Annotated in this window: 70 protein-coding genes; 14 read left to right on the top strand and 56 right to left on the bottom strand. The window is 52.4% G+C overall.

Annotation, left to right across the window (positions count from 1 at the left end; all coding sequences use genetic code 11):
• Positions 1-185 precede the first annotated feature (185 nt).
• Positions 186-980: a Nif3-like dinuclear metal center hexameric protein gene (locus HFP08_RS05940; protein WP_168119618.1), complete on the top strand. Its 795-nt coding sequence runs from the start codon at positions 186-188 to the stop codon at positions 978-980.
• A 243-nt stretch (positions 981-1,223) separates the two neighbouring features.
• Here the strand turns inward: HFP08_RS05940 and HFP08_RS29680 are convergent, their stop codons facing one another.
• From HFP08_RS29680 to HFP08_RS05900, 8 genes are all read right to left on the bottom strand, one after another.
• A complete protein-coding gene (locus HFP08_RS29680) occupies positions 1,224-1,544 on the bottom strand; it encodes an RICIN domain-containing protein (RefSeq protein ID WP_481856548.1) in 321 nt (106 codons plus the stop codon).
• Between the two features lie 32 nt (positions 1,545-1,576).
• Complete coding sequence (locus HFP08_RS05930) at positions 1,577-1,729, bottom strand: hypothetical protein (protein WP_168119617.1); 153 nt, start codon at positions 1,727-1,729, stop codon at positions 1,577-1,579.
• 324 nt (positions 1,730-2,053) lie between these two features.
• Positions 2,054-3,892 carry a glycoside hydrolase family 127 protein gene (locus HFP08_RS05925; RefSeq protein ID WP_168119616.1) on the bottom strand — a complete coding sequence of 613 codons (1,839 nt, stop codon included), beginning with the start codon at positions 3,890-3,892 and terminating at the stop codon, positions 2,054-2,056.
• Between the two features lie 26 nt (positions 3,893-3,918).
• Complete coding sequence (locus tag HFP08_RS05920) at positions 3,919-4,749, bottom strand: carbohydrate ABC transporter permease (RefSeq protein WP_168119615.1); 831 nt, start codon at positions 4,747-4,749, stop codon at positions 3,919-3,921.
• On the bottom strand, positions 4,746-5,633 hold the full coding sequence (locus HFP08_RS05915) for a carbohydrate ABC transporter permease (protein ID WP_168119614.1): 888 nt from the start codon (positions 5,631-5,633) through the stop codon (positions 4,746-4,748). The genes HFP08_RS05920 and HFP08_RS05915 overlap by 4 nt, the downstream gene beginning before the upstream one ends.
• A 93-nt stretch (positions 5,634-5,726) precedes the next feature.
• Positions 5,727-7,163: an ABC transporter substrate-binding protein gene (locus tag HFP08_RS05910; protein WP_168119613.1), complete on the bottom strand. Its 1,437-nt coding sequence runs from the start codon at positions 7,161-7,163 to the stop codon at positions 5,727-5,729.
• Positions 7,164-7,297: 134 nt separating this feature from the next.
• Positions 7,298-9,058: a sensor histidine kinase gene (locus HFP08_RS05905; protein ID WP_168119612.1), complete on the bottom strand. Its 1,761-nt coding sequence runs from the start codon at positions 9,056-9,058 to the stop codon at positions 7,298-7,300.
• Positions 9,055-10,659 carry a response regulator transcription factor gene (locus tag HFP08_RS05900; protein WP_168119611.1) on the bottom strand — a complete coding sequence of 535 codons (1,605 nt, stop codon included), beginning with the start codon at positions 10,657-10,659 and terminating at the stop codon, positions 9,055-9,057. The genes HFP08_RS05905 and HFP08_RS05900 overlap by 4 nt, the downstream gene beginning before the upstream one ends.
• A 293-nt stretch (positions 10,660-10,952) precedes the next feature.
• Here HFP08_RS05900 and HFP08_RS05895 point away from each other — a divergent pair, with 293 nt between their 5' ends.
• Entirely contained in the window at positions 10,953-12,866 is a 1,914-nt protein-coding gene (locus tag HFP08_RS05895) for an ATP-dependent DNA helicase (protein WP_168119610.1), read from the top strand.
• A 15-nt stretch (positions 12,867-12,881) separates the two neighbouring features.
• Here the strand turns inward: HFP08_RS05895 and HFP08_RS05890 are convergent, their stop codons facing one another.
• A complete protein-coding gene (locus HFP08_RS05890; RefSeq protein WP_168119609.1) occupies positions 12,882-15,110 on the bottom strand; it encodes an ATP-dependent helicase in 2,229 nt (742 codons plus the stop codon).
• A 183-nt stretch (positions 15,111-15,293) separates the two neighbouring features.
• Here HFP08_RS05890 and HFP08_RS05885 point away from each other — a divergent pair, with 183 nt between their 5' ends.
• From HFP08_RS05885 to HFP08_RS05875, 3 genes are read left to right on the top strand one after another with little or no spacing between them, the layout of a single operon-like run.
• Positions 15,294-16,379: an endospore germination permease gene (locus tag HFP08_RS05885; RefSeq protein WP_168119608.1), complete on the top strand. Its 1,086-nt coding sequence runs from the start codon at positions 15,294-15,296 to the stop codon at positions 16,377-16,379.
• Complete coding sequence (locus HFP08_RS05880; RefSeq protein WP_168119607.1) at positions 16,376-17,902, top strand: spore germination protein; 1,527 nt, start codon at positions 16,376-16,378, stop codon at positions 17,900-17,902. Before HFP08_RS05885 ends, HFP08_RS05880 begins: the two co-directional genes overlap by 4 nt.
• Positions 17,899-19,053 (top strand): Ger(x)C family spore germination protein, encoded by a 1,155-nt coding sequence (locus HFP08_RS05875; RefSeq protein WP_168119606.1) that lies wholly within the window; start codon positions 17,899-17,901, stop codon positions 19,051-19,053. Before HFP08_RS05880 ends, HFP08_RS05875 begins: the two co-directional genes overlap by 4 nt.
• Positions 19,054-19,071: 18 nt before the next feature.
• Here HFP08_RS05875 and HFP08_RS05870 read toward each other — a convergent pair whose 3' ends face one another.
• From HFP08_RS05870 to HFP08_RS05840, 7 genes are all read right to left on the bottom strand, one after another.
• Positions 19,072-20,094: a glycoside hydrolase family 88/105 protein gene (locus HFP08_RS05870; protein WP_168119605.1), complete on the bottom strand. Its 1,023-nt coding sequence runs from the start codon at positions 20,092-20,094 to the stop codon at positions 19,072-19,074.
• A 13-nt stretch (positions 20,095-20,107) separates the two neighbouring features.
• On the bottom strand, positions 20,108-24,154 hold the full coding sequence (locus tag HFP08_RS05865; RefSeq protein ID WP_168119604.1) for a fibronectin type III domain-containing protein: 4,047 nt from the start codon (positions 24,152-24,154) through the stop codon (positions 20,108-20,110).
• Positions 24,155-24,268: 114 nt separating this feature from the next.
• Positions 24,269-28,273, bottom strand: coding sequence for a glycosyl hydrolase family 28-related protein (locus tag HFP08_RS05860; protein ID WP_168119603.1), 4,005 nt, complete (start codon positions 28,271-28,273; stop codon positions 24,269-24,271).
• 126 nt (positions 28,274-28,399) lie between these two features.
• Complete coding sequence (locus HFP08_RS05855) at positions 28,400-29,992, bottom strand: extracellular solute-binding protein (protein ID WP_168119602.1); 1,593 nt, start codon at positions 29,990-29,992, stop codon at positions 28,400-28,402.
• A gap of 131 nt (positions 29,993-30,123) precedes the next feature.
• A complete protein-coding gene (locus HFP08_RS05850; RefSeq protein ID WP_168119601.1) occupies positions 30,124-30,999 on the bottom strand; it encodes a carbohydrate ABC transporter permease in 876 nt (291 codons plus the stop codon).
• Between the two features lie 12 nt (positions 31,000-31,011).
• Complete coding sequence (locus HFP08_RS05845; RefSeq protein WP_240941116.1) at positions 31,012-31,926, bottom strand: ABC transporter permease; 915 nt, start codon at positions 31,924-31,926, stop codon at positions 31,012-31,014.
• A gap of 244 nt (positions 31,927-32,170) precedes the next feature.
• Complete coding sequence (locus HFP08_RS05840; protein ID WP_168119600.1) at positions 32,171-32,995, bottom strand: AraC family transcriptional regulator; 825 nt, start codon at positions 32,993-32,995, stop codon at positions 32,171-32,173.
• A gap of 106 nt (positions 32,996-33,101) precedes the next feature.
• On the opposite strand from HFP08_RS05840, the gene HFP08_RS05835 reads away from it, so the two are divergent.
• Both HFP08_RS05835 and HFP08_RS05830 read left to right on the top strand, forming a co-directional pair.
• Entirely contained in the window at positions 33,102-33,458 is a 357-nt protein-coding gene (locus HFP08_RS05835; protein ID WP_168119599.1) for a Rieske (2Fe-2S) protein, read from the top strand.
• 12 nt (positions 33,459-33,470) lie between these two features.
• Positions 33,471-34,541, top strand: a complete 1,071-nt coding sequence (locus HFP08_RS05830; protein WP_168119598.1) for an amidohydrolase family protein — start codon at positions 33,471-33,473, stop codon at positions 34,539-34,541.
• Positions 34,542-34,615: 74 nt separating this feature from the next.
• Here HFP08_RS05830 and HFP08_RS05825 read toward each other — a convergent pair whose 3' ends face one another.
• From HFP08_RS05825 to HFP08_RS05765, 13 genes are all read right to left on the bottom strand, one after another.
• Positions 34,616-35,497 carry a glycoside hydrolase family 43 protein gene (locus HFP08_RS05825; RefSeq protein ID WP_168119597.1) on the bottom strand — a complete coding sequence of 294 codons (882 nt, stop codon included), beginning with the start codon at positions 35,495-35,497 and terminating at the stop codon, positions 34,616-34,618.
• Between the two features lie 81 nt (positions 35,498-35,578).
• Positions 35,579-37,228, bottom strand: a complete 1,650-nt coding sequence (locus HFP08_RS05820; protein WP_168119596.1) for an MGH1-like glycoside hydrolase domain-containing protein — start codon at positions 37,226-37,228, stop codon at positions 35,579-35,581.
• A gap of 44 nt (positions 37,229-37,272) precedes the next feature.
• Entirely contained in the window at positions 37,273-38,589 is a 1,317-nt protein-coding gene (locus HFP08_RS05815; protein WP_481856547.1) for an ABC transporter substrate-binding protein, read from the bottom strand.
• A gap of 360 nt (positions 38,590-38,949) precedes the next feature.
• Complete coding sequence (locus HFP08_RS05810) at positions 38,950-39,786, bottom strand: carbohydrate ABC transporter permease (RefSeq protein ID WP_481856546.1); 837 nt, start codon at positions 39,784-39,786, stop codon at positions 38,950-38,952.
• 12 nt (positions 39,787-39,798) lie between these two features.
• The gene (locus HFP08_RS05805; RefSeq protein ID WP_168119593.1) at positions 39,799-40,713 is read right to left on the bottom strand and encodes a carbohydrate ABC transporter permease; all 915 of its coding nucleotides are present in this window, start codon (positions 40,711-40,713) and stop codon (positions 39,799-39,801) included.
• A gap of 71 nt (positions 40,714-40,784) precedes the next feature.
• On the bottom strand, positions 40,785-42,380 hold the full coding sequence (locus tag HFP08_RS05800) for a response regulator (RefSeq protein ID WP_168119592.1): 1,596 nt from the start codon (positions 42,378-42,380) through the stop codon (positions 40,785-40,787).
• Positions 42,381-42,382: 2 nt separating this feature from the next.
• Positions 42,383-44,233, bottom strand: coding sequence for a cache domain-containing sensor histidine kinase (locus HFP08_RS05795; protein ID WP_481856540.1), 1,851 nt, complete (start codon positions 44,231-44,233; stop codon positions 42,383-42,385).
• A gap of 27 nt (positions 44,234-44,260) precedes the next feature.
• On the bottom strand, positions 44,261-46,696 hold the full coding sequence (locus tag HFP08_RS05790) for a helix-turn-helix domain-containing protein (RefSeq protein WP_168119591.1): 2,436 nt from the start codon (positions 46,694-46,696) through the stop codon (positions 44,261-44,263).
• 712 nt (positions 46,697-47,408) lie between these two features.
• The gene (locus HFP08_RS05785; RefSeq protein WP_168119590.1) at positions 47,409-48,107 is read right to left on the bottom strand and encodes a transcriptional regulator; all 699 of its coding nucleotides are present in this window, start codon (positions 48,105-48,107) and stop codon (positions 47,409-47,411) included.
• Between the two features lie 237 nt (positions 48,108-48,344).
• Positions 48,345-49,358 carry a formylglycine-generating enzyme family protein gene (locus HFP08_RS05780; RefSeq protein ID WP_240941115.1) on the bottom strand — a complete coding sequence of 338 codons (1,014 nt, stop codon included), beginning with the start codon at positions 49,356-49,358 and terminating at the stop codon, positions 48,345-48,347.
• 64 nt (positions 49,359-49,422) lie between these two features.
• Positions 49,423-49,956 carry a chromate transporter gene (locus HFP08_RS05775; protein ID WP_168119589.1) on the bottom strand — a complete coding sequence of 178 codons (534 nt, stop codon included), beginning with the start codon at positions 49,954-49,956 and terminating at the stop codon, positions 49,423-49,425.
• A gap of 55 nt (positions 49,957-50,011) precedes the next feature.
• Positions 50,012-50,626, bottom strand: a complete 615-nt coding sequence (locus HFP08_RS05770; protein WP_168119588.1) for a chromate transporter — start codon at positions 50,624-50,626, stop codon at positions 50,012-50,014.
• Positions 50,627-50,888: 262 nt separating this feature from the next.
• Positions 50,889-51,686 carry a polysaccharide deacetylase family protein gene (locus HFP08_RS05765; protein WP_168119587.1) on the bottom strand — a complete coding sequence of 266 codons (798 nt, stop codon included), beginning with the start codon at positions 51,684-51,686 and terminating at the stop codon, positions 50,889-50,891.
• Positions 51,687-51,844: 158 nt separating this feature from the next.
• On the opposite strand from HFP08_RS05765, the gene HFP08_RS05760 reads away from it, so the two are divergent.
• Positions 51,845-52,381 carry a superoxide dismutase family protein gene (locus HFP08_RS05760; protein WP_168119586.1) on the top strand — a complete coding sequence of 179 codons (537 nt, stop codon included), beginning with the start codon at positions 51,845-51,847 and terminating at the stop codon, positions 52,379-52,381.
• Positions 52,382-52,553: 172 nt separating this feature from the next.
• Here HFP08_RS05760 and HFP08_RS05755 read toward each other — a convergent pair whose 3' ends face one another.
• The gene (locus HFP08_RS05755; protein ID WP_168119585.1) at positions 52,554-53,489 is read right to left on the bottom strand and encodes a nucleoside hydrolase; all 936 of its coding nucleotides are present in this window, start codon (positions 53,487-53,489) and stop codon (positions 52,554-52,556) included.
• Between the two features lie 128 nt (positions 53,490-53,617).
• Between HFP08_RS05755 and HFP08_RS05750 the strand changes: the two genes are divergently transcribed.
• Positions 53,618-54,379: a helix-turn-helix transcriptional regulator gene (locus tag HFP08_RS05750; RefSeq protein ID WP_206109189.1), complete on the top strand. Its 762-nt coding sequence runs from the start codon at positions 53,618-53,620 to the stop codon at positions 54,377-54,379.
• 584 nt (positions 54,380-54,963) lie between these two features.
• On the opposite strand, the gene HFP08_RS29580 is transcribed toward HFP08_RS05750, so the two are convergent.
• Together HFP08_RS29580 and HFP08_RS05740 are read right to left on the bottom strand one after the other, a co-directional pair.
• Positions 54,964-58,185 carry a fibronectin type III domain-containing protein gene (locus tag HFP08_RS29580; protein ID WP_168119583.1) on the bottom strand — a complete coding sequence of 1,074 codons (3,222 nt, stop codon included), beginning with the start codon at positions 58,183-58,185 and terminating at the stop codon, positions 54,964-54,966.
• A gap of 618 nt (positions 58,186-58,803) precedes the next feature.
• The gene (locus HFP08_RS05740) at positions 58,804-59,577 is read right to left on the bottom strand and encodes an ankyrin repeat domain-containing protein (protein WP_168119582.1); all 774 of its coding nucleotides are present in this window, start codon (positions 59,575-59,577) and stop codon (positions 58,804-58,806) included.
• Positions 59,578-59,944: 367 nt separating this feature from the next.
• Between HFP08_RS05740 and HFP08_RS05735 the strand changes: the two genes are divergently transcribed.
• Entirely contained in the window at positions 59,945-61,813 is a 1,869-nt protein-coding gene (locus HFP08_RS05735; protein WP_168119581.1) for an LTA synthase family protein, read from the top strand.
• A gap of 83 nt (positions 61,814-61,896) precedes the next feature.
• Here the strand turns inward: HFP08_RS05735 and HFP08_RS05730 are convergent, their stop codons facing one another.
• From HFP08_RS05730 to HFP08_RS05660, 15 genes are all read right to left on the bottom strand, one after another.
• Positions 61,897-62,241, bottom strand: coding sequence for a zinc ribbon domain-containing protein (locus HFP08_RS05730; RefSeq protein WP_168119580.1), 345 nt, complete (start codon positions 62,239-62,241; stop codon positions 61,897-61,899).
• Positions 62,242-62,733: 492 nt separating this feature from the next.
• Positions 62,734-64,179, bottom strand: coding sequence for a DHA2 family efflux MFS transporter permease subunit (locus HFP08_RS05725; RefSeq protein WP_206109197.1), 1,446 nt, complete (start codon positions 64,177-64,179; stop codon positions 62,734-62,736).
• Positions 64,180-64,359: 180 nt separating this feature from the next.
• On the bottom strand, positions 64,360-65,715 hold the full coding sequence (locus tag HFP08_RS05720) for a hypothetical protein (RefSeq protein ID WP_168119578.1): 1,356 nt from the start codon (positions 65,713-65,715) through the stop codon (positions 64,360-64,362).
• 93 nt (positions 65,716-65,808) lie between these two features.
• Positions 65,809-67,392: an ABC transporter substrate-binding protein gene (locus HFP08_RS05715; RefSeq protein ID WP_168119577.1), complete on the bottom strand. Its 1,584-nt coding sequence runs from the start codon at positions 67,390-67,392 to the stop codon at positions 65,809-65,811.
• Positions 67,393-67,477: 85 nt separating this feature from the next.
• Positions 67,478-68,398 carry a carbohydrate ABC transporter permease gene (locus HFP08_RS05710; protein ID WP_168119576.1) on the bottom strand — a complete coding sequence of 307 codons (921 nt, stop codon included), beginning with the start codon at positions 68,396-68,398 and terminating at the stop codon, positions 67,478-67,480.
• Positions 68,399-68,420: 22 nt separating this feature from the next.
• A complete protein-coding gene (locus HFP08_RS05705; RefSeq protein WP_240941169.1) occupies positions 68,421-69,071 on the bottom strand; it encodes an ABC transporter permease subunit in 651 nt (216 codons plus the stop codon).
• Positions 69,072-69,536: 465 nt separating this feature from the next.
• Positions 69,537-71,168, bottom strand: coding sequence for a sensor histidine kinase (locus HFP08_RS05700; RefSeq protein ID WP_168119575.1), 1,632 nt, complete (start codon positions 71,166-71,168; stop codon positions 69,537-69,539).
• A 135-nt stretch (positions 71,169-71,303) separates the two neighbouring features.
• Positions 71,304-72,926 carry a response regulator transcription factor gene (locus tag HFP08_RS05695; protein ID WP_168119574.1) on the bottom strand — a complete coding sequence of 541 codons (1,623 nt, stop codon included), beginning with the start codon at positions 72,924-72,926 and terminating at the stop codon, positions 71,304-71,306.
• Between the two features lie 182 nt (positions 72,927-73,108).
• Positions 73,109-76,297, bottom strand: a complete 3,189-nt coding sequence (locus HFP08_RS05690; protein ID WP_168119573.1) for a polysaccharide lyase family 8 super-sandwich domain-containing protein — start codon at positions 76,295-76,297, stop codon at positions 73,109-73,111.
• Between the two features lie 129 nt (positions 76,298-76,426).
• Complete coding sequence (locus tag HFP08_RS05685; RefSeq protein WP_168119572.1) at positions 76,427-77,977, bottom strand: extracellular solute-binding protein; 1,551 nt, start codon at positions 77,975-77,977, stop codon at positions 76,427-76,429.
• A 35-nt stretch (positions 77,978-78,012) separates the two neighbouring features.
• On the bottom strand, positions 78,013-78,873 hold the full coding sequence (locus tag HFP08_RS05680) for a carbohydrate ABC transporter permease (RefSeq protein WP_168119571.1): 861 nt from the start codon (positions 78,871-78,873) through the stop codon (positions 78,013-78,015).
• A complete protein-coding gene (locus tag HFP08_RS05675) occupies positions 78,867-79,838 on the bottom strand; it encodes an ABC transporter permease subunit (RefSeq protein WP_168119570.1) in 972 nt (323 codons plus the stop codon). The genes HFP08_RS05680 and HFP08_RS05675 overlap by 7 nt, the downstream gene beginning before the upstream one ends.
• 310 nt (positions 79,839-80,148) lie before the next feature.
• Entirely contained in the window at positions 80,149-81,822 is a 1,674-nt protein-coding gene (locus tag HFP08_RS05670; RefSeq protein WP_168119569.1) for a sensor histidine kinase, read from the bottom strand.
• 17 nt (positions 81,823-81,839) lie between these two features.
• A complete protein-coding gene (locus HFP08_RS05665; protein ID WP_168119568.1) occupies positions 81,840-83,399 on the bottom strand; it encodes a response regulator in 1,560 nt (519 codons plus the stop codon).
• Between the two features lie 449 nt (positions 83,400-83,848).
• A complete protein-coding gene (locus tag HFP08_RS05660) occupies positions 83,849-85,231 on the bottom strand; it encodes an FAD-dependent oxidoreductase (protein ID WP_168119567.1) in 1,383 nt (460 codons plus the stop codon).
• A 527-nt stretch (positions 85,232-85,758) separates the two neighbouring features.
• Between HFP08_RS05660 and HFP08_RS05655 the strand changes: the two genes are divergently transcribed.
• Positions 85,759-86,775: a helix-turn-helix domain-containing protein gene (locus HFP08_RS05655; protein WP_168119566.1), complete on the top strand. Its 1,017-nt coding sequence runs from the start codon at positions 85,759-85,761 to the stop codon at positions 86,773-86,775.
• Positions 86,776-86,983: 208 nt separating this feature from the next.
• On the opposite strand, the gene HFP08_RS05650 is transcribed toward HFP08_RS05655, so the two are convergent.
• From HFP08_RS05650 to HFP08_RS05625, 6 genes are all read right to left on the bottom strand, one after another.
• Positions 86,984-92,767 (bottom strand): immunoglobulin-like domain-containing protein, encoded by a 5,784-nt coding sequence (locus HFP08_RS05650; protein WP_168119565.1) that lies wholly within the window; start codon positions 92,765-92,767, stop codon positions 86,984-86,986.
• A gap of 561 nt (positions 92,768-93,328) precedes the next feature.
• Entirely contained in the window at positions 93,329-94,393 is a 1,065-nt protein-coding gene (locus HFP08_RS05645; RefSeq protein WP_168119564.1) for an oligogalacturonate lyase family protein, read from the bottom strand.
• 24 nt (positions 94,394-94,417) lie between these two features.
• Positions 94,418-98,215, bottom strand: a complete 3,798-nt coding sequence (locus tag HFP08_RS05640) for an endo-1,4-beta-xylanase (RefSeq protein WP_168119563.1) — start codon at positions 98,213-98,215, stop codon at positions 94,418-94,420.
• Between the two features lie 178 nt (positions 98,216-98,393).
• Positions 98,394-99,965 (bottom strand): extracellular solute-binding protein, encoded by a 1,572-nt coding sequence (locus HFP08_RS05635; protein WP_168119562.1) that lies wholly within the window; start codon positions 99,963-99,965, stop codon positions 98,394-98,396.
• 60 nt (positions 99,966-100,025) lie between these two features.
• Positions 100,026-100,901 carry a carbohydrate ABC transporter permease gene (locus HFP08_RS05630; RefSeq protein ID WP_168119561.1) on the bottom strand — a complete coding sequence of 292 codons (876 nt, stop codon included), beginning with the start codon at positions 100,899-100,901 and terminating at the stop codon, positions 100,026-100,028.
• 36 nt (positions 100,902-100,937) lie between these two features.
• Positions 100,938-101,891, bottom strand: coding sequence for an ABC transporter permease (locus HFP08_RS05625; RefSeq protein ID WP_240941114.1), 954 nt, complete (start codon positions 101,889-101,891; stop codon positions 100,938-100,940).
• Positions 101,892-102,084: 193 nt separating this feature from the next.
• On the opposite strand from HFP08_RS05625, the gene HFP08_RS05620 reads away from it, so the two are divergent.
• Together HFP08_RS05620 and HFP08_RS05615 are read left to right on the top strand one after the other, a co-directional pair.
• The gene (locus HFP08_RS05620) at positions 102,085-103,896 is read left to right on the top strand and encodes a sensor histidine kinase (protein ID WP_168119560.1); all 1,812 of its coding nucleotides are present in this window, start codon (positions 102,085-102,087) and stop codon (positions 103,894-103,896) included.
• Positions 103,893-104,981 (top strand): response regulator transcription factor, encoded by a 1,089-nt coding sequence (locus HFP08_RS05615; protein ID WP_168119559.1) that lies wholly within the window; start codon positions 103,893-103,895, stop codon positions 104,979-104,981. The genes HFP08_RS05620 and HFP08_RS05615 overlap by 4 nt, the downstream gene beginning before the upstream one ends.
• 46 nt (positions 104,982-105,027) lie before the next feature.
• On the opposite strand, the gene HFP08_RS05610 is transcribed toward HFP08_RS05615, so the two are convergent.
• On the bottom strand, positions 105,028-108,231 hold the full coding sequence (locus HFP08_RS05610) for a polysaccharide lyase family 8 super-sandwich domain-containing protein (protein WP_168119558.1): 3,204 nt from the start codon (positions 108,229-108,231) through the stop codon (positions 105,028-105,030).
• A 484-nt stretch (positions 108,232-108,715) separates the two neighbouring features.
• On the opposite strand from HFP08_RS05610, the gene HFP08_RS05605 reads away from it, so the two are divergent.
• Positions 108,716-112,954, top strand: a complete 4,239-nt coding sequence (locus tag HFP08_RS05605) for a glycoside hydrolase family 9 protein (RefSeq protein WP_168119557.1) — start codon at positions 108,716-108,718, stop codon at positions 112,952-112,954.
• A 421-nt stretch (positions 112,955-113,375) separates the two neighbouring features.
• Here the strand turns inward: HFP08_RS05605 and HFP08_RS05600 are convergent, their stop codons facing one another.
• Together HFP08_RS05600 and HFP08_RS05595 are read right to left on the bottom strand one after the other, a co-directional pair.
• Positions 113,376-113,810 carry an SET domain-containing protein gene (locus tag HFP08_RS05600; protein WP_168119918.1) on the bottom strand — a complete coding sequence of 145 codons (435 nt, stop codon included), beginning with the start codon at positions 113,808-113,810 and terminating at the stop codon, positions 113,376-113,378.
• A 30-nt stretch (positions 113,811-113,840) separates the two neighbouring features.
• On the bottom strand, positions 113,841-115,328 hold the full coding sequence (locus HFP08_RS05595; protein WP_168119556.1) for a DEAD/DEAH box helicase: 1,488 nt from the start codon (positions 115,326-115,328) through the stop codon (positions 113,841-113,843).
• Positions 115,329-115,343: the final 15 nt, after the last annotated feature.

The raw sequence follows: 115,343 nt of genomic DNA, 5'->3' as shown, positions 1-115,343 counted from the left end.
AAGAAGATGGGTATCGTTATTTTCTCAAATTGAGCATGATTTCTGCTCGAAACCATGAAATAAAACGATCAATCTTCGTTAGATTTGAAAATGATGCCTTTTGATAGCCATAACGTTATCCAGTTTCGTTAGCGTTTTGCCTGGCTCCATCCAAGCCATATAGCCAATAGAAAAGAGGTTGGACAATGGGAATTACCATACAGGAAGTGATCAAGACTCTAACCATGCCGGGCGGGAATTCACCGGATACCGTAGACGAATTGTTAGCGGGCGAGCCTGGCAGTGAAGTAACCGGGATTGTTACAGCGTTCATGCCTACGCTCTCGATTGTAGAGCAAGCCGCCGCGCTAGGGACCAACCTGGTCGTCGCTCATGAGATGCTCTATTATGCTCATCGGGATGGAGACAAGCTTCACGCGGGAAGCAACGTTCGACAAGAGAAAGGAATGCGCATCGATGCTTCCGGCGTCGCGATCTATCGCTGCCATGACTATTGTCATCGCTTGCAGCCCGACATGATTACCGAAGGGCTCGTCCGCGAGCTTGATTGGCTTCCGTATGTTCACAAGCGCCTCCCCCATGCCGTCATCGTGCAAATTCCTCCCGCGACGCTGAAGGAAGCTGCCGAGCATATTAAAGCCCGGCTCGGAGTCGCTTTCCTGCGGGCAATGGGCGATCCGTCAACGTTATGCAGACGAATCGGCGTATTGGCAGGCTTCCGAGGGCAGGCGCAATTCATCATCCCAATGTTCGAGGAGGAGCAGTTGGATCTCGTCCTATATGGAGAGGGCTTCGAATGGGAGACGCCGGAATATGTGCGGGACTCGCTCTATCTGGGCGAGAAGCGGGCTCTGCTCGCGCTCGGCCATGCGGAGAGCGAGGAGGCGGGCATGTCCGCTCTAGCCGACCATCTTCGCCTTCAGTTCCCGGGCATTCCTGTTCATTTTATCAAGGAGAAGCCCCTGTTCACTGTGATGTGATTAAAAAAGGTTGATCGTTAAAAAAGCGACGACCAACCTTTTTTTCAAACCTAATTATAGCGACTCAAAGTAAAACTTTTGATTATTAAGATTCAAATCAATCCATTGGTTCAGTTGAGCACCGTTAATTAACGATTCCCCTGCTATATCCCAGAGCAAACCAGAATGCTTGAAGAATAATTTGAAACTTCCGTCATTTTGCGGTACGAAACGAACTTGCCTAAGGCATGCAGACTGGATACCTTATACCATCCCTCCTCCGATATTCATATACTTGCCGCTATGCTTTGCCTGGATATAATAATCACCGACAGGCTGCAGCCTCCATTTTTGCGAATTAATCCCGTTCCAATCCCATTGCTGCAATTTTGCATTATCACTCGTCGAGTCCCCGGTCACTTCAAGCACTTTACCGCTTCTGACACTTTCAATTTTAAACCATCCATCTCCAACGTCAACGAAATCCCATTGCTGCGACGTGTTTCCTTCTACATGGACAGAGTTGATAATTTGAGCGCCATTGGACAGCGAATTGTCTTGAAAAGCGGCAACTTTCTCATTTATCTTAGAGGCAATCTGAAAGTGTCCGTCGCCTGTTAGAATGATTGACCATCTTTGATTTTTTCTTCAAATCCGGCATTTTTCACATAACCTTTATTGACGAATGTACCAAATTTCAACTGAACATTAGTTCGATAGTTTCCCTGGTCCACGCCTACTATTACGGCGATCTCATTAGAACCAGTCATGTACATACTGCTCCAAGCCTTGCCAAATGGCGCCCAAGGCGCCGCTCCGTTTAAATACCATGTTGTGCCATAGTCATCACTGAAGGAAAGGTTTCCACTGTTGGAAGTAAAGGCAAGTTATCCGTCGGGCAACGCAATCAAGAAAGGGGCCGAGTATTGGCCTGAAATCGTTCTGCCAATTCCACTGGACCAGGTCGTTCCATCCATTGATGTCTTATAATGAATGTTTTTGATTTTATCACATAAATCCCTTCAATTTTTAATTGTCAACAAGCTTAGGTCAACTAAAATATTGGATATATCAGACTTACCCGAGCCGTTTTATTAGATATACAGACGCTGGTTTTCCACCTCTCGAATCCACACCTGCATGAAACCTTCCTCCCTGTTATCCCAAGCATAGTAAGGAATCAATAGACATGGCTTGCCATTCTCTTCTTTGCCCATTAATACCGTGACTCCGCCAAGCAGATCCGGACGGTACAGGATATTCAGCGGTTCTTGTGCAGAAATGGCAAACGTATCATAAGTGAACTCCCGATTATCGGCTTGCTCCGCGCAATAAACAATGGGTCCGCGCTGAATCGCAAGACGGCCGCGATCGGCTTCAACCTCCGCTCTTGCGCGCACAACCTCCACAGGCATATCGAGCTCCAGTGAAATAGAATCTCCCGATGACCATTGCCGATCCAGAATCAGGTACCCGCGTTCCGTCAGCGCTTCGGCTCCGACAAGGCTCTCTTCGCCGACCTTGAGCTTGTAGCCTCGACACCAACCCGGTATGCGTAATCGAACAACGAATTTTCCAGTTTGTTCAGGGTTGACCGCAAGCTCGATCTTGCCGTCCCACGGGTAATTCGTCGTTTGTTTCAGCTTTACGATAAGCCCGTTGCCAGCCTCGAATTCCGCTTCGCCATTCAGGAATTGATTGACGGCGAACCCGTCGTCTGTTCTTGCATAGGCATACTGGCCAATGGAAGGCAAATAGCGCACCAAGTTTGTGGGGCAGCAGGACGTGCCGAACCATTCTACGCGGTGGTGGCCGCCTTCGGATGCCAGCGGATTAACGTAGAAAAACTTGTCGCCGGACAATGAAATGCCGGCTAATGCGCCGTTATACATTTCCCGCTCCACCACATCTGCATATTTGGCATCTCCGAACAGCAGGTTCATCCGATGATTCCAGAACGCCATGGCAATAGCAGCGCAGGTCTCGCAATAAGCCGTTTCGTTCGGAAGATCATAATCCGTAGTAAAACCTTCATTATGCCTCGAAGGCCCGATTCCTCCCGTCACGTACATATTGCGCTCCACGGTATGCGCCCAAACGCGATGCAAGGCATCCACATAAGCCGAATCACCGGAAGCGTGAACCACATCGGCCATTGCCGTGTATAGATACATTGCGCGGACAGCGTGTCCGGTCACTTTCTCAATGTTACGTATCGGAACATCGTCCTGACAGTATGCCGGTCCCCATTCTTCCTTATCCCATATTTCCCCTTTTCCGTGACCGTGACCACGCTCCTCTAACAGCCAAAGAGCGAGTTTCCAATATCGTTCTTCATGAGTCACGCGGTACAGCTTCACAAGAGCCAGTTCGATTTCCTCGTGCCCTTCCACCCAATGCCGTTTACCAGGGCCGAATAAGCTGTCGTAATGATCAGCCATTCTACAGGCAACATCGAGAAGCGTGCGTTTGCCTGTCGCTTCAAAATAGGCGACCGCCGCCTCAATCAAATGACCTCCATTATACATTTCATGTTTTTCCATATCCGTCCATTTGCTCTCAGGGGCTGCCAATGTATAGTAGGTGCATAAATAGCCATCCGATTCCTGTGCGGCGGCTATGAGCTCGATAATCCGGTCGACTTCCGATTCCAGCTCCGAATCCCTGTTCGACATGAGTAGATAGGCTGCTCCTTCGAGTACTTTGTACACATCGGAATCATTGAAGTAGAGCCCTTCGAATGCTCCTTCCATCAAACCGGCAGCCTTAGCGAAATTCGCTATGCGCCCCGTGACCTCGCACTGGGCCAAACAGGTTTTTATGGTGACACGATTAAGCACTTCAAGGCGCGGACGCCAGAACGCATCATCGATTTTCACTTTCGTAAAGGGAACGCTCTGCCATTTCATGATTGGGTTTTCTATGGATGTCATTCAGGTATTTCCTCTCTTTCGTCAATTTATCCTTTCAGTCCGGTCATCGTAATCCCTTCAAGGAAATAACGCTGTCCTATCAGGAACACGATGACGCAGGGCAACACAACAGCCGCCGAAGCCGCCATGAGCAGATCCCATTGCGCGGTATAGGTTCCTTGGAACATCTGCAGCCCAAGCGCAAGGGTAAACAGGCTGTCGCTGTTCACATAAATGAGCGGGCCCATGAAATCGTTCCATGATCCCAAAAAGCTGAATAATGCGACCACGATTAGCACTGAACGGCTAAGAGGCAAAATAATTCTCATGTAGATTTGAAAATAAGTTGCTCCGTCCACGAAGGCCGCTTCATCAAAGTCTCGCGGAATCGTTAAATAAAATTGACGTATCAGGAAGACGTTAAAAATTCCGCCGCCGAAATAAGCCGGTACGATCAACGGGTAGTACGTGTCATAGAAGCCAAGCATCTTCCAACCAAGAAAGCTTGGAATAAGAGTTGCAGCCACCGGCAACATCATGCTTGACATCAGGATGCCGAATACGATGTCCCTGCCTTTCCATTGAATCCGCGAGAACCCGAACGCCGCGATACTGCTTGTAACAACAGTGCCGACAAGAACGCTGAGCACGATGATCAGAGTATTGGTGAAGAACGTGCCGAAAGGCAGAATGGTGAGCGCTCTATGGAAATTGTTCCAATGAAAAGGTTTCGGAATCCACTCCGGCGGCATGGTGAAAATTTGCGATAAATCCATAAGCGAACTCCGCAGCAGCCATACGAACGGAATGATAAACATCGCCGAGATCAATAATAGAGCCGCATATCCTGCCGTAAGCGAAAGCTTGGATTGCCTCATGCGCGCTCCCCTCCTTCGTAATGCACCCATGTCTTCGAAGTCTTGAATACAAAAAAGGTGAAAAACAGGATAATAAGGAACAGTACCCACGCGAGTGCGGAAGCATACCCCATTTCGGTATCCTGGAAACCTGTCCTCCAAAGATAGAACACATAAAATAAACTCCGATTATTCGGTCCGCCTTGCGTCAAGATATATGCTTCGTTAAACACCTGGAAGGAACCGATGATCGTTATAATGGTATTGAAGAAAATTGTCGGAGTCACCATCGGAATCGTAATGTGGCGAAGCTTGCTGTACCACCCGCCTCCATCCACATCGATCGCCTCGTAATACTGCTGGGGAATACCCGACAGCCCCGCGAGGAAAATAATGACTGTACTGCCGATCCCCCACAACGTCGTAAGCACGACGGACGGAATTACGCTGCCCTCCGAATACAACCAATTGCTAGTCGGCAGATGCAGCCAAGTTAGCACCGAATTAATCAGGCCCAGATCGGGATTCAGAAGCCACATCCAGATCATTGCCGATGCGACCGCCGGCACGATGCTTGGCAGATAGATAATGGTGCGAAACAAGGCTCTTCCTTTGACATTCAGGTTAAGAAGCAGGGCAGTAAAAAAAGAAATAATAATAACTGCAGGTACCCGCAGTATAACAAAGTAAAACGTAACGCCAAGCGATTTATAGAACAGTTCGTCTTCGCCAGAGAACAACTTGGTATAATTATCGAATCCGACAAATCCGGTTTGCTCTTTGAAAACGTTGTAATCCGTCAAGCTAAGCACCAAGCTTGCAATCATGGGACCCAACGTGAAGATGATAAAACCGAGTATGGCGGGCGAAGTGAACAATAACCCGTAAAACATTCCTTTTCTCATGTGCAACCTCCGATCGCAAAGCTTCCCGCTTAGGAAAACGGCGCTCTGCCGAAAGAACGCCGTCTCCTGCCCTATCAACTGTTTAGATAATCCTTATTCCTTCACGTCGCGGCGGCCCTGCACTTGAGCTTGCGCTTTTGCCGAGATTGCATCCATGGCTTCCTGAGCGCTTTCCTGGCCGAGCCACACTTTATCCAAAGCGGGAGTCACGATATCCATGATCTTGCTGAAATTTTTCACATAACCCGTTGGCGTTTGGTGGCTGTCACTCAGCAGAACGTCGATAATCGCGTCTTTGTAGCCCGATGGTCGGGAATCCAGGTTTTCCGTCCACTTGGAGAGCAATGCAGGATCTGTATACCAGTCTTTGTAAGAAGGCATCCATGTTCCGGCCGTAATCAAATCAATCGACGCTTCCGGATCCATCAGCGCTTTCATCAACTCCCAAGCCTCTTTCGGGTGTTTGGTTGATTTGAACATGGAGAACATTCCGCAAACGACGGTTGTCATCGGCTTTTTCATAATCGGCAATACGCCGACATTGTAATGGACTTTCGATTGAGCCAATCCTGCGCTTACCCATTGCCCATCAATGGCCATTGCCACTTTTTTCGTCTGAAGCGCGATATTCGGAGCCGGAATGTTCTTGGCTTGAACTGGAGAAGGCGCAACATGATGAACATTGATTAAATCCGCTATTTTCTGAAGAACTTCCACCGCTGCCGGCTGATTCAGCGCGAAGGTTTTCCCGTCTTCGGAGACGAAGTCCCCGCCGTTGGAGAAAATAAAGTTGCTGAAGCTTCCCCACCACGTTGGAAAGTTCACGCCAAATTGCTTGATATTTTTGGAATCGAAGTCAGGATCCGCGGCATTCCTGCCTTTGTTATCGATTGTCAGCTTCTTGGCGACTTCCACGAACTCATCCCATGTCCACGCTTCCGATGCTTTGGACGGCGGAGGCGTTAAACCCGCATCTTTAAAAATATCTTCGTTATAGAACAAACCGAACGTCTCAGGCCCTGGACCTAAACCGATAACATTGCCCGGTTCAAGTGAATAAGAAATATTCGGAACCAGTTTTTCTGCATTGATATCCTGATCAGACGCGAGAAAATCCTGCAGATTATAGAATTTGCCTTGCTCCGCAAGCGGATAAGCAATGCTGGCGGATTCCATCTGTGCGATATCCGGCTCGTCATTGCCCGCAACCATTGTTGTGAGCTTTGTATCATAGTCAGCGGCAATATGCTGAAGGTCTACGGTGATATTCGGATATTTCTTCTCAAACTTGGCGATGGCCGTCTTGTAAGCAGCCACTTCCTCAGGCGCTCCCCATACCGTCATGCGAAGCGTGATGGGATCTTTCGAAAGCTCTCCGTTGGACGAGTCAGAGTTGCCTGCCGTATTGGCAGGGGTGGAGGCTTCGCCGCTGTCTTTACCCGAGCCGGACTGTGAGCATCCGGATAGAATCGCAACCAGAATCAGGAGTAATACAATCAGAACGGATATGGATTTTTTTTGTCGTGACATCTTTTTGCCCCTTTCGATTTCAACCCTTAATGATTCATAGCTGCAGTCTACGATGTCTTAAATTATAAAACAGAATAGAGCGCTTCCATACCCGAACCTGATTGGAATAGTGGATTATAATTGGGTTTATAACGTCATAACGGGAGCGTTATAGTCACTTTCGTACCAAAACCCAGTTTGGAGGAGATTTCGACGCCGTACTCGTTGCCATACGTTATCCGGATCCTGGCAATCGTATTCTTGATGCCGACTGAAGAAGACTCCCCGTATAAAATCGTATGAACCGCATCGCTGCTCATTCCCCGCCCGTTATCCGCAACCTCGAAATGCCGAATTCCCTGATCGATCCAACCTCGAATTCGGATCAGTCCCCCCGATTCAATCTGATCGAAGCCATGCAGGATGGCATTCTCGACAAACGGCTGGAAAAGAAGTCTGGGCACCTTGTTGTCATAGAGTATCGAGTCAATCTCGTAGCTGACCAGAAATTTCTCTTCGAACCGGACGGACATGATATAGAAGTAATTTTTCATCCATTCCATTTCCTCGGACAGATGAACCGCACCCCATTCCTTCCGCGAAGTATAGTGCAGCATATTAGATAAACAAACAAGCATTTTGCTTAGTTCCTTCTGATCATTCTCAATGGCTGTCCAGTTCATCACATTTAACGTATTGTACAAAAAATGGGGATTCATCTGCATGTTCAGTGCATGAATTTCCGCTTCCTGCTCCTTCAATTTGATCTCATAATTTTCCGAAACCAATAAACGAATCCGATCGTTCATCCGATTAAACCGCTGAAGTAAAATACCGAATTCATCATTGGTGCTGACAACAACCCGAGTTTGGAAATCTCCTTCACCCACCGACCTCATCGCGCCAAGCAGCTTCTTAATTGGGTTCGTAATTCTGCCTGAAATAAAATAGGCGAAAATAAGTGCAACAATTCCCATAATGACGGCCAAAAAGATGGATGAAGTCCGGATGATGGGAACGAGACTTCCGACAAGGGCGGATTCAGGCGTCATGACGATGGACATCCAACCGGTAACTTGCGAGCGATCGAAGCAGACGATCATCTTCACACCGTCCAGCGTTATTCTTCGCGTGCCGCTTCCAGCCAGGTGAAGCTGTTCCACCCAATTCTCCTTATATATTTTCGATATATGATCCGATTCATTGCTGGCAACAACTCGCTTGTCCAAATCAAGGACCAAATAGCCGGAACCGTCGGGAATGCTCTTCTCGTACAGAGACTTTAACGCTTCGGATTTGAAGCTTATCGTTAGAACAGGCCGTTCGACGCCTGCATCCAGCTTCTCCAAGGTCGTATTGCTTAAATAGGAAAAATCAAGGATGCGCGTCGCTGAGAACAGATAGCGAAATTCGATTTTGCCATTCGCCAAATACGGTTGATTGAACATATCGATGAAGTCGTAAGTGGGGTACCATACCATCTTGCCGCCTGCCTGTCGTGCTGTGCGGTAAATATCCGAATTCGTCGGATCACCTTGAGGCAGCGTCTGTCCGAAGGTAAAATAAGTCGTCCATAGCTGATAAGCGTATACGTCTTCAATCTGTGAGAAATATTTCGTTAACACAGCGGACACTTGACGATCAGCGGCAAGCAGGTCCGCCTCGTTATTCGGATCCAGACTGTTAAAAATCCGAAACAAATCCTTGTCCACGAATAAGGCTTGGCTATTCTGGTCTATGATCTTCAGCTTGGTGTCCATAATCTCGTTATTTTTCTTGACGATTTCGTATACGTTCTTCTGCGCTTGATCGGTCACAACCTGCAGACTGGTATGGTAGAAAAGGGTCCCCAAGACGATGAGCGGGACCGCGATAAGAATAATATAACTGGCTAACAGTCGGGAGCGGAAAGTCATCTTCCTCCCCCCCTCTTCCTCTGCGGGAAGGATGTGTGCTTATAAGCTTCCGGCGACATGCCGTTCTGTTTCTTGAATACCCTGCAAAAATATTTCGTGTCCTGATAGCCGCATTGGACGGCGATTTCATATATTTTCAGCCTGTTCTCCGCAAGCAGCTCCTTGGCTCTCCGCATTCTGGCATCCGTCACATGATCGGAAAACGTTCTTCCCGTCCGGTTTTTAATCAACGTGCTGAAATAGGAAGGATTGAAGAAGAAATGCTCGGCGGCACGTTCAAGCGTCAAATCTTCCTTCGTATTCTCTTGAATCCATCTCAGGCACTCGGCAACGATTATCTCGCTTTTATCCAGTTGCGCAAGCCTTAATGCCTGGTATACATCCCGGAGCCTATCCTCTAGAATCGACATGAGCTCTTGATAGGAATTGCAAGTCGGAACAGCCATCAGAGCTGTATCCGTGAGAACGTTCCCAATTTGCCGGTCAACGAAATTGCGAATTCTGCTTTTTATCTTCATGAGTGTAAGGGCGGCGCATTCTTTGATCAGTGTCGGATTCGCATGACCGTTAGCAGCAAGTTGCGCGAACGCAGTCCGGCACATCTCTATGGCCGCGTCAGCAGGACTCCCTTGCAGCAATTCGAACAAACTCTCACCATTAAGAATAATCGGATTGCTAGAGGGTTCGATTTCGTCATGAAATACGATACCGTTCCAACATTCATGGAAGTTATAAAAATTGGCGGATTGGGCTGCCCGATAAGATTGAGGCGCTTCCGTCCATATGGAGCGGCAGTATGGGCCGATTCCGTGGGTAAGCCTCCCCACCTCTGCCCATTCATCTTCTAATGAGGCAGCGATTGTGCGAATTTCCGATCTCCAATTGTCGCTGCTTTGCCGAGACGTTTGGAGAATCGTAACGGCTTGAAAGACATCCTCAACAAGAGCGTTCAAGGAGAAAGTATGCGCTTCGCCCCCATCCGCCCATTTCTGCTCCATGCTTTGTAGGAAGGCAATGGGATCAAACCGCCCTTTATTTCCCTGTACAATCCGGAATTCCGAGAAAACCACTCTGCCATTCCCATGCATCCAGTCCAACATTTCGAGTTCCTTACGTTCCTCATCCGTCAAGCTTCCATTTAACCAGGATAGAAGCAAGCGGTTTCGATAAGCAGAGGAAGTGAGGCTCAGCCTATGCCTTAACTCTTCCGATTCCGAATGCTGCCGGGATTCCTCGGCGAGATGCTCTTCGATTCGCCGCAATACGTCTTCTACCTTCTCGACATCCACCGGTTTCAAGAGATAATCATAAGCCCCGTGACGAATCGCAGTCTGGGCATATTCAAACAGATTATATGCTGAAACCATGACAACCTTAGTCCGAAGACTTTCATCTTTAAGCTGCTTCAGAAATTCGAGTCCATCCAGATTTGGCATTCGTATATCGGTTAACACGACATCGCATTTTTCAGACCTGATGAGTTCCAAGGCGCTTGCCCCGTCTTTAGCGACAAGAACCTGATCTTCAGGGCGCAGGACATGAATCATACTTGCCATTCCTCTGCGATGTCTCGGCTCATCGTCCACAACTAATATTTTCATCCCGCTCAGCCCTCTCGTCTATGCTGAAAAAAGCCCCTTCTTATAGACAGGCGCTTGGATTCCCTGGTTGCGCTTACAAGCTAGTTTCATAAGAAGCAGCCAATTTCATTATAAACAGATAGTCGACTTAAAAAAACCTGATTATGATTAGATAGGTGGACTATTATTGGGTATTTCCCATGAAAAAGAATCCTCTATTCACTCCGCTGTGATGGGCCGAATGATGTGTCTATCCTTCCAATGCGCTATAATAGAGCAATGTGTCTGATCAAGAAGCTGGAGGCTATGCAACATTGAGCTATTATCCCTTTAAAGTAGATCCCAAAATCCCCTTTATTCAGCAAGCTGGCGACTGGATCGCTGATGTATTTTACGAAGTGCTCCCCGAGGCGGGCTTCGAGGTTCGGGATGAGCAAATATATATGGCCTTCCAGCTCGAACGCGCGTATAGCACGAAATCCACGATTTTCGCAGAGGCTGGCGTAGGAACAGGCAAGACGCTCGTTTATTTGCTATATGCTATCTGTTATGCCAAGTACACGCGAAAGCCGGCCATCATCGCTTGCGCGGACGAATCGCTCATTGAGCAGCTCGTCAAGCCCGAAGGCGATCTCGCCAAGCTGGCCGCCCATCTTGATTTGACCATCGATGCGAGGCTCGGCAAATCGCCCGATCAATATATCTGCTTGAACAAGCTGGATGTCGATCGATCCGAGCCGGGAGGCGACGGCATGTCCCGCAACATTTACCAAGGTCTGCCCGACTTCGTTCGATCGCCCGGCACGATGCAAGCCTTCTATCCTTACGGCGATCGCAAAAACTATCCCGACCTGACCGACGCTGAGTGGGAGCGTATCAACTGGGATGTTTTTCAGGATTGTCTTGTTTGCAGTCAGCGCCATCGCTGCGGTCAGACGATCTCTCGCGATCATTATCGCAAAGCATCCGAGCTGATTATCTGCTCCCATGATTTCTACATGGAGCATGTGTGGACCTATGAGGCTCGAAAGCGCGAAGGGCAGCTCCCGCTGCTTCCCGAGCACAGCTCGGTCGTATTTGACGAGGGTCATTTGCTGGAGACGGCTACACAGAATGCGTTGACTTACAAGCTCAAGCATTCATCCTTCGAATTAATCATTACCAGACTGCTGCAAGGCGAAGTGCGAGAGAGCTTTGCGTTTGTAATCGAAGATGCGATTGAAGCAAGCGAGGCGATGTTCGAGATATTGGAGCGAACCAGTCTAAGCGTGGCCGCTTCCGATCGCAAGGAGGTTGTCCAGAGCAAGGAACTGCTGAGGACGGTGACACTGCTTCGCAGTCGGCTCTCGAAGATTGAGGAAGAACTCGTGTTCGAAAGCGGCATGCATACCCTGGACGCTTATCAACTGAAAATTGTGGAAGAGCATATTGAAATGATCGGTACCGCGCTCGCCTTATTCGAGAAGCCCAAGGAGCTCATCTGCTGGATGACGGAGGATCGGGAGGAGCAGACGCTCGTGCTTATGCCGAAGCGAGTCAAGGAGGTGCTGCAGGAACGGGTGTTTTCACAAAACATGCCCGTTGTGTTCTCTTCCGCAACTTTGTCGGTGAACGGCAGCTTTGACTACGTTTCGAGCAATCTCGGCATTGATGCTTACCTGTCCTTCTCTGTTCCATCGCCCTATGATTATAAGGAACAGATGGAAGCCGCGCTGCTTCCCGATGACGGCGGAGATAAGGTGGAGCGAGTCCTGCAATTGGTTGCTCGGTCTGGCGGCAGATCGCTTATTCTGTTTCCTTCGCAAGCGGAGTTAAGGCAGTTCAGGCATTGCATGGAGCAGCAGCATGCCGCGCAATTAAGACATTATGGCTTCCTGTTCGAAGGAAGCGGCGAGATCAGTCATCTCATCTCCCGATTCCAGCAAGAAGAAACAAGCGTCTTGTGCGCTGTCACCTTGTGGGAAGGCCTGGACATTCCGGGGCCCTCCTTGTCGCATGTCATCATTTGGGAGCTTCCCTATCCTCCGCACGACCCTCTATTCGAGGCAAGAAGGAAGGACTCTCTTCATCCATTCGAGGAGGTAGATTTGCCCTATATGCTGCTTCGTCTGCGTCAAGGGATCGGCCGGCTTATTCGCTCCCGCGAGGATCGAGGCCGAATATCCATCTTGGGCGCCGGCTTGCATCGACCGGATGTCGTCGCCCTCATACAGCTGATGCTTCCTTAACGGGATTCGCAGCAGCTACTCGGCCGCGGCCTCCAGAAGCCCTCGCTCCAGGCACATCGACAGCGAAAGCCGCTTCACGTTGTTTTCGCTGATTCGAATGTGAATGTGATCGGCTTCCAGCGCCTCGATGACGCATGGACCGAAGACCCGATGCCGAATCGCCATCCCTTCGCTCAGAGCTGATCGCTCCCGGATCGCATTTGGATTAATAGCCGGCTCTGATGGCTTCGATGCATCCCGACCCAGCCGTTTCGTTGAGTGCCGCCCCTCCGTTATTTTCACAGCAGGCTTCGGCGGGTCGATAATGGCGCGCACTCTGCGCATGAAGGAGGACTCTTCACAGCGCGCTCCATTGCGAGAAGAATACGCAACAAGCTCCAAACGCTTCCTCGCTCTGGTCATACCCACATAGAACAATCTCGCGGCTTCCTCCATCAGCGAACCGTCTCCGTCGCGTTCGTTCTCGATATCCTCCTCCGTCGGAATGACCGACTTAATGAGATCGATCATATAGACGCGGTCGAATTCCAGCCCCTTCGAGCTGTGAAAGGTCGACAAAGTCACAGCGTTCTGTCCCTTCCGTCGCTTTGCATTGCGCAGCTCATGCTCCAGATGCTTCAACCTTGCCGCGAACGCCTCCATGGAGTCAAGCTCGTCGGCAATATCCTCCAGCGTGTTCAGCACGCCGATCAGATAATCCTTGTTGTAGCCCATCCGCTCGCACATCTTCTCCAGCGCCTTCTCGTAGCCGAGACGCCGGCGAATCACCTGAATGGCGGGGAGGGGCGGCATCCCGCGCATCTCCTCGAACGTATTCTTCGCATCGGTCAGCGCCTGCTTCTGATAATCCTGAATATGAACGTATCGCAGCAGATTATCGAATACCGACTCCTGATTGTCGATCGACTTCAGCGCGGCCATCTGATGCTTGGAAATGTATCCGTTGAACTTCAGATGAATTCCCTCCAGAATTTCGGGCCTCCTATCGGTGAACGACATGCGCATGAAATTCAACATATCCTCCACCACCCAATGCGAGAAGAAACGATTATCCGCATCCTTCATATAGAAGGGGATGCCCGCCCTGTCAAACGCATTAATAAGCGTTATCGATGACGAATTATTGCGATAGAGGATCGCGCATTCGCCCAGCCTCTCCGCCCCTTGGAGCTGCTCCGCCAAGTATTTGGCCTGATCCCGATAATCACCCAGACTCCTCAGCGCAATAGGCTCCGCCGACTCGTTGTTCGTGAACATATTTTTGGGATAGCGGTTCTTGTTGCGCTTGATGAAGAGATTCGCCGTCTCCACGATTTCCTTCGACGAGCGGTAATTCTGCTCCATGAACAGCGTGGCCGCCTCGGGGTACACCTTCTTGAAATCGAGCAAATAAGCAGGCTCCGCTCCGCGCCAGCTGTAAATCGATTGATCGTCGTCCGCCACAACGCACAGATTGCGATGCTCCCTCGCCAGCTTCTCCACAAGCGCATGCTGGACGAGCGAGGTGTCCTGGCTTTCGTCGGTCAAAATATAATCGTATCTCTCCTGATAGCCGCGGAGCAAATTCGCATCCTGCTCCAGCGCTTCGTTCGCGAGCGTCAGCATATCGTCGAAATCCAGCAGAAGCTTGTAATGCGCGGAGCTCTTATACTCCTCGTACTCACGCAGAAGCTGCTCCGCATAAGGAATATCGGTCTCGATCGTTCCCCATGCCTCCTGGGGAATGAGCTTGTTTTTCACAAAGCTGATATAGGTGCTTACGGCCTCGAGCTGATCCTCTGTTATATTCTCTTTGGTCATCCGTTTGTAGAGATTGCGCAGGATAGCCGTCTTCATCAGCGGCTGTCCGTCGCGATCCCGCTCGGGCTCGCTCGCGCCTTCTATAATCAGATAGCTCGTGGCTGTCTTGCCGCAGCGCTCGCGCACGACTTCGAACGCCAAGCTGTGAATCGTAGAGAAATCGACAGGCTGCCGCATCGGAAAGAAGCGCTTGAAGCGCTCCTTCATGTCGCCCGCGGACGCGCGGCTGAACGTCACGGCTTTGATGCGCGCGGGACGCACGCCCTTCTCTTCTATTAAGTAACCGATACGCATAATTAAAGTGGTCGTCTTGCCCGAGCCCGGAGATGCCAGCAGCAGCATGGGACCGTCCGTCCGCAGCACGGCTTCCCGCTGCACATCATTGAGCGCGACGCCAAGCTCCGCTTTTTTCCTCTCCAGAAAATCCGTCTTGTCCGTCTTCATATTCGAAAATCCTTCCTGCCTGTGATTACCCTCCTCTTACTATAACAGTTCCCCTCGCTTGCTTTCATCCCATATGCTTGATTTCAAAACTTTAGAAATAGTTCTCCTCTGCATATTATGGAACGGATTGGAAGAAAATAAATAATCGATTGAACCTATTATGAATTGGGGAGGAGCTTATTCATGGTACCGAAAACAACCGTAACCGGCGCGATGTTCACCATGCTGCTGTCCGTGGGACTGACGAATCATGTGCTCCTTATTCCGATTTTGCTGCAGGATGGTAAGCGCGACGCCTGGATCGGCGTGCTCGTCGCCATCGCCGCTTCCCTGATCTGGATGCTCTTCGTCCACTGGATAATGAAAAAGACGGAATATCGTCCCATGCGCGACTGGATTCGCGAGCAATACGGAGCATGGATAACGAATGTGATGTTCTATGTTCTCGCCTTGCTCTTCTATTTCCTCATGTTTTTGTCCTTGGCCAGATTCGTAATCTGGATAAAAATCACGTATTTGCTGAACACGCCCACGATGATTATATTGTTGTTTCTGGTCGCTCTTTGCGTCTACATCGCAAACAACCGGCTAACCTCGATCGGCATTATGGCTAGCGTGCTGCTTCCTATGGTCTGGGTGCTCGGCATGCTGGTCAGCCTCGGCAATATGAAATACAAAAATTACGATTTGCTTATGCCGATATTGAGCGAGGGCTACGGGCCTGTCGTGAAAAGCACCGTTATCACGCTCGGAGGGTTGTTCCAATTAATCATTCTTCCATTCGTTCAGCATCATCTCGAGGCCCGCTTCAATCGCAGAACCTTGCTGCTGCTCGCCGTGTTGCTCGGCGGACTCACCATCGGGCCCCTGATGGGAGCGATTAGCGCGTACGGTCCTGTAATTGCCGCCACAATGAGCTATCCCGCTTTCGAGCAATGGCAGTTGTTCTCCATCACTCAATATATTTCGCATACCGATTTTCTGGCTCTCTTCCAATGGATATCCGGATTAGTCATTCAAACCTCGCTCTATTTTCATTTAATCGCTGAATGCGCAATCGGATCGAAGCGCAGACCCGCGATTATTCTGGTCATTCTGGGAGCGGTCACCATCGCCTCCTTCAAGATTCCGCTACTTCTCAAGTGGCTGCAAATGTTCATGAATCAATATTACGCCTATTTCTTCTTTTGGTTTTTCCTTGCTCTATCCCTTCTCTTGTTTCTTATGATTTGCGTGAAAACCTTCGGAAAGGAAGTGAATGCGGAATGATGTTTGGACAAAAATACCGAAATGGGAAGCAGAACACGGGGCGCAGTCCAATTGCTGAAGAAAAAGTTCCCGAGAAGCTTACAATCGAATGGCTCAGAGGCTGGGCTTCTCTTTCCTCCGATTTGACCATTCAAGAGATGGACCGCGAGATGACGAATTCCAATGAGCGTATCGTCATCGTCTATTTCATCAGCATGACCAACAAAGAACGACTGAACGAATTTCTGCGCCATTCCGTGAATGAATGGATGGTACGCTCGTCTGCGGAAAGAACTTCCGCCGAGGAATGGTTTTCCCGCTCTTCAAGCTGGAAAAAAGCCCGCACAGGACAAGATGCCGCAGAGGCGATTCTCGAGGGAATGGCGATGCTGTTTCTTCCGGAATGCGGACTTATGCTGCTTGCCGATATTTCCGATATTCCGCAGCGAGCTCCCGAGGAAGCGAACGCTGAGGTGTCGATCAAGGGCCCGCGGGACGGCTTCGTTGAATGCCTGGCGACGAACATCGCCTTGGTCCGCAAGCGTCTGGCCACCCCGCTTCTTTGCGCCGAAGGCTTTACAATCGGCTCCCTTTCACGGACGAAGGTCTCCATTATGTATTTGAACCATATCGCAAATCCCCGCATGGTCGAGCAGACGCGAGCCAGACTGCGGGAGATTAACGTGGATACGATGATAGGCAGCGGCCGTTTGGAAGAGTTTCTCGCGAGCAAATCCATCGCCATGTTCCCGTTGGTCGATTCGACAGGCCGTCCCGACTTCGTAACGGAGAGTCTGAGCAGAGGACGCATTGCCATACTCGTGGACGGCTCGCCCACGGTACTGATTGCTCCCGTTTCGTTATTCATGCTGATGAAGTCGCCCGAGGATTCGCATTCGTTTTTCTTCTTCGTGTTCTTCGAACGGTTCATCCGCTTGCTGGGCCTCTTTCTGTCTCTCTTTCTGCCCGGATTCTGGGTCGCGCTTGCCGCCTATGAAATCGATCAATTGCCCATGCCCTTGCTGGCGATGGTGACGAATTCAAGATTCGGTATTCCGTTCTCCGTCCCGGTTGAAGCGCTTCTCATGCTCGTCATGTTCGAATTGTTCCGGGAGGCCGGAGCGAAGCTGCCGAAGCCTGTAGGGCAGATCGTAGCGGTCGTGGGCGGGCTCGTCGTCGGCGATTCCGCGATTCGGGCGGGACTGACTTCTCCTTCGCTTCTTGTCGTTTCGGCGGTATGCGCCGTTGCCACCTTCACGCTGATTAACCAATCGCTAAGCGGAACCGTTAGTCTTATTCGCCTGTGCGTATTGCTGCTGGCTTCCTTCTTTGGCATGTTCGGATTTTTCATCGGGATGCTTGCCACATTAGCCTATCTGTCCACGCTTGAGTCGCTCGGGGTCCCGTACTTGTCGCCGATCGCCCCGCTTCGGCTTGGGGAGGTAGCCAAGGCGCTCTTCACCCTGCCTTGGCGGTATTATCGCGACAGGCCGAAGGAGCTTCATACGCTGAATCCCGATCGAAAGGACGGAACATCGCCATGACGGCCTCCATAAAAGGGCTGATTGTCACAGGCTTGCTCCTGTTCATCTGTGGCTGCTGGGATATGAAGGATATACGAGACACCAATTATGTAACAGGTGTCGGCATCGATTTCCTCGACAACCAGTACGAAGCTTATGCGCAAATGATTGATTTCACCTACCTTGCTCGCAGCGAGGGCATGATGAACGGCAATCATGATCCCAGCTACAACGGGCACGGGAAAAATCCCGTTCTTGATCTTGCCATCAATGAACTGTACCGAACGATGCAGATGAATACGAAATGGGCCATGATCAATTCCGTCGTGCTTACTGATCGTGTTCTGAAGGAGAAGGGAACGCTGTTCTTCTGGGATTTGTTCACGAGATACAGGGAGATTCGCATGACTCCCTGGATTTTCGGTACGACGGAGAGGCTGGACGAATTATTCGCGACGGAAGGCTTCTTCAACAGCTCTCCCTTGACTGAAATTATGTACGAGCCGGTTGCCAACTATAATCAGCATTCCGAGATTAAGCCTTATATGCTGTTCCAGTATGGAGCTGAACTGAATGAGCCCGGATCGATCGTCGTTTTGCCCAGCCTGGGCATCCAGAAGACAACGTGGACCAGCGGAGAACGCAAGAAGCCGAGTCCGAAAATGTTCGTGAACGGAGCGTTCTTGCTAAACGACAAACGCATGAAGGGCTGGATGCCTCTGAAGGATCTCATAGGTTTGCGTTGGACGCAGCAAAAAACGGAGCGCACTCCGCTTCTTGTCAGAAAGCCGGGCAGCGAGGAATATACCATTATCTCCATCAAAAATATCGATGTTCACAAACATGCGGCAAAAAAGGGATCGCGGCCACGCTATTCCATCGACATCGACTTGGCCGGCGTCATTCTGGAAGTGCACGGCGACTTCTCTATTGCCGATATTCAAAAGTTGGCTGAAGCCAGAGTGGAGCAGGAAGTCAGGCTCACCTACGGCAAGGGACTTGCCCTGCAGACCGATATCTATAGCCTCCGGCATGAATTTTACAAAAAATATCCCCGGGAATGGCTCAAAGGAGCTCCCGGGGACTTCGCGATCTCTTCGGATTCGCTCGAAACCGTCCATGTTACGTTTGAATTGAAGGAGCTTGGTTTGAACAAGCTAACTGCGAAATGAAGCCTCGCTAATCGCTGGTCATACAGGATCAATCATGTCCACGGACAGCATGAGAAGCAGCAACCCTTGTCCATACCCCTCCAGCCGATCCCGGGCAATCACATGATATTCGCCGGGATGGCTCTGCACCGCCGTTCCGCTGGAGACGCCGCGCAGCACGCCCTCGTGGTCAATCAGCGCGCATGCCGCGCGATAGGCGGCGTTCCCCATTTCTTTGTGAGCGGAGTCTACGCTTCCTTGTCTAATCCCCTGAAGGACGGCATAGGCGATGCCGGCTGCGGCGGAGCTCTCGGTGTAGGTGCCGGGTTCCGTCACGACAGTCGTCCATAATCCGGACACATCCTGATAACGACGCAAACCTTCAAGCTGGCGTTTCAAGGTCTGTTGGATGAATGACCGCTCATCCTCATAGGCGGGGGTTGCCGGGACAATTCCAAGCAGTTCCACCGCAACGACCGTCGCCCAGGCATTGCCCCTTGCCCACATGCAGCCGATAACCTTCCCCTTCCCTTCATCGTAGCCATGATAGAACAGTCCGTTCTCCTGCTGCAGCTTCTCCGCATGCACGCGGAATTGGCGCAAGCCTTCCCGCACTGCCTCGTCATTCTTCAGCAATAGACCTGCCTCTACCAGAAACAATCCGGCCATGAACAAGGTATCCACCCACAATTGGCCGCCGAATTTCGTCTCGGTCAGCGTATGCTCGTAAGCGCCGTTATTCAGGCGAAGCGCATCATGCAGCAAATAATGCACGCGCTGCCCGAGCAGCGCTCGCTTCTCCTCGTCAAGCTCCAACTTCGACGCTTTCATGAAAGCAGCCCAGGGAGCCGTCGCATTGACCGTCTCCGCAATTTGCCCGCCGCTTAGCTGCTTGTAATACCACGTCGCCATGAATTCGGCAATGTCGCTTGAGCCCGTCCTGGCCTCAAGCGCCGCGAGGCCGTACAGCGCGACGCCTTCGCTCCAGTTCCATTCGCGCAGCGGCATGTGCAGCGTCGCTTCCACCGCTCTCTCTCTTACATAATCTGTCGTTCTCGACATGTGATGATCCTCCTCATTCGGGATAATTCGGCAGGCTTCCCTTCCGTTCGTTGTCCCAATAATGGAACCCGTTAAAGCCGTATTCGTGGCTTCGCTCATATCGTCTGAAGCCCTCTTCCGGCTTCGAATCCCAGTCAATCATACCGCCCCCTCGCGTATCGCGAACAGGAGAGCGGTCGCTCTCGCCGATGCCGCTGACGGCGCTCACTCGATAACACTGCATGGCGTCCCCGGCTAGAGCAGCCTCCGCCGGGGCTTGGGATTGGGCGGCCGCAGCCGCAGCCTCATCCACGAAGAAGCGGCTGTCGCCTTCGTAGACCAGCTTCTGTTCGCCGCCCCATTCCCGATACAGGCGGTAGAGCTTCGCGCCTGGCACGCCTCCCCATTCCGCCCGGATGCCGCCATCCGCCCGCGAAAGTCGAAGTCCCTCCGGATGCGCCGGCTCCCGATCCGTAACGTAGATCGGATGCGAATGGCTCCACTCGCCTTCCCCTTCCGCATTCGCGGCGCGCACCTTTGCCAGCAGCTTCGTTCCGCTGGCGTAGCCGCTCAGGCGGAGACGCTCGCCGCCTGCCGTTGCCTCAAGCTCCGTCCAGCTCTTGCCGTTATCCGCGCTGACGGCGACTCTATAGCGATCGGCGCCTGCGACGGCGTCCCAGCTTAGTTCGCTCTCGTTCGCTGCGACGTCGAAGGACCGCACGCCTTGCGGAACGCTCGGTACAGGCAGCCCCGCTGCCCATTGCCAATCCGCCTTGCCCGCCGGCAGCTCGAAGCTCAAGCTCCTTTGACCCCCTGGGCCGGCTTCGAGCGTCGACGGAAGCTCGACTCCGTCGACATACAGGCGATGCCGCTCCGTGACCAAACCGGCAGGCAGCTCGAGTCTCACCGTCGCCGTCGACCGCGTATGTGATTGTCCGGTTAGCGTTCCGCCCTCCTTCGCGAACGCGAACGCGGCATCTCCGGATAACGTCGCCGTCACGCCTCCACCTCCGATAGCCGTCCCTTCGAACAAGGCCGCCTCGAAGCTGTCCTCGCCATGCTTGCGTACAATCCCGGCATGTCCGTCGAATCTCACGCCCTCTTCGTCGAAGCGGATCCGGGCCGCGTCGCGGAAGAGGTAGTCTGTTCGACCGCACAGGGCCACAACTGCGCCGAATCGTGTCGCCTTGACCTCCGTCAGCTGTGGCTGCCAAGTACCTCGGTGGGTCACGACGGTCAGAAAGTTGCCGAATCCATCATAATAGCGCCCCTTGGAGCCATTCGGATAGCCGTTGCTGCCGCGGCCGTAATACTCGCCCGCCTTCACCGGCGCTGCGTCGACGGGGCCCGCCGGATCGACCGCGGAAGCCGCGACGCCGGGCTTCAGTTGATAGATGTTCGGGAACGACTCGTCCCTCGCGGTGAACCAGGAGAATCTCCCGCGCACGCGCATGTCCGCCACCTCGTCATAGACGACGATATAATCATTGCCGGACATCAGGACGCTTCGGCTGCGGTAGAACGGCTTCGCGGACTCGCCCGCCCTCACTTCGGCGAATTGGGCGAAGCCGAAGTCATGCAGCGGCCCTGTCAGGTCGGCCCGGCCTATACTCTTGAATTCATGCCCGACGAGCACAGAGAAGCTCGAGCTCGCTTCGCCCGCTCCCATGTTGTCGTCTCCGACATCCTCGGGCCGGTTATAGCTGTAACGGCGATTGTCCGCGTAGTAATACAAGTTGCCGTTGCCGCCGTCTCCCGACCGACCCCAGCGGTAATTCGGCCCATCGTCGATCTGCTGAAGATACACCGACATTTCTCCAGGAGAGCCGACCTCGGATCGCAATACAAAGCCGTAGCCGGTGAACTTCGTAGATCGAAGCTGCGGCGCCGTGCCGTCGCGGTTCATGCCATCGTCTTGCAGCATGCGCCGCCAAACGTCGCCCTTTCCCTTAGACTCGAATCCTTCCGAGTTCCTCGGACATACCGCGAACAGGCCTTCTGACAGCTCAGGATCGTAATTCGCCAGCATGCCCGCCAACACTCGAAGAACATAGGTTGGACGCATCGGATCCTGATGCACGCCGGAATGCGCCCCCTGTGGCGGATATGTGCGGGTGCCTCCGACGGGAGCGCTGAGGGTGCCAAGCAGCCAATTCCCCAGCTTGCGCAGATTCGGATAGAGCGGCGCGGACTCGCCGAATGTCCGGCGGACGCACCACCCAGCGCGCGTCATCGGCACGATGCACGCCCAGACGTAACAGCCCAGATTCTCGGTCCATCTGCCGCCCTCCGCTTCCCAGGCGGCGACTGCTGGCCTAGTGTGGTACTTCAGATTAAGCGCGACCGCCCGCTCGAAATGTTCAACCCATCGCCGGGCGTGCGGATGGTTCGGGAATAGCGACGCCATGAAGGCGGGGACCGCCTTGAAGTCCATCAGAAAATTCGGATGACCCGCGAGCGAATTCCTGATCGGAGCGACGCCTTCATCCTCCCGTACATAGGCCATCAGCGCGCTCGCCGCCTTCAAACGCTTGAACTGCTTGGCTGACATGAGCGGCGCCGACAGGTCGAAGATCGGCGTCCAGGCGGCGAATTCCCTGCTGGTAACAGGACTCGTATGATAAACGTTGTTAAAGCCGAAGGACAGCTTGCCGACAATCTCTTCCATGTCACCTGGTACGGGATTCCCCCGTCGGTTGAAGTACCACCAGGTACGCTCTTCGTCCTCTGATCCCGGCTCGAACAGACGGGGATACGCCTCCTGCGGCTCCTCCCAGTCCAGCACCCAATCTTTCACTTTGTCCAGCGCCAGCAGCGAATGCCAGAGCGCGAGCCGGTCGATGCCGGCTTCCACCTTGCTCGATTCATGTTCGTTAAAGGCTTTCTCCCCCTCGCGCCTGTCGGTAAGACTGCGCGATTCGTAGAGAGCGATGTTCGTCTCGCGAGTGCCCGCAGCCAGCGGATAATGCCAGGCGAGGGTGGCAGGACAAGCTTCTTGATATCCGGTACGAAGGCTTTGCTTCGGCCTGCGATGGGAGAATCGAATTGCAAGCGTATCCGACGAGCGCCAGAGCGCGTATTCGCCGTCATCCCATCTCTCCGCGTTGCCGATGAACAGTCCGGCCTCCAGCCCTCGTTCCGTCTCCGAGAACGCCGCCGTCCGGCAGCGATGCCAGGATCTGGCGTTGTCGTACGGCAGAACGCGGAACGGCAGCTCGCCGTCTTCGGCGAGATAAGCGTCGACCGCTTCCTCTCCGCGATATAGCGCATAGCGCCGCTCCGGCTGAAGTCCGTCCCAGGCGACGTCGAGACTCGCGCCATCCTCCTTCGCAATGCCCTGCATTTCCTCGAAGAGCTCGACGAAAGGAAGGCCCGCCGTCAGGCGAAGGCGGATCGCATAGCTTGCGCCGCCCTCGAACAGGCAGCGCAGCTCCTGTTCATGATACACGGGGCCCGAAGACACGACGGCGCTCTCGATGGCCCGGACGCGAAGACCCGACGAAGGCGGCGCCGCCAGATTCGCCGTCGCGAGGCGCTCCGCGCCTTCCAGACCCAGCTCGAACAAGGCCGGCGTTTGGGACAGCGGAAGAGGCTCTTCGAAGCGACTTATTCCATGCAGCACCCGCAGACGCAGCGGACCGCTTGTCAACATCATCGCGCCGCCCGCATCTGATGATGCGGCTAGATTCAGCACGCAAGCTTCGCGCTTGGAATCGGCAATAGCGTTGTCGGAGAGCCTCGCCTCGCCTTGGGGACCTGCGATGCTCCCTGCCCGTTCCGCTTCTTCGCCGCGGGCGTACAGCTCGAAGCGCCTATGCCCGCCGCGCGGCAGATCAGTCAGGAAGCACAAGCTTCCCTCGAGCAACCAGCCGTCCTCCTCGCGCTCGACAGCGATCTGCATCGGCACGTCGTTCCCGTCCTGCCCGCGAAGCGCCAGGTCCGCGAGCGGTGCTTCGCCCCGCGCAAAGCTCAGCCTGTAGCAAACCGGCGACAGCGGCCATTCGTATTTCGGATGATCGAGATGATCGTTAAATTCGTACATTCGCAATGCCATGTCGTTCTCCTCCTGTAGTACCGTCATTGACGCGTCGCTCCTATCTGTTCGTCAAACTTGCGTAATCACTCTAGCACGTGCGACGAGCATGAAACGGCGCATGATCACCATATCAGCGACGGGATTACGCTTCAATTGACATTAATTCAAGCCAGGCCCGTGGCCGGATTGGCTGCTTCCTCCGTCATGACCATTGCCGTTACCGCCGCCATGGCCTCTGCCGCTGCCTGGACCATTTCCATTACCATCGCCCTGTTCGCCCTCGTGACCGTAACCTCCGCCTGAACCACGACCATGCCACCGTCCGCCGCGCTCGTACCCGGCCTGGCCGGGCACAGGATCCGTCTCCAGCGTCGCTTCAAGCTTCGTATAGCTCTCGCCTCCTGCCGCGTCGAGCGCCGTGACCTCGAATGTATACGCCGTTCCCGGCAACAGCTCCTCAGCGGTGTAGCTTAACGTCTCCGCTGCCAGCACAGCCGCTTCCTCGCCGTTGATCGTCACGCGGTAGCCTGCGACGCCCGTCGAATCATCCGCCGGATTCCAACTTAGCTCCGCCGTTTCTTCGTCCGTCAGCTCAGCGGACAGCTCGCTGAACGCCGGCCAGAATGGCGGACGTTCATCCCGATAGGCATCCGTCAGCACAAGCGCGTCTGACGTGCCTGAGCCGTTCTTCTCATAGATCTCCTCGTCCACGTCGTCATACGTATTGCCCTTGACGCTATGCGCGTACAAACCGTCCGTCAGCGTCATGCCGTCCAGCATATGCTCAAGGCGATTGTTCTCGAAGATGACGTTCAAGTTGTCGCGATCCTCCGAGGTGAACGTCGGGTTGCCGTCGCTCGACAAAGTAGCCGCCGAGGAGACCAGACCCGAGATCTTCTGATGCCGTACCGTGGAGACGGGCGTCTTGCTGCCATACAGGTAATTGTCCCTAATCTCGATACCATAGACGCCGGTGGCGTAGTACTTCCCTTCCACGCCGCTGCGCTGCGACACTGCGATGATGCCGGAAGCGTTCGCCTCGCCCGGTGTGCCGATCAGTTGGTTGCCCTTCACGTTCACGAAGTACGTCGGCGTGTAGCGATTCGTGCCCACGACCCCGGATGAATAGACATAGATGCCGTCGGTCTGCGACAGACGGTTGTCCGCGACGACCGCGTCGACGACGTTGCCGTACAGCCAGATGCCTCGCTGCCCGTCGATGATTTCGTTGCGGTAGATCGTCACATTGTCGTTCGGCGCGATCAGGGAGAATTTGCTCGTGCTGTCCGGCACGACGTCCCACGACTCGATCAAGGTATATTCCGTATCCGACACATGCGTCACCTCTCGGTATTGCCCCATCCCGGTGCCGTCGATGATCATGATCGACAGCTTGCCGCTTCGAAGCCCCGGACTCGGATTGGCAACCGGCGCCGCCGGCGCCAGCACAATCGAATTCGCCGTGGCCCCAAGCACGTTGCCCGTCGCAAAGTACGCACCGGGCATCTCCGCGAAGATCGACTCCCCGTCATTGTTAAACGTAACCTTCTGGTCGGCGCCGGTCGTACGCACGATGTTGTTCTCGACGTGGCTGTGATCCTTGATTCCGATGCCGTGGACCTGCACATCCGCTTCGCCGCGAATGACGAATTCGTTGTCCGTAATGAAGGTATACGCCGCCGTAATCGGCATCTGATCCGTCGCGTACTCGATGTAATTGCCCGTGGACTCTGCATATTCGTTCATATATACGCGCGTATATTGCGCATCCCAGCCCGCCATTCGGTTGTCCTTGAACAGGAAGCGCTCATCGCCGATTGCGATCATGCCTTGCCCCCGCCCACTGCCGCTGCCCGTCGCCGCGGGATCAAGCACGGGATAATCAAGACTGACCTGAGTAACGAAGATCTCGCTTGCCGTCCGGAGAGACGAGTCGCTGACCGCAGAGCCCCAATCCTGTCCGAGCCAGATGAACGCGTCGGGATACATCTCGTCATCCGCCGCCCGAAGACCGATTCGGGCGATGCCTGTATGGCCTTCGGTCTTGCCGTCGCCTGTTGCCTGAATAAAGTTGGCGCTGCCGCCCGTATGATAGAGCAGCGTATTCTCCGGCCCTTCGCCCATCAGCACGATGCCGCTCGGCAATTGGACCACGCTCGCTTGGAATTCGCCTGCCGGGAGATGAACGACGCCGCCGCCTGCCTGCTTCGCCGCGCTGACGGCAGCGGCGATAGCCGCCGTGTCGTCCATCCCGTCGCCCGCGACCGCGCCGTAATCCGTGACTTCGAATTGATCCTCCCATTGGAAATCCGATGCCCAGGCCACGCCGAGACCGAGCGGATCCTCCCCTTGCGGCACGACCGTCAAGGTCTGTGCGCTCTGCAGGCCTTGCCAGCCAAAGCCGCCGTCATTGCTGACCTCGACATTGTAGTCGCCCAGCGGCACATTCTCCACCAGGAAGCGAAGCGAGTACGGCGTCAGCTCTGTAATCTCGACAGGGTAGGATACACCCCCGACGTTCTTGAGCCTCACCTTCGACTCTCCTGCAGCATCGAATTCCCCTGCCATCAGGTTTCTGCCGGACAGGGCGATGGACAGCCCGTTATAAACCTCGTATTCGGAGATGAACAGAGGCCTCGGGGCGTTCAGCGTAATCGGCGCGCTCCAGCCGTGCGCATTGCTCACCCACAGCCGGTAAGCTCCCGCGCTTAGCGAATCAGGGAACAGCAGCTGCAGGAATTGCCCTCGGTCCTGATCCCGCTGCACGATCTCCAGCTCGACCGCGCTGCCGCCGGGCGCAGACCCTGCGGTCGCCAGCGGCTCGACGACCGCCTTCACCTCTTCCACGTCACTTGCGATCATCGCATGGCCGCTCACCTGGAACAGCATGCCCGGCTTCACCGCATCCGAAGCGCGGAGCAGCAGCGGCGGGCTGAGCCACGCCTTATCCTTGACGAGCAGCGACGCTGTCGCACTCGCTTCGCTCAGCAACTCCGCATCGTCCGCAGGCGTCGATGCGGTCACCGTATAATCGCCCGCGAAGCTCGGCGTATACGTCAGGTCCGCGAACCCGTTCGTATCTGTCGACACCGTGCCGAGATTGGCGTCGATGTACTCGCCGACATATTCACCGGACAAGGTGAACGTCACCGGCGCGTTCCCAATGCCTGTTCCCGCTTCATCGCTGTAATACACGGACATCGCGACGGTCTGGCCGGGCTCCTCCAGCGTCGGCTCGCTGTCCGTGAACGACAGGCTCGTCGCCGAATAGCTTGGCAGTTGAACCGTCGCCGCAGCGGTTGGCGCGGCGAGCAACGCACCGACCTTGTTCTGCAGCTGATAGCTGTACACGCCGCCCGAGACAAGGTTCTCGTCGAGATAGGAGTTCTCGCCCGCATCCGTCATCGCGATTGGTTGATAGGCGGCTTCGCTCTGCTCCTTGCGCAGGATGACTGTCTTCGTAGCGGCGGCATCCGTCCACGACAGCTGCACCTTGCGTCCTGGCTCCGGAGCCGCCGACAGATTCTGCGCCGTGGTCGGCACGGGTGCGTCGAAAAAGAAGCCGAGCGTGCTGACATTGCCGCTGGCCAGCTTGGTCGCCTTGAACCGGAAGCTGCCCTTCACGAGAAAAGTAATGTACTTGCCGTTATTTATCGTATCGACGTCGACCGACGCCAACGTGCTGCCGCCATTCGCAGTCTGAATCTCGAACCTCTCGACAACCGTCTCGACGCTGCCGAAGTCCGTCGTATAGATGGAGAACAGATGGGAATTCTCGTCGTTCAGCGTAAACGTATAATAGAGCGACGTTCCGCTATACACAGGCACACGCTTGCGGGAGGTTCCATCCGGCGTCTGAAGCGCCCGTTCATCGACCGGACCGCTCACCCAGTAGCTGCTGCCATGGCTCGTGTACGAATCAATGTAACTCGGCAGACTCGCGACGTCGTCCGCGAGAGGATTATCCCTGCCGCTCGTCAGCGTCGTCGTGAAGAAGGGCAGCACGTACCCTTCGGCGCCGAAGCGGCCGACCCAATCTCCCTGCGTCTCCGACTCCTCGCCGATGTATAATGCGCTGGACTGCGCGGCGGCGGAATAAGCAGGGATCATCCCCGCAATCAGAGTCATTATTAGCACCCACAAGCTTAAATGTCTCTTCTTCATTATTTTCATCCTCTCCTTTTCGTTAACGCTTTCATTCAGTCCCATAAAAAAAGCGGAGAGACGTAACTGGCGGCATACCGCCCTCCGTTCTCTCCGCTGTCTGACCTTCAAGCGATGCGCAGGCCGCTACTTCGTGCTGTCGTAGAGCTCCTGCGCTTCCTTCTGCAGTTGGGCGCCGCCAAGCTCGTTCCACTGCTTCACGAAGCTGTCGAAATACTCAATCGGCTCGTCTCCGCGAATAATCTTGGCGTACGCCTCGACCTTCAGCTTCAGCAGGTCGCCCCAGTATTCGCCGGAGGACGGCATAATGTCCGCCTTGCCGAACAGATCCGCAACAGGATATTGCGCATACTTTTCGTTAATCTCCATGTACTTGTCGCCAAAATACTTGTAGAAGATTGTGGAGTTTGGCCTGCCCGCGAACAAGGTCTTGGATTTGTCCAGCCCTTCTTCGTTCAGCTTCACATTATCGTCGTAAGGGGGCAAAAACTTGATGCCTTCCGTCAGATCCTTGCCGTTCGCGAAATCCCAATGCGTGCCCTGTATGCCGTAGGACATCCGTACAAACGTTTCTTCGTCGTTAATCAAGGCGTCGATCATCTCGAGCGCCCGCTGCAGCTTCTCCGGCTCCTTCTCGAGCTGCTTGCCAAATGCCATAGCATTGCCCGCCGTCCCCCAAGACCAGCCGCCGCGATCGCCGTTCGGTCCGGCAGGAAACTGACCGAATTCCAATTTGCCGTCCGGGTTCGCGTTCTTAAGGGCGGAGATGCTGGAGTTTGGATCGGATTCGTCCAGTCCGTAGATACTGGCATTATCGCCGAATGCATAGACGCCGTCGATATATTTCGGACCAAGGTCCTTGCCTGTGACGAATTCCGGATCGATATAGCCTGCTTTATACCACTCCGCGAGCTTCGCCAGCGCTTCCTTCGCTTCAGGCGCGACGGCTCCGTTAATGACCTGGCCGTCCTTCTCCATCCACTGCGTCGGCATCACGCCGTAAGCGCCGAAAATTTTCTGGAATGCCGCGTAGAAGGAGTTGCCGTTGGAGCTCAAGCCGTAGACGCCGATCTTCTTCAGCTTCGCGAACGCTTCCGTCATCTCGTCGATTGTATCAGGAATCTCGGTAACGCCGGCCTTTTCGAGCAGATCCGTTCGCCAGGTGACAGGTGTCGTGGACTTGCCGCCATAGAACGTCGGAACGCCATAATTCGTGCCGTTATAGTTCGTGTAATACCAGCCTTGCGGCGCAAAATCATCAAGCTCCTTTTTCGTTCGAGGCGCATACTGCTCAATCGTCTCGATCGGCACTTCGGCGAGGAGTCCCTGATCCGCGTACTTGAAAAGCTGATTCGGATCCATGACGGTCATAACGTCAGGAACCTCGCCGGTCGTCAGCATAATCTGCTGCCGTTGCACATAATCGGCGTACGCGACGGAGATGATATTCAGCTTCACATTAAACTTCTCCTCCAGATATTTCTGCCCTTCGGAATCCGGCAACACGACCTGATTTACCATCCATGTCAGCTCGATCGGCTCGTCGCCGCCTTCCGTCTTCCCGCCAGCATCGTTCGTGCTTGCCGGCGTCTTCGACGCCTCTCCGTTATTGTTGTTCGCATTGCCGCCGTTGTTGCCGCTGCAGGCGCTAAGCGCAAGCGACAGCGCCAGTACGAGCGCGAAGCTCGCGAACCGCCATTTCTTCTTTCCATTAGCCATCGTTTTCATCCCCCATTTTCGTTTTTCCATGCTTGTATTGTATTAAGTCTTGCGACGAAATACCAACTTAAGCTTGCCTTTAGCCTTCGCTTGCCCGCCTTGTCATCTGCAAGTCGCGCTCGCTCCGAGCATCAGCCCTTCACGGATCCCAGCATGATTCCCTTTACGAAGAAACGCTGCACGAAGGGATAGATGAACAGAATCGGCAGCGTGGCCACCATGACCGTCGCGGCCTTGAGCGTCTCCTTCGTATAGGTCGTCGCATGCAGGACTTCGGTCTGCGACGCGATGACATCCTCGCCGTCGATGACGATCCGTCTGACGAACAGCTGGAGCACCTGTTTGTCCATATCCTGGATATAGATCATCGCATCGAACCAGGCGTTCCAGTTGCTGACTCCCGCCCATAGCGCGACAACCGCCATAACGGGCAGAGAGAGCGGCAGTACGATCGACAGATAGGTCCGCCATTCGCCGGCGCCGTCGATCTTGGCCGAGTCAATGATCTCCTCCGGAATCGATTGGAAGAAATTGCGCATAATGATCATATTGAACGCACTTACCGAGGTCGGAAGCACCAGCGCCCAGACGGAATTGAGCAAGCCCAAATTCTGCACGAGCAGGTACATGGGAATAAGTCCGCCGCTGAACAGCATGCTGAACACATACAGCTTCATAAGGCCCGCCCGATGCGGGAAGCTCTTCCTCGACAGCGGATACGCCGTAAGCGAGGTGAACGCCAGCACCAGAACGATGCCGAGCGCCGTTCGGACGATCGTATTCAGGAAAGCGCGCCCGATGCCCGCTTGCTCCAGCACCTTCGCGTACGAGCCCCAAGTCGGATCGAGCGGAAGCAAATGCAAGCCCGGAAGCTTCGAATCCACCGGCGAGCTGAGCGACATCGTGAGCGTGTAGAGAAACGGATATAAGGTCAGCAGGGCCAGCAGAAGCAAGAGCAGCAAATTGACCGCGTCGAAAGTGTGTTCGGTCCATGTTTTTTTGTACACATCATCACCCCCCTACCAGATTCCCTGATCTCTGTCGTACAGCTTCACAAGCCGGTTGGCTGTAATAACGAGAATCAGTCCGAACGTGGAGCTGAACAAACCGGCCGCGGCGCCAACCTCGTAGTTCATCGTCAGCAATCGGCGAAGCACGTAGGTATCGAGGATGTCCCCGATGCTGGATGTCGTCGGCGTCATCAAGTTGTAGATCTGGTCGAAGCCCACGGATAAGAAATGGCCGATCGACAGCAGCAGCATAATCGTGATCGTCGGCGCGAGCGCCGGCAGCGTCACGTGCCAGATGCGCCGCCAACGACTGGCCCCGTCCGAGACGGCTGCTTCATAGAGCGTAGGATCAATGCCCGCGAGCGCCGCGAAGTAGACGATCGACCCCCAGCCGACGCTCTGCCAGATGTCCGTCGTCACAATGACACCGTAGAAGCTGGACGGTTCAATGAGCCAGCTCGTCGGTTCGACTCCGAAGAAGCCCAGGATGCGATTGAAGCCGCCGTCCCGCCCGAGGAACGTAAATAAGATGCCGCCCAGGATGACCCAGGAAAAGAAATGCGGCAGATACGTGACCGTCTGCACGATTCTCCGAAACCAGGTGAGCCGGATTTCATTCAACATAATGGCCAGCACGATCGGCGCGGGAAAGACGAAGACGTATTTCAACAGCGCGATGATAATCGTGTTGCGAAGAGCGTTCGTGAAGCCTTCGCCGGCGAACAGGTATCGGAAGTGGTCGAGCCCGACCCATGGGCTCCCGATAATACCCTCCAAAATTTTATAATCCTTGAACGCGATGACGATGCCGTAGAGTGGCACGTAGTGGAATAAGAGAAACAGCAGAAATCCCGGCAGAAACATGAGAATCAAATATCGATGTCTCGCATAGGATTGCAGTCGCGCCTCGATTCGGTCTCTCACCTAGAAGCCCCCCTAATCTGATTGCAAGGCCGGGATCATTCCCGCCTGACTCCACTGTATCCGCTTCGAAATTCCAAGGACAGTGACACTTCTTTAATCCGCGCGGCGCCAGTCTCCGCACGGATTCGCCGGGGTCGGCGATAAGATGTTAATCCACACGTAATGCAAAAGAGCCTACCATTAGTCGCAATCGGACCATGGAAGGCTCTTTTCCTGCCACTAAGTAAATCACTGCTTCAATCGATTACAACCGACGATTGCTGCGTTGAATGTAGGATGGCGGATAACCCATGATTTTTTTGAATACGCGATTAAAATGTGCTTGGTCGCTGTAACCCAAATGAGTCGACACTTGTCCAATCGTCATTCTGGTATTAAGGATCAAATCGCAGGCGGCGTGGACGCGCACCTGATGCAAATAAGTGATTGGCGTTATCCCGGTCACGGCTTTGAAAGTCTGTGTAATATAATTAGGCGCCCGATCTATATATCGCGATAATTCTTCAATACGTATCGCTTCCCGATAGTGAGTGCGAATATAATCCTGAACCTCCTGCATCAGTCGCAATTTGACGGAGGCAAAACGTTCTTCAACCAATTCTCTTGAAAAATATCCGAGCAACTCCAACGCAATTCCGGTGCAGATCAGCTCATCATGGGGATTGCGTCCGAACCAATGCTGCTGCAAGGCGGAAAACCGCATTTTTAAATAATCCAATTGACGGGTTTGAACCTTGCAGTATGGACTAGCCACGTCGAACGGGTAACTCTCCTTCCGATCAGCAAAGAAATGAATCGAATATTTCTGGTGTACGCTATTCCGCGCATTCATCGCCGCCCTCCTCACCCCTTTGGAAATATAGAGAACATCCCCCTTGTTTAATTCAACAGTCTCTCCATTCACAACATAGATCGCTTCGCCGTAAGTAACCAGTATTAAAATATCTGTCAGCGTATCCTTCTCTTCAATGTGCCACTGCGGATCCGTATTATCAAAACATACTGTAACAAGATCGATCATTTCTCCCGCTCCTCGCCCTCTCATCTTCATCTTCATCTTCATCTTCATCTTCATCTTCATCTTAGAATTATACAAATAATATTTGATTTTACAATCGAAAGAATAATCCCAATCCTCTAAAATGAAGAAAAGAATTGAGACAGGAGGCTTAGAAATGGCTGTTTATCCCATTGCGTCAACAGAGGAAATACCGGAAGGAACATTCAAAATGATACAAATTCAAGAGAAATCCATCGGGCTCTACAATGTTAAAGGGGACTATTATGCCGTTAACAATTACTGCCCTCACCAGGGCGCCGAATTATGCAAAGGAATCGTATGCGGCACTACGCTCGAATCACAAGTATATGAATTCATCTACGGAAGAGAGCAAGAAATTTTACGCTGTCCTTGGCATGGCTGGGAATTTGATCTGAGGACCGGCAAATCTTTATTCAGCGAGAAAGTACGAGTCAGAAGCTTCCCCGTGAGCGTCGAGAACGGACAAATCAGCATCACAATAGGAAAATAAGGAGGAAAGGCTATGTATTCAACCAACAAATCACTACCCGTTATCGATTGCGATGTGCATAATCAGTTCAGCAGCGGCAGAGCGCTTATTCCTTACCTTGAAGAACCTTGGCGCAGTCAAGCCGAGCGCTTCGGCGTGCCGGGAGCCGGACTCCCTTACGCCTCTCCAATCGGCAACAAGCGCAAGGACGCGAATCCGCCCAGCGGCCTCCCTGTAGGTTCCGATCCCGGATACGTATTGGAGCATTACGCAGATCCATTCAATTTAGAATATGCCTTGCTCTGCTCGGATTCCGTAATTGGCATCTCTGGATTCGCGGATCCCGATTACGCAGCCGCGATTTGCCGTGCGTACAACGACTATGTCATTGCGGAATGGCTCTCTGCAAGTCCGAAATTCAAAGGCTATATGTGCATAGCGACACAGGATCCGGCACAAGCCGTGCGCGAGATTGACCGAATCGGGCCGCACCCGGATATCGTTGCAGTCAGCGTCATTGGAGGATCCCGCATGCCATACGGCGACCGCTATTTCCACTCGATCTATGAGGCTTGCCAGCGTCACAGCCTGCCTTTGCTGCTTCATCCCGGGGCCGAGGGCGGCGGCATATTCAACCCGCCGACGGCGGTCGGATACGTCGCCACCTATCTGCAGTGGCATACTTGCCTGCCCCAGACTTATATGGCCCATCTGGTCAGCCTCGTCTGCGAGGGCGTGTTCGAGAAGTTCCCGGATTTCAAAGTCGTCATGTGCGAAGGAGGCGTGACATGGCTGCCTCCGCTGCTGTGGCGTCTGGACAAAAATTTCAAGGCTCTCCGCGCCTCGGCCCCATGGCTGAAGCGCATGCCGAGCGAATACGTTCGCGACCATTTTTTCATGACGACGCAGCCCATTGAAGAACCTGACAATCCGAAGCATCTGGACGCCATGTTCGAAATGTTCGATGCGGAGAATATGCTGCTCTTCTCCAGCGACTATCCGCACTGGGACTTCGATGATCCGACCAAAATTTTGCGCCGATTGCCGATCGATAAAAAACGGAAAATTTTGAGCGAAAATGCGAGGATGCTGTTCCGATTATAAGCAAAAATGCGACGCAGCACCCGAAATAAACGGATACTGCGTCGTGATAATTGCATATGAGTAACGAACACTTCTCACACCATGATCCGCCCGTCCCGCTGCTTTACCGGAAGGAAAATCGGCCTCTCGTCCGGCGTTCGGTTCGGCGTGTGGATCGCGAGCAGGAACTCGCCGCCGAACGTGCGGAAGATCATGCCGTGGCCTCCGTCGCTGCGATAGAGCGGCTCCCGCTCCTGCTCCCACGGCCCTTCGACACGGCCTGTCAGGGAACACGCGAGTCCGAGCGCATACTTGTTGTCGATGAAGCTTGCCCATAGCATGTGCAACGCGCCATCTTCTCCTCGAACCAGATAGGGCCCGTCCGTGACATAATTGCTTCTTCCCGGAAATCGCTCGGACAGAAAGGGAGTCGTCCACGGCGCTTCGGATGCCCGGAACAATAGCAGCGGCTCTCCCTCCGCACGCTTCAGGTCCTCGCTCAGCCGCACAGCGCACACCTCGCCATCGCCTGTCTGCTGCCATTCATGGCAGAACACCATCCACGGCTGCCCCTCGCCATCAATATGCAGACTGCCGTCCAGCGAGCTCCAGCTCTCCGGCGTGAGAGGCCCGTCGCTATGCAGCTCGAACGGCCCAAGCGGATTGTTCGCCGCAAGCACCGCCGTGCCGAGCAACCCGTTGTCCTTGCGCCGGAATGTTGCGAACATGATGAAGACGTTGCCGTATGGATACACCTCCGGCGCCCAGAAATTCGTGTCGGAGAAGAAATCCTCTCCGGGCCTGAATATCGTAAACGGGCCTTCCCATTGCTGGAGATTCGAGCTGACATAGGCGTCGAAGCCCGTTCCCTTGCCCCATATATTCGCATCGGTGCTGCCGTATAGATAATAACGTCCTTCGCTCTCGAGTGGGAGGACGAACGGATCGCGAATTTGTATGTCGGACAAGTGCTTCATGTGACAATCCTCCCTTTCTGCCTTTTACACTTGATTGCTTATGATTCCGTCTAATCTTCTGCTCTTGCCATGCTGCCGAAATTAATATGTCGGATACACGATCCCGATGTCCCGCTCGCTGATGAAGCCGCCCTGGGAATAGGCGAGCTTCTCGTTGCCCTTCACGGCAAACGGAATTTCGACGCCGCCCATGCGGAGCGTCCCGGCTACCGGATGCACGGACATGCCGATTATCCCGCGAAGCTCGCCGCTCCGATCGGTAATGATGCGTATGCCGCCGGGAAACCGAAGCCACTCCTTCCCGTCCCGATAGATAGCCGATTCCTGTTCCGCGTTGATGAACTCATAAGCATTGCCGTCAACGATGCGGCTGTACGCCGTTTCTCTGGCAACCTCCGCTCCGTGATCCATTGGATAAGGACGAAGCCCCGTGAACCAAAGCTCTCCCTCCGACGTCGGCAATATGCCGCTTAACCGTTCTACAAAGTCAAGTACGCATAGAATCGCCGGAGAATAAGTCTCGGTGAAGCCCTCTTCGCCCGTCCATGGACTAAGCGCTTGCGAGAACCTCGTCATGTTGGCCGCTGCGGCGAGTATCGGCTGCAGCACCCATGTGAGCTCCACATATCTTCCATGATGCTCGAACGCGTGCGGCGTGCGAATCAAACTCAGAAAATTGGACGCGCCTCCCCAACTGTTGTAAGCCGAGGATGGATCAAATCTTGGATCATCCATCGAAAGCGAGGTCATCCCGTATTTGGCGAAAAACTTTCTTGTGTTCAGCAGATACCGCTTCAGCATCTCGTCGAACAGCTCTCGATCTCCCACCTCGCAAGCCATAACCCGCAGCAGCACATCCGATTGCACGCGCACGAAGCGGTTATGCCGGTCGCGGTCGTAGAAGAAGAAATCCTCTTCGTCGAAGCAATAGCGCTGAAGGCTTGCAAGCGATGCCTCTGCTTTCGCGCGCCAATGCGTTTCATTCAGCCCGAGCTCTTCCGCGATAACTGCAAGATAGAGCCTCTGGCAATAGATATTGGCCGTCAGATCCGGCGCCAGAAAGGGAAGAATTGGCGAATTGGGATCGCATTTAGCCGCATCATCCAAATGCGGCGTATCGGGCGCATGCCAAAATCTCGGGCTGAGATCATGTCCCGTGTCAAAGGTGCTGAACGCTTCGACGCAGCCGGTTCCCCGCGTGTCGCGATGCGCTGCGATCCAATTGTCGTACCTGGCCATCGCCTGATACATCATCTGCAGGAAGGCTCTGTTCTTGCCGTTCAAGCGATAATGATTCCATACCGATCTGGCAAGCGGCGTCACAAGCTGAATTTGCCGGTAAGCTCCGCCATGCTCCGTCACCTTGTATGGCAGCAAGCCGTCGCTGCGCTGATGAAGGGCGAACGCTTCAAAGGTCGACTCCGCCACCGTCGGCGCGAAGCGCGACAGCAGCTCCGCGTTAATCGTTCCTGTGCTCTCCAGCCAGCAGCCCAGGTAGACGCCGCCTTCCTGCAGTATCGGCTGGGGACGGCCGCCTGATGGAACGATGCATTCGAGCAGCTTGCGCATCGCCTCTTCATGCACATGCTCCAGCTTGCCGCCAGATGCAGAGAAGGAAGCGCCTGAGCGTTCCCATTCCGCGATAACATCGGCCTCCCATGGCTTCGAAGCGTCCCCGAAGGTTCCTTTGATCGACTTGCTTCTAAGCTTCTCCATCAAGCCGCTATGCATTTTCTTCACCTGCTTTTACGATAATGACTGTTTCATTCCATTCCTTATTGGTTGTTGTTGAATATATCTACAGCGCTCTTATAGAAATCCTTCACGGCTTCCTCTACGTTCTTTCGTCCGAATCCAATTTCCTGAACCGCCGTCTTGCCGACCTTCTCGAATTCAGAGAACCCCGGAGGGTTGTAGCTGATGGCGAAAGGCTCCTTCTTCGTCGCTTCGGAGACGCGGCTCGTGTAGTCGTACACAATTTTGTCGACAGCGTTGGCATCGGCCTCCAGCACGCTGCGGTTATGAGCGGTTACCGGCACGCCGCGGTTGTTGCCCAGAATCTTGGCCGCTTCCTCGTCATTGATGAAGAAGCTGAGCAGCATCGCCGCTTCCTTCGGATGCTCCGTCTTGGCGTATACGGACAAGCCTTGGCTCGATTCGAACACGACGCCGGTTCCCTTCGGTCCTCTAGGCAATTGAACCAGCGTAAGCGGATCCTCCGTCAAGCTTTGATAGGCCGCGAGCTGATTGGATGGAATCAGATTCATCGCCGCTTTGCCCGTTGTAATCAGAGACTTGCTTGGATCGTCGATCGGATTGGATACCGCCAGCTCCGGCGTTACGACGCCGCCTGCCTTCGTCGCGTCATCCCAATATTTGAACCAATTCAAAGCATCCTCCTCGGTGAAACCAAGCTTGCCGGCCGCCATGTCATATAGCTGCGATCCGTTCTGCTTGAACGCAATGTCGAGACCCTCGAACGTAAAGTTGTACGTGCCGTAATAGCCTTTGCCCAGCTTGTCGGAGATTTCCTTCGAGATGCGGGCGTAATCCTCCCAGTTCCAACCGTCCTCCGGCACAGCGATGCCGGCCTGCTCGAACAGCTTCGTATTAACGACGATGCCTCTGGCATTGGCTCCCGCCGAGATATGAACCAGATGATCGTTCAGCGTGCCGTATTTCACCATCGAATCGTCCATGTCGGAGAGATCAAGCTCCTTGCCCACATAGGGATCCAGGCCCAGCAGCACATCCTTGTTCGCGTAGTCGACAACATTGCCTCCGAGGAAGAATACATCCGGCGCGGTTCCAGACGCCAACTGCGTATTCAACTTGTCGAAGTAGCCGGAAGACGGCGCGAATTCGCCGATGACTTTAATATTCGGATATTTGTCCATGAACAGCTGCAGCACTTCATTCGTCATATCCGCGCGGGCCTGATCGCCCCACCACATCACTCTCAGCTCAACCTGCTTTTCGCTTCCTTCTGTATTTCCCCCGCTGTTATTCTCGTTATTATTCTTGCTTCCCGTTCCGCTTCCGCCCGAGCAGGCCGCCAGTGTCAGCATGCAGACAACAACGAGCGAAGCCATCAATGATTTGCGTTTGATCAATTCAATCTCCCCCTGTATGGATGATGTAGCGCCCGGAAAAGGATGCGTTAAGCGCTTACCGTCATGTTACTGGATATCCCATTGCTTCAAAATACGATTCCTTCGGCAGTTCATTATTCATTTTTTCGGATGTTACGTTAACTGAACGAATGTTACTTCTGTGCAAGTTGCTGCGAGAACAGATCAATCTTCCGATCGCTGTTGTTACCAGATTTCCTGAATTCATGTGGCGCAGGTGAAATCCGGTAACAAAGGCGAACGCTATCGCTTCTCCAGAATGATCTGTTCTCTCCGCTGTGACGTTTCGGCCCTTCGTTCAACCTAAACAGTTATCCGATTCTATTTCAACCCCGTAGTCGCAATACCCTCCAGGAAATAGCGCTGGAAGATTAGGAAGACGGCCGTGATCGGCAGCAGCGACAGCGCGGACATGGCGAGCAGAGCTCCCCAATCGGAGGAGCCGGTTGGGTCGAATAACGCCCGGATGCCAAGCTGCACGGTGAATAGACGCAGATCGTTCAAGTAAATCATCTGGCTGAAGAAATCATCCCAGGTCCAGATGAAGGTGAAGATCGCCGTCGTAATAAGCGCGGGCACAAGCAGCGGCAGCATAATTCGGAAATAAATCGAGCGATAATTGCAGCCGTCAATCGTAGCGCTCTCGTCAAGCTCCTTCGGAATGCCCCGGATGAATTGCACCATGAGCAGAATGAAGAAGGAGTCGGTCGCAAGCCATTTCGGCAGGATGAGCGGGTAGTAGGTGTTGATCCATTCCAGCTGATTGAAGATCACATACTGCGGAACCAGCGTCACATGATAGGGCAGCATGATCGTCACCAGCATGCAGGAAAACCACAATTTGCTGAACTTGAATTTCAATCGCGCGAAAGCAAACGCCGCCAGCGAGCAGCTAATCACGTTGCCAAGCACGCTCATGATGGAGATGAGGAACGAATTGGCGAAAAAGCGGCTGAACGATATGCCCTGGAATCCGGCCCAGCCTCTTGCGTAATTGTCGAGCGTGAAGGTCTCGGGCCAAAGCGACGGATTCGAGAAGATAAGCTGGTTCGGCTTAAACGAGCTGCTTATGAGCCAAAGCACAGGGTAGATCATGAGCAGCCCGAGCAGGATGATCGGCAGATGCTTCAGAGCCTGCCCGAATTTCGCATTTTTCATAGCCATGCTGATCTACCTCCCTTCCTTATTGTCGCCATAGAATACCCAAAATTTCGAGGTGATGAAAATAATGGCGGTGAAAAATCCGATAATGAGCAGCATGATCCACGCCAGCGCCGACGCGTAGCCCATATCGAAGAAGGAGAAGCCCTTCAAATACAAGTAGAGCGTATAGAACATCGTCGCATCCAGCGGTCCGCCCCGTCCGTCCCCGATGACGAACGCCGGCGTGAAGGCCTGGAACGAATGGATGATGCTCATGACGAGATTGAAGAAGATGACGGGCGACAGCATCGGCAGCGTGATGCTCATGAACTGATTGCGCCTCCGCGCGCCGTCCACCTGGGCCGCTTCATAGAGATCGGCGGGGATTTGCTTCAGGCCCGCCAGGAAGATGACCATGGCGGAACCAAACTGCCATACCGACAAGGAAATGATGGTGTAGATGATATAATCGGGATGCGCGATCCACGCCGGCCCCTCAATGCCGAACCAGGAAAGAGCTTTGTTGACCGCTCCCGTTCCGTCGAAGATCTGCCGCCAGACGATCGCGATGGCCACGCTTCCGCCAAGCAACGAAGGAATATAGTAGATCGTACGGTAGATACCCAGCGCGCGAATGCCCTTGTTGAGCGCCATCGCGACAAGCAGCGCGAATGCGAGCCGCAGCGGAACTGACAGGAACACATACTTGAAGGTGAGCCACAAAGAGCCCCGGAAAGTATCGTCCTCGGTGAAAATTCGAGCATAGTTGTCGAATCCGATCCAGCTCGGCGGCGTCAGCAAATTGTATTTGGTCAGAGACAAGTAAAGCGATCCGGCCATCGGTCCGGCCGTAAGAAGAACAAATCCGAGCAGCCACGGCAGCAGAAAGAGATAGGCGGTTCGATTCTGCTCGCTGTACAAGGAACGTCGTGATTTTCCCATGGCAAAGCCCCCTTAATCATGATGATCGTACTGTACATTCATCATAAACAAGGAGGCTTTTCGTTAACATCTTATTTCTTCGGGAGTTCATTATCGTTTTTTTCAGATTGCCGCTGCCGGTATTCCGAAGGCGACATGCCGTGCATCCGCTTGAATCGCGAGCTGAAATAGCTGGCGTTCGAGAAACCGGTCAGCTCCGAGATGTCCCACAGGCTTAGCGTTGTCGTCTTCAGCAGCTCCATCGCATGCCCCATCCGAACCTGGGACACATATTGCACGAAGGTCATGCCGGTCTTCGCCTTGAACAATTCGGAGAAATAAGAGACATTATAATTATATTTGTCCGCTAGAGCCGTCAAGTTCAGATCATACATATAGTTCTCGTCGATGAATCTGCGCGAAGCTTCAATCACGGAAAGCTCTGCGTCCGCTCCGCTCTCCCTGAGCTGCCCGAACAGCTTGTCCGCGAGCCCCGAGAGATAATCGGCGGCTTTCTCGGCCGTGTTCAACTGCAGCACGTATTCCGGCGTGAGCCACAATTCTTCGCTTCCCGCAAAGGAACCATTCGACTTCCGCGCGAATTCCTCAAGAATGAGAAAGATTTGAAAGATCGTTTTCACATGCGCCATCCGCGATTTCGCCAGTGCATCCCGCAGCTTGCCGTCGATGGTCCGGGCGAACAGCTCTCGGTCCCCAAGCTCAAGCGAGCGCATAATCAGTTGAACCGTATCGTCCGGAAGAAGCTGCGGCTCGTCCGCGGGTCGCTCCATCTGCCGGAGCTCGCCATCGGCCATATGCCAGGCGACGAGCGAGGCGGTGCAGCTCTCCTTCCATTTGGCGAAGCCGCGCACGGGCCCTCCGATGCCGATTGATGGTTCGAAGCGGATATGCGCACGGACCGTTTCCTTTACTTTTTGGCCGAACTGCTCGACAGGAATTTCGTCCTCCTTCATAACGGCATGCATCAAGCCCGGATAGCTGTTGTCCTGGAAAACTTGAATAGAGTCTCCGTAATCGGCGGCAAGCTCTCGGAGCAACAGCTCGAACGGCAGCCGGAATTTTTCTGGGGATCGCTCAGAGGTCTCCTGACGCTCCAGCAACCCCCCGGTCAGGAAACTGACTTCCGCCTCATTCCACGACTCCAACTGGAACCACTTCGCCCGCTCCTCCCGGTTCTCTACTTGCCCGATTCCGCCTTTGGCCAGTTGAAGCAGGAATTGCTCTTTCAGCTCCGTATAATATCGGGTTAATTGCCATTCCATATTTTGAGCTTGCATAGCCCTTTCCCGTTCGTTGTCCAGTTGCCCCTTCACCTTCGACAAAGCCTGTGACAGCTCGTCTCTCGCCACCGGCTTCAGCAGATAATGGCTCGCTTGATGCCGAACCGCCGCATGAGCGTATTGGAAATCCTCATAGCCGGTAATGACGATCAAATTCAGACCCGCATCCTGCCGGCGGCAGGCGTCGAGGAAGGACAGCCCATCCATCACGGGCATATTCATGTCGGTAATTACGACATCGAACGGCTCGTTCTCCAGCAGCTCCATCGCTTCCCGCCCATTGGAGGCCTCGCCCGTAATCCGAAAGCCGAGCTCTTCCCAATTGATCTTCAGGCGCATGCCCTGGCGTATTTCCAGCTCGTCGTCAACGATCAAAACGTGGTACATGTCTATGCCTCCTCCTGAGCGGGCAGTATCAGCTCGATAGAAGCCCCGCCACGACTGCTGGTTGTTATCGTGAATTGGAATAAGGAGCCGTAATACAGTCCGCATCTTGCCAGAACATTGCCAAGCCCGATCTGTCTGCTTCTGCTAATCAGCACATCTTCCATTCGAGCCGACAAGGATTTCTCCCTCAGCTCCTTCACGACCGAATAGGGAATGCCCGGCCCGCTGTCGTCGACATGAAGCTGAATGCTGTTGCCGCTTCTAGCTGCCCTTATCTCGACATACGCCGTATCGCTATGTCCAAAGCTGTATTTCACCGCGTTCTCGATCAGCGGCTGCAGGATGAACTTGATGATTGGCGATCGCTCGAGATCGCTCCCGCAGCTCATTGCAAGATGCAAGCGATCGCCGAAGCGCGTTCTCAGAATTTCCGAATAATCCTGGGCATATTTCCACTCCTCGCGAAAGGTAACGAGATCGTCGTTCATCTTCAGCGAATAACGCATCATTTTGCCTAGTGATTCGATGACTTGCACCGTATCGTCCGTCCTCTTCTGCATCGTCAGGCTGCTCAGCAGCTCCAGCGTATTGAAGAGGAAATGCGGATTAATCTGCATGAGCAGCGCTTTATACTCCGCTTGCTGCCGGAACAGCTTCAGCTCGAATTCATTCTTGATATGCTGCCGCAGCTGAGTGACCATCTTGCGGAACGTCGCCGTTACGAAACCAACCTCGCTGTGCAAGCCCGATTCATGGGGCAATCGCAGCTCCGCTTGGCTGAAATCCCCTCTTTGCACATGCCTCATCGAGGAGACGAGCCGCGATAACGGCTTCGAGACGCCATGCGATATCCAAATCGCCAAAGCGACGGACAAGAGAAGCAGAATGGATGCGATAATAATCATGTTTCTTCGGAGACTGAACAGCTCGGCGTATAGATCCTTCTCCGGCACGATGCCGACGAGCATCCAGCCTGTCCGGTTCAGCTTTTTGAACACAATAATCTCCTTCTGACCGCCCGAGCCGCTCCTGTAGAGGATGCCTCCCTTCCGCCAGTCATCTCTAATCGTTGGAATCAACGATTCCCGACTTAATTCATTGCCGAAGCCAGCCTGTGACAGAAGCGGCTCGCCGTCATGGCCGAGCAAGTAGATGGAGCCGCTTTGTCCCAAATGAATGCGGTCCAGCGGCTTCAGGAAATAATCCGTGCTGACATTAATCTTCATAACCGTATCCGCATGGGAAGGCTCGAACGTTCCAATCGGCATCAGCATGCTGACCACCGAGTTGGCATTGCCGAAGCTCTCTTCCACGGGATCGACATGACCGGGAACCCATCGGATTCCTTTCGTCCGAAAATCCTGATACCAGCTCTCGCCCAGAAAATAATCATCGTCCACAACCTGATTTTCTCCGGAGATCCATGTGCCTTCGTTCCGATAAACCGTTACGCGTTGCACGCTGGAATAGCTGTTCGTCGCCTGTGTAAGAAAGCTGCTGAATTTCAGATTAAGCAGCATTCTCTCTCCATCGGTCAATCCATCCTCCGACATATCCCGATCCCAATTGCGAGTAATCTCGCTGTTAAATACGAGAGAAGCGACATCATAGATTTGCATCTGCACCATGTCGACGTAGGAGCCGTACTCCTCCATCTTCTCGAGCGCGGAGGATTCAATATGCGTGCGAATCATCGATCTCGATTCGTTGAACAGGACGATCGACAACGCTCCGAAGGAGATGACGAACAACATGATGAATATGGCGATCAGTCTGCTCTTCAGCGAATAGAACATCTCAATTCTTCCTTTCCTGAACGAATGGTCATCCAGCTCTCCTAGCTCTTCCCGCACCACTCGCGCCTCCGATCCGATTCAATGTCAGACATCCGCGTTCCGCTCCCGGTACTCCCCCGGAGTCATGCCATGCCTCTTCTTGAACACGCGGAACAGCTGCTGCACGCTGGTGTAGCCTATCGCATCCGCGATCTGCTGCAGCGTCAGATCCGTATCGACGAGAAGCCGCTGCGCCTTCTCCACCCTCACGCTCGTCACATATTCGATGAACGTCACGCCGAGCTCGTCTTTGAACAGCTGGCTAAGATAAGACGCGCTGATGCCGACAGCCTCGGCTGCCGCCTGCAGCGACAGATCATGCTGATATCTCTCGTGAATCAGCTCCGTCGTGCGCTTGACCACATGCTCGGTCCGTTGTCGCTTCACTTGCTCCATATAATTCAGAATGGAATGCAGAAGCCGGTTTCTGAACCATTCGCGGATGCGGGACAGCTCTTCCATACGGAAAAATTCCTCATAGGGATTTCCCCCTTCGAATACCCGGCCAATATCCTCTTCATATTCTTGAATAAGCCGTATGACGGCAACAAGCAGCTGAAGATAGAACGTTTTGGCCATATGAAACGAAGTGAGATGACTTTCCAGCATATGATCGAATCGCTCCAGGCTTCGCTCCGCCAGCTCCTCATCTCTCGCTCGCAGCGCATTCAAGAGCTCTTGCTCCTCCGCAGACGGATACTGCGCCAGCTTCGCCGCAACGAGCGTCATATTTTGGTATGGCAACACTTCGTCGCGCGCATGCATGCCGTTCATCTGAAGAGCTTGCAGAGCCTCCCGATACGAATAGGAAACATCATGAGCGGAGTACGCAGGCGTTCCGACCCCGATCGTAATCGTATGCTTTAATATTTTCTTCACGATGGAGCGCAGTTGATCCGCTATGTCGACGGCTTCCTCTTCAGAGAAGCCTGTTCTGTCGTAATTGATGATGAACACGGCGTACTGATACGTTTGAATGGCTTCGATGCGGCATTGCTCCAGCTGCCTTAGCCTCGGAAGCTCTGTCGCAATATTGGATACGGCGAACAAGAACAACGCCTGCTCTTTCGCGAACGAGCCCTCGGCCGATTCGTCCATCTGAGCCGCCATGATGCAGAAGGAATCATAAGGGAAGAACGCCTCCTCCCCGCTATGCCTCGCAAGTCTGGAGATATCCACCGCATTGCCGTGCAGCAGGGCGTGGAGATAATGATTGCGGAGCAGCGGCAGCTGCGTCTCTTGCTGGCTCTTCCCTTCCTTCACCTCACTCATCAGACGGGTCACATGCTTCTCCATCTCGGCCATGATATCGCCGCTGTTCGAGGCCGAATCTCCGTCCGATTTGGCGAGCGACAACCGCTCCATGAGCGAGCGGATGCTGCCTTGGAAGCGGCTATGTGTGAAGTAGGCGGAATACACGACCAGCAGGCAAAGAATTACGGTAATGCCGATGATCATTCTGCGAAAATCCTCGACCTGCTCCCGCGGCACATTGGACGGGACAGCCATGATATACGTCCAGCCGTTCTTCTCCGACTTCAGCACGGACAAGAATTGATGGCCGGATCGATAAGTATGCGTCACGCCGGGAGCGACCGGCTCCTGTTCCTTCGGCAAATAGTCGTACCGTTCAATTGCCGCTTCTTGCTTAGACGAATAGCCGCCGAGTTCCATTCCCGCCTCTTCCGTCGACGAATAGTCGCCCAGTTCCATTGTCGACTCTTCCCTCGAGGAGGTTGAGGTTGAGCTGGAGGGCGAGGATAAGGACGCGGAAGCGGTCTGCGCGATCAACTCGTTTTGATCATTCAGCACGAGCAATCGGCCGTCCGAGCCGAGCGGGAATTCGGATATTGCGCTGACAAGGAAATCCGGGTTCAAATTGACGATGATCGCCGCTTTAGGCTGATTATACAATAAAGGCAGCAGCCGAATAAGAGAAAGCGTGGGCGTGATCTCGCCGTTCAAGCTGGTCATCTCCCTCGGCGACACCCACATCTGATGCTGTCGCGCTTCCGTCAGCTGATCCACATTTTCGAGCCAGGACAAGTCGCGGAAGATAAGCTCTTGATCCATATCCGTCACAAGATCATCCGTAATGACGAGCCCCTGCTTCATATGATAGAAATAGATGGATCTCACGGTATCCGTCACGTTTTTCAGCTTGGACAATTGATTGCGTATCTCGTTCGTTCTCGGATCGGCTCCGAGCTTGGGAGTGTCGCCTATATTCATGACTGCCATAATATCCGTCTGCAACGCGATTTGATTCGTCATTTCCTCGATGCTCTTCATTTTCGATTCCACTTGGCTTTTCACTTGGGATAGAGATTCCTGCGAGGAGCGGTGAATTTCATCCTGAACGATTCTGGAGCCGAGCTGATAGATGATCGTTCCGAACAGGATGACCGGAATAATGGATAGCAGCAACGTATGGGTAATCCATTTCGACGAACCAATCCGGATTATCGGCAATCTAATCATGGAAGCAACCCCCGCCTATTCTGTGTCTGGTCTTTTCGCGCGCTATATTCTAACTATCATGACACGAAAGGGCATTCCTTTTCAATTAACTTTTCTGCTTCGGGTGGGGATTAAGGCCTCTACCCCTTATTGCAACTGATTAATTCTGTTCAAAAGAGGCAAAACGCGCCCACTTAAGCTTCGCGGCTGCTTCCTCTCTGCCACACGCCCATTCAGCCTCACCGCTCCATCCACTCTACCGCTCGCCCATTCAGCCTCACCGCTCCATCCACTCTACCGCTCGCCCATTCAACCTCGGCGCTGCTGTAACGGACATTTGATCACCTTAGAGCCTAATTTTCGCACATTATAAACTCTAACGGACATTTGATCATCTTAGCAGGACTTTCGGGACTAGAATCACCAAAATTAGCATTCTAAGAGAACTAAATGTCCGTTAGCGCTCGAACGCATAGTGATTTCACTTCTAAGCGGACTAAATGTCCGTTACAGACTAAACAAACGCTTCCGCAATGCGCATAGCAGTAGAATCGTTGGTCAGCAGCATCACTCCCAATGCTCATTAGTCTGGAGCCGTCTACCTTGTTACCTCATTGTTCGCGATTCTGCAGCCTCCTGCCTGTTACCCCATCGTTCGCGAATCTGCAGCCTCCTGCCTGTTACCCCATTGTTCGCCGGTCTGCAGCTTCCGGCCTTGCTAATAACTATCGCTTTAGCGCAGCTCTGCAATTGATAAAGTTTTGGATGACTGCACTGCAGCATTCCCATCCCTAAGCTGCCACGTTCGATATCTCTTTTTCTCTTCAACATTTACCAATACACCTTGATCTGCGAGCCTTTGCAGAATTCTTCTCGTATGCTTCTCCGAATACTGAAGGTGGAAGGATAGTTCTGTAGTCGTAAACGGTCGGAGCAACCGCCTCGCAAAACGAATCGTTTCCGCTTCCGTCCAGTGCATCGAAGTCGACACAGGCTGAGAAACAAAGACGCCTACAAACGAAAGAACCAGCTGCTTGCAAAGCGAAGGATCCTCTACAATCGACAGATATGCAACGGGTAGGAACAACCAGCGATCAAGACTCAGCATCGCTTGCTTCATGCATAGATCCTTGAAGCGCCAAGCCTCAACGTCTCGGGCATGGGAGGCATAACCGTGAATCTCGATGCAACCCTTCGCGCCTCCCGGCATATACGCCAGATCAAGGTAACGATATCGATTGTTCAAGTCCCGCACCTCCCACTCCGCGTATAGATGATTGAAATTGCCAATGACCGGATACCAAATCTTGCGTAGAAACTCCACCGTTCCATGCCCCAAGCCCTTCGTCAGCATCTCTCGCCTCCTTGGATTGGATTCGTTGAAGGTTTGCTCAGCGATCCATTCCTCCATTGCTCCTTCAAACATACTCATTCATAGCCTCCTCCCTTAAAATAAAACAAAAATGCCGCTTTGATTCATGAATCCAGAAGGCTCCATGAATCAAAGCGGCATGTGCTTCACGCCGATATTTCTTCCAAATTATCATATCAAAGCAACAGGATCAAGCATTGATTACATACGACTTCACATCAAGAGGCTATTGCGACGGCAGGCAGCGGGTGCATCGAATGTGAAAGTCGATTAACTATCGTACATCAGAAGCATTCATCAGACCTGCACATCCGCGGCAATCCGAAAGCCCGCGTTGCCCGTCGAGCTGTCCGCCGTGTTCGAGCTTCGAGCGGCCAGCCTGTATCGGTTGCAATACGAGCGATGGCACAGATACGAACCCCCGCGCATGGAACGCTTGTCCGTTGCTTTGTCATAGAAAGGATTATCGGACGAGGTTTCTCTGTGATAGTTCGGCGAGAACCAGTCTCCGCACCATTCCCATACATTGCCGGACATATTGTACAGCCCGTAGCCGTTAGGCTCGTACGCATTCACCGGCGCCGTGCCGACATAGCCGTCGGACGCATTGTTCTTCACAGGAAATTTCCCCTGCCAAATGTTGCACATATGTTTGCCGTCCATCTTCAGCAGGTCGCCCCATGGATAGGTTCTGCCCTTCAAGCCGCCTCGCGCCGCGAACTCCCATTCCGCTTCCGTCGGTAATCGTCCGCCTGCCCATTCGCAATACGCGTTGGCGTCATTCCAGCTGACATGCACAGCTGGATGATTCCATCTGCTCTCCAGATTCGAATCCGGACCTTCCGGCTTCGCCCAATAAGCTCCTTCGACGACAAGCCACCACGGCACCCCTTGCGGCACATTCTGCACCTTCGCTCCCGTCTCCTCTGAAACAAGAAGATGGAACACGAAGGACCAGCCGAACCTCTCTGCTTCGGTGACATAGCCTGTCGCCTGAACAAAATCGCGAAACTGCTCATTCGTTACGCAGGTTGGCGAGATGCGGAATGGCTTCAGCTTGACCGAACGAATCGGTCCTTCGCCGTCGGCGGGGAAGCCCTCCTTCGTGTCGGTACCCATTAGAAATTCCCCGCCGGGCAACAGGATTAACTTGTCCAGTACGCCTCCCGCGGACAGAACCGTCGGCTGTTTTTTTTCGGGTTTGAAGTCGTCCCTCGTGACGCGCCCCAGCATCACAATAGGCGTATCCTTGGGCGTGGAGGCCGAGACCATTTCCCTACCCGCAGTGCAGCATGATTTCGGTTGTTCCAAGATTAGCTCCTCCTTGGTTTGTAATGCTTCCATCGTACCATGATTCACTCAGGCATATCTAAGCCTATGCGAAGAACGCTGCGCCTCCGACAGCTGAGAAAATAAGAATAAACACAGGATGCATCTTGTATTTCACAAGCATCATCCAGCAGATGCCGATGACAATAACGCCGAAGATGAGCTGCCCGCCCCAAGCGCCATGATCCAGGGAACCTACGCCAAGTCGATACACAGCGAAAAGGATCAGAGCTGCGACGACCGGCTGCAAGCCGTAGAAAATCCGGTCGATCCACGCCTGCTTGCCAAACCGGTAAATCGCCAGCATAACAAGAGCCGCAACCAGAATCGATGGAATAATCAATCCCGCGAGCGCCGCGACAGCGCCCCCAATGCCATAAGTTTCATAGCCGATAATGGTGCCCAGATTGATGGCAATCGGGCCCGGCGACATGCCGGCGACAGCGACGGCTTCCACATAAGCATCCGAGGTCATCCAGTGCTGCGCCGCAGCTTCATTCTCAATCATCGGAATGAGCGCGTAGCCTCCTCCGAAGGAGATGAATCCGAGCTTCAAGAAAAACAGAAACATTTGCAGCATATTGTTCATTCCCTCCCTTCCGTCAAGCTTCAACCGCTATATCTCAATTACTTAATTAAATAAAATACATGTAAGAAGGCTCCGAGTTGTCCTTCCCCGCTCGCTGCTCCTTCTTCTTCCGCTCATGTCTCACAATGGAATTGCCGACGCCGATCAAGATTCCCGCGCAGATCATATAGACGGGCGAAACGCCGGCAAGCAAACAGGCCAAAGCGATAACCATCACGGCGAAGGTGAATTTGTCCTTGACAGCGGATTTGCCAATCCGAAGCGCGGAGAACAGAATAAGCGTCATCACGCCCCAGGTTACACCCATCAGCGCAGCCTTAACCTTGGCGGAATCGCCGATCTTGGAATAAAGAAAGAACATGCCGAGCACGATAAGAAAGGTCGGAAGTATCATACCGATGCCAGCCGCGACGCCTCCCTTAACGCCATTTAGCCGAAAACCCAGCAGGAACGCAGCATTCACGCCAACTCCTCCTGGAGCAGCAGCAGCCAAGGACAAGGTTTCCGCAAGCTCTTCATGATTCAGCCATTGCTTCCGTTCCACAATTTCGCGTTCAATGGCAGGAAATATCGCATAGCCTCCTCCGAAGGAGATAGGAGATAGCTTGAGGAAGCTCCAAAGGATCGATAGAAATGCAGGTTTTGGGATTTGGGTATTCAATATGAACGCCACCTTAATATGAATTACTGCTAGTATAACGCACTTTCATCCATTTTGGAATAAACTATAACCAATTTCCCTATAACTCTTTTTGATGAAGCGATTTACTTTCTCTAATTCCAAGTAAACCGCTTTGATTAAATTCATTTTGAAAAAAAGAAAACAGAACAAGCTCAACGCTTGCTCTGCCCCTGTTTCAACTCGGCTCTTTGCCTGTTACACTATAGCGATTGGGATTGACAAGAACGTTGCCCCGCTCTCGCTATAGCTTAACCACTCGTCCCGCAGCCGCTTTGACCGTCTCGCCATCGACGCTGAACCATATATCCAATGCAGTTGGATTATGTACGATGCCGCGATCCACCGAGAATCTCAATTGCTTCTCCGCTTCGGTATAAGCAACCAGCTCCGCCATTGTCGCATACCAAATGGTGGAATCTTCGGCCAGCACTTCGCCGACTTGATCGATAAGCTCCCAATTATCGTCGCGATCGAATTCAAAGCTGTGTCCCCAAGCAAAGAACAGCTCTTTGCGTTTGTACTTGGGCTGGCTGGCAACAAATCGCTTCGCGTCCTCCACCATCGTCTTCTGATGACAGGTCGGATGCCATTCGAGCCAATTTGACGGCATGGTGAAGTTCCCATGACTTTTGACCGTTCTGGAATATTCGATGCCAAGCGAAGGCAGCATGCCTAGCACTTGGTCATTGTAGGTGCCGAATGGATAGCTCATTCCGCGAACGGGATAGCCGACCAATGCTTCAAGCACCGAGCGGTCGTAGAGAATTTCCTCTGCAATCTGTTCAAGCGGCGACTCGTCGAGGAAGGGATGCGTCACCGTATGCGCGGACACCTCATGTCCCGCGAACAGGCTTGCCACTTCCCCCGCCTCGATATAATTGTCTTTGCCGAAGAAGCCCGAATTCAAGTGAAAGGTTCCCCTCAGGCCGTATTGATTCATGGACGCAACAAGTCTCCGATCATGAATCGTTCCATCGTCAAAGCTGAATACAACCGCTTTCAGCTTGCCTTCCGCGAATCGATCAAATTTTATTTTCACGCTGAAATCATCCCTTCTTGAATCTGGATTTAAACATGCCGCAATGATTAAAAGTATACCACGCAGGCAGTCGCTTGTAATGAAATCTCTGCCAATTGCGCATGCTAGAAGAGATGCCAGTATAGGATGGCGACTACTATCGATTAGCGGAGGACAGGATGAAGAAAATAAGCTTACTGATTTGCTTGCTGTTCACGATGTCAATCAGCCTCGCGCCTGTTGCAAGCGCGAAAGAAGAGCTTGGCGCGCCAACGGTGACCGTCCCGATCAAAAACGGCAAGGGAGAGCAAATCGGAACCGCCCGGTTCACGCAACGCTCGGAGAAGGTATATATCGCTTTGGAGGCCGAGAAGCTTCCTCCCGGCAAGCATGGCATACATATTCACAATGTCGGCTTGTGCGAAGCGCCCGACTTCAAGTCGGCCGAAGGCCACTTCAATCCCGGGCACAAGGAGCATGGCTTTAACAATCCGAAAGGCTTCCATGACGGAGATTTGCCGAATATCGAGGTCGGAGCCGACGGAAAAGTGAAGACGGAAATGGTAACGTCGGCCGTTACGCTCGAGCAAGCCAAGAAGAACTCTCTGCTGAAGGAAGGCGGAACCTCGCTCATCATTCATGCCGGTCCGGATGATTACGTAACGGATCCTTCCGGCAATTCCGGCGACCGCATTGCATGCGGCGTGATTAAATAAGCCTAATTGCTGCGTTGTTTTATCGAATGCCGGAATGGAAGAAAAACCTTTTGCTTCGCAATGCTGCGATTGGCAAAAGGTTTTTTCTATCGAGACTAATTGCCGCCCCGGTTCATTTCCTCGGCTTATCGACCGGGTAAACTGTCTGGAGTTATCTTTTTCCCCTTGGTCGCTAATCCTCATCATTCCGGCTGCTTCCCGCAATCTTCCGGAACATGCCTCGGAATACGCCGTCCCGATGAATATGGCGCACGCAGCGAATCAGATGTCTCGTTGGGTCATGAATCCAGCAGCCGTCGTCGGAAACGCGCGGACTTGGCACAAGAATGCTCGGACACAGATCCGGATTGACGAGCCACGCCACAACAGAAATATCCCATATCACACGCGTATAGGCATAATGGTCCTTCGCGCAGTTTTCGTAAGTATCATGAAGATATTTCCCCAGCTCCCCCTCATCCCGCACATAATCGCGAATTTCCGACAGGGAGGTCGTCAGATTCGAGGCGACCCCCATGCAAGGGATCAGAACAAGGGGCACACCGGAATCGAACATCACTCTGGCGGCAGGCACATCCTGAAACAGATTGAATTCTCTTGTATCGGGCCATTGCAGCGAATGCCCTCCCAGCCATACGACAACGATTCGATGGATGATGTCCGGATTCATGAGAATGGCGGACGCGACATTCGTAATCGCGCCGATTGCAAGCACGTACAGCGGATCCTCCGAATCGCTCGCCATGGCGCGTTCGACCAGATTTCTGGCTGCTTCGCTTTCTGCATATTGGTCCTTCGCTGGCAGGTAGGAGGTGGATCCGCGATAAAACGGAATTTCTTCGCGACCGGCTATCTGCAATATTTTCTCAATTTCCTTGTAGCTCTTCTCCATGCCGTCTGCCGGGCTCTCGGACAGTTCATTGAAGAATGGAGCGGCGTACAGAGCCTCCACCGTCATATGCCCGGATGAAAGAAGCGCGTACACTACGGCGAATTGATCATCGATTTCGTTGAAGGTGTCGGTATCCATCACGATGCGAACCTTCCGACCCGGGTGCTTGAGCTTGCGAATTAATTCCTCTTCCCTCATGGATTGAACTAACGTCATTGCGGCTGTTCCTCCTATCACGATTTGGTTTCGATGGATAAATTATACCTCCATTTGCTATGATAGCAGTATGATGAATTGGTTGATTTATAATATAAATTGGCTTTTTATGCAGTCAGAGGAGGAAAATGATGTCGATTCAAGGCCCCGAGCTCGCCTTCATGTTCCGCGCGACTCGTCAAAGCGGGGAAGGCGTTTCTCCGCATCATCATCAGTGCTACGAGCTCGTCTATTATGTCAGCGGCGAAGGAACGACGCATATCGGCGATCGCGAATGGGCTTTCCTTCAAGGCGAGTACGCGATTATTCGCCCGCATACCGTCCATAGCGAGCAGCATCACTCTACAGTCGATGTGATCTGTATCGGTCTCGCCGCGCAACATCATGATCCTCCGCTGGAAGAGGGCGTATTCAACGGTGCGGGAACGCGGATTCTCCCAACGTCGCTGCATATGCTCGCGGAGCTGCAGGAGCAGCAGCCCCGGTCCGACCGCATGCTGGAGCTGCTGGCTTCCCAGCTTAGAATCGAACTGCAGCGCAGACATGCCTCACTGCCATCCGTATCCGTGGACGACAGCTTTCGCTACACGCTTAATTACATGAAGGAGCATTTTACGCAAAAAATAGATTTCGCGGCGCTCGCAGCGCTGGCAGGCTTCAGCTCCGACTATTATCGGCATCGCTTCAAAGCGGTGACCGGCCGCTCGCCGATGCAATATATACTTGACATGCGTCTGGGGCATGCCCGCATGCTGCTGCAGCATACCGCTCTGACCGTCACGGCTATTGCCATGGAATGCGGCTTCTCGAATGATGCGCAATTCTGCAGCCTCTTCAAACGGGAATGCGGCTGCACGCCTGGTCAGTTTCGCAAGAGGGCAGAGGAGTGAGGCAAGGCTTGTCTTAGACTGTGATGTTAGTTGCGGCGGTCATTGCAGAGTTTGTTCCAGGGTTAGACGGTGTTAGGTGCGGTGTTAGGTGCGGTGTTAGGTGCGGTGTTAGAGTTGCAGGGTTGTATAGTTATTTTCATTGTAAGATGATGTTGTTGCGACCTTTCTTAAGCGGTTGGCGATGTTGGCTGTATGTAATGGAATTTCTCCAGTATATCTTCGCACGCCAGCCCAGTTCACTGAATATATTGGAATTTCTCCAGCTTATTACTGCCAGATGGCAGCAGTAGACGAAATTCCGCATAATAAGCTGGACAAATTCCAGTATAAACTTCTTATTCCTAGCATTCTTTGAAATAAACTGGAGAAATTCCAGTTCAGCTAGAGACTTGCTTCTGTTGCTTCGCCCAAACCACCTCGACCGACTGACACCTGTTGCTCCATCCAATCCGTCTCGACCGCCGCCCTCCTTCTGCCAAAGGCTGCTTCCAATGTCAATGACTCCTCGTGCTGCAGCAATTCCGCGGCATAGAGGGTCCGAAGCTTTCTTCGGACCCTCTTCCTGGCTTGCGTTATACGACAATCTATTCCAGCGGCGCCAGATACGCCCCGTCGATGAGCTCGAAGCTCGAGCTGCCAGGCGTCTTCCAAGCAACGGCGACATGGTCGCCGCCGGCTTCCTCCTTGTGCAGCACCTCTACGTAATAGCGCTGTCCGGCTGTCAATGTGATGGAGCCGGAGGTTTGCGTGGAGTTCTGCGTCCAGCTTTGCTCATTGACCCAATCGACCACCTCTCCGATCTGAACCTTGTTCGCAGCCGTATTGTCCGTGCTGAGGAACAGTTGACAGTTATTGTCGCCGGCGATCGAGAATTGGTAGGTTCCCGTTACCGTCGGTACGATATAGCCGCGAATCCGCGTGCCGTAATGATCGCCCCAGTTCGACGGCGCCGCGAAGCTCGTCAATACAGAGGTGCCCGTCGGCGTCGTTGTCAGCGGAATGCTGGCTACGGTCGCGCCGTTAATATTCGTCCAGTACTCGCGGACGATCGTGCCCGTCGGCGTCTGCCCGCCGCCGCCGGAAGCGTTCGTCGTCACGTTAAGCGCCGAGCTCGCTGCGGAGCTATTGCCCGCCGCATCCTTCGCCTTCACCGTAAAGCTATATGCCGTGCTTGCCGACAGCCCCGTCACGTTATACGAAGTCGCTCCGGTCGTAGTGCCTGCCAAAGTCGAACCGTTATACACCTCATAACCTGTCACGCCCACATTATCCGTCGATGCCGTCCAGGACAGATTGACGCTCGTCGAGGTTTTCGACGGCGAAGTCAAGCCGGTCGGAGCTGTCGGCGCTTGCGTGTCGCCAGCAGGAGCGTTCGTCGTCACGCTGAGCGCGGAGCTCGACGGGGACACGTTGCCCGCCGCATCCTTCGCCTTCACCGTAAAGCTGTACGCCGTGCTTGCCGACAATCCTGTTACATTGTACGATGTAGAGCCCGTTGTCGAGCCCGCCAGCGTCGAACCGTTATACACGTCATAGCCGGATACGCCCACATTATCCGTCGATGCCGTCCAGGACAGATTGACGCTCGTCGAGGTTTTCGACGGCGATGTCAAGCCTGTCGGAGCCGTCGGAGCTTGCGTGTCTCCCCCGCCACCCCCGGAGGAGGCCATGTTCACATCGCAGGTTTTGTAATAGCCCGGAGCCGGATCGCTGCCGAAGCCGTTGTTCGAGCACATGACGCCATCGGTATACGTGCCGATAATATAGCTGCTGTTCGCCCCGTATCGCACCTCTTTGGTGCCCGTGAAGCTGCATAGATTATTTTCCCCGGCGCATGGCTCCCATTGCGGCACCGGAGTCGAGTTCGTCGTAACGTTAAGCGTGCTGCTTGCAGCTGAAGCGTTGCCCGTCGTATCCTTCGCTTTCACATAGAAGCTGTAAGCCGTATTCGGCGACAAGCCCGCTGCCGAATACGAGGTCGTGCTCGCGCCGACTGTGCTGCCGACCACGAAGCCGTTCATATACACATCATAGCCTGCGACTCCCACATTATCCGTGGAGGGGCTCCAGGTCAGCGTAATGCTCGTGTTCGTCTTCGCCGGCGAAGCCAAGTTGGTCGGCGCCGATGGAGCCGTCGTATCCGGCGGTCCAGCCACAACCGTAATCGTCTGCTCCTTGACGCTGGCGCGTCCGCCGTTATCCCAGACGCCGAGAATAACTTGATAGGTGCCTGGATTTTGATACGTGTATGTCGGACTTTCCGTTGTGACGGGAAGTCCTTCGCCGAGATCCCATAGATTCTCAACGATGGTGCCGTTGTCTGTTGAAGTGTTCGTGAAGGTTACGGATTGCCCTAATTGCACTGTCAGCGGAGCCGTGAAATTCGCCACAGGCTTCGGATCGCTGAAGCCGCGGCTTGTGAGCTGAGTATCATAGCCATTGCCGCTTACCGTATTGTTGCTCCATTCCAGATCCCCCGCCGAAGTTGGATATTGATCAATCGACGGTCCGGCATTGCCCGTGATCGTATTATTAATGAAGCTGATGCGATCTGTGCCCGATGCAGAGGTAATCTCGATGCCTTTTCTGCCGTTATTCAGAATCTGATTGCTGTCGAACGTAATATTCTTCGTATCGCCATGAATGCGAACGGCGTTGCCGCCATAGCCCGAGTAGGCCGCGGCCGGATTATCGCTCGGACCGTCTTCCCAGACATTTTTGTAGAAATATTGATATTGTTCCGTCTCGCCAGTGCCCGCTCCTTGCAGCTGCATGCCCCACATGACGATGTTCTTGACGGTGTTGTAATTCCACAGCTGATAGCCGGTGCCCGGCGACTGCTGCATGCCGACCTGCTGACCGCCGTCGACGAGATTATTCGACGTCACGCCATGATCGACCATAATCTCCAGCCCGATATTGCCCACGGTTCCGTCAGTTGCGGTTACGACATTGTTGCGGACCGCGATATAGGCTGAGCGCACGGTGCTGATCCAGTGGTCGACATGGTTGTTCTCCACGATAGAATTGTCGACATTCGTATGAAGCTCGATGCCGAGTCCTTCCAGCTTCTTGCCCGTGCCTGTAATCATATTGCCGCGCACGATCGCGCCGGGACTGTTGTCGTTAACGAAGATGCCGCCGCGGCCGGTATCCGCTACAACATTGTTTTCAATAAGGACATTATTCGATCCCCAGCCAACGCGCACGCCGCCGCCCCAGTCGGAATTGACGCCGACATTCGTAATGATATTATTGGAGATCTCGAGATTGTCCGTGTCGTTGCCGAAGAGGGCAAACGGCCCGAAGCCAGAGGAAGCGACGAGATCCTTCACGCTCAGATTGCGCATCTTGTTATTGCTGCCCCCATCCGAATACACGACCGACTGCGCGCTGGCATTATTGGCCGCGTCGAGCGTCAAGGAGGATACTTCCGCATTCGTCGTATTATGCAAATAGAACATCGTGTTCGTATTCGAGGTTGTTGTGAACTTGATAATGGTCGTGTCGCGGTCGGCTCCTGCAATCTTCACGCCGGATTTGCCGTCCACCAATACGGACATGTAGTACGTTCCTGCCGGAATCAGCACCGTATCTCCGCTCGATGCCGCGTTAATGGCGTTCTGAATCGCGGCGGAATCGTCTGCGGTATCCGTTCCGTTCGCCCCGTAAGCGGTTACATCAATTGTCGCCGCAAAGGCGGACGGCATCGGCATGGCGGTAAGCATCATCGTTGCCGCGCATAATAAACTTAACATTCTTCTTCTCAGCTTCTTCTTCCCCTTGCTGATTGAGCCTAGTCTCATTAATCGTTCCCTCGCTTTCGAATTTGGCTTTCGCTTACGGCAGTTCCTGGCTTCCAGCCTGGATTCTCTGTCTAGCTCCACTTCCTGTCGAATTACAGTCGCTCTAACCCGCTTCGCACCTCCTTCCGTCCCCACATCTTGCCATAGCCTCAGCACGAAAAAAACTGAACAATACGCTAAAAAGCGTACAAGCTTACTATAAATAAGCCGAATTGCTGTATAATAGTCCTTTGGAGTCTCAACTTATCCGCTGTGGCGACCAAGAAAATGCTGCAGTGCTGAAAATAAACGTTGGAGCAGAGGAAACAGCCTCGGACTGCACTGCAGCGCTCCACCAGAAAGCATGTTCGATTAGAAAAGAGCTTTTAGCTCGCCAGACAGCGAGTAGAGTATGCACTGGACATTGAAGCCGAGTTTGACAAGATTGCATGAATATATACCGGTTTGGGGAAAGAGAGAGAACATCAGAGGAAGCTAAGGCTGGTGAGGCAGAGTGGAAACAGAAGGCGATTGTCGCAAACAGCGCCGCATTAGGCAGACATTCTTGCATATCAAGTACTGCCGCCTAGTATGTCGCGCGCATGTCTGCGCGGATATGTTCCGCAATGGAAAAGAGCATTAAGAGGATATTCCTCTGTACCTTCGAGCAACTTCAGTCGTAAGAGCGCCTTGCTCGAGAAGCCAATCGCACAGCGTATCAGCTCCGCTTCTCCTTGCGTTATCAAGCGGGGTCAGATCATCGTAGCCAATCCAGTTCAGTTCTGCGCCCTTCTGAAGCAAATATTGCGAAGCCTCCAGTTGACTGCCGTGACAAGCCTGCCAGAAAGCCTCCGTAATCTCTTCCGCCGCCGGCTGCGGCTCGAGGGAGAAGTATCTCTTGATTTCGTCCATCAGACCTAATGCGGCCGCATGCCACAGCTTAGTCTTGGCGCCTCGTTCGACAAGCCGTCTCGCCGCCTTCCATTGTCCGAACGCCACCGCATCATCCAGCGGCGTGCCGCCTGCAATGACAGCGCCTGTCGCTTCAATCTCAGCGCCAGCATCGAGCAGCACATCAAGCGCCGCGACATCGTCATTGCTAGCCGCCCAATGCAGGGGCGTTTCCGTATGGGGACCGACGAATCTCGCATTCACATCCGCACCTGCATCAATCAGTGTCTGCAGCGTCTCCGCTCCATTCGGAAGATGACCGGGCCAATCCGTAGCGATGTGCATCAGCGTGCGCGTCACCAAATTCGCTCCCCCTCCGCAAGCCTGCTCCGAACCGACAATTCTGGCATGAACCAAATCAGGATGGCTATTCAAAAGCTTCTTCAATACTGAGACATCGCCGCCTCGAATAGCTTTGACAACCTCCTCTCCCAGCTCTGAATCCCAAGGAATAACACTCATTCCTGAACCTCCCCGCAACAATATATTAGTAGTAGAAACGAATCTCTAATTCAGCAATTGTTCTGAACATCGCGTACAATCTTATAATGAAACATATTGCATGTGTAGTCAAATCGGAATGGAAGGATAGGGAAACAGAATCGAATAGAATAGAATCGGAATTAACAATGGAAGAGAACTTATCCAACTTTAGATGCATTTAAGCGTTCACGCAATAGTTGCCTTTGACTTTGCTTCAAAAAAGATTAATAATAAATAATGCTGATTCTAATTCAAACAACCACACCATATGATCTATTATTCGAGACAGATGGGCTGTTACTTGTAGCAGTTCATTTCGTTTCGTGGAAAAAAGGATGGCGATACTATGTCTCTCTACCAAGGCTTGCGTAATAGACCTTTTATTACGTTCTCTATCATTCTACTATTAAAAGGAGCCCTTGCCTGGTTTGTCATCTTCGATGACGGTCCATCGATCATGACCATGCTGACCGAGATTCCATTCATCTGGTTGATCTTCTGTCTCATTGAATGGTTCGCGACCAAACGCAAGTTTCTCTATTATATGGCTGTCAATTTGCTCGTTACGGCCATCTACTTTTCTGCTCTTATGTATTACAAATACTATGGCATCGTCGTAACCTATCATGCGCTGAGCCAAGCGGATAAAGTAACAAAGGTCGGAGAAAGCACCTACTCGTTGCTCGATCCGTACTATTTGCTCGTTTTCATCGATATTTTATTATTCGCAGTTGTCATGTTCAGACCTAAAACCATCAGGAAGCTGAAGGAAGTCGGCATGCTGAAGGTGAACAAGCGGTTGATCGCAACCTTCTTTGTCGCTTCGCTTCTTATTAGCATCTTCAACGTGCTGCCGAATCATGCCAGCATGAATGAGAACAAGAAAGCCGAGGAAATGGGCATTCTCAATTACGAGTTATACACCTTGTTCGCAGACTCCAGCCAGAAGCGCGAATTTGTCGACATGAAGGACATTACCCAAGCTTCCATTAATGAGTTGAAGGGTATTCAAGAGCCTCAGGTTTCGCAGTATTGGGATGCGGCGGCGGGCAAAAACGTCATTATCATCCAGCTCGAATCGATTCAAAATTTCTTTATCGGCTTGAATATTGACGGTCAGGAAATTACGCCGAATCTGAACAAGCTGGCCAAGGAAGATTTCTATTTCAACAACTTCTATACTTCTGCGGGAGCCGGCACAACCTCAGATGCGGAATACGTGGTGAACACTTCCTTGTATGTGCCGCAGCATCAACCGGCAACTGCCGTGAATGTCGACAAGGCATTGCCAAGCTTGCCCAAGCTTCTTGAAGGAAAAGGATATTCGACCGCAACCTTCCATACGAACAGCGTCGAGTTCTGGAATCGGAAGGAATTGTATTCCGCGATCGGCTTCCAGAAGTATTATGACAAAGAATTTTATGGCGACGCAGCCGAAGATCATATTGCCTTCGGCGCTGATGATGAAGTATTGTATGCCAAAACAATCGGCAAGCTGGAGGAAATGGATGCTGCGGACCAGCCTTTCTACGCGCAGGTCATCTCCATGAGCTCGCATCATCCTTATGAGATGCCTGAGAACAAGCAGCAGATTAAGCTGCCGGAACGCTTTGACGACACACTTGTCGGTCGTTATATTATTGCTCAGAACTATACAGATTATGCAGTTGGCAAGTTTATCGACGATCTGAAGGCCAAAGGCATCTGGGATGACAGCATCGTGATGTTTTATGGAGATCACCAAGGTCTTCCGCTCTATTCCTTAAGCGATAAGGAGAAGGGCCTCATGGAAGACATTATGGGCCGCGAATACGGCTACACCGATATGTTCAACATTCCTTATATTCTGCATGTGCCAGGCGTGTCCTATCCTGCTGTAATGACACAGACAGGGGGACAGATCGATATTCTGCCAACAGTCGCCAACTTGCTCGGGATATCGCTGGACAATCAAATCCACTTCGGCGAGGATTTACTGAATCAAGATACGAACATCTTGCCAATGCGCCATTTCTTGCCGACAGGATCGTTCATTAACGACAAGAACCTATACGTGCCGGGAATTGCTTACGACGACGGCACGGACTATAATCTGCTGGATAATTCTGAAACAGAGATTCATAACGGCAGCTCCACAACGGAGACCCAATACGAGAACGCGCTCAAGCTTCTCAATCTGTCCGACAACTATGTCGATCAATTGCCTGACAAATAAGGATGCGTATTACACAAATAGGGACGATGCCTTGCCAGTCGCTTGTAGACTGCCAGACATCGTCCCTTCTTCTTCGCTATCTCTTAGGACTGCCCGCAATGCGGGCAAAACTTCGTATCTGCCGGTATGGTCTTGCCGCATATGCATTCTCTCTCATTCTTAATGCTTCTGACCCGAGCTTCCAACTGCTTGATTTCTTGATCCAGATCATCGATCAGCCTGCTCTGGAAGTTAATCAGCTCGCTGGTCTGATCAAGCGTTCCCTCATTCCGTGCGTTGTAGACCGACTCTCCGATGAAGCGGTAGATCTTCTCGATTTCCTTCTTCTTGCCGGAAATCTGTGTGCTCAGCTTCGCAACCTCCACAGAATCCTTCGCCTTGTCGGCCGCCTTCGCAGCTCCATCCTTCAATTTGTCGAACAAGCTCATGTTATCCCCTCCAAAAGCCGAATTGGACAAGTCGCATCCTGTCAAATCTTGAGTTATTCTCTTATCCATTATAATCTATTCGTCTCTGATAAGGGAAAGTACTTTTGGGAACAGAGAAAAGCTTTATACAGAAACAATCTAGCTCAGACCGTTTTTTAACAACAATCTGCTGTAACGGACATTTCTTCCTCTTACATAGCTTTTTTTGATGTTTCATTCTTCTAACGGACATTTAGTCACCTTAGCGACTAAATCCAGCGCACAAACAAAAGATTTTCCCTGCTAAGCGGATCAAATGTCCGTTAAAATTCAGAATAATCGATAATGAGCTTCTAAAGGGCGTAAATGTCCGTTACAGTTCCTCAACATTTTGCACCGCGCGCAGCTCCCAGCGCGCGGTGGGGCGGAACGCGTGTCACCACAAAGCCGCCCGGCCTCCCTCTTCGGGGGCCGGGCGGCTTAATAGGCTGACTCACTAGTCAAAACAGTAGATTAAGCAGCGCCTTCCTGCTTGTCTTCTTGAGGCGAGGTTGTGCGTTTCACGAAGAAGCTCACAACAAGGGCAATAATCGCGAGAATGAAGCCGACGAAGAATGCGTCATGCAGACCGGCCACCATCGCTTCAATCGGATTCGTGTCTCCGGTAGAAGCGACATAATCCTTGGAGCCGGAGGACATGATGGAGATGAACAACGCCGTCCCGATTGCGCCCGCAACCTGGGTCAATGTATTCATCAGCGCAGTACCGTGAGCATAATAACGCTTAGGCAGTTGATTCAAGCCTGTCGTCTGAGCCGGCATCATGACCATGGAGATGCCCAGCATCATAAGCACATGCAAGAAGATAACATAGCCGCCGCCCCATGTGCTTTTCACTTGCGAGAACAAGAAAATCGAGATGACCATAAGAATCAAGCCGGGTATAATAAGCGCTCTTGGGCCATACTTGTCGAACAGCTTACCGGATATCGGAGCCATAAGACCGTTCAAGATGCCGCCTGGCATCATGACCAAACCAGCTGATAGTGCCGTCATCAGCAAGGCATTCTGCAGGAAGAGCGGAAGCATGATCATCGTCGAGAACATTGCCATCATCATGATCAGCATGAGAACCGTAACAAGCGAGAACATCGGGAATTTGAAGGTTCGCATATCAAGCATTGGCTCTTTCAGCATAAACTGATAGATGACGAACAGAATCAACGTCACAACGCCGATAACGATGCACCAGATAACGGTCGGATCGGACCAGGAATGCTCGCCTGCGCGGCTGAAGCCGTACACAACGCCGCCAAAGCCGATTGACGACAACAGGATCGACAGAATGCTTACCTTCGGCTTGGTCAGATCCGTTACATTCTTCAAGAAGATAAGGGCAAAAATAATCGAAAATGCCGCTAACGGAATAATGAGATAGAACAGCCATCTCCAGTCAAGCGAATCGACGATCAGACCGGATAATGTCGGGCCGATGGCCGGAGCGGACATAATAACAAGTCCGATCATGCCCATCGCCGCGCCTCTATTCTCAGGCGGGAAAATAATCAATATCGTGTTCATCAGAACGGGCAGCATAAGCCCTGTTCCAAGCGCTTGAATGACGCGTCCGAGCAGCATCACGCCGAATACGGGCGCCACGCCGCAAATAATCGTTCCCGCGAGGAACAAGACCATTGCGCCGATGAACATCTGTCTCGTCGTGAACCATTGCTGCAATAACGCCGTTATAGGAACCAGAATCCCGACAACAAGCATGTATGCGGTAGATAACCATTGCACGGTTGTCGCTTCGATGTTGAAATCAATCATGAGATCGGGGAATGCAATGTTCAATAAGGTCTCATTCAAAATAGCAACAAATGCGCCAATAATCAGCGCGGTAACAATAGGGCCCCTCTTCAGCTTGCTGACGTCGATGTTAGAGGGCTTTGAAGCCATGCCTACGTCCAAACTTAACTCCTCCTTAATATGTACCTAAACTTAGCGGACAAATGTCCCCACCTCTACAAAGGTACCGAACATTTGCTCGAAAGTCAAACAAAAGTTCTGTTAAAAGAAAAAAATCCCTATGCCTAGAGTCTAGGCATAAGGATGAATGATTATTCCTCTTTTCTTCGCTTACGCTCGCTTAAGCAGCAGTTCGATCCTGCAAGGCTCCCCTGTCAGCTCAAGCCGCAAGAAAACAAGCTGTTCCCCAATCAGCTTCGCTTCGCGACAGCCCGAGAACGCCGCCACTTCAAAGCCCTCCAGAGCATCCCAGTAGGCGAGACCGAACGGCAGCCTCTTCCAATAGCTGATCTCGTATACAACTCGGATATGCTCATCCGTTTTCTCATACTTGCTTACGAACACCTGCGGCGTCGCTTCGACGAACTCATCATGCATATTGCCCTTTCCAACATAGCTGCGATAGGTTCTAGGCGTATTCTCACCCTCCACGAACGCCATCTGACATTCTTTATCATAGTAGAGGAAGGCATTCGGCCACGGACCGCAGCCAACGCCGCCCATCGTCATCGTGTATTCATTGATCTCCGGCCTGATCTTCGTATCCTTCGTCAGCATATAGACCGGCGCCGTCTCCTCGTTATGCGCATGATACAGCTCCATGGCATGAGGCAGCGTCGTAAGCGTAATTTCATATTGGGTGATGTGCTGGAAGAACAGATCGAGCATGCCTTCGCAGCCCTCCACATGAGAGGCCGGGAATACGGCGAATTGCTCCGTGAATTCCATCTCATGCGCCTCTTGCTGCTGCAAGAAGAAAACCTGGTCATTAAGCGCCGTATTGACGAGATAATCCTCAAACAGATTTTTCCAATAGTCGATATTATCGCCTGTGCAAAGACCTGCGCGAAGCACATCGTTCGGATCGGTGGAATAGATGACCGGACTGCCGGAATGATACGTGAGATTCAAATCTCGCGCCGTCCATTCGCAAGCGACGACCTTGCCCTTGCCCGGATGCGGTACTTTGTAGCGATTCGGGTCGACATACCAGGAGCCCCACGGTATTCCCTTATGCGTAATGCCGTCCCACCATACCTGCTCCCAGCAATAGCCCCACATGCCTTTGAAGTCAAGCTCCTCCAGCACCTGGATAACCTCGTTATAAATCTTGCCGCGGGCGGCCACCTTCGTGCCGGCCCAAGGGAAGGCTCCTTGAATCACGCCCCAAGCGTCCTCCAAAGCGGCCTTGAATTTCGCCTTATCCATGCCGCAATCCTCGATAAAGAACGGCGTCTGCAGAATAATATTGTCGCCGAACTCCTCATGCCACCGATTAATGCGCTCCTCCAGTATCGGCACAGACTGCTTATTAACAATCCATGTGACCGGTATATTGTACTTATGCGCCAAGGCAGCGGTTCGATCAATGCCTTCCAGAGCGACGCCCTTCCCCCATGGTGTATCATAATGAGAAGCATAGCTGACAAAGGTATAGATCAAATTTTCAGGTTTCATTGCTTTCATCTTACTCCCTCACTCCAATCCAGTCATGAAATGGAAAGAGTCTCCGCAAGGAGACTCTTTGCCAAGCTAGACCTAACATTCAAGCCATTTTATTTACTTTTGGTTTGCTTGCCATTCTGTAATTTGTTTTTGAATTTCTTTCGTAACAGTCTCAATGCCGGCTGCTTTCAGCTTCGCATTACGTTCGTCAACAAGCTTCGAAGTATTGGCTACAGCACCTGTGCGAATACCTGCATATTCATTCATGATATTATTAAGCGCTGAAACCTCGTTCTGTACATTCGTCGCATCGAATACAAATCCAAGCAAAGGCGAACGTTTTGCTTCATTATTGAACGTTTTCCAGTTTTCATACAGATCATCAGGTTGAGCAGGCAGCAGGTAGTTGTTTAATTGGTTGCCGATTACCCAGAATAGAGCACTTTCACCATAGCCGGAATCTTGAATATGCTCGATACGATTTGGACCAGTCTTGGTATAGTGCTTGCCTTCAATACCATTAACAATCAGATTGATCGGGTATGGATCTGTATGAAGCAGGTTCAATACCATCATTGCACGAGCAGGATCCTTCGAAGTGCGCGAGATAGCCATCATGGAGCCTGTAGCTAAATCGGTTGTAACAACTGGCTCTTCAAGAATATGCGATACAAATTTGTATTTGCCTTGTACGGATGTTTCCATCTCAGCATCTGCGCCTGGCTTCCAGGTTACAGCTTGAACCCATGTTTTTCCATCCAAACGCAATGGATCAATCTTGTCTGTGTTAGTCGCAGCATCACTGTTGATTAGACCTTCCTCGAACATCGTATGCATGACTTCAAATTCTTTCTTGTTAACTTCAGTAATCTCTGGATCCAATAGATCCTTCACAACAACATTATCTGTATCTGTGTAGTCATAGAACCAGCCGGCGCTCTTATTGATTAGCGGACCAATCGGACGGTAGTTGGATCTTGTTTCATACATAATGCCGTCGCCTTTACCTTGGCCAGATACATAGAGATTCACCATATCCGGATTTTTCTCATGCATCATTTCCAAATAAGGCTTCAAATCGTCATAGGAGTTGATATCGTCGATTGGAATATTATAGTCTTTTACAATATCTTGACGATACATGAACGCCTTGCCTTGCGTAATCTCTTTGTTTGTTGGAATCGCATACAATTCGCCTTTGAAGCGCGGCGCTTCCAGATATAGCGGGTTTAGATTTTCTTTGATGCCCTGTCCGTATTCATCCAGAAGCTCGTCAAGCGGCAGGTAGGCCTTCTTAACAATATTCTCGAAATAGCCGAGCCATGATGCTGTGAAGATTAAGTCCATCTTCTCGCCGGTACTCATCGACAATTCTGTTTTTGTTTTGAAATCAGCGCTTGCATAAGGAACAAGCTTAACCGTTGCGTTGATTTTCTCTTTGAAATACTCGCTTAATTTGTCTTGCACTTCAGCAACATCCTTCTCAGGCGTACCGAAGTAAGTGATAACGACTTCGTACGGATCAAGCTTATCAGCAGCCGGCGTTGCTGATGCCTCGTTTGTCGGACTGCCTGAACCGCTATCCTTCGTCGGCTCTGGATTGTTATTGCCCCCGTTGTTCGAACATGCGGATACCACTAGCGAAAACATAAGAACGAGTACGACTAAAATCTGCATGCTGCGCTTTCTCTGTTTCATATTTACCCTCCTAAGATTGATGTTTGCAAAGCTATATAGAACGATCTCCGGTTTCTAAACCATCGATCTGAACTACCGCCATTTATTAACCCTTAACGGAACCAACCGTCAAGCCTTTAACAAAGTACTTCTGGAAGAAAGGATAGACCACGAGAATAGGTCCCATACCAAGCACAGCCATCGCCATTTGCAAGGATTCATCCGGCAAATCTCGTGTCAGCGCCGGATTCGCGGCAACAACCTCGATCTGATCCCGAAGATATTGAATCTCATTCAGAACGCGCATCATCAGATATTGAAGCGGATACATCTTCTCGTTATTGATAAAGACCAACGCATTGAACCAGTCATTCCAATAATTAATCGTACTGAATAGCGACATTGTCGCCATGACCGGCAAGGACAACGGCAATACAATTCGGGCAAAAATTCTAAGCTCGCCGGCGCCGTCAATTCTTGCAGATTCAATGACTGCAGGATGTATCGTCGTTTGGAAGAAGGTTCTCATTATGATGACGTTGAACGGTACAATCAACAACGGCAGAATAAGCGCAATGTAATTATCCCTTAAATGGAACAACTGTGTGTAAATCAGATATTTGCTGACGAGTCCGCCATTGAACAGCATCGTGAAGAATAAGAAAAAGGTAAAGAAGGTTCGGAATGGATAGTCGGCTCGGGATATAGGATAGGCATATAAAGCCATGAGTACCACACTCAAAATCGTCCCGATAACCGTAATGCCAATACTGACGGAATACCCTCTTAGAATGGTTTCGTAATCCTTGAATATCGTTGTGTAGGATGTGAGCACCATTTTATCCGGGAAGAAGCTATAACCGTTAGCGCGAATAGAATCTCCGCTCGTGAATGAGATAATGATAACGAGCACAACCGGCAACACTGCGGCCAATGCCAGAAAGATGAAGATCATATGCATGACGAATTGTGTCGTAGATGACAATTCGTTCTCGCGTTTGCTATTCACACTGGATACTTTACTCATAGGGTTCACCTCACTGTATGACTTAGAATAGAGCTTGTTCTTTGTTAATCTTGCGCACGGTATAATTCGTAGCAATAACCAATATGAATCCGACTACGGATTGAACTAAAGCTGCTGCTGACGACATGCCGATATTATTCATGACGAGCAAGGATCGGTAAACGTAAGTATCAACAACATCGGTAACCGGGAACAACGCTCCGGAGTTCTGAGGTACCTGATAGAAGAGTCCAAAGTCTGAATTGAATATACTGCCCATAGACAATATCGTTAGAATAATGATTACCGGCTGAATCGTAGGCAAAGTAATATGAAGAATCTGCTTCCACTTTGAAGCACCGTCAATAACGGCAGCTTCATAATATTCTGGATCAATTCCGGCGATAGCGGCAATATAGATAACCGCGCCAATACCTACATGCTTCCAAGCGTTAACAATGACAAGAATATATGGCCAATACGTCTTATCCGTATACCAGAAGATCTTATCTGCGCCGAAAAACTTATGTGTCATAACATTTATGAATCCATAATCCGGGTGCAAGAAAGCATAGACGAGATAACTTACCACAACCATCGATAAGAAGTTAGGCAAGATCAGAAAGCTTTGATATACCTTTGACAGAAACTTTTTACTAAGCTCATTAATGCCTATAGCAATGCTAACCGACATAATAAGATTGACAATCATAAACACCAGGCTGTATGAAACCGTATTTCTCGTAATTCGAAATAACGATCCTGAGCTGAATAAGAAATCGAAATTTTTGAAACCAGACCAAGGACTATGGAATATACCGTCAGCGTAATTAATATTCTTAAATGCTATGAAGACACCGAACATCGGAAAATAACTGTTCATAAGAATAACAACGATTGTTGGTATCATTAGCATGGTTAAGTAACGATATTTCCACATATTGAACCAAAACAATCGGAGACCTGTTTTTTCCCTCGAAACCATCTTATTCAATCTCTCTTTCTCAAGGCCGACCGCCTTCTCCACGTTAACCACTTCCTCTCTCATGGGTTTATTATAGAATGCCCCCCCCTCCAATACGATGATGTATTCACTCATAAATGTGATCTAAAACATTCAAAATAAAAGCCCCAGCCATTAGCTGGAGCTTGAAATTTCCTATTCTTTCAAAATTGGCAAATTAATGATTGCTCGAACTCCGCCCTGCTCCCTCCACTCGTATGTCAATCCATAGTTTACGCCAAAGTGCAGAACAATGCGCTGATTCACATTTCGAATACCGTATCCCTTATCCTGTATTTCACCACTCACAATCTGTCGTAATCGCTCCATATCCACAGGTAAAAATCCATTATCCTCTACAATCAGCCTTAGCTCATCCTGTTCAAGCTTCACACTGACCAGTATGTTCCCTTCGCCATCCATTGAACTGACGGCATGGAAAATCGCATTTTCTACTAGTGGTTGCATGATAACCTTGGGAGTTAGAAAGTCGAGCGCCTCTTCATCAATATCCCATTCCACCTCGAAGGTGTCGGGATAGCGTTTCATCTGCAAGCGGCAGTAGGCTTGGATATGCTCGATTTCCTCCTTGATGGTAATCATCGTCTGACCTTTGCTGAGTCCGATCCGCAGCAGCTTGGACAGATCCTTCACCATGCCGCCAACCTCGTTATTCCCGCTGTCGATGGCGTACCAATAGATCGAGTCGAGCGTATTGTACAAGAGGTGAGGCGTAATTTGAGAATGTAGAGTTGTGAGTTCGATTTCCTTCTGCTTGATCTGCATACCATAGTTTTCTTCAACCGATTTGTCCAGTCGTTTCATCATCTTCAGGAAAGCTCCATACAATAATCCGAATTCATCGGTGCGGAGCATATCTTGGCTTATATCCAGAACTTGTCCAGGCTCATAAATCTTGGTGATGGCAACCAATCTCAGTACAGGCTTCACTAGAATGCGGAGCAAATAGAGCACAAATGCCAGTACAAACAGAAGATATACGACGGAAACCGTCATCATTGTAATTTGAAACACTTCTTGTTTTCCTGTAATGGATTTTTGTGGGATTTTATAAACCAAGGTTGTATTGAACGCTGGATTTCTAGAGAAGGCATACAACCACCTCTTGCCTTCTTCTTTCTTAAAATAATAGCCTTCCGTTTTGCCATTAGCTTCGAAAGGGATGTTCGCCATTGTGAACTCATCAGGTCCATCCGAAATCAATAGTTGACCTTCATCATTAAATAGGAAAATGCCTGAATTCGGCGGTAGTTTTACTTGAACGAGATCCTTCGTAAACAGATACTCAAGCTTAGTCACAACGAGCATTCCAATTACATCATCATAATATTTCGGATTCAGAATGCTTCGCATAAAAGCGATGGTCTGCGTTCCATTCCCCGAATCGATGAGACGTATCGTTCCTCCCCCTTTTTCATTCAAGACGGAGGCGACTTCGGGAAGCAGCCCCCTCCCATCAGCTTCAATATATTTGAAGCCTATCGTCCGATAAGTCAAATCCATTTGAGGAACTATGTTGTACAAATTTTTAATGTACATGGAGTATATGGTGCCGTCCGCCGTCCACTTCTCCAAAATTTCATCCGCTTTATTAATATCGCCGAGCGTCTCGATGTGTGTCCAGAATTGAAACTGCTTCGGATCGCTGAAAATTTGATTGTCCAGCAGCGTGACGGTTCGATCATTCACAATCGACAACGTCTTCTCGATGGCATAGTGATTCTGGTTCGCGAGCTCCAGCATCGTCCTTCCGATTTCATTCTTCATTGATTCGGACGCTTTGTAGAAGGAATACCAGCCAACAATCAGGAAGGGCCCTATGATAAACAGCAGGAACGCGATGGTGACTTTATATTTCAGCTTCAGGTTAATCCCTCCTAGAGCGTGTTTGTAAGCCCGCCCCTAGCTATCCTTGCGGTATTCAGCCGGGGAACTGCCCGTGTAGCGCTTGAACATGCGGCTGAAATGCTCAGGAGATTCGTAGCCGACCTGATACGCGATTTCGTAACGCTTGAGCTCCGTTGTCGTCAAGAGCAGCTTCGCTTCTTCGATGCGAAGATCCGTCACGAAATCCCATATATTCTTCTTCAGTTCCTTCTTAAATAAATAGCCCAGATAAGCCGTGCTGAAATGCACTTCATCTGCGATATCCTGTATCTTCAGCGCGGGGTTCCGATAATTCTCGCGAATGAAATTCGTAATCCGCGACAATATGGATTGATCCCTCTCCTTCGCGAACTCGTGAATCAATTCGACGCTTTCCTCGATATAACGCTCGAGCTGAGCCTGCCTCTCCTTGCCGGCAAGACCTCGGAAATAGACATCCGGGTCGAAACGATGCAGCGACGCTCCGCTGCCCCGGCCATACTCAAGCACCAAGCCATAAATGCGATAAACGAGCATGCCGAAATAGCTGTTCATGAGTTCCTCGGTATGGCTCAATTCCTGAAGGGGACTCAGAATCACTTGCGGATTGACGGCTTGGGGATTTTCCTGGCCGCCCTTCATGAGCTGGATGAACTCATCCACCTTCGCCATCCACTCCGCCATATTCAGATTTTGCTGCTCGGCTACGTCTTCATAATAGAACACCTTCTGCGTAGGATGGAGATTCTTCCATTCCGCCGCCGCGTTGGCCTCTTCCATCAGCTTGGGAAGCATCAGCACATTGCCGTGCAGCGTCGAGATGCCAAGCGTCGTCTCTACATTCAAATATTGCTTCACGTTCATTGCGATCATCTGACCGATGAGATGCAATTGGGAATGAGCTTGAAAGCGCTGTCCAGAAACCTCTTGATCGCTGATCTGAATAATGCTGATGAGCTCATTGCCGAAGCCGTTGAAGGTCAATCCGTTCCATTCCGTCAGGCTTTCTTCTATTATATTGATCGTCGCATACTTCAGCAGCTTCCGGTCTTGAAGTCTGATCTCGCGATTGCTGAAGCCGCCGTAGCTGAGATCGAGTCGTATGGATATAACGCCGAAATATTGCCCTTTCACCTGTTCGCCAAGCTCTGCGATCAGATCCTGATAATCGTTCTTCGTCAGGCTGCGCTCCGTGACAAGCTCCATCAACAGCTCGTTGCGTCTGACAACGGCGCTCTTCTCGTCCCGCTCCTGCATCGAACGCTGGAGCGACTGCTTGCCAAGCTCCTCCTTCTCGCTGAGCACCTTGCCAACGACCCGCAGCAGCTCATCGAGCTCCACCGGCTTCACCAGATAATCTCTGGCGCCGAGTCTGAGCGACTTCTTCGCGAAGTCGAACTTCTCATGAGCCGAGATGACAATGACCGGCAGATTGGATTGCTCCATATAGATTGTCTCCATCAGCTCGATGCCGTTCATCCTGCCCATCTGTATATCCGTTAATACAAGATCAAAGGTGTCCATTCGCAAATAATCGATGGCTTCGAAGCCGTTCAAGGCTGTTTCCACATAGGATATGTTCAATTCTGAAGCCAGCAGGAAGTTCTTAATGCCTGTGCTCACTCTCGGCTCATCGTCCACAACCAGAATTTTATACATGGAAACCTCCCGTTTTACGCGCTGTATTGGAAGTCAAGCCGCCGTACAACGCGTACGGCGGCTTGACTATGAATAGTCCAATTATAATGGAAGTTCCCGTGATATGCCATGATGAATAACCGCGAAATGATGATGAATTGCTAGATTCGGCTGTTAATGTCTCCTTCCGGCTTGAGCTTGACTTATTCCGGCGAAAGCGTCAGCTTATCGAATACAAGGGTAAGTCCCGATCCTGAGGTGCCGGCGAGCGTGAATTTGAATTCATGATTGCCCGTCTGCGTGAAGTTCGCTACTCCGAGATCAAGCTCCCTGTAGCCGGAAGAAGCGCTGTATTCATCCTGAGGATTGCCTTGAAGCTTGCCGTCCAGATAGAGCTGGAATTGGCCGCGATCCGAATATTTCTTCACTCTCACATGAATGCGATAGGTTCCCGGCACGGCGACATTGACCGTGTGGCTGATATAATCGCCCGCCGTATTCCCAATCAGCTTCGTCACCTTGCCTCCGCTTGCGGAGCTGTCGCTGTATACGCCGAACGTATCCCCGGCGGATCCCGTTAGCGTAAGGTCCTCAGCCTCGTAGGTCAGGCTCGAAGGAGACGGTCCCGTACGCACCAGAATAATCGAGTCGAGCGGAATGCCATAGCCCGAGCTGGAGGCGTTCTTGCCGGTCACCGTGAACCTGATGGTCTTCGGTCCGCCCTTCTCGAAGGATATCGTTCCCACGGGCATCGTTTGGAACGATTGACTGGAGGCATAGCCGTCAATTCCGGATCCAACATCGACGCCTTGCACGGATAATTGAGTGATGCCTCTTGAATTGTATTTTTTCAGCCGAACGGATATTTCATACGTGCCTGACTCCGGCACATCTATCGCATTCTCGATATAATCGCCGACTGAATCGGCCGCATACCATCTCCATTCGCCGCCGCTTGCCGCCGCATCGGTGTGGTAGACCGTGGAAGTGTCGCCCGAGCTGTCGTACGGCAGGTCCTCGACTTCATAAGTTGTCGTCTGAGTAATGCCGCTGCATGTGCCGGTCTTCTTCAGCTTAATCAGCCTGGAAGCTCCCGCGCTGCCATTCGCATTAACGGATAGCTGAATGCTCGGCGACAATTGCTGTACGGTAATGGCCGGATCGCTCTCCAGCACGCAAGCCGCAGTGCCGCTCAACTCAATACCGATACTGCCGGTATTCACCTGTGTCGGGTCTGCCACAGCAATAGCCAACTCGCCGCCGGAATCTTCTACCATGACGGAGGCGATGCTGTCGCTCGTAATGCCGCCAACCGTCTTGGAACTATTCTGCCAGAATTGCGCGGCCTTGATGCCAAGCGTCGTCTCTTCGACCGCCTGCGCTTCATCGGAATTCTCGAGAACGTCGATGTCGGGACTGCTCGCGTAGGCGCTCGTCTCAGTCGTCGTCGCATTCGGCAAGGTCACATACGAATAGCTTCCCGCTGTCGGGTCGGTGCCATGGTTGACATAGAGCGTCAGATAGTTTCTCGTAATCAGCGTCGTATCGTCAAAGCCTTTGTAGCTGTTGAGATCCTTCCACTTGCCCGTTCTCGCTTCTCTCAGCGCTTCCAGATTGGAGGAATCGGGGAAATAATACCCGATGCCCGAGCCCGACGTGTTGCCGTCCAGATGCGCCCAATCCACGCCGGTCAGCGACTCGCTCCAGCCAAGCGTGGTCGACTTCGCCGTTCCATCCACTGTGAACGCGTTGTTGCCGGATGCGTTCAGCTTGCGATTCTCGACGATCGTCTCGACGGGGCTTCCGTCTGTCGAAGCGATATCCGAGCCGAGCGCCACGATCTCATCGTCGAACATGAACCAGGATTTCTTCGCGTCGAGCGTCTGGCTGTAAGGCATGAGACGCATGCCAATCACTCCGTATTCGCCGAGCGACGCTCCCCCAACCTCGTTGCTGCCGCCGTAATGACTGCCTACCGTGCTGTTCTGCTCGACCGTTGTGCCCGGCAGACGATATGGATTGACGGTTGGCCAGAAATCATCGCTGAACTGTGATTGATCTGCATTGTACAGATAGGTCATGCCGTCGGCCGTGTGCCAGGCTCGGGCATTCTCCGCATTGATGGATTCATAATTGCTGATTCGCGTCGAGGACATGCTGACCGCGTAGCCGAAGCCTTCGCGGAGCTGCACCGCCCGGTCCATCTGAGGGAAGAGATAATTGCCGACGAGCTCGTCCCTTGCGACGATGGAGCTGTCGCTCATGATCGCTTTCGCCAGCACGATCATGTTGATGCTTGCGTCTTCGTAGAAATTACTGTAGGTCTCATCCGCAATCCATGCTTTAATCATCGACTGGATCGCAAGCTTGTCCGCGAACGGAGCGAATTGGGAGATGCGAATCAGCGCTTGCATAACATAGTGGCCGACCACATGATCCTGGAACTTGTTGCGGGAGATCTCCCTTCCCCGCGACATATCCATCATCGCGCCGTTGTACACAAGCGGCTCGAAGCTGTCGTACACCCATCTCGCGACAAAATCCTTCCGCGTATCCACGACCTCCCAGGTGGAGCCGTCCAGCACGTACATCATGTTCGCGATGTCGGAGATGAGGTTTTTGCCGTAGCCTCCCGTATAAGGATGGACCCCGTGCTGGATGAAGGAGCCGTCTGTATAGAAGCCGTCGCCGTCGGTCGAATATTCGAACACATCGCCCAGACCGTCTCTCGCTTTGTACAGCTTCGCGCTGTCCTTGACGATGATGCCGCGCACCCCGACGACCGTCACCTTCCATACGCGATTGGCGCCGGATAGCTCGACCCCCGGCGAGAAATGCTCGATCGCCGTCATATAGTTCGCGATCTGCGTGCTTGTCAGATCGTCGTACATCAGAATTACGAGATCGTTCAGCGCAAGCGGCGTGCCAATCTCCCAATCCCACCAGTTGCCGGATGCCGGCGTCGTCTCGTTATAGTTGTTCGCGTACATCCAGTCCATGGCGTCGACGATATCGTCTCTCAGATCCGTATCTCCCTCCAGCGTTGAGCCGTAGGTCGCGTAGCCGAGCGCCATGTCCTTCAGCTTGCGATACGTGTCCCTCACATCCGCCGAACCGCTGCCCAGGCTGCTCCAAAGCCGGGTTCTCGAGGGATCCGTATTCAACGTATCCCAATTGCTCTGCGCCGCGTCTTCAATCTCGTCCAGCTTCGCCGCGATATCCGCGTCCCCTGTGCTGTAGCCTGTGCCTCCCGTGATCATCTCCTTCCACTTGGCGCGGAGCGCGTCGTACTCATCCGAAGCGAACGCCTTTTCGTTTGCGAAGGGCAGCATGCTCGCCAGCATCACGCATACGAGCAGTATTGCAGGCCATCTTTTTGCCTTCCATACCATGTTCATCATTGCCTCCATTCTTTTTTGGAAACGCTATCATGCCTTGCAATACAAGAATAACCCGTATTCGCTCCGACGAATACGGGTCATTTTTTATGTTTATGTTTGCTTTTTTAACAGTCTAGCTCCTTATTTCACATAACCGAGCTCCTTGAGCGTGCTCTTCGCTTGTTCGAGGTACGTCGTCACTTTGAAATCGTTCATCAGCTTCTCGACAAAGCTGTCGTATTCGTCCAAAGAGCGCTGACCGTAGATGAATTTCGTAATCTCTTCGGTTTCGTAGCGATTCTTGTCATTGATCGAGATGCCGTCCGGAATTGGAATAAACTCGTTAAACGTGTTAATGCGCGGCTCTTCGGCGGCAAAGGTGACATAGCTCTGCTGCTTGTCGAATTTCGTCTTGAGATAGTTGAGCTCGTCGCGGCCCGTTAATTGATGATTGAACGCGTAGCTCGTCTCCGAGATTCGGTCGGTCGGCACAACCTTGTCGCCTTCCATATTGTAATGCTCGCCTTCGATGCCGTACATGACCAGCTTTGAGCCTTCGTCGCCGGTAATATAGTTGATATATTCGAGCACCTTGTTCAGCTTGTCGGGCTCATCCTTCAGAGTGGCCGGAATCGCGTATCTGCCGCCGGTGCTGCCGATATCGAAGCTGCCTTGATACGTGCCGCCGGGACCGGTCAGAGCGGGAAGCTGAATCCATTCCGCGTTCGGATTGATTGCTTTGTATTGCTCCACATAATTATCCTTCACCATCTCGCCCCAGTTGAGATAGACGATGCCCGCCTGGCCCATGAATGCCTTCTCTTGATGCTTGAGCCCCTTGTTCGTCATAAATTCGGGATCGACGTAACCGCTGGACACGAGATCATGAATATAGGAGAGCGCTTCCTTCATCTCCGGCATGGCAGTTGAATATTTCACTTCATTATCTCCAATCTGGAATTGCCCGGGAGTAGCCACTCCGAATGCCGCGAACACCGCGTCGAACGTCGAAGGCGCATTAACCGCGTCCGGGCTGCCGAAGCCGCTTCCGGTGATTCCGTACGTGTCGTTCTTCCCGTTCTTGTCGGGGTCGTTCTTCGTGAATGCCTCGGCTGCCTTCTTGAAATCCTCAACGGTTGCCGGCACATCCATGCCTACCGCGTCCAGCCAATCCTTGCGAATCCAATAGGTCGACATCGGCAAGTATGCGCGCTTTGGAATCGCATACAGCTTGGCATCGATTCTGCCTTTGTTCAGATCATCCTCCGTCAGCTTCTCCTTCACATTCGGCATCTGATCGAGATAAGGACCCAGATCGAGCAGGAGCTGCTGCTCGGCATAGGTTTGAAGCTGCGGCTTCGATACCGCGAACAGATCCGGCATGGAGCCTCCCGCAATTTTAACATTGAGCTGCTGCTCATAATCCGTCGCCACCACATTGAAGTTCAAATCCATGTTCAGGCGCTTATCCAGCTCCTTCAGAATAAAATCCTCGTTCTCAGCGGGCATGCCCGAGCCGGACGCGAAGAAATTAATCTCGACCGGCTTCGCAGAAGCATTGCCCGTTGCCGTTGCTTCCGGCTTGGCGCTCGCCTCATCCGTAGCGTTATTGTTGTTGCTGCCGCAGCCCGCGAGCATTACCATACCTGTGAGCACGACGGACATTAGCGTTGCCATCCCTTTTTTTCTCATATCCATTCTCCTCGCTTCTTCTATTACTTGCTATGTTAACCCTTAACTGATCCAAGAAGCATCCCTTGCGTGAAATATCTCTGGACAAAAGGGTAAACAACTACGATGGGCAAAGCGGAAATAACAACCGCGGACATCTGCAGCGACTCGGAAGGAAGCACATCCTCCGCATCCATCGGCGGCATCATGGCGCTCGCCAGTATATTCCGGAGTATAACCTGGAGCGGAAATTTGTCGCTGTCGTTGATATACATGATCGCTTGGAAAAATTCATTCCAATGGCCGACGGCATAGAATAGGCCGACCGTGGCGATGACCGGCATGGAGAGCGGCAGTACGATCGTCGCGAGTATGCGAAGCTCTCCCGCTCCGTCGATTCTCGCCGCCTCGTCCACCTCCTTCGGCAAACCCTCGAAGAAGGTTTTCATAATGAGCAGGTTGAAGGACCATACCGCGCTCGGCAGAATCATCGCCCATACCGAATTGATGAGACCGGTCATTTTCACGAGCAAATAGGTCGGCACAACTCCTCCGTTGAACAGCAGGGTGAAGGCGATCAGGAAGAGGAGTAAGGTTCTGCCCGGAAGATAGGATTTGCTGAGCGGATAAGCCATGAGCGCCGTCAAGACCAGATTGATCGCCGTTCCCGCAAGCGTAATGAACACCGTGATGCCGAAGGATCTCGGAATAAGCGAATCGTTCAGGAAAGCGGTGTACGAATCGAAGGTGATGCTGTGGGGGATGATGACGAAGCCCCCGTTCTTCAGCACCTCGCTGTACGGCGTGAGCGAGACCGCCACGACATAGAGCAGCGGGAACACCACGGCGATGACGATGACCGCCAGAATCGTGTAATTCAAAGCATTGAATAGGCGGTCGTTCCAGCTTCTTACCATACCTGCTCCCCCCATCTCTTGGCGATACTGTTCGCGATGACGACCAGCACGAATCCGATGACGGATTTGAACAAGCCGACCGCCGACGCCAGACTGAAATTGAGTTCCTCAAGTCCTGTTCGGAATACCCAAGTATCTATGATGTCTGCTACCGGATACACATGAATGTTGTACATAATGTAGATTTGGTCGAAGCCCGCATCGAGCATATGGCCGAGCTTCAGAATGAGCAGCAGAATAATGACGCTGCGAATGCCCGGCAAAGTGACATGCCAGATGCTTCTCATTCGCCCCGCTCCATCTACTCTCGCCGCTTCGTACAGGGCGGGATCGATGCCCGCGATCGCCGCGAGATAGATAATCGCGCTCCAGCCCGTATCCTTCCAGATTTCCGTACCGACGAGAATGCTCCGGAACCAATCCGTTGAGGACAAGAATGGAATGCTGTGTCCGATGCTGTCCTTGATCCACATATTGATGAGGCCGCTGGTTTCGGACAGCAAGGACAGCGAGATGCCATAGATGATCACCCAGGACAGGAAATGCGGCAAATACGTAACCGTTTGCACGATCGATCTTGCGAACTTCACTCGAACCTCGTTGAGCATCACCGCCAGCAGAATGCCGGGAAGCATGCCCCATGCCAGCTTGTAGAAGCTGATCAGGAAGGTGTTCCTCAAGATTTGCGCGAAATAGGGAGAATCGTAAAACGCTTTGAAATGCTTGTACCAGGGATTCGCCCAAGGGCTGTCGAACATGCCGCGCATGACGTTGAAGTCCTTGAAGGCGATAATCGCGCCGCCCATCGGAGCGTACCGATAAAGCGCGTAATAGATCAGTCCGGGCAGAAGCATGAGGTACAGCACGCGGTATTTCCATAGCAGTCGGAGCGATGCCGAAAGCCTTCTTGAGACCGCAGCCGTCAGGGGCTGCTTGCTTGCGAGTACAGGTGGTTGATGATCCATGCTGCCAATCTCCTTTGCTAATCGTCCTCCTGTTGGAGTGGAGGACTTAAGGTGAGACGCCTCTGTCTTATGTATAAAGAATAACCCGTATTTTCCGGAGAAAATACGGGTCGTTTTTTATATTTAAGGGTGCATTTTTAGTGTACGGGCGTCAGATGCGCTAGAGCGACGGGCGGTGCTGGATTCGGCACTGCAACGCTGGAAATCTGCGCTAGAGCATCGTCAATACAAGCTACAATGTTTCGACAGTCACAGAAATGTCGCAAGCTTCCACTACCGTGCAGCACAAGTACTTTCTTCAACCCAATCGCTACCCGCTCCTATCCAACTTCTCTATGGCTGCGTCAGCCGGCAGCAGCGGATGCTTCAGCTTGACCGTATATCCCTTCTCGGTCGATTCTGTCTCGAGCTTGTACGCTTCGCCAAAATAAATGCGCAGACGCTGCCGAACATTGGCCAGGCCAATGCCCTCCGACTGGCCGCCCTGCGCCCCAGGGCCGTTGTCCGCGATCGTGATGGCGATATGTTCATCCTCGATCATCGCGGTAATCAGGATTTTGCCGCGACCGTCCGTCCGCTTGTTCATGCCATGACGTATCGCGTTCTCGACCAGCGGCTGCAGCATCAGCTGCAGCATGCGTGCGCCGAGCAGATCGCTCTGAATCTGATAGAGCATCTTGAACTGCCCGGGATTTCTCAGCTGCTCGATTGCCGCATAGTTCTTCACATGCTCGATTTCGCGTTCCACGGTCGTCCAGCCGTTGCCGTCGCTAAGCGTGAAGCGGAACATGCCGGCTAGGCGCGTCACCATCTCCGAGATAACCGGCTCGTCGATCGCCTGCGCCTTCCATTTGATAGAGTCCAGCGTGTTGTACAAGAAATGGGGGTTGATCTGCAAGATGAGCATCTGACGCTCCAGATCATTCTTCTCCTTCTCCATCTCCCGAATCGTATCCATCTGCTCCTGCAGACTGAAGATCATGGCATTATAACCGTAGATCCACTGTCCGATTTCGTCCTGCCTGTCCTGCTCCGGCATCGGCTTCAGTTGTCCGATTCGCACCTTCTTCATATACGAAATAATTTGCTTGATCGGGTTCGTGAAGGATCTTGCGATCAGACTCAGGAGGAGGACGATCAGCAGCAAACTAAGCGCGACCATCCAGATCGAAAAGCGCTGCACCTTCTGCAAATTGGCCGTAATATCCGCTCTTGGCAGCAAGATCGATAATGTCCAGTCCTTGACCGACAGCTGCAGCGAGGCATGAAGATAACTGCTGTCGCCTTGTTTGAGAAGCGACGGCTGACCGTATTGCGAAGGATCCTCATGCGATAGAATACGCCCGTCGCCATCGGCAATAATGATAGCTGCCTGAGGATAAAGCGACGGGCCGATCAATTGGTCCCGAATCATGAATTGCGGAATGCGAATGGCCATCACACCAACAGGAGTAAAGTTGTCGAGCGTGCGAATCTGCCTCACATAGATGAAGTCCGGCGCCTTCCATTGCTCGTTCCAGCCCGTCGTCCAAAAGCCCTTGCCATGCAGAGCCGCCGCTTCGTCATACAGCTCCTGGGATGGAGAGACCTGCTTGTACTGAAGCAGGTTGGCATAATTGGGGAACTTGTCGATTTGCAGCGGGAACACATACAGCTCGTACGGTCCCTTCAATTCGGAGATGAGCGTATTCATCTCTTGAATGAACGCTATCTCATCCGAGAATGAGGCCGGCGAAGGACTCTTCAGCAGCTGCTGAAGCTCTTGCGAGGCAAGAGCCTTCTCGGACAAGCTCTCAGCATCCGTCAGGACCCGCTCCATGCGCTGCGCGTTCTGATTCACGTTGTCGGACAGGAACACGCGGGCAACCTCTTCGATTTGATCCTTGGAACGATCGTAGGACACATAGCCGAGCAGCACCACGGGCAGGGATACGGAGATGACGAGCGCAAGAAGCAGCTTATGGAACAGCGTGCCCCTTCTCATGAGATCGCCGACCGCCTTCATTTGCCATACCTGAATGCTTTGGGAGATTCGCCCGTCTTCTTCTTGAACAATTTTCCAAAATAATGGATATCCTGATAACCGACCGCTTCGACGATTTCGTAAATTTTCATGTTGGAATGCCTCAGCAGTTCCTTCGCCTTCTGCATGCGGAGCTCTGTCACGTAATCGAGGAAGTTCGTTCCGACTTCCTTCTTGAACAGCTGGCTCAGCCATACCGGATGCAGATTCAGTTCGTCTGCCAGTTGTTGCAGCTTCAAATCCTCCGTATAACGCTCATGGATGATCGACAGCGCTTGCTCGACAAGCGAATTTTTGTTCAATCCCTTCAATTGAAGCGCCAGCTCCTGAAAATAATTCGCAATGGCCGCGCTGAGATCATCCATTGATTCGCAATCGTCCATCTCCTCCCACAATTCAAGTGGAATGACGCCAAGAGCAAGCTTCGTGTTCTTCTGCAGCTTCTCCTGAAGCCCCATGACGAAATCCATGCATGACTGGGAATAATCCGCAGGCCTCGTCGCCTTCCCGTTCATGACCAGACTATGGACGTATAAATCAGCCGATTCCCGAATGCCCTCGACATCCCTCATCGCAACCGAGGAGAGCATGCATGCCGCAATCTCTTCTTCGCTGCTATGCGACTGTTCCTTGAGCTGCTCGAAACGGCAAATATCCTGTTCGCGACTAAGAAGCGCCGCTCTCAGGGCATCTATGGACTGGCTGTAAGCTTGATGAAGCGCAAGAATGCCGCTTGTCGGCTCGCTGACGCCTATGCCCGTCTTCACCTTCTGATAGCGGGTAATCCCTTCGCTTAATGTCATCAGCAGCTCTTCCATTTCATTGGAAGAAGCGATAATAATCCAATTTCTTTTTGCATTCTGGAACGTAACGGAGGGTTGAAATCGCTGCAGCAATTCTTCGATGATATTGCCGATTGCAAAGCTGAGCGTATCCTCTTCTCGCTCGCTCAGCTTATTTGGAGGCGCTTTCATTGTTATCGCAAAAATACGGCAAGGCTTGTCGACCAGCCATTCCAGTCCCCAGGTCTGAAGTCTGTGATGGATATGCTCCTGCAAATAAGCGGGCTTCAGACATAGGCCTGACAGGAACACATCCCGCATCGATCTCGTGCCGAGATGGGCCATTTCCTTCGCATGATGCCGCTCCTGCCGCTCGCGTTTCTCTTCTCTGACCCAGGCCATGCAGTCAAGAAGCTTCTGACTGAAAGCGGCCGTGTCGAACGGCTTCAGGAAATAATCAACCGCGCCAAGCTTTAGCCCGCGCTTCGCATAGTCGAAGTTGTCAAAGCCGCTAACGATAATGACCTTCGGCTCGTAATGGTCGATTTGAATGCTTTCCATCAAATCCAGTCCGGTTGAATCCGGAAGAATGATATCGGTCACGATGAGCTCGGGCAGATGCTCCTCGATCACCTCCATCGCTTCCCCCGCATGCCGGCAGAAGAAGGCGTGTTCAAGCTCCGCATCGAGCTGCTCCACCATGCGCTTCATGCCCTCGAGCGACTGCGGCTCGTCTTCGATAATGAGAATTTTCATCGTTGTATGCTCCCTCCGGGCTCATGATTTGTCTCCATAGTAGAGCCGCAGCTCAGACCTTGTCAATGCAAATGAAACGACTGCGCAGCCATCCGCCGTCATGACGCGGAAGCGAACGTATACTGGAACCCGCATCGGATGCCACATCAAATCCCCATCGCATTCCCTATTAAATTCCCTTTCAAATCCCGAATTGGAGCTTGTACTGGAATTTCTCCCTTTTATCCGTACTCTTCCGTCCCTTTTCGCGATATGCAGGAAAAACTCCCGCTTATTTCGGTCGAATCGCAGCATACAGCTGAAATTCGGACAATAAGCGGGACTTATTCCACTATAAATGCAGAAAACGCTATGTTCGCTCAATTATACTGGAGATTTTCCAGTACATGCCGAGTTTGATTAACCGTGTCGCCGACTGTTGCGCTTGAGTGTAATGTTTGCCGCATCCGTTAAAGGATAATCGATCCCCCGTCGCTCAACTTGCCGCGGAGCTCGCCCGTATCGATGTCCCTCACCGACTTCGATTGCTGCAAAGCCAGATAGGCTGCGACGCCAGCCGCTTCCCCCGTCTGATTCATATTGACCATGACACGCACGCCCCCGAAGGCCTCTTCATCCACGTCGATCATCCTGCCCGCGACAATCACATTGTCATAGGGGCCCTTCGGAAGCAAGCTCCGATAGGGAACCTGGTAGTAGGTCGGATCCTTCTCCAGAGGTCCGCGCCATCTGCTCACCTCGTTCGGATGACCCGGCCGCACATACACCTGCTCGCCATCCAAATATTTGAACGTCAGCCCCGGTTTGTCCTGATGATGAATATCGACACGGTAGCTTCCGTACGCAATCGCGTCATCGAAGCTTTTCCCCAGCAATACTTCCTCGCCCTGCAATTGATAGAGACAATCGATATGCCGGGTCTCCCTTGTTCCGATGTAAGAGGGCAGCGACACAAGCGCGATTTCATTGTCCGGGCCGTACTTTCGGATCAAGTCCATAATCGCGCGCACCTGCCTGCGGCCTTCGATCTCGCTGTAGGTCAATTGCTCGCCGTCGGCGCTGTTCGCATGATAGACGCGAGTTCCCGCATACATGTAGACATCCTTCGTGCCGGGCACATGTCTTCCCCAGCCGAAGCCCTCCGGCAGATCGAATTCCTTGCTGTATGCAAGTCTCGCCGCCTGCAGATCAAGTCCGATTAACCGATCGCTGCCGGTCACATCGTCCTGCGCCTTGCTGTTCTCGCCCCAGCCGCTGATCTTCGCGCAAGCCGTAGAAGGCTGAAAATGCGAGGATATGCGATGATCCAGCTCCAGTCTTGCGCAAAGATCGCCGTCGCCCGTCGCATCGATGAACGCTTTGGCGCGAATGGCTCCCCTGCCCGATTTGTTCTCGACGATAACCGCCGTAAGTTCGCCGTCCTCGACATGCGGCGCCACGAACATCGTGTGCAAATACGCCTTCACGCCGCTCTCGATGATGAGATTGTCGAGCTCAATCTTGAGCTCCTCGGTATTGAGCACGTACCCGACCGAATGACTCTTCTTCTCCTCCGCGACCGCACCGATCCGCTGGAGGCGTTCAACTGTTTCGAGCGTCAAGCCGGCAATAATTTGTTTCGAAAACGCAGTATCGTAGAGGGAATGCCAGATGTTGACGAGACCTGAGGTGGCAACGCCGCCGAACGCGTTCTGCTTCTCCACAATGACAACCTTCGCTCCGAGTCTCGCCGCCCGCACCGCCGCGAAGACCCCGGTGCAGCTTCCCCCGAGCACGCAAATATCTGCTTCATGGAAAACGGGAATTTCTCTTGCTGCTTCTTTAATAATCATGGGCTTCAATCTCCTCCTGGACCTCAGAATCCATCAATTTGGCTTCCTTTTTAGCAGTCTGACTAACTCTAGTGGACATGACAGACCTTATTCGACTAAAATACGAGAATTCTCCATTTTGGCGGACATAACAGACCTTATCTTGTGGAATCCACTCTTATATTCTTGATTTGTTACAAATAAGAGCGCTGGTGTCCATGAAAATGAAGAATGATGATTTTTGATGTGAATAAGTGCATCTGTGTCCGTTAGCATATCAATTGACGCTTCTATGGTACTGTCCACAATGATAGACGGCCTTTCAAAATTGGTTAGAATGATTTGACAATTCTCCAATGCGCGCATTTGGTATCAATATTCAATTAATATCATTATAGAGGTATATAAATCATTTAATCCATGCACTATACTTAAAAATGGCATATACTTTATTTCAATAAGTCAGAAGCGGATTTTAATCTGGTTGATTGGTGGGGTGGCAGGTTGCTTAGTTTGCGGGCTAGTTGGTGAACGGGAGGAATGATGATATGAAAGACTCGTTAGAGGAAAACAATTCTATAAGGGCTGGCAAGCTGACAAATACTAAAAATGTGACAGAGGAGCGCGCCCCGCAAACCATTGATTTAGAGCGCTTCTCCCCTGAAGCAGCATCGCACGCAACCGCTGGCTCCAGCGTGGTTTACAATTCCGACTTCGCCCAATTCCCCTCGCCTTGGGAGCATGTCATCATCGTAATCCGACATCACTACTATGATCGGAAGCAAGCCTTCGAGCAGGATGCGGATCGGTATACCGAGTGGGCCGCCTTCGCCGTAACGGAAGGAGACTTCGAATGGCGAACCGGCGAAGCACCGGATGCCAGCGCGAGCGCCTCCCAATACCAGAGCGCCAATACAGGCCAGATCGTCATCTGCCCGCCGGGACTGCTGTTCCGCCGCCGAACCGGCAAGCCCATCTCCTTTCATTACTTTCTCTTTCACTTTACAAACAACGAAAAAACGCCTGTTGATTCGTCCTTCTATCAACAAGCGTTTCTTCTTTCATTTCAATCCTTGCAGCGGGTCTCGCTCACGCTGGACACGTTGCGGTCGCCGGTATCGGTCATGCATGCCGCTTATCCGCAGTGGCGGAGCCATGCTTTGCTTGATCTATTCCGTCAATTCGCGCTCGAGCAATCCATCAACTTCGAACCCGCTGCGGGACAACAAACAAGCGCCTCCGAAGACAAGCTGATGCATGACGCCCGCGGCATGCTGGATTCCGCAGCCAACGAGCCGCTATCCATTGCGGCCGTCGCCAGCTTCTTCGGTCTGAATGCCGTGCAATTCTCGCGGCGTTTCCAACGAGCCTTCGGACAGAAGCCCTCGCAATACGTCGAGCGAATCAAGCTGGGCAAGGTTTGCCATCTGCTGACGCATACCCGCATGACGCTGGAGGAGATCGCCATCGCCAGCGGCTTCAGCAACGGCTTCTACTTAAGCCGCTTCTTCTCGCTCAAGATGGGCATGCCGCCCTCGGAGTATCGCCGCCAGCACCGGATTTGATACGCATGAGCCGACTGGCCCGCTTGATGTACTTTCCGCATTCTAGCTCAGGGATATGAGCGGATCGAAGAATCCGTTCAGAGCATGTTGAAAAATCACAAGCTTGCAAAATTCATTAGAGCTTCAAGCCAATCATATAGTTAGTCCCCATGCGCGAATCACCTAAAAAGAACGCTGAAGCCAAGAGGCTTCAGCGTTTTGCATTTGGTTAATCAATCCATCCTGTCGTCTGCAGCACTCTGCGCAATAATGCAGCCGTCTCCTCACGTGTCAGTTCCGCGTCAGGCCTTACGGCGCTTGAATCATCGCCAAACAAAATCTCACTCGCATGCAGCATCGCCATCGCTTCTCGTGCCCACGGCGCGATCTGCTCGGCATCATTCCAATTTGACAGCTGGCTGCGTACTTGTTGATCGGTTTGCGCCGACTCTGTACCCGTCAAGCTCAGAGCACGCCAAAGCATAACCGCCGCCTCCTGACGCGTCAGCGGTGTGTTCGGACGGAAGCTGCCGTCCGGGTCGCCCGTAACAAGACCAGTTGCCAATGCTGCCGCAACCTCGTCTGCATACCAGACATCGCCGCTAACGTCCGTGAACCGCTGATCGCTTTCAATTGTATGCAGGCCTAACGCCCGTACCAGCAGCGCCGTCAACTCCGCACGAGTAATCGAGCGCTGCGGATCGAACTCTTCTGTCGATACGCCTTGGATAATAAGCCGTGAAGCCATATCCTCAACATCCGCTTCACTCCATCGACCTTCAATATCGTCAAAAGACGGCGTGTAGGTGATCAAAGCGAATATTCCGTCCCTGATGCTGTGCGCTTGCGCGAAGCGCAGGCTTTCCGACCGCGTCGGCAGTGGGATCACCGTACCGTCCTCGCCAATCCATACCATTGTCGGCGTCAATCCGCCGGCTGTTCCTTCCGCAAGCGGCATGGACAGGACGCCATAGGTGCTCCAGTCCGTCAGCCTGAATTGGTTTTCTCTTTCAAGCAACGAGACGCTTATCCTCACGAGCTCGCCGATCTGCTGACCTGGCAGTTTACCGTCAAGTATTTTAGCTTCATCAGCCGTCAGAGCTCCGATTTCAATGCGAAGCTGAGCCTTCGGTTCGTCCTGCTCCTCTGCCTGCATATCGGGAAGCTGGAGCGAATTCATGCCCAGCTGAAGGGCTGCGTCTGGTGCTTTCACGATTAATTCAATGCCTTTGTCTGCCATCAACTTTGCTATTTTCCCGCTCCATTGGACTGCCAAGTTACCCGAGAGGGCAAGATCACGGACATCAATTTGAATGGAAGCCTGATCCGGAAGATTGTTCAGCATAGCTTCAAATTTATTTTCGTCAATGACACGAATAAGATACAGCGTCTGCCCGTCCTGCTGCAAAATCTCGAGAGCAGCGATATTAGTAAAATTGGAACCTGCGATGTTGAATTCAACAACTTGGTTCTCCTCTTGCTCCGTCTGATCACTGTCATCCGAATCATCCTCCACTGCTGGCGGTGAAGGAGTAGATGGAAGCGCTGCTACACTCACCACAAATTCCTTTATGACTTGCTCCGCTCCCTTGCTGATCGTTGCTGTCAGCGTCACGCTCGCGTCGCTCTCCGTGTACGCCGGACGTGTCACTGTGCCGTTCGTGTCCACGACTGCGTCATTGCTACTCGACCATGTGATTGTCGTGCCGCTCGCGCCACTCGTGGGCAGCTCAACATTCTGCGTCACGCTTGATGCGCTGTCGCCCGAAGCATACGTGATGATCAGCGCTGCCTTGTCGTCGGCCACCGCTTCCGCATCGGTCTGCGCCTGCTTAATTATTGTCAGCGTGAACGTCTGCGTATCGCTCTCCGCTCCCTTGCTAATCGTCGCTGTCAGCGTCACGCTCGCATCGCTCTCGGTATACGCCGGACGTGTCACTTTGCCGTCCGTGTCCACGACTGCGTCATTGCTGCTCGACCACGTAATTGTCGTGCCGCTCGCGCCGCTTGTCGGGAGCTCAACATCCTCCGTCACGCTCGATGCATTGTCACCCGAAGCATATGCAATTGCCAGTGCCGCCTTATCGTCGGCCACCGCTTCCGCATCCGTCTGCGCCTGCTTAATTACCGTCAGCGTGAACGTCTGCGTGTCGCTCTCCGCTCCCTTGCTAATCGTCGCCGTCAGCGTTACGCTTGCGTCGCTCTCCGTGTAAGCCGGTCGCGTCACCACGCCATCCGTGTCCACGACTGCATCATTGCTGCTCGACCATGTAATTGTCGTGCCGCTCGCGCCGCTCGTCGGGAGCTCAACATTCTGCGTCACGCTCGATGCGCTGTCGCCCTGCGCGTACGCAATTTCCAGCGCCGCCTTGTCGTCGGCCACCGCTTCTGCATCCGTCTGCGCCTGCATAATCACCGTCAGCGTGAACACTTGCGTGTCGCTCTCCGAGCCTTTGCTAATTGTCGCTGTCAGCGTTACGCTTGCGTCACTCTCCGTGTACTCAGGACGTGTCACTGCTCCGTCCGTGTCCACGACTGCTTCATTACTGCTCGACCATGTAATCGTTGTGCCGCTCGCTCCGCTCGTCGGCAGCTCAACATTTTGCGTCACGCTCGATGCACTGTCGCCCTGCGCATACGTGATGATCAGCGCTGCCTTGTCGTCGGCCACCGCTTCCGCATCCGTCTGCACCTGCTTAATTACCGTCAGCGTGAACACTTGCGTGTCGCTCTCCGAGCCTTTACTAATTGTCGCCGTCAGCGTCACGCTCGCATCGCTCTCCGTGTAAGTCGGACGTGTCACCATGCCGTCCGTGTTCACGACTGCGTCATTGCTGCTCGACCATGTAATTGTCGTTCCGCTCGCGCCGCTCGTCGGCAGCTCGACGTCCTGCGTCACGTTTGTCGCGCTGTCGACCTGAGCAAACGCGATACCCAGCGCCGCCTTATCGTCGGCCACCGCTTCTGCATCCGTCTGCGCCTGCTTAATTACCGTCAGCGTGAACACTTGCGTGTCGCTCTCCGCTCCCTTGCTAATCATCGCCGTCAGCGTTACGCTTGCGTCGCTCTCCGTGTAAGCCGGTCGCGTCACTACGCCATCCGTGTCCACGACTGCGTCATTGCTGCTCGACCATGTAATTGTCGTGCCGCTCGCGCCGCTCGTCGGGAGCTCAACATTCTGCGTCACGCTCGATGCGCTGTCGCCCGAAGCATACTCTATGCCTAACGCTGCCTTGTCGTCGGCCACCGCTTCCGCATCCGTCTGCGCCTGCATAATCACCGTCAGCGTGAACACTTGCGTGTCGCTCTCCGAGCCTTTGCTAATTGTCGCTGTCAGCGTCACGCTCTCGTCGCTCTCCGTGTAAGCCGGACGTGTCACCGTGCCGTCCGTGTCCACGACTGCGTCATTGCTGCTCGACCATTTGATCGTCGTGCCGCTCGCGCCGCTCGTTGGCAGCTCAACATCCTGCGTCACGCTCGATGCGCTGTCACCCGAAGCATATTCAATTGCCAGCGCTGCCTTGTCGTCGACCACCGCTTCCGCATCCGTCTGCGCCTGCGGGATTACCATCAACGTAAATGTCTGCGTGTCGCTCTCCGACCCTTTGCTGATCGTCGCCGTCAGCGTCACGCTCTCGTCGCTCTCCGTGTAAGCCGGTCGCGTCACCACGCCGTCCGTATCCACAACTGCGTCATTGCTGCTCGACCACGTAATCGTCGTGCCGCTCGCGCCGCTCGTTGGCAGCTCAACATCCTGCGTCACGCTCGATGCACTGTCGCCCTGCGCGTACGCAATTGCTAGCGCTGCCTTGTCGTCGACCACCGCTTCCGCATCCGTCTGCGCCTGCGGAATCACCGTCAGCGTGAACAATTGCGTGTCGCTCTCCGAGCCTTTGCTAATTGTCGCTGTCAGCGTTACGCTTGCGTCGCTCTCCGTGTACGCCGGTCGCGTCACCACGCCGTCCGTGTCCACGACTGCGTCATTGCTGCTCGACCACGTAATCGTCGTTCCGCTCGCGCCGCTCGTCGGGAGCTCAACATCCTGTGTCACGCTCGATGCACTGTCGCCCTGCGCGTACGCAATTGCTAGCGCTGCCTTGTCGTCGACCACCGCTTCCGCATCCGTCTGCGCCTGCGGAATCACCGTCAGCGTGAACAATTGCGTGTCGCTCTCCGAGCCTTTGCTAATTGTCGCTGTCAGCGTTACGCTTGCGTCGCTCTCCGTGTACGCAGGACGCGTCACCACGCCGTCCGTGTCCACGACTGCGTCATTACTGCTCGACCATGTAATTGTCGTGCCGCTCGCGCCGCTCGTCGGCAGCTCAACTTCCTGCGTCACGCTCGATGCGCTGTCGCCCTGTGCATACGTGATGCCCAGCGCCGCCTTATCGTCGGCTACCGCTTCCGCATCCGTCGGACCCGAATCGATCTGAACACCGGTCGTGCTGGGCACTGTGTAGGCAATCGTGGCCGGGCTGCTGTCCGAAGCCGTAATTGTCGCGCCGCCTGGCAGCGTAATCTTGTTGTCTACGCCAATACCGTCCTCATCCAGCAGACCAGCGGCCACTTTATACTCGAAGGTCAACTCCTGCAGCCCCGTTCCGCGGGCACCCGAATACCCCGCCTCCACGGACTGCGTCGAGCCTCCATTGCCGATCTCGAGCTCGATCACCGGGTCGCCCGTCACGGTCACCTCATCCGCATAGGTGACCGTGAATGCCAAGACATCATCCCGTCCATACGTCCCATCGGCAGGAACCGCAATCGACAAAGGTACGATCTGGGCATCGAATGCCGCAATCGCGCTAATCAGCGCATCTGTTGCATCGGCAAGAGGCTCCGGATCAGTCACTTTAATGGCATCCGCCACTGTCTGCGCCTCGTCGATCGCGTCTGTCAATTGATCGCGTGCCACGGCCGGCACTTGTCCGACTGCATCGCCCGCACTGTAATTTAATAAGCGTGCATTGGCCGCATCCAACCCCTCGAACAACGCTTTTCCATAACGTTCAAAGGTATAGCCCATGTTATTAGCACGGGTTTCAGCCGTCGAGCCAGGATATCCAACGATGGTCAAATTATAGCTGTCCCCAAAGGCATAGACTTTCAAAACCGCCGAGTCGTTTAGAATCGTCGCCCGATTTATATAGCTCATTTTAAATGCATCATTTTCAACAAGACTTACGCTGCGCGGCAGCACGATTTCAGATATCCAATCCTGTTCAAAGGCATTATTCCCAATTGTCGTAATGCCTTCCGGGATATCAATATGGTTCAAGTTGGAGTTTCGATCAAACGTATATTCCTCAATCTCAGTCATCTGACTTGAGAGTGTCACACTTGAAAGATTATTCATGCGAAATGCATGATGTCCGACAGAAGTTACGCTATCCGGAATTACCAATGTTTCAATATTGTTGCGTTCAAATGCCCGCGGTCCAATCGTTTGAAGACCGTTCGGCAATTCAATCGTTTCAAGCCCAGCATATTGAAACGCACGAGCGGCTATGGACGTTAGTCCTGTCGGGAGCGTTACCGATTTTAGATTAATATTATTATTAAAGACATCCTCATGAAGATAACTAATGTTCTCCGGAATCACAACATTGGTTAGGTTATTGTTTTGAAAAGCGCCCGCCCCAATCGTTGTCAAGCTATCAGGAAGATCAATGGTTGTTAGTTGGTTTCCATAGAAAGCGTTGGTTCCGATAGATGTTAGCGTATCAGGCAAGATTACGGAAGTTAGCCCCTTGGAATAAAACGTCGAACTGGCAATCGACGTAACATCATATACGCCTCCCACCTTTTCCGGAATCACAAGGTCAACATCGCTGCCGGAATAACTGTTCAAAGTCGCCTCTGTAGAGTTAACAACGGTGTAACCAAAGTCGCCGTCCGATTCTGCATAAGAAACAGGAGTCAGACCTATAGGGAAAATCGGACAAAGCAACGCCGCAATCATCAAGCCGATTGCCAGCTTTCGAGATATAATACGGTTCCTTTTTATTCGCATGGGGTTTGATCAAAACCTTTCCTTCATTTTTGATCATCCTACCATTGTCGAATGAAAGAATTATGAAAGATCCCTATTAGAAAACGCTTTCTTATAATCGTTTTATTATTTTTAATAGCCATACTAAAGAATAATGCCTGACGGCGTCTCTGGGAAAGCAGCAACCTGTTCTAACGGACTTTCTATCCTCTTAGACGGCGTTTTTCAACATTCGCTTGCTCTAACGGACCTTTTGTCCTCTTAGCCAACCAATCGAGCGAAAAAACAACGGGATTAACCAGCTAAGAGGCGAAAAGGTCCGTTAAAAATCTGGGCTGGCTAAAAAGAGCTTCTAAGGGTCGAAAAAGTCCGTTACAGCTGCAAGCATTCACTCATTTCCCATCGAAATCCCAAAAATTCTGGCGTGTAAATCCCAGCATATTCAACGCTATCATGGCAAAAAAAGCTGAAGCCCCTAAGGACTTCAGCTTTTTTGCTTTTTGTTCAATAAATCCAACCTGCCGTCGACAACACGCACCGCATCAAAACAGCCTTCTCCGCGCTTCCCCGCTCCGAGCAAGCTTACAAATCGATCAGAGCCGCTTCCAGCTCGCCATCTTCATTCATGCGGCTAAAGACGATGCTCTTGCTGTCCGGGGAGAAGCTGGGATGCGGATGCGAAGGATGCTTCTTCCAGCACGGCGCATGACAGAGCCATTCGGAGCGTCCGCTGCGCAGATCGATAAGTACGATTCGCGGCATCGTCGGAAATTCCTGCGTATCCGCCACGGCGTATCGTCCGTCGGGACTCACCGCAACATGCCAGTAGGGATAATCGCCGTTAATGAATGTGACGCCTGCGCCGTCGGCATCTATCGCATAAACGCCCGTCGGTCCAAGAGGACTTCCCGCATACTTGACGAAGAACAGCTTCTTTCCGTCATAGCTCCACATTTCGTGTCCAACCCATTCCCCAAGCTGCGATCCCTCCTCGCCCAATAGCCGCCGCTGCCCAAATAGATTCGTCTTCGTGCCCTCCTCCGTATTCGCGACCCAGATCCGGTCGGGAATCTGATCCGTCCTCCCCTCATGGCAGTAGAAGATGAGATTTCGATCCGCCGGATTTACCATCGGATGGGTCATAATCGGATGAGGCTCGGGGAATCTCGGCGCTGCGACTTCCTGAAGCTTGCCCGTCCGCACCTCCAGCAAGGAGGCATAAGACACGCCATCTCTCTTGACCGCGAATCCCAGCGTGCCCGCATCGTTCGTGATGGACATCGGACCTCCGAATCTCACCGACTCATCCTCATCCTCATAGAGCACTTGAATCTCTCGATCATGAATACCGATAGACTGGATTCGGTGACCCTCGTAATAATAATAGCGATCATCCGATCCGACCGTTCCGTTGCCCCATTCATGATTCTCCAGCAGCAGCTTGCTCTCGCCGGAATTCGAATCAAAGCGATAGAGATTACCGCCGAAGCTGTCGCGACTCTCCATCACATTGAGAACCAGCCCGCTGGAGTCCGCTGACCAGCTATTGGCCGTAAAGTAGAAATGAGAGACATGCTTGCCCGGAATTCCGATGCTGCCGAAGCTTCTACCTGTCGCCGAATCCACTCTTTTCCGTTTTACAAACATAAGCTCTGTCGCACCTTTCCCTTCTTAATAGGTAATTTCGATATCCCCAAGCTGAGGCGTATAATCCTGATAACCGTTCGCCGGCACGACGATTTTCACATAATTCGTCCCCGAGGGCAGGTTGTCCACCGTATAATCGACCTTGTTCCAGTTGTTCCCCGTATTCGCCGGCGAACTCTTCTGCACGGTCAGCTCCGTATAATCTCCTTCACCGGTCGAGCCTCCGTAGAGCTTCACGTCATTGCCCGCATACGTATAGTAGAGTCGCATGGCCAACGATTTCATATGATCGACATGGTAGACGATATATTGCTCGGTCTGCGATGTGCGCGAGACGCGGCTGGGATCATTGTCCCGATATTGCGGATAGGAGGTGCTGATCTCCCATCCTCCGCTCTTGTCGTCGACGAGCGAGAAATCATTCCATTTATCCGCGAAGAGTCCATGCGCTTCGTACCCGATCGACAACTCCCCGATTTGCGGCGTATAGCTGGCATGCGTGTTTGCCGGCACGACGATTTTCAAATAATTCGTGCCTTGAGGAAACGAATCCACGGAATAGCTGACCTCGTACCACGTATTTCCGGTGCTGACTGGATTGCTCTTCGTCGGGATTACCTCCGCGTAATTCCCGTTCGTGCCGCTCGCGTACAACTGCACATCATCGCCTTGATAGCTGTAATACAGCTTCATGTCCAGCGTCTGCATATCCTCTTTATGGTAGATGAGATATTCCTCCGACTGGCTTGTTCTTACGGCCCTGCCCGTATCCCCGCCTTTGCGCTCCGGCGAGGAAGAGGTGATCGACCAGTTCCCGCTCTTCTCGCATACGTTCGAGAAAACATCCAGCGCATCTTGAAGCATGCCCGACCTGGATTCATGATGAATCTTCACATTCCCGATTTGCGGGGTATAAGCCTGATAGGCGTTCGCCGGCACGACGATTTTCAAATAATTCGTGCCCTGGGGCAGGTCGTAAGCGGCATATTGCAGCTTCTTCCAATTGTTGCCCGTATTTACGGGCTCGCTCTTGATGACATCCAGCTCCTCGTAATCCGAGCAGCCCGTGCGGCTCGCGTACAATTCGATATTATCGCCTTGGTAGGTGTAGTACGTATCCATGGACAGCGATTTCATATTATCGGCATGATAGATAATATATTGCTCGGTTTGCGAGGTGCGCGTTATTCGGCTTGGATCATTGTCTCTGTACTGCGGATACGAGGTTGTCAGCGCCCAGCCGCCGCTCTTCTCGCTAATCTTCGAGAAGTCATCCAAGGAATCCTCAAGAAGCTCCCGCTTCACCTCATAGCCAATATGGAGCTGACCGAGCTGAGGCGTGTAGTACGCATGGGAATTGGCTGGTACGACGATCTTCAGGAAGTTGGTGCCTTGCGGCATAGCGTCCACTGTGTACGTGACCTGATTCCAGGCGCCTCCCGAGTTCGACGGAGCGCTCTTATCCGCAGTCAACAATTGATAATTGCCATCCGTCGCGCTGCCGTACAGCTCGATATCGTCGCCTGCGATATTATAATAGAGCTTCATCGACAGCGAAGTCATATCATCGACATGATAGACCAGATACTCCTCGGACTGCGTGGAGCGCGAAGCACGACGCGGATCATTGCCTTTGTTCTGCGGCGTCGACGTCGCTATCGTCCAGTTGTCGCTCATCGCGCTCACCTTGGAGAAATCATCCCAATCGTCTGTGAACATATCGTAGACCGGAATATCGAAATCGACCGTCACTTCTTCCGTTGCCGCGGAATCATCGTTCAGCATGACCGTGAACGTGCCGACTTCGCCTTCGTATTGCACCGTACCTTCATACATGCCTTTGTAGCCTCGGAAGGAATAAGCGCCGTTATCATCGGTTACTCCATCCTTATTCGTCTTCCATAGATTCGTCACCAAGTCCGAATACACTTGACCTGACGGCTTCAGCGTCCAGTCGTTGTAGAAGAGCGGCGCGTTGTTCAGCCAATGCGAGCCGTCCCAGAAGCCCCACATATTGAATTCGTCCACATACGGATTGCTGAACGTCATCAGCAGAATATCGCGCATGAATTTCGCGGAAAATTCGGCGTCGCCGGAATTCAGATCATATTCCGTGATGGCGACCCGCTTGTTGTACGTATTGCCCAACTCGTACAGACGATTGTAATAATCGAGCGGATCGGCGCCGGTGCTGGGGAAATGGCTCTGAATGCCGATGCCGTCATACGGCGTGTTCGTCGCGTTCATATAGTTAAGAAACTCGGAGAATGCGCCCATCGTTCCGGATGTGATGCTGTCATTAATATAAAGCGAGGCATCGCTATCCGCATTCCGGGCAGTCTGGAACCATCTGACGAGTGATTCATATTCCGGGTTGAACGTATAGCCCGTCGGCGCCGGATCGGGCTCTGTATAGAGCGGGGCAAGAAGCTCGCGCATCGCTCCATTCAGAATAGGCTCGTTCACGACATCCCATTCCGGAACCTCGTTCTTCAAATCGTTGATTTGATCCGTAATATGATTATCTACCCGATCCTGAATCGCCTCGAGCGTCTGCGTCGTCATCGGATCTGTCTTCATTAGATCGGACACATCGGTAGGAACGCGTCCGTAATTATCCCATACCAGCGCATGGCCCCGCACGTAGAGATCGTTCGCCTTCGCCCACTCGGCCCCATTCTTGGCAAGCTGCGGGTTTTGCTCGTATTTCGGCCATTTCATCTCGGTTTCGAAAATAACGGAATTGAATAGCCCCGAGTTCGTCAGAACGTCGTTATATCGATATGAGCTTGTTCCTGGATTAGGATTGCTGGTTACGCGAGAGGCGCTGACGGCAGTTCCGAATTTGAAATCATGCTTCGTCAATTCCATGTTTACATTCGCGTTCTTCAACAGATTGCCGTCCTTGTCCTTCAACACGACAGAGAAATCATCCTTGCGGATTTGCTCGATCCGCTCCAGCGCATCGATGCGCCACTCGGCATCCGCATCGTTCATGCCGTCATAGGAAGCCACCGTTCTTGGAAGAGTATCGACCGTTGCGGTTTGTTCGTAGTTATAAACCTCCAGACCCGCAATCTGAATCGTTTGCGGCTTGAAGCCAAGCCTGAAATTGATGAAGCTGTGCGAGTTGACGGAGCCGTCTATATCCGACCCTTGAATCTCGAAGGGCAGATAATACTTCACCCATTCGGACTCCTGTCCTTGCGTCGGCACGCCCCCGTCCGCAAGGAATTTCATATGCTGCAGATTGGGCGTCTCGCGTTCGAATACGAACTGCGTCATCGCCGCACCCGTCTCATCGGTGGAGCTGATCGTTCGCAGATAGAACATCGCGAGCACGACATCGCCTTCCTCCATCTGCGGAGCAAGCGGGATCATAATTTGCAAATTGTAGGTGCTTGCCGGCGTCTGAACCGTCTCGAACTCCACGGCTTGTCCGAACGGCATGGGATCGCCGTTGCTGTCATAGTAGACGCTCCCTGTCACGGTGTCGTACACATCGACAATCTCACTGTTGTAATAGGTTGAATCGGGCGACTGCGGCGACAAGGCTCCCGCGAACAGGTCGCTCTCGTCGGCGAGGAGCGTGCCGGTCGTCGGCAGCGTCACCGAGTCCGGATCATCCGTATACGGGTTGGGCTCGCTGGAGAGATGAAGCATATCGTCAAGAAGCTGCTGCTGGTCGGGTGTCAAATCCTGCATATAGGACGGCAACGGATCCTCGTCGGCCAGAACGGCGCCTCCGGGGATGATGCCGCCGAGAATCAGACAGATTGATAACAGAAAACCCATTGCTTTCCTTGAACAAAGCTTGCTCATGATTACACTTCCTCTTCGTTTTAATCCGCCAATAGTAAGCGGTTTCAAATCTGCATCCCGATAACGCTTGAAGTTAGGAATGCTCTCCTTGGGGCTCGCGACTGTTCGGCCGGATGCTCATCCGGCCGAACCTTGCGAACCTTCAGCCAATCTTCCATGGCTCAAGCCGTCATGCCGCTTATTGATTATTGTTGTACCACTCCGTTACTTCTTTGATTAATTGATCTCCGCCTTGCTTGCGATATTCCTTCACGAAATCATCGAAAGCGTCGAGCGGCTTCTCGCCGATAATGATCTTCGCCGCCGTTTCCTGGAAGAGCGTGCCGTCGAACTGCAGGTCCGGATTATCCGCCAAGGCCTTCGGCTGCGGCATGCCGACCGTCGGATTCGGAATGCCCTCATCCTTGGCGATGCGATTCGCTTCATTGAACTTCTCAGTGGACTTCTCGTCTCCCGCGCGAAGCACGGCGTTCAGCTTCTCGTTATAGCCGTTAAGCGGCATGATCGGATTTCTCGTGCTCGCGAGCAGATCATCCTGCTCTTTGTCGAAGGTATAGCTGTCTCCATCCTTCGTATAGGACAATCCAGGAACGCCAAGATGCGCGAATTCCTGTCCTTCTTCCGTGAACATCCAATCGAACATTTTGATAATCGCCTCTGGTTTCTCTGTATCCTTCATAACGATGAAGGTTTTCAGAATCGGCTGCAGCGCGCGGCCCACGGGACCGTCATATCCTTCTCCCTGCGGCGTCGGAATCGTGATGAGATCGCCGTTCAGCTCAGGCGAGGTCGCATCGAGCTTCGACTGCCAGGTTGAGCCCGGATTCACGACATGGTCGAAGGAGCCCGCAATGCCGGATGTAATCTTCTGGCTCCAGATCTTGCTGTTGTTCGTCAGGAACTCGCTGTCGAGCAAGCCTTCCTCATACATCGTGTGCAGATAGCTGAGCGCGGTCTTCATATTCGGATGAATGAATCCGGGGACAAGCTCGTCGCCTTCCATGAGATAGCTGTCGCCGTTGACGCCCCACATGCCGAAAATATTGTCCGCCCAGCTAAGCTTCTCGCGCATGGTGAACGGAATTTCATCCTTCTTGCCGTTGCCGTTCGGGTCTTCGTTCAGGAAGGCGCGGAACATATCGAGCAATTCGCCTGAAGTCTTCGGCACATCGATGCCCAGCTTGTCCATCCAGTCCTTGCGCACATAGAGCAAGCGCTCGGCCGCCGCTTTCTGCGGCTCGGGAATGGCCATGATCTTGCCGTTGATCGTTACGGCATCCCATGCGCTCTGCGGAATCGCTTCCTTCAGGTGCGGACCGTATTGATCGATTAAGTCATTAAGCGGGAGCGCTTGATCATTGTTGACGACCTCGGAATCGCCCAAAGCCCAATACTGAATCACGTCGGGCTTATCGCCCGCCGCCAGCTTCAAGCGGAGCTGCTCCCGATATTGCCCATGCGGCAAATATTGCACGGTAAGCTCCGTGCCCGTCTGCTCAGCCAAATACTTGATTGCCGGCTGCTCCATCGACTCGCCCGCCGGAATGGAAGCGGAATGGTCGCTCGCGAAGATGGTAAGCTTCGGCGTCTCCTGAGGCTCGTCGGTTGCGGCCGGCTGCGACGACTGGGGAGCGTCGCCGTTCGCGCTTTCCTCCGGGGAATTGTTGTTGCCGGAGTTGTTGCTGCACGCGGCTGTGAACAATAAGACGAGGATGATTGCGAGCATTGCTGTCATTTTGCCAAACTTCATAGTTGAAACCCTCCTGATTTTTCTATTATTTTATATAATGACCGAATCGGCCCTATATAACTAGCCCTTCACGGAGCCGATCAACGCTCCCTTGATGAAATGCTTCTGCAGGAACGGATAGACGATAATGATCGGGATCGTGGCGACAACGATGGTCGCGAGTTGGATGCTCTGCGGCGTTATCTGCGTAAATTCCGCGCCGGAGGCTCCCGTCGTCGACATGTCGCCCTGCGAGATCAGGTTGAACAGATACATCTGCAAGGTGCGCCATTTCAAATCCGTAATATAGAGCAGCGGCATGTAATAGCTGTTCCAATGGACGACGGCGTAGAACAGCAGCAGCGTCACCATAATCGGCTTCGACAGGGGCAGCGCAATCTTGAACAGAATGCCGTATTCGCTCATGCCGTCCACCTTGGCCGCCTCGAACAGCTCCTCCGGCAAATTGCGGAAGAAGGTAAGACAGAGTATGGTATTGAAGCCGCTCATGGCGGCCGGAATAATAAGCGCCCACAAGGTGTTGAGCATTCCGAGCGACTTCACGACGAGATAGGTCGGAATAAGCGGCGCCTGGAAAATCATCGTGAACAGAATGACCAGGAGCAGCCACTTGCGCCCCGTAAGATAGCTCTTGGAGAGCGGGTATGCCGTCAGCGAGGTGATCGCAAGATTCAGCAGCGTCCCCAGCACGACAACGATGACCGACACGCCGAAGGCATGCCAGAAGATTTCGTTGTCCATGACCTTGCTCATATTCTCAAATGTGAATTCGACCGGCCAGATCAGCACCTCCGAGCACATCAGCGCCTTCGAGGTGCTGAACGCGCCAGCCAGCACATGCAGCAGAGGCAGCAGAACGGTGGCGCAGATTAGCAGCAGAAAAGCGACATTGCCGGCGTCGAATACCTTCTCTCCCATACTTCGACGTATTCTCATAGAAGCAACTCCTTCGTTAGTGAAAATAAATGCAAGCTAATACAAGCTCTCGCCCGTCGTCTTCTTGCTGATCTGATTGCTGATGACGATTAGCAGGAAGCCGATCACCGACTTGAATAGTCCGATCGCCGTCGTCAAGCTGTACTTGCCGTTCACAATTCCCGCGCGGTATGCGAAGGTGTCCAGCACATCGCCAACCTCGTAGGATATCGGCGTCAGGAAGATGTAGATCTGCTCGAACCCGGTATCCATCACATCGCCAATCTTGAGCAGAAGCAGAATCGTAATGGCGGGCACTAGACCGGGTAACGTAATATGCGTGAATTGTCCCCAGCGGCCGGCGCCGTCAATCTTGGCCGCCTCGTACAGCGATGGATTGATGCCTGCCAGCGCCGCCAGGAATATAATCGCGCTCCAACCCATCTCCTTCCACATGCCCGATGTAATAACGATTGTGCGGAAAAATTCCGATTTCTGAAGGAAGTGGATCGGATCGACGCCAAACTGTCCAAGAAGCGTATTGACCAGGCCGACCTGCGGCGACAGCATGATATAGGCGAGACCGTAAATAATTGTCCAAGACAGGAAATGCGGCATATAGACGATGGTTTGAATGGAGCGCTTCACCGCCATTTGGCGTATCTCGTTAAGCAAACAGGCCAGAATGATGGGCGCCGGGAATGCAAACAATATTTGGTAGAAGCTAATGAACAAAGTGTTCCTAATAAGTCTCGTGAACTGAGGATAGTGGAAAAGCTGGTCGAACCAACGCAGCCCCACCCACTCGCTGGACAGGAAGCCCTTGAATATGTTGTAATCCTGAAAAGCGATAACCGATCCGAGGAGCGGAACGTATTTGAAGATGAGCAAATACAGAAATCCCGGAATCAGCATGGAATAGAGCGGCCAGTACCTTCGCAGCGAGCTTCGTCGTTTCGTCGCTGCGGCCGGTGCGATCATGGGGGGCGAAGCTGTTGCTTTCGTTATCATCTGCGTAACCTTCCTTCTTCGGTTGATGTCGATAACTTAATGGTAAAGGCGCCAGAAGAAGAAAAATATACGAAAATCGTATGAAATGCATATAGAAACTTCCGAATTGCGCAAGAAGGATAGACGGTCATTTTAGAGGGAGGTACAATGGGCTTACATCTTATAAAGAGGCGCTCTTGGGGGTTGATGCAGCATGATTCGCACTATTCGGAATTCGTTGAAATGGAAGCTTGTCGTCATGATTACACTTGCTGTGCTTGTCATTATGACAGCGGTCAGCCTCGTGAACTACAATGACATGAAGCAGAATGTGCAGCGCGACGTGGAACGCTTCAGCGATGCGATTCTTACACAGGCAAATTTGAATTTGAGCCGATATTACGACAATTACGAAAGCTATTTCTCCTTGCTCAGCGGCAATATCGATTTCTCGCGCTGGAGCGATCCAGGCAAGCGAGGAACGTTCGACTATTTCGAGGAATACAGACAGACGAACGAGCAATTGTTCCTTCCAATTTCGAATCAGCATCCCGAGATCATCTCCCTCTATCTCTACAATCAATCAAGCGGCAGCGAGCATCTGTTCATCTCGCCGACGAATCGCCTCACCTCGAAATACGGCTATTCCATCAAAGACGAGAAATGGCTGCTGAATATTCAGCAAAGCAAGTCTCCTCAGAAAATCGTTCGTTTGACGGATCAATATTTGGAGGCTTATCGAAAGGTCAGCGTGCCCGTGTTGACGATGGTTCAGAAATTCGCTTATCTGAATCAAATCTGGTTCGTGAAGATGGACATGCAGCTTACGCCCGCTCAGGGCATTCTCAGCAACATTCATCTCGGAGGCGCCAGCAAGGCGATGATAATTGATGACTCCGGACATATTGTCGCCCATCCTGACGACACATTGATCACGACGGCCATTGATGAGGATCTGAACCGGAAAATCATGTCGAAGACGTCCTCCGTCTTTCTGTGGAAGAAGACGAATGAAATGGTCGTCTATCAGAAAATCGCGAATACGAATTGGACAACCGTCGTATTCGTGCCCTATCCCGTTGTCGCGCAAAGCATCTTCCATGTGCGCGACAACACGCTGGCCATAACCGGAATCGGTCTCATTCTATCCATTGTGCTCATCTTGACGATCTCCACGTCGGCGACCAAGCGGCTGCTCGTGCTTCGCCAGAGCATTCGCCGAACGGGAATGGGCAAGCTTCATCACAAGCTCCCTGAGCTTGGCTCGGACGAGATCGGCGAAGTCGGACTGGCCTATAATCGCATGCTGGAGCAGTTGGAAGAGATGATTCAGAGATTAGCGGATACGAAGATTAACGAGCATGAGGCGGTTCAATCTGCGCTGCAGTCGCAAATTCATTCCCATTTTCTATACAATGCGCTTGAATCGATTAACTCGCTCGCTCACTTGGCCAATCAGCCTCAGATCAGGCAAGTGACGCTCGCCCTCTCCAGCTTATTGCGTTATACGTCCAACTATAGGGACTTGACGGTGACGCTTGGCGATGAGCTCAAGCATGTGCGGGATTATATTCTCATTATGAGGAGCATCTATGGAGACGATGTAGCATGCAGCTTCGACATCGCTGCAGATCTGGAAGCAACTTCTTGCTTGAAGGCTGTGCTGCAGCCCATGGTGGAGAACGCCGTCAAGCATGGACTGGAGACCACTGGCGAGGCGGTCCATATCCATGTCGCAGCAGAAATCGAAGATTCCGCTGTGATGCGGGTGGACATTATGGACAATGCCGGCGGGTTCGCTGAGGATACGCGCATGCGCTTGCAGGAATTGCTTTCCATCACGGAGACCAGCGAGCATTACAAGAAGATAGCCAGAGTCGGTCTGCTCAATGTGCAGAATCGATTGAAGCTTCGCTACCCCGATACATCCGCGGGACTGTCGATTCGCAATTTGCCCGAGCGGCAAGGCGCCTGCATCACAATCAGATTTCCCGTCCATGAGAGAAGAGAGGAGCTTGCCTTATGATACGCGTTCATATTGCCGATGACTCGCCGATTATACGCAGCAGCCTTGCAAGAGCGCTGGGAGAATTCAGCGACACTACTATTGTCAGCGGGGCTTCGGCTAACGGAGCGAGAGCTATGGAATGGCTGGGGCGCTATTATGCCGATCTATTAATAACCGATGTTCGCATGCCGCTGATGGATGGATTAGAGCTTATTCACGCCGTGAAGAAGCATTATCCGTGGATGTCTTCTTTCGTTGTATCCAGCTATGACGACTTCTCCTATGCCAAGGCAAGCATTCAGCTTGAAGCCGTCGATTATCTCTTGAAGCCGATTGATCCCGAGCTTCTGGAACGCGCCTTGACAGCCGCCATAGACAAAATCTACGGTGAACGGCAAAAAAAAGCCGCACAGCTTCTTCTTCGCCAATTGCCGCTCAACCGCGACATGCTCGATCGCTGGGTGCAGCATATTCAATTGCAGCGCGTCGAGACGATGCCCATCCTCATTGTGGATACGCTGGACATGCTGGGGAGCTGGGTCGGCGACAGCTATTATCTGCTGAATTCGCTGTCGAATCTTTGGCTGGAGACGGTCATCCATGAATTGCAGAAGAATCAGGTGACGATCAAGCTCGATGAAGGACGCGATCTCGGTCTGGGGGACAGCCTGCTGGAGCGCTCCCGTATAAGAAGCTATTTCCGGCTCTGCACCGTCAGACGGCTGGAAGAAGGCAGCCATGTGCTGCTGAAGGAAATGAACCATATCCGCGATCCGCTCACAATTCGAATGGTGGACATGATTCATACGTACGTTGAGGCGCATTACAAGGATAAGATCAGCCTTCAAGAGCTTGCGGATCAGGTTGAGATGAGCAAAAACTACATGTGCACCAAATTCAAGGAAGACACGGGCATGACCATTCACAACTATGTAATCGACGTTCGCATGAGAAAAGCGCGCGAGCTGCTGCTCGCCACTACGCTCAAAAGCTATGAAATCGCCCATCGCGTAGGCTATGACAATGTGATCTATTTCTCGCAATCCTTCAAAAAAACCTATGGTCTCAGCCCAATGGATTATAAAAAAAGAATGGAGCAGTAATTGCGTCCGCCAGGACTCGCTTACTGCTCCAAAGCGCCTTTATGCGTTAAGGCACGTACTCAAACTTCACCGCATCGGCGATCACATAACCGGTCGTGCCGTCATTGCGCACTGTTACAACACCTCCAGACGCGGCATCGAACGTATAGGAACCAAGCAAATTCCACTCGCCTCCGTCGTCGGTCTGATCCACATAGACAGTATCGGAGCCCCCTTCATAGTCAATGTCGATCGGCACATGAGTCGCTCTGTTCGCATATTCGGTCCACATGGCATAGACGTTGTAAGTGCCCGACACTGGCAAATTCGCGCTGAAAGCGACACTCTTGCTGCCCTTGCCGGACTGATCGTCATGCCAATAATTCGCGCCGTAGCGATCCGGCCTGCTTGTTCCGACAAGCCAGGTGCCGGTCTTGACCACGCCAGTCAAATCGGCATTGTCGACGATGACCGGGTCTGGATTAACGACGGGTACGGGAACGAACTTCACCGCATCCGCTACAACGAAATTATCGGTATCCGTATTGCTGATCGTCACGCTGCCGGTTGTGCCTTCGGCAAAATCATAGGTGCCAAGCAGATTCCAGACGCCGCCGTCTGCCGTCTGGTCCACGATTAACGAGTCGGAGCCGCCGTCATAAGCAATCGTCACCGGAACGTTCGTAGCGTGATTGAATTGCTCCGTCCAGTTCATATACACCTTGTAGCTGCCTGCCGCAGGGATATCCGGCGTATAGGTAACTGTTTTGCTGCCTTTGCCCGAATTGCTGTCATGCCAATAATTCGAGCCGATGAATTGTTCGGGATTGTTCGTTCCCGAGTACCATGTTCCTGTTTTCGTCACATACGCGGAATCCGTATTATCAAGGATAATAGCTCCCTCTTCCACCGGGACTCCAAGCTCGAACGAAGCTTTAAGCGATTGGCCATGCAAACCGCCGACGTTCACCGTCATCTGGATGGTCGGCGACAATTGCGTGACCGTAATGCCGGGATCAGCCGTATAGCTTGCTGCCGAACGATCCAGCTCTACCGTTATCGTGCCTGAATTCGCTTGCGTCGGATCGCTGACAGACACATCAAGGCTGGTATCCGCGACTTCCTTCGTCATCACGGAAGCCTTCTTGTTCACCGTGATCATATCCACCGTCTTCGCAGCATCCTGCCAGAAATTCGCTCCGATCATGTTCAGCGAGGTCTCCTTCACCGCCTGCGCTTCATCCGAATTTTCCAGCGTGACGATATCCGGATTAGCCGCATACGCCGCAACCTGAGAGCTTGTCTTGCCTGGCAGAAGCGCATATTGGTAGCTGTCTGCGGTCGGATTCGTGCCATGATCCATCCATAGGGTCAAATAATTCCTCGTAATCGAGGTCGAAGGCGAGCCCGGTCTTGAATTAATCTGCTTCCAATTGCCTGTTCTCGCTTCGCGCAAGGCCTCCACATTCGCATTTTCCGGGAAATAATAGCCGATGTCGGCGCCGGAAGCCGTGCCTGCGAGATGGGCCCAATTCACTCCCGTTAAGGTCTGCGACCAGCCGAGGCTCGAGGCTTGCTGCGTTCCGTCCACGGTAAAGGCATTGTCTCCGTCCTCATTCAGCTTGCGATTCTCGATAATGGTCTCCGTGTCAATGCCGTCCGTGCTCGTGATGCCGGCGCCCAGAGCCGCGATCTCGTCATCGAACATAAACCATGACTTCTTCGCTTGCAGCGTGTTCGAGCCATAGGCGAGATCCATGCCCGACACGCCGTACAGATCGTCCATATCCGTACCGCCCGTCCAATTGTTCGCGCTCTTGTGGCTCGCTGTGGAGGTTTGCGACAGGACCGTCGTTCCCGGGAGACGATAAGCATCTACGGTCGGCCAATAATCCCCGCTGTATTGATCGATATCCCCGTTATAGAGATACGTTGTGCCTGTGGAAGTGTACCAGGCCTTCCCGTTCTCGCTGTTAATCGCTTCATAGCTGAGAATTCGATTGGAATACATGGCAAGCCCGAATCCATAGCCGGGTCGCAGCTGAACGGCTCTGTCCATGCCCGCATATTGCCTGTAGGTCAGCAGCTCACTGGCCGGGGCAATGGAAGAATCATTCGCGATATTCTTCGCCAAAGCGACGGATCGAAGCGAGGCGTTCTCATAGAAATCGAGGAAGGTATCCGACTGAATCCAGGCTTTGATCATGCTTTTGAAATCACCGGATTCCTGCGCTGGAGCACTCTCCGCGAGCTGCAGAATGCTCTCCATCGCGGCATGGCCGGCCACATGATCCTCTTGATAGTATCTCGAAATCTCTCTCCCACGTACCATATCCATCATGGCGCCTTTGTAGATAAGAGGCTGGTAGGCGTCATACACCCACTGCCATACATTGGCGATGTCGGGATCGGTCACTTCCCAAGTTGAGCCATGAAGCATCTCCAGCAGATCGGCAACCGCCTGAATCAGGCTGAGGCCATAACCGCCGGTATAAGGAAGACTGCCGTGCTGAATAAACGAACCGTCCGAATAGAAGCCGTCTCCGCTGGTTACATAATCGAAGATCGACGACAAGCCGTCTCTCGCATCCGCAAGCTTGGCCGAGTCCTTGCTAAGAATGCCGTTCCCCGCGACAACGATCGCCTTCCAGGAGCGGTTCGCTCCGGTTAATGTAACGGTCGGCGAGAAATGGTCGACCGCTGTCATATAATTCGTCACCTGCGAGGAGGTTAGATCATCATACATCAGCATCACCGTGTCATTCAGCGGCATAGGAATGCCGATCTGCCAATCCCACCAATTGCTCGTCCCGCTGGCAGTCGGATGAATCGTCTCGTTATATCTTGAATCGTACATATAATCGAGCGCATCCACAATATCCCCCGCAAGCGAGGCATCGCCGTAGAGCGACGAGCCTGTCACGGAATAGGCAAGCGCCATCTTGAACAATCGTTCATAATCCGTTCGAACATGGACCGAGTTGCCGTATGCCTGAATGTCGCTCCACAAGTAGGTCCGGCTTGCCGACACATCCATCGATGTCCAAAGCGCGTTCGCCTCATCCGTGATTAAAGCAATGGATGTGGCAATATCCGGATCACTCCCATTAAGGGAGCTTCCTCCCGTCAGCATCTCCTGACGATGCTCGCGCATCGCGTCGTATTCATCCGAAGCATAGGTCTTCTGAGCTCCAATATTGCCAAGTATCGCAATCGTGAGCAACATGATCATGGCGATCATGACGATTCTTGAATCCAGTCTCTTTTTCATTTGCCCCATCATTCTCATCCCTTCTTTCTAATTATTAAGCGCTTACATCGATCATTATAGAAAAGCAGCTATATCCGGATATAAACCTCCTCCTTTCGAGAAATGGTATGGGATTTCGAGCAGGTTGCACGTTAGCGACAGTCATCGAAGTTGGAACATAGCATAGTTCAAATCCTGTCGAAAGTCGATGATAGATTACAAGATCATCGTGATGAATTTCAAGCTTTGCATCCCCCTTCTACGGCATGTATGAATCTCCTGCCCAAAACGCATGTCGAATTTAATATGCTGAAATTGATCACATTGATGTCAATTTATATCATAGTATTCTCTCTTCTATTTCTCTATGATCTAGGTGAAAGCGCATTCAGATTATGCTGATTCGAGAGGCGGTGAGGCCGGTGTAATCGGTTCATGACGTTTAATCGCAAGATTGCATCATGACTAGGCAGAGGCAAAAAAATAGAAAATTGGAGGTTCATTAATGTTAAAAAAACATGGATTGAAGGAAAAATCCCGCAAGCTGCTCTATATGGGACTCGGTTTGGTTTTGACGCTGAATGTATTTGTATTAGCGCCTTCCAAGACCTCCGCCGCGGTCGATCCTCTTCCCGGTCCGAGCTCTCCGCAAATTTGGGACGACTTCTCGGGTGGCGGCATTTTCAATCAGGCTTGGATGAACTGGTACAACCAGGCTGGAGGCACAGGAACCTTCTCCAAAACAACGGTAGACGGAAGAGATGTCGGCGTCTTCGCGCAAACGCCGGATTCCGCCTCCTCCTGGGCGAAATTCCAGCCTTGGAATGAGAAGACGGACTTGAACGGCTATCGCTATGTCAATTTAACGCTCAAAAACCCTGGATATCCGGATGAATTGATCAAATTCGTAGCCAATGACGGGTCCCACAGCTTCAATCTGACCGGCGGCTGGGTGTCTGTCGCAAGCACTTGGACGGATCTGCAGTTCGATCTCGACGCTCTCTCCCCCGCCATTGACAAAGACAGCGTCATCTACGAATTGTGGCTGCGCCAAAGCGGCGGCTCATACGGCGAGCTGCTGGTCGATTCCATCTCGGCTTCAAACGTAGCATCGGGCACGGCGCCTACGCTGACCGGCAACAATATGTCGGCGAACACGACTTCGACCTATAATCAGAACACGACCTTCACCTTCACCTCGACGTACACTGACACGGACAATGAAGCGCCATTCGCTATGCAGCTCATTATCGACGATGTTGCTTACGATATGAACGAAGTCGACACGCTCGACTCCACCTATAGCGACGGCAAGGACTATATTTATGTAACAAAGCTGCCTCCAGGCTCCCACTCGTATTATTTCCGTACAACGGATACGACGAGCGACCAAGTCGCAACCACTCCTGTATCCGGACCGACAGTGGTCCAGTCCTCGCAAGTCATTGACGTTGTCGTCAGCCAAGCGGGATACAGCGCCAATGATTTCAAGAACGCTCAGGTGACTTCCACGGAGCCTTTGTCGAGTCTTGGCTTCGACGTGCTGAGCGGCACGACTGTCGTAAGCTCAGGAACATTGGTTGACAAAGGCGTAACATGGGGCAAGCATGTGTATTCGGCAGACTTCTCCGCCGTAACGGCGACCGGCTCCAACTACACCATCGTATCGAATGGCGTCTCCTCCTATCCGTTCCAGATCGCAACGAATATTTGGGATAATTACAAAGATGAGATGACCGCCTTCTATCGCATTCAACGGGCAAGCGTAGCGACCGAGGATGCGTACCCCGACGGCTACAGCACCGTGCCGCCTTCCGAGAAGGTGTATCATGAAGCGGGACATTTGGACGATGCTTCGTCCGCGGATCTATCGACCCAATACGATCTGACGGGCGGTTGGTATGATGCCGGCGATTATGGCAAATACGGCGGCAACCAGTGGGTAGGAGCCGAAATCGCTCTAGCCTATGTCCGTTACGCAGGCGAAACCGCTGTCGCCTACGACAATGATAGCAACGGCATTCCGGATCTAATCGACGAGGCCATCGTCGGCAGCGACTATGTGAAGAAATTCGCCGATCAATTCGGCGGCGCGATGTACGATCTGAAGAACAACACCTCGTTCCATCATCCCGAGACATCCACGGATAATATTCCGGGAACCGCGGATGACCGCACCATTACCAATTACAATATCGGCGGCGCCGCGAAGGCTGCAGGCACGTTGGCGGCAACCGCGCGCGCAATAACGATGGCTATTGCCGAAGGAGATATCGATTCATCCCAAGTTGCCGCCCTTACGGCATTGGCAGCGGATTACGAGGATGCGGCGGAAGTCTTCTATGATTATGTAACGGCACATCCCACCGATCCGATGGGAGGCTACTCCACGAAAGGCGGAATCGACAATTCGATGCTGCTTGCCGATGTAGAGCTGTATTTGCTAACGAACAATACGGACTATAAGGACGCTGCGGAAGACAAAATTGACGTCTTGACCTTCGACGATTTGGCCAGTACGAACTATTGGGATATGCGCCCGATGTCCTTGGCTGAATTTTATCCGGTGGCAAGCACTTCCTTGCAGCCTCAAATTCAGGAGTTGTTGAAGCAGCAATTGGACTTCTTCATCTCTTCGCAGGATGACACGCCTTATGGCGTTCTGAATCAATTCAAAAACTTCGGCGTCAATGAGCCGCATATGTCCTACGTCGGCGACGCCATGCGCTATTATGAGCTGTTCGGCGATCCGGCAGCCTTGCGCGCCGTGCTCAAAGGCATGTACTGGGTCTATGGGGAGAATCCTTGGAATATCAGTTGGGTGTCCGGCATCGGAACCGATTATGTGGACTTCCTGCATTCGAGATTAGATGAACAAGCCAATACCTCCACGGCAACAGGCGTTGTTATACCAGGAGCTATGGTGAGCGGTCCGAATATGAAAAATACGAAAGACCCGTTCAGCGACAGCCCATGGTATGAAGATCGTTCTCTCTACAGCGACGATACGCAGCAGTGGCGTTACAATGAATTCAGCATCAGTATTCAGGCAGGCATGCTCTACACCGTAATGGCGCTTTCCGCGACGGACAGCGTAACTTCAGGCGCGGGCACCGTTCCGGTCGAAATGCCTATTCTTTCGCCGATTATTGGCGATTACGTGCGCGGCGACGTAACTATCTTCGCCGATCCCGCAAGCAGCCTGAGTGCCGTTGAGTACAAGCCAAGCGGCACGTATACGGCGATGAGCGTCTCAGGCGACGCTTACTCGGGAGTCGTGGACGAAAGCGCATCCGCTCCGCTGGCGACAAAGCGGATTGATGTTCGAGGTACCGATGCTTCGGGCAACATGACCTACAGCTCAACGCATTATACGATTGCGCCCGAGCTTCCGGATCCATCGCATTCCTTCCTGTACGACGACTTCAATGGCGGCGGCTATTGGGGCTCGAAGGGCGGAAGCGGCGAATGGGTAAGCTGGTGGACGGATCCTAATAATAACGGCGGAACGGCCACCTTCGCAAAGGCAACCGTAGACGGCAGATCCGTTGGTAAATTCTCGTATACGCCGACTTCCAGCAGCGCCAAAGCGAAGTATCAGGCATGGCATGACAAATTCGACGCTCGAGGCTACAAATATATTAATTTCGATCTCAAGAATCCAGGTTACGCTAACGAACAGATCTCCGCCGGAATCAGCGACGGCACGCACAGCTTCTCCCTCTTGAACGGATTCGCTTCCGTTCCGACAGGCGTATGGACATCCTATAAGATCGATCTTGATTCTTTCCCTTATGAGATGGATAAGGAATCGATTACATTGACGTTCTATCTGAAAAGCACGGATGGAACCTATGGCGAAATGCTTATGGATGATATCGAATTCACGAATGATACCACGGGAGCGGCTCCAACGCTTACTTCTGGAGGCGTGGACAACACGACTGGAGATACTTCGACGGATTATACCTTCGATGTGACGTACACGGATGCGGATAACGAGGCTCCATTCAAGGTAGAGCTCTTGCTAGATGGCGTCGTGCATGTCATGGATCCAGTGAATGTTGCGGATACAGACTACACGGACGGCAATCAATATACGTACACAACCAAGCTTCCGCAGGGTATTCACTCGTATTACTTCCATACGACGGATACTTCGTCGGATGCGATAAGCACCACAGTCGTCACTGGACCAACAGTGTCTCAGCCTACATCAACGCTGTTCGAGGATGATTTCAGCGACGGCGATACAACCGGCTGGACTTCAACAAGCGGAACATGGAACGCAAGCAGCTATCAGCTTGAAGGCGTCGCAGGCGGAACGCAAAGCTTGTTCGTAGCCGGTGATTCCGGTTGGACCGACTACACGCTGGATGCGGATGTGAATGTAACAAGCAATTCCAGCGGAAATGACGATGCCGGACTCGTGTTCCGATATGTCGACTCCAGCAACTTCTACGTGATGTTCATCAAGAATACGGATAATACAACAAGCCGGAATATGGAGATTGTCAAATATGTCGGCGGCGTGAAATCGACGGTCGCGTTCACCTCAGCCTCCATTGCGCCGGATACGTCCTACCATTACAAAATCGTTCTGGACGGAGATTCGATTGAAGCCTATCTGGACGGTGTGCTGAAACTGAACACAACCGATTCTACCTTCAGCAGCGGCAAGATCGGCGCAAGAACGTATGCTCACACGAGAGCGTACTTCGACAACTTTGTTGTGAGCAACTAGATAAACCGGACGAACTACAAAACGCCCCTCATCCATTGTTCATTTGGATGAGGGGCGTTCTCCGTTATGCAATATACTCTCCGACAAAACGAAATTTGTAGCATCAAATGGGCAAGCCTAGCTACAGGAAGGAGACACTGGATGCCTTCCTGCGCCGTCCATTCTTGATTATCTCCAGCTATCAGATCCTAACGAAGATCCATAACGTTAAACGCCTGAATCTCCAGCCTGCGTAAATCTAAAGAAGATTGGTATCGTTATTTCATCAAATTGAGCATGATTTCTGCCAGAAGACATGGAATAAGACGATAAATCTTCGTTAGATTTGAATAGGATGCCTTTTTAAGGTCTTAACGTTATCAGGTTTCGTTAGCGTTCCGTCTGGCTCATCCAAGCCTCTTATCAAGGTCTATCCGTGCCTTTACTTCTCGGCAGATTCTTCCTTCTCCTTGTCAGCCGCCGCCTTCATTCGTTCCTCATAATCATCCATGAACCATAGCGGGTCCATATTATCGACTTCTCCGTTATAATTGATGAACAGCTCTTCGCCCGCGACGATATCCCGATACGCATAAAATTCAAAGGTATGATTGTCGAAGTTGATCTCATAGATTAAATTCGGCGTATAGGAGTGGTTGAGCAGGCTGCCATAGCCAAGCACGATGGCCGTATGATTCGCGCCATATTCGAACACATAATCCGCCATCACGGTCTTGTCCAAATGCTCGTCATCATCATCCACCGACGGAATGACCGGCGCTTCGTGCACCAAGGTGCCTTTCGCAATATCTTGCGTGGCGAACACCCCTCTGTTGAACTCGCCTTTGCTAATTTTCGAGGTTCGAACCTCAATCATCATGATCACCTGCTTGTCGTTTACTTAAGGTTAGCGGGTCGGGGGCTTCATCCAATAGGACTGCGGCCTCTTCGACTTCGGCGCGCTGCTCTGCGGCTTCCGATCATTCGCTTGCGGCTTAGGTGCCTTCGACTTCGAACTGGACGCATTCGACTGCGGCTTAGACGCACTGCCAGGAGTCCTCGATCCGCTAGCCTGAGACTTCTGAGAATTGGGTCTATTCTGATGCTTGGAAGCGTTCGAGCCGCCTCTTCCCTTGCCCGATTGCGATGACTTCGAGCTCTGAGCCTGTCCTTGCTTGCTTCCCTCGCCTTGCCTCATCTTGTTCCCGGTGCCGCCCGGCTTAACCGAAACGGAAGACGCAATCTGCGCTGCCTCGCCTGTCATCGGGAAATTATGCTCCTCCACTACCGGAATCTTCTGCTTCGTCAGCTTCTCGATGTCCTTCAGATAAGGAATCTCCTCTTGCTCGCAGAAGGAGATGGCGATGCCGCTTTGCCCTGCTCTGCCTGTACGGCCGATCCGATGAACGTAGGTCTCCGAGATATTAGGCAAATTAAAATTAATAACATGCGATAATTCCTCAATATCAATGCCTCGAGCCGCTATGTCCGTAGCAACCAGCACTCTGGTTGCTCCATTCTTGAAGCTGTTCAGCGCGTTCTGCCTTGCATTCTGCGATTTGTTGCCATGGATGGCTTGAGCGGTAATCTTCTGCTTCGTCAAGCCGCGAACAACCCGGTCCGCGCCATGCTTGGTGCGCGTGAAAACGAGCACGGAAGCAATGGACTTATCGCTTAGCAGCTCATTCAATAAGGATTGCTTGTTTGTCTTATCGACAAAATAAACGCTTTGCTTAATGCGCTCCACCGTTGTCGAAGCTGGCGTGATCTCCACCTTCACGGGGTTCACAAGCAAGGTTTGAACGAGCTTCTCGATCTCCGGCGGCATGGTAGCCGAGAAGAACAAGGTCTGTCTCTTGCTCGGCAGCTTGGCAATAATCTTCTTCACATCATTGATAAAGCCCATGTCCAGCATGCGGTCCGCTTCATCCAACACCAGCACTTGCACATGTCCAAGATCGACGAGACGTTGATTGAGCAGATCCATCAGCCGCCCCGGAGTCGCAATCAGAATATCCACGCCAATCGCAAGCGCGCGCTCTTGTCCTCTCTGCGAAACGCCGCCGACGATGGAGGTGCATCGAATATTCATGAATTTGCTGTATGCTTCGATATTCTCGGCAATTTGTATAGCCAGCTCGCGGGTCGGCGTTAAGATTAACGAGCGAATGCGACGCTTTGTCTGCGGACGGGTCTGCTCCTTGCTCAGCAATTGCAGAATCGGAAGCGAGAACGCGGCTGTCTTGCCCGTGCCTGTCTGCGCGCAGCCGAACACATCCCTGCCCGCCAGCACAGCGGGAATGGCCTGTTCTTGAATCGGGGTTGGCGTTGTATAATTTTCCTTCTCCAATGCTTTGAGCAGAGGCGGAATTAAATTTAGTTCTTGAAATGTCATATATTCTCCTAATCT

The sequence above is a fragment of the Paenibacillus sp. HB172176 genome, assembly GCF_011947265.1.
Taxonomy (GTDB): Bacteria; Bacillota; Bacilli; order Paenibacillales; family Paenibacillaceae; genus Pristimantibacillus.
The sequence above is the reverse complement of the archived record's forward strand: the minus strand, read 5'-3'. Positions and strand labels throughout refer to the sequence as shown.

Bases quoted from the DNA above. Each gene is read 5' to 3' on its own strand.
- HFP08_RS05810 (WP_481856546.1), bottom strand. From the start codon at position 39,786: ATGAAAAATGCGAAATTCGGGCAGGCTCTGAAGCATCTGCCGATCATC.
- HFP08_RS05940 (WP_168119618.1), top strand. From the start codon at position 186: ATGGGAATTACCATACAGGAAGTGATCAAGACTCTAACCATGCCGGGC.
- HFP08_RS05695 (WP_168119574.1), bottom strand. From the start codon at position 72,926: ATGTATAAAATTCTGGTTGTGGACGATGAGCCGAGAGTGAGCACAGGC.
- HFP08_RS05735 (WP_168119581.1), top strand. From the start codon at position 59,945: ATGTCTCTCTACCAAGGCTTGCGTAATAGACCTTTTATTACGTTCTCT.
- HFP08_RS05870 (WP_168119605.1), bottom strand. From the start codon at position 20,094: ATGTCGAGAACGACAGATTATGTAAGAGAGAGAGCGGTGGAAGCGACG.
- HFP08_RS05655 (WP_168119566.1), top strand. From the start codon at position 85,759: ATGAAAGACTCGTTAGAGGAAAACAATTCTATAAGGGCTGGCAAGCTG.
- HFP08_RS05915 (WP_168119614.1), bottom strand. From the start codon at position 5,633: ATGAGAAAAGGAATGTTTTACGGGTTATTGTTCACTTCGCCCGCCATA.
- HFP08_RS05740 (WP_168119582.1), bottom strand. From the start codon at position 59,577: ATGAGTGTTATTCCTTGGGATTCAGAGCTGGGAGAGGAGGTTGTCAAA.
- HFP08_RS05825 (WP_168119597.1), bottom strand. From the start codon at position 35,497: ATGAAGCACTTGTCCGACATACAAATTCGCGATCCGTTCGTCCTCCCA.
- HFP08_RS05675 (WP_168119570.1), bottom strand. From the start codon at position 79,838: ATGGATCATCAACCACCTGTACTCGCAAGCAAGCAGCCCCTGACGGCT.
- HFP08_RS05615 (WP_168119559.1), top strand. From the start codon at position 103,893: ATGATACGCGTTCATATTGCCGATGACTCGCCGATTATACGCAGCAGC.
- HFP08_RS05910 (WP_168119613.1), bottom strand. From the start codon at position 7,163: ATGTCACGACAAAAAAAATCCATATCCGTTCTGATTGTATTACTCCTG.
- HFP08_RS05620 (WP_168119560.1), top strand. From the start codon at position 102,085: ATGATTCGCACTATTCGGAATTCGTTGAAATGGAAGCTTGTCGTCATG.
- HFP08_RS05635 (WP_168119562.1), bottom strand. From the start codon at position 99,965: ATGAAGTTTGGCAAAATGACAGCAATGCTCGCAATCATCCTCGTCTTA.
- HFP08_RS05595 (WP_168119556.1), bottom strand. From the start codon at position 115,328: ATGACATTTCAAGAACTAAATTTAATTCCGCCTCTGCTCAAAGCATTG.
- HFP08_RS05800 (WP_168119592.1), bottom strand. From the start codon at position 42,380: ATGTACCACGTTTTGATCGTTGACGACGAGCTGGAAATACGCCAGGGC.
- HFP08_RS05865 (WP_168119604.1), bottom strand. From the start codon at position 24,154: ATGACGGTACTACAGGAGGAGAACGACATGGCATTGCGAATGTACGAA.
- HFP08_RS05645 (WP_168119564.1), bottom strand. From the start codon at position 94,393: ATGTTTGTAAAACGGAAAAGAGTGGATTCGGCGACAGGTAGAAGCTTC.
- HFP08_RS05855 (WP_168119602.1), bottom strand. From the start codon at position 29,992: ATGGCTAATGGAAAGAAGAAATGGCGGTTCGCGAGCTTCGCGCTCGTA.
- HFP08_RS05900 (WP_168119611.1), bottom strand. From the start codon at position 10,659: ATGAAAATATTAGTTGTGGACGATGAGCCGAGACATCGCAGAGGAATG.
- HFP08_RS05835 (WP_168119599.1), top strand. From the start codon at position 33,102: ATGGCTGTTTATCCCATTGCGTCAACAGAGGAAATACCGGAAGGAACA.
- HFP08_RS05640 (WP_168119563.1), bottom strand. From the start codon at position 98,215: ATGAGCAAGCTTTGTTCAAGGAAAGCAATGGGTTTTCTGTTATCAATC.
- HFP08_RS05610 (WP_168119558.1), bottom strand. From the start codon at position 108,231: ATGAAAAAGAGACTGGATTCAAGAATCGTCATGATCGCCATGATCATG.
- HFP08_RS05830 (WP_168119598.1), top strand. From the start codon at position 33,471: ATGTATTCAACCAACAAATCACTACCCGTTATCGATTGCGATGTGCAT.
- HFP08_RS05650 (WP_168119565.1), bottom strand. From the start codon at position 92,767: ATGCGAATAAAAAGGAACCGTATTATATCTCGAAAGCTGGCAATCGGC.
- HFP08_RS05890 (WP_168119609.1), bottom strand. From the start codon at position 15,110: ATGAAGACGGACAAGACGGATTTTCTGGAGAGGAAAAAAGCGGAGCTT.
- HFP08_RS05670 (WP_168119569.1), bottom strand. From the start codon at position 81,822: ATGAGAAGGGGCACGCTGTTCCATAAGCTGCTTCTTGCGCTCGTCATC.
- HFP08_RS05660 (WP_168119567.1), bottom strand. From the start codon at position 85,231: ATGATTATTAAAGAAGCAGCAAGAGAAATTCCCGTTTTCCATGAAGCA.
- HFP08_RS05665 (WP_168119568.1), bottom strand. From the start codon at position 83,399: ATGAAAATTCTCATTATCGAAGACGAGCCGCAGTCGCTCGAGGGCATG.
- HFP08_RS05885 (WP_168119608.1), top strand. From the start codon at position 15,294: ATGGTACCGAAAACAACCGTAACCGGCGCGATGTTCACCATGCTGCTG.
- HFP08_RS05805 (WP_168119593.1), bottom strand. From the start codon at position 40,713: ATGGGAAAATCACGACGTTCCTTGTACAGCGAGCAGAATCGAACCGCC.
- HFP08_RS05685 (WP_168119572.1), bottom strand. From the start codon at position 77,977: ATGAGAAAAAAAGGGATGGCAACGCTAATGTCCGTCGTGCTCACAGGT.
- HFP08_RS05730 (WP_168119580.1), bottom strand. From the start codon at position 62,241: ATGAGCTTGTTCGACAAATTGAAGGATGGAGCTGCGAAGGCGGCCGAC.
- HFP08_RS05840 (WP_168119600.1), bottom strand. From the start codon at position 32,995: ATGAAGATGAAGATGAAGATGAAGATGAGAGGGCGAGGAGCGGGAGAA.
- HFP08_RS05755 (WP_168119585.1), bottom strand. From the start codon at position 53,489: ATGACGTTAGTTCAATCCATGAGGGAAGAGGAATTAATTCGCAAGCTC.
- HFP08_RS05815 (WP_481856547.1), bottom strand. From the start codon at position 38,589: ATGGCTTCGCTCGTTGTTGTCTGCATGCTGACACTGGCGGCCTGCTCG.
- HFP08_RS05600 (WP_168119918.1), bottom strand. From the start codon at position 113,810: ATGATTGAGGTTCGAACCTCGAAAATTAGCAAAGGCGAGTTCAACAGA.
- HFP08_RS05785 (WP_168119590.1), bottom strand. From the start codon at position 48,107: ATGAGTATGTTTGAAGGAGCAATGGAGGAATGGATCGCTGAGCAAACC.
- HFP08_RS05925 (WP_168119616.1), bottom strand. From the start codon at position 3,892: ATGACATCCATAGAAAACCCAATCATGAAATGGCAGAGCGTTCCCTTT.
- HFP08_RS05720 (WP_168119578.1), bottom strand. From the start codon at position 65,715: ATGAAAGCAATGAAACCTGAAAATTTGATCTATACCTTTGTCAGCTAT.
- HFP08_RS05820 (WP_168119596.1), bottom strand. From the start codon at position 37,228: ATGCATAGCGGCTTGATGGAGAAGCTTAGAAGCAAGTCGATCAAAGGA.
- HFP08_RS05790 (WP_168119591.1), bottom strand. From the start codon at position 46,696: ATGATTAGATTGCCGATAATCCGGATTGGTTCGTCGAAATGGATTACC.
- HFP08_RS05680 (WP_168119571.1), bottom strand. From the start codon at position 78,873: ATGGTAAGAAGCTGGAACGACCGCCTATTCAATGCTTTGAATTACACG.
- HFP08_RS05760 (WP_168119586.1), top strand. From the start codon at position 51,845: ATGAAGAAAATAAGCTTACTGATTTGCTTGCTGTTCACGATGTCAATC.
- HFP08_RS05880 (WP_168119607.1), top strand. From the start codon at position 16,376: ATGATGTTTGGACAAAAATACCGAAATGGGAAGCAGAACACGGGGCGC.
- HFP08_RS05710 (WP_168119576.1), bottom strand. From the start codon at position 68,398: ATGAGTAAAGTATCCAGTGTGAATAGCAAACGCGAGAACGAATTGTCA.
- HFP08_RS05905 (WP_168119612.1), bottom strand. From the start codon at position 9,058: ATGACTTTCCGCTCCCGACTGTTAGCCAGTTATATTATTCTTATCGCG.
- HFP08_RS05715 (WP_168119577.1), bottom strand. From the start codon at position 67,392: ATGAAACAGAGAAAGCGCAGCATGCAGATTTTAGTCGTACTCGTTCTT.
- HFP08_RS05630 (WP_168119561.1), bottom strand. From the start codon at position 100,901: ATGAGAATACGTCGAAGTATGGGAGAGAAGGTATTCGACGCCGGCAAT.
- HFP08_RS05725 (WP_206109197.1), bottom strand. From the start codon at position 64,179: ATGGCTTCAAAGCCCTCTAACATCGACGTCAGCAAGCTGAAGAGGGGC.
- HFP08_RS05775 (WP_168119589.1), bottom strand. From the start codon at position 49,956: ATGCTGCAAATGTTTCTGTTTTTCTTGAAGCTCGGATTCATCTCCTTC.
- HFP08_RS05605 (WP_168119557.1), top strand. From the start codon at position 108,716: ATGTTAAAAAAACATGGATTGAAGGAAAAATCCCGCAAGCTGCTCTAT.
- HFP08_RS05625 (WP_240941114.1), bottom strand. From the start codon at position 101,891: ATGATAACGAAAGCAACAGCTTCGCCCCCCATGATCGCACCGGCCGCA.
- HFP08_RS05690 (WP_168119573.1), bottom strand. From the start codon at position 76,297: ATGGTATGGAAGGCAAAAAGATGGCCTGCAATACTGCTCGTATGCGTG.
- HFP08_RS29580 (WP_168119583.1), bottom strand. From the start codon at position 58,185: ATGAGACTAGGCTCAATCAGCAAGGGGAAGAAGAAGCTGAGAAGAAGA.
- HFP08_RS05875 (WP_168119606.1), top strand. From the start codon at position 17,899: ATGACGGCCTCCATAAAAGGGCTGATTGTCACAGGCTTGCTCCTGTTC.
- HFP08_RS05860 (WP_168119603.1), bottom strand. From the start codon at position 28,273: ATGAAGAAGAGACATTTAAGCTTGTGGGTGCTAATAATGACTCTGATT.
- HFP08_RS05930 (WP_168119617.1), bottom strand. From the start codon at position 1,729: ATGACTGGTTCTAATGAGATCGCCGTAATAGTAGGCGTGGACCAGGGA.
- HFP08_RS05705 (WP_240941169.1), bottom strand. From the start codon at position 69,071: ATGTCGGTTAGCATTGCTATAGGCATTAATGAGCTTAGTAAAAAGTTT.
- HFP08_RS05920 (WP_168119615.1), bottom strand. From the start codon at position 4,749: ATGAGGCAATCCAAGCTTTCGCTTACGGCAGGATATGCGGCTCTATTA.
- HFP08_RS05750 (WP_206109189.1), top strand. From the start codon at position 53,618: ATGATGTCGATTCAAGGCCCCGAGCTCGCCTTCATGTTCCGCGCGACT.
- HFP08_RS05700 (WP_168119575.1), bottom strand. From the start codon at position 71,168: ATGAAGAATGAAATCGGAAGGACGATGCTGGAGCTCGCGAACCAGAAT.